98 protein-coding genes, 5 tRNA genes, 1 rRNA gene and 1 pseudogene are annotated in these 106,611 nt (G+C 61.9%); 83 read left to right on the top strand and 22 right to left on the bottom strand.

Annotated features, from left to right (window positions below):
* Positions 1 to 5: 5 nt before the first annotated feature.
* The 46 genes from rrf to rplQ all read left to right on the top strand — a co-directional run bounded on the left by rrf (position 6) and on the right by rplQ (position 32,756).
* Positions 6 to 120: ribosomal RNA gene (rrf, locus tag ACUN9V_RS17740) — 5S ribosomal RNA — on the top strand.
* Between the two features lie 344 nt (positions 121 to 464).
* Complete coding sequence (locus ACUN9V_RS17735; RefSeq protein WP_445512333.1) at positions 465 to 1,442, top strand: biotin--[acetyl-CoA-carboxylase] ligase; 978 nt, start codon at positions 465 to 467, stop codon at positions 1,440 to 1,442.
* Between the two features lie 191 nt (positions 1,443 to 1,633).
* Positions 1,634 to 1,717: transfer RNA gene (locus ACUN9V_RS17730), tRNA-Tyr, on the top strand.
* A gap of 78 nt (positions 1,718 to 1,795) precedes the next feature.
* A tRNA-Gly gene (locus ACUN9V_RS17725) sits at positions 1,796 to 1,869 on the top strand.
* A 20-nt stretch (positions 1,870 to 1,889) separates the two neighbouring features.
* Positions 1,890 to 1,964, top strand: a tRNA-Thr gene (locus ACUN9V_RS17720).
* Positions 1,965 to 2,117: 153 nt separating this feature from the next.
* A tRNA-Trp gene (locus ACUN9V_RS17715) sits at positions 2,118 to 2,193 on the top strand.
* A gap of 71 nt (positions 2,194 to 2,264) precedes the next feature.
* Positions 2,265 to 2,633, top strand: a complete 369-nt coding sequence (gene secE / locus ACUN9V_RS17710) for a preprotein translocase subunit SecE (RefSeq protein WP_075563696.1) — start codon at positions 2,265 to 2,267, stop codon at positions 2,631 to 2,633.
* Positions 2,634 to 2,641: 8 nt separating this feature from the next.
* Positions 2,642 to 3,175 carry a transcription termination/antitermination protein NusG gene (gene nusG, locus ACUN9V_RS17705; RefSeq protein ID WP_075563695.1) on the top strand — a complete coding sequence of 178 codons (534 nt, stop codon included), beginning with the start codon at positions 2,642 to 2,644 and terminating at the stop codon, positions 3,173 to 3,175.
* A 113-nt stretch (positions 3,176 to 3,288) separates the two neighbouring features.
* Entirely contained in the window at positions 3,289 to 3,720 is a 432-nt protein-coding gene (rplK, locus tag ACUN9V_RS17700) for a 50S ribosomal protein L11 (protein ID WP_075563694.1), read from the top strand.
* A 2-nt stretch (positions 3,721 to 3,722) separates the two neighbouring features.
* Entirely contained in the window at positions 3,723 to 4,415 is a 693-nt protein-coding gene (rplA, locus tag ACUN9V_RS17695) for a 50S ribosomal protein L1 (protein ID WP_075563693.1), read from the top strand.
* A 284-nt stretch (positions 4,416 to 4,699) separates the two neighbouring features.
* On the top strand, positions 4,700 to 5,203 hold the full coding sequence (gene rplJ / locus ACUN9V_RS17690) for a 50S ribosomal protein L10 (RefSeq protein WP_075563692.1): 504 nt from the start codon (positions 4,700 to 4,702) through the stop codon (positions 5,201 to 5,203).
* 95 nt (positions 5,204 to 5,298) lie between these two features.
* Complete coding sequence (gene rplL, locus ACUN9V_RS17685; RefSeq protein ID WP_075563691.1) at positions 5,299 to 5,670, top strand: 50S ribosomal protein L7/L12; 372 nt, start codon at positions 5,299 to 5,301, stop codon at positions 5,668 to 5,670.
* A gap of 267 nt (positions 5,671 to 5,937) precedes the next feature.
* Positions 5,938 to 10,014 (top strand): DNA-directed RNA polymerase subunit beta, encoded by a 4,077-nt coding sequence (gene rpoB, locus ACUN9V_RS17680; RefSeq protein ID WP_110692363.1) that lies wholly within the window; start codon positions 5,938 to 5,940, stop codon positions 10,012 to 10,014.
* A 90-nt stretch (positions 10,015 to 10,104) separates the two neighbouring features.
* A complete protein-coding gene (gene rpoC, locus ACUN9V_RS17675; RefSeq protein WP_075563689.1) occupies positions 10,105 to 14,331 on the top strand; it encodes a DNA-directed RNA polymerase subunit beta' in 4,227 nt (1,408 codons plus the stop codon).
* Positions 14,332 to 14,502: 171 nt separating this feature from the next.
* Positions 14,503 to 14,877 (top strand): 30S ribosomal protein S12, encoded by a 375-nt coding sequence (gene rpsL / locus ACUN9V_RS17670; RefSeq protein ID WP_075563688.1) that lies wholly within the window; start codon positions 14,503 to 14,505, stop codon positions 14,875 to 14,877.
* 116 nt (positions 14,878 to 14,993) lie between these two features.
* Positions 14,994 to 15,464: a 30S ribosomal protein S7 gene (gene rpsG / locus ACUN9V_RS17665; protein WP_075563687.1), complete on the top strand. Its 471-nt coding sequence runs from the start codon at positions 14,994 to 14,996 to the stop codon at positions 15,462 to 15,464.
* An 18-nt stretch (positions 15,465 to 15,482) separates the two neighbouring features.
* Positions 15,483 to 17,603, top strand: coding sequence for an elongation factor G (fusA, locus tag ACUN9V_RS17660; protein WP_075563686.1), 2,121 nt, complete (start codon positions 15,483 to 15,485; stop codon positions 17,601 to 17,603).
* A gap of 29 nt (positions 17,604 to 17,632) precedes the next feature.
* Positions 17,633 to 18,826, top strand: coding sequence for an elongation factor Tu (gene tuf / locus ACUN9V_RS17655; RefSeq protein WP_075563685.1), 1,194 nt, complete (start codon positions 17,633 to 17,635; stop codon positions 18,824 to 18,826).
* Between the two features lie 175 nt (positions 18,827 to 19,001).
* Positions 19,002 to 19,313, top strand: coding sequence for a 30S ribosomal protein S10 (gene rpsJ, locus ACUN9V_RS17650; protein WP_035470365.1), 312 nt, complete (start codon positions 19,002 to 19,004; stop codon positions 19,311 to 19,313).
* Positions 19,314 to 19,450: 137 nt separating this feature from the next.
* On the top strand, positions 19,451 to 20,089 hold the full coding sequence (rplC, locus tag ACUN9V_RS17645) for a 50S ribosomal protein L3 (protein WP_075563684.1): 639 nt from the start codon (positions 19,451 to 19,453) through the stop codon (positions 20,087 to 20,089).
* A 14-nt stretch (positions 20,090 to 20,103) separates the two neighbouring features.
* Positions 20,104 to 20,709: a 50S ribosomal protein L4 gene (rplD, locus tag ACUN9V_RS17640; protein WP_075563683.1), complete on the top strand. Its 606-nt coding sequence runs from the start codon at positions 20,104 to 20,106 to the stop codon at positions 20,707 to 20,709.
* Complete coding sequence (rplW, locus tag ACUN9V_RS17635) at positions 20,706 to 21,002, top strand: 50S ribosomal protein L23 (RefSeq protein ID WP_075563682.1); 297 nt, start codon at positions 20,706 to 20,708, stop codon at positions 21,000 to 21,002. Before rplD ends, rplW begins: the two co-directional genes overlap by 4 nt.
* A 16-nt stretch (positions 21,003 to 21,018) precedes the next feature.
* Positions 21,019 to 21,846, top strand: coding sequence for a 50S ribosomal protein L2 (rplB, locus tag ACUN9V_RS17630; protein ID WP_075563681.1), 828 nt, complete (start codon positions 21,019 to 21,021; stop codon positions 21,844 to 21,846).
* A 22-nt stretch (positions 21,847 to 21,868) separates the two neighbouring features.
* Positions 21,869 to 22,144, top strand: a complete 276-nt coding sequence (gene rpsS, locus ACUN9V_RS17625) for a 30S ribosomal protein S19 (RefSeq protein ID WP_075563680.1) — start codon at positions 21,869 to 21,871, stop codon at positions 22,142 to 22,144.
* Between the two features lie 17 nt (positions 22,145 to 22,161).
* A complete protein-coding gene (gene rplV / locus ACUN9V_RS17620; protein ID WP_035470378.1) occupies positions 22,162 to 22,494 on the top strand; it encodes a 50S ribosomal protein L22 in 333 nt (110 codons plus the stop codon).
* A gap of 11 nt (positions 22,495 to 22,505) precedes the next feature.
* Positions 22,506 to 23,207 (top strand): 30S ribosomal protein S3, encoded by a 702-nt coding sequence (gene rpsC / locus ACUN9V_RS17615; protein ID WP_075563679.1) that lies wholly within the window; start codon positions 22,506 to 22,508, stop codon positions 23,205 to 23,207.
* 14 nt (positions 23,208 to 23,221) lie between these two features.
* Entirely contained in the window at positions 23,222 to 23,635 is a 414-nt protein-coding gene (gene rplP / locus ACUN9V_RS17610) for a 50S ribosomal protein L16 (RefSeq protein ID WP_071230712.1), read from the top strand.
* Positions 23,635 to 23,829 carry a 50S ribosomal protein L29 gene (gene rpmC, locus ACUN9V_RS17605; RefSeq protein ID WP_075563678.1) on the top strand — a complete coding sequence of 65 codons (195 nt, stop codon included), beginning with the start codon at positions 23,635 to 23,637 and terminating at the stop codon, positions 23,827 to 23,829. Before rplP ends, rpmC begins: the two co-directional genes overlap by 1 nt.
* The gene (gene rpsQ, locus ACUN9V_RS17600) at positions 23,829 to 24,089 is read left to right on the top strand and encodes a 30S ribosomal protein S17 (RefSeq protein WP_075563677.1); all 261 of its coding nucleotides are present in this window, start codon (positions 23,829 to 23,831) and stop codon (positions 24,087 to 24,089) included. Before rpmC ends, rpsQ begins: the two co-directional genes overlap by 1 nt.
* Positions 24,090 to 24,143: 54 nt before the next feature.
* The gene (gene rplN, locus ACUN9V_RS17595; RefSeq protein WP_035470387.1) at positions 24,144 to 24,515 is read left to right on the top strand and encodes a 50S ribosomal protein L14; all 372 of its coding nucleotides are present in this window, start codon (positions 24,144 to 24,146) and stop codon (positions 24,513 to 24,515) included.
* 14 nt (positions 24,516 to 24,529) lie between these two features.
* Positions 24,530 to 24,847, top strand: coding sequence for a 50S ribosomal protein L24 (gene rplX / locus ACUN9V_RS17590; RefSeq protein WP_075563676.1), 318 nt, complete (start codon positions 24,530 to 24,532; stop codon positions 24,845 to 24,847).
* An 18-nt stretch (positions 24,848 to 24,865) separates the two neighbouring features.
* A complete protein-coding gene (gene rplE / locus ACUN9V_RS17585) occupies positions 24,866 to 25,405 on the top strand; it encodes a 50S ribosomal protein L5 (protein WP_075563675.1) in 540 nt (179 codons plus the stop codon).
* A 10-nt stretch (positions 25,406 to 25,415) separates the two neighbouring features.
* The gene (gene rpsN, locus ACUN9V_RS17580; protein ID WP_075563674.1) at positions 25,416 to 25,721 is read left to right on the top strand and encodes a 30S ribosomal protein S14; all 306 of its coding nucleotides are present in this window, start codon (positions 25,416 to 25,418) and stop codon (positions 25,719 to 25,721) included.
* Between the two features lie 31 nt (positions 25,722 to 25,752).
* A complete protein-coding gene (gene rpsH, locus ACUN9V_RS17575; protein WP_075563673.1) occupies positions 25,753 to 26,145 on the top strand; it encodes a 30S ribosomal protein S8 in 393 nt (130 codons plus the stop codon).
* Between the two features lie 9 nt (positions 26,146 to 26,154).
* Entirely contained in the window at positions 26,155 to 26,685 is a 531-nt protein-coding gene (gene rplF / locus ACUN9V_RS17570; RefSeq protein ID WP_075563672.1) for a 50S ribosomal protein L6, read from the top strand.
* A 9-nt stretch (positions 26,686 to 26,694) separates the two neighbouring features.
* Positions 26,695 to 27,045: a 50S ribosomal protein L18 gene (rplR, locus tag ACUN9V_RS17565; protein ID WP_075563671.1), complete on the top strand. Its 351-nt coding sequence runs from the start codon at positions 26,695 to 26,697 to the stop codon at positions 27,043 to 27,045.
* Between the two features lie 11 nt (positions 27,046 to 27,056).
* The gene (gene rpsE, locus ACUN9V_RS17560) at positions 27,057 to 27,557 is read left to right on the top strand and encodes a 30S ribosomal protein S5 (RefSeq protein ID WP_075563670.1); all 501 of its coding nucleotides are present in this window, start codon (positions 27,057 to 27,059) and stop codon (positions 27,555 to 27,557) included.
* Positions 27,558 to 27,563: 6 nt separating this feature from the next.
* Entirely contained in the window at positions 27,564 to 27,746 is a 183-nt protein-coding gene (gene rpmD, locus ACUN9V_RS17555) for a 50S ribosomal protein L30 (protein ID WP_075563669.1), read from the top strand.
* Between the two features lie 3 nt (positions 27,747 to 27,749).
* Positions 27,750 to 28,184, top strand: coding sequence for a 50S ribosomal protein L15 (gene rplO, locus ACUN9V_RS17550; RefSeq protein ID WP_075563668.1), 435 nt, complete (start codon positions 27,750 to 27,752; stop codon positions 28,182 to 28,184).
* On the top strand, positions 28,185 to 29,519 hold the full coding sequence (secY, locus tag ACUN9V_RS17545; protein ID WP_075563667.1) for a preprotein translocase subunit SecY: 1,335 nt from the start codon (positions 28,185 to 28,187) through the stop codon (positions 29,517 to 29,519).
* 30 nt (positions 29,520 to 29,549) lie between these two features.
* Positions 29,550 to 29,663, top strand: coding sequence for a 50S ribosomal protein L36 (rpmJ, locus tag ACUN9V_RS17540; protein ID WP_031384759.1), 114 nt, complete (start codon positions 29,550 to 29,552; stop codon positions 29,661 to 29,663).
* 131 nt (positions 29,664 to 29,794) lie between these two features.
* Positions 29,795 to 30,151, top strand: coding sequence for a 30S ribosomal protein S13 (gene rpsM, locus ACUN9V_RS17535; protein ID WP_075563666.1), 357 nt, complete (start codon positions 29,795 to 29,797; stop codon positions 30,149 to 30,151).
* Between the two features lie 36 nt (positions 30,152 to 30,187).
* The gene (gene rpsK, locus ACUN9V_RS17530; RefSeq protein ID WP_009723883.1) at positions 30,188 to 30,574 is read left to right on the top strand and encodes a 30S ribosomal protein S11; all 387 of its coding nucleotides are present in this window, start codon (positions 30,188 to 30,190) and stop codon (positions 30,572 to 30,574) included.
* Positions 30,575 to 30,586: 12 nt separating this feature from the next.
* Positions 30,587 to 31,207: a 30S ribosomal protein S4 gene (rpsD, locus tag ACUN9V_RS17525; protein ID WP_075563665.1), complete on the top strand. Its 621-nt coding sequence runs from the start codon at positions 30,587 to 30,589 to the stop codon at positions 31,205 to 31,207.
* An 80-nt stretch (positions 31,208 to 31,287) separates the two neighbouring features.
* Positions 31,288 to 32,286 (top strand): DNA-directed RNA polymerase subunit alpha, encoded by a 999-nt coding sequence (locus tag ACUN9V_RS17520; protein ID WP_075563664.1) that lies wholly within the window; start codon positions 31,288 to 31,290, stop codon positions 32,284 to 32,286.
* Between the two features lie 83 nt (positions 32,287 to 32,369).
* Positions 32,370 to 32,756, top strand: coding sequence for a 50S ribosomal protein L17 (gene rplQ / locus ACUN9V_RS17515; protein WP_075563663.1), 387 nt, complete (start codon positions 32,370 to 32,372; stop codon positions 32,754 to 32,756).
* Positions 32,757 to 32,954: 198 nt separating this feature from the next.
* Here rplQ and uvrA read toward each other — a convergent pair whose 3' ends face one another.
* Positions 32,955 to 35,807, bottom strand: a complete 2,853-nt coding sequence (uvrA, locus tag ACUN9V_RS17510) for an excinuclease ABC subunit UvrA (protein ID WP_445512332.1) — start codon at positions 35,805 to 35,807, stop codon at positions 32,955 to 32,957.
* 160 nt (positions 35,808 to 35,967) lie between these two features.
* On the opposite strand from uvrA, the gene ACUN9V_RS17505 reads away from it, so the two are divergent.
* The 7 genes from ACUN9V_RS17505 to ACUN9V_RS17475 all read left to right on the top strand — a co-directional run bounded on the left by ACUN9V_RS17505 (position 35,968) and on the right by ACUN9V_RS17475 (position 47,128).
* Positions 35,968 to 37,350 carry an MFS transporter gene (locus tag ACUN9V_RS17505; protein ID WP_445512331.1) on the top strand — a complete coding sequence of 461 codons (1,383 nt, stop codon included), beginning with the start codon at positions 35,968 to 35,970 and terminating at the stop codon, positions 37,348 to 37,350.
* 34 nt (positions 37,351 to 37,384) lie between these two features.
* Positions 37,385 to 38,002: a single-stranded DNA-binding protein gene (ssb, locus tag ACUN9V_RS17500; protein ID WP_445512330.1), complete on the top strand. Its 618-nt coding sequence runs from the start codon at positions 37,385 to 37,387 to the stop codon at positions 38,000 to 38,002.
* Between the two features lie 613 nt (positions 38,003 to 38,615).
* Positions 38,616 to 40,691 carry a poly-beta-1,6 N-acetyl-D-glucosamine export porin PgaA gene (pgaA, locus tag ACUN9V_RS17495; RefSeq protein ID WP_445512329.1) on the top strand — a complete coding sequence of 692 codons (2,076 nt, stop codon included), beginning with the start codon at positions 38,616 to 38,618 and terminating at the stop codon, positions 40,689 to 40,691.
* A complete protein-coding gene (pgaB, locus tag ACUN9V_RS17490) occupies positions 40,691 to 42,907 on the top strand; it encodes a poly-beta-1,6-N-acetyl-D-glucosamine N-deacetylase PgaB (protein WP_445512328.1) in 2,217 nt (738 codons plus the stop codon). Before pgaA ends, pgaB begins: the two co-directional genes overlap by 1 nt.
* Positions 42,904 to 44,190, top strand: a complete 1,287-nt coding sequence (pgaC, locus tag ACUN9V_RS17485) for a poly-beta-1,6-N-acetyl-D-glucosamine synthase (protein ID WP_439286917.1) — start codon at positions 42,904 to 42,906, stop codon at positions 44,188 to 44,190. Before pgaB ends, pgaC begins: the two co-directional genes overlap by 4 nt.
* A 14-nt stretch (positions 44,191 to 44,204) precedes the next feature.
* Complete coding sequence (pgaD, locus tag ACUN9V_RS17480; protein WP_445512327.1) at positions 44,205 to 44,702, top strand: poly-beta-1,6-N-acetyl-D-glucosamine biosynthesis protein PgaD; 498 nt, start codon at positions 44,205 to 44,207, stop codon at positions 44,700 to 44,702.
* A 260-nt stretch (positions 44,703 to 44,962) separates the two neighbouring features.
* Complete coding sequence (locus ACUN9V_RS17475) at positions 44,963 to 47,128, top strand: OPT family oligopeptide transporter (protein WP_439286913.1); 2,166 nt, start codon at positions 44,963 to 44,965, stop codon at positions 47,126 to 47,128.
* A gap of 10 nt (positions 47,129 to 47,138) precedes the next feature.
* Here the strand turns inward: ACUN9V_RS17475 and ACUN9V_RS17470 are convergent, their stop codons facing one another.
* A complete protein-coding gene (locus tag ACUN9V_RS17470; RefSeq protein WP_445512326.1) occupies positions 47,139 to 48,020 on the bottom strand; it encodes an SMP-30/gluconolactonase/LRE family protein in 882 nt (293 codons plus the stop codon).
* 202 nt (positions 48,021 to 48,222) lie between these two features.
* On the opposite strand from ACUN9V_RS17470, the gene ACUN9V_RS17465 reads away from it, so the two are divergent.
* Together ACUN9V_RS17465 and ACUN9V_RS17460 are read left to right on the top strand one after the other, a co-directional pair.
* Positions 48,223 to 49,125, top strand: coding sequence for a sugar nucleotide-binding protein (locus tag ACUN9V_RS17465; protein ID WP_445512325.1), 903 nt, complete (start codon positions 48,223 to 48,225; stop codon positions 49,123 to 49,125).
* Positions 49,122 to 49,880: a lysophospholipid acyltransferase family protein gene (locus ACUN9V_RS17460; protein ID WP_075563652.1), complete on the top strand. Its 759-nt coding sequence runs from the start codon at positions 49,122 to 49,124 to the stop codon at positions 49,878 to 49,880. Before ACUN9V_RS17465 ends, ACUN9V_RS17460 begins: the two co-directional genes overlap by 4 nt.
* An 87-nt stretch (positions 49,881 to 49,967) precedes the next feature.
* On the opposite strand, the gene fabB is transcribed toward ACUN9V_RS17460, so the two are convergent.
* Together fabB and fabA are read right to left on the bottom strand one after the other, a co-directional pair.
* Entirely contained in the window at positions 49,968 to 51,185 is a 1,218-nt protein-coding gene (fabB, locus tag ACUN9V_RS17455) for a beta-ketoacyl-ACP synthase I (RefSeq protein WP_445512324.1), read from the bottom strand.
* Positions 51,186 to 51,198: 13 nt separating this feature from the next.
* Positions 51,199 to 51,714 (bottom strand): 3-hydroxyacyl-[acyl-carrier-protein] dehydratase FabA, encoded by a 516-nt coding sequence (gene fabA / locus ACUN9V_RS17450; RefSeq protein WP_075563650.1) that lies wholly within the window; start codon positions 51,712 to 51,714, stop codon positions 51,199 to 51,201.
* A gap of 234 nt (positions 51,715 to 51,948) precedes the next feature.
* Here fabA and ACUN9V_RS17445 point away from each other — a divergent pair, with 234 nt between their 5' ends.
* Complete coding sequence (locus ACUN9V_RS17445; protein WP_445512323.1) at positions 51,949 to 53,790, top strand: putative bifunctional diguanylate cyclase/phosphodiesterase; 1,842 nt, start codon at positions 51,949 to 51,951, stop codon at positions 53,788 to 53,790.
* A 43-nt stretch (positions 53,791 to 53,833) separates the two neighbouring features.
* Here the strand turns inward: ACUN9V_RS17445 and ACUN9V_RS17440 are convergent, their stop codons facing one another.
* The 7 genes from ACUN9V_RS17440 to ACUN9V_RS17410 form a co-directional block, all read right to left on the bottom strand.
* The gene (locus tag ACUN9V_RS17440; RefSeq protein ID WP_445512322.1) at positions 53,834 to 55,111 is read right to left on the bottom strand and encodes a class I SAM-dependent methyltransferase; all 1,278 of its coding nucleotides are present in this window, start codon (positions 55,109 to 55,111) and stop codon (positions 53,834 to 53,836) included.
* Positions 55,108 to 55,890 (bottom strand): DUF1365 domain-containing protein, encoded by a 783-nt coding sequence (locus ACUN9V_RS17435; RefSeq protein WP_445512321.1) that lies wholly within the window; start codon positions 55,888 to 55,890, stop codon positions 55,108 to 55,110. The genes ACUN9V_RS17440 and ACUN9V_RS17435 overlap by 4 nt, the downstream gene beginning before the upstream one ends.
* On the bottom strand, positions 55,887 to 57,212 hold the full coding sequence (locus ACUN9V_RS17430) for an NAD(P)/FAD-dependent oxidoreductase (RefSeq protein ID WP_445512320.1): 1,326 nt from the start codon (positions 57,210 to 57,212) through the stop codon (positions 55,887 to 55,889). The genes ACUN9V_RS17435 and ACUN9V_RS17430 overlap by 4 nt, the downstream gene beginning before the upstream one ends.
* On the bottom strand, positions 57,209 to 58,000 hold the full coding sequence (locus tag ACUN9V_RS17425) for an SDR family NAD(P)-dependent oxidoreductase (protein ID WP_445512319.1): 792 nt from the start codon (positions 57,998 to 58,000) through the stop codon (positions 57,209 to 57,211). Before ACUN9V_RS17425 ends, ACUN9V_RS17430 begins: the two co-directional genes overlap by 4 nt.
* A gap of 70 nt (positions 58,001 to 58,070) precedes the next feature.
* The gene (locus ACUN9V_RS17420; protein ID WP_445512318.1) at positions 58,071 to 58,508 is read right to left on the bottom strand and encodes a nuclear transport factor 2 family protein; all 438 of its coding nucleotides are present in this window, start codon (positions 58,506 to 58,508) and stop codon (positions 58,071 to 58,073) included.
* Between the two features lie 66 nt (positions 58,509 to 58,574).
* Complete coding sequence (phrB, locus tag ACUN9V_RS17415) at positions 58,575 to 60,047, bottom strand: deoxyribodipyrimidine photo-lyase (RefSeq protein WP_445512317.1); 1,473 nt, start codon at positions 60,045 to 60,047, stop codon at positions 58,575 to 58,577.
* A gap of 153 nt (positions 60,048 to 60,200) precedes the next feature.
* Positions 60,201 to 61,139, bottom strand: coding sequence for a MerR family transcriptional regulator (locus ACUN9V_RS17410; RefSeq protein ID WP_445512316.1), 939 nt, complete (start codon positions 61,137 to 61,139; stop codon positions 60,201 to 60,203).
* A gap of 450 nt (positions 61,140 to 61,589) precedes the next feature.
* Between ACUN9V_RS17410 and ACUN9V_RS17405 the strand changes: the two genes are divergently transcribed.
* Positions 61,590 to 62,495: a TIGR01777 family oxidoreductase gene (locus ACUN9V_RS17405; RefSeq protein ID WP_445512315.1), complete on the top strand. Its 906-nt coding sequence runs from the start codon at positions 61,590 to 61,592 to the stop codon at positions 62,493 to 62,495.
* A 14-nt stretch (positions 62,496 to 62,509) separates the two neighbouring features.
* Here ACUN9V_RS17405 and rapA read toward each other — a convergent pair whose 3' ends face one another.
* Positions 62,510 to 65,464: an RNA polymerase-associated protein RapA gene (gene rapA / locus ACUN9V_RS17400; protein WP_445512314.1), complete on the bottom strand. Its 2,955-nt coding sequence runs from the start codon at positions 65,462 to 65,464 to the stop codon at positions 62,510 to 62,512.
* A gap of 214 nt (positions 65,465 to 65,678) precedes the next feature.
* Between rapA and ACUN9V_RS17395 the strand changes: the two genes are divergently transcribed.
* A complete protein-coding gene (locus tag ACUN9V_RS17395) occupies positions 65,679 to 65,906 on the top strand; it encodes a hypothetical protein (RefSeq protein WP_075561342.1) in 228 nt (75 codons plus the stop codon).
* 60 nt (positions 65,907 to 65,966) lie between these two features.
* On the opposite strand, the gene ACUN9V_RS17390 is transcribed toward ACUN9V_RS17395, so the two are convergent.
* The 6 genes from ACUN9V_RS17390 to ispB form a co-directional block, all read right to left on the bottom strand.
* Entirely contained in the window at positions 65,967 to 66,743 is a 777-nt protein-coding gene (locus ACUN9V_RS17390; protein ID WP_445512313.1) for a hypothetical protein, read from the bottom strand.
* 128 nt (positions 66,744 to 66,871) lie between these two features.
* A complete protein-coding gene (locus ACUN9V_RS17385) occupies positions 66,872 to 67,642 on the bottom strand; it encodes a molybdopterin-binding protein (protein WP_445512312.1) in 771 nt (256 codons plus the stop codon).
* Positions 67,629 to 68,480, bottom strand: a complete 852-nt coding sequence (locus ACUN9V_RS17380; RefSeq protein WP_075561345.1) for a cytochrome b/b6 domain-containing protein — start codon at positions 68,478 to 68,480, stop codon at positions 67,629 to 67,631. The genes ACUN9V_RS17385 and ACUN9V_RS17380 overlap by 14 nt, the downstream gene beginning before the upstream one ends.
* Positions 68,481 to 68,650: 170 nt before the next feature.
* A complete protein-coding gene (locus ACUN9V_RS17375) occupies positions 68,651 to 69,013 on the bottom strand; it encodes a hypothetical protein (protein WP_075561346.1) in 363 nt (120 codons plus the stop codon).
* A gap of 323 nt (positions 69,014 to 69,336) precedes the next feature.
* Positions 69,337 to 69,413: transfer RNA gene (locus ACUN9V_RS17370), tRNA-Pro, on the bottom strand.
* A 92-nt stretch (positions 69,414 to 69,505) separates the two neighbouring features.
* Positions 69,506 to 70,498: an octaprenyl diphosphate synthase gene (gene ispB / locus ACUN9V_RS17365; protein ID WP_445512311.1), complete on the bottom strand. Its 993-nt coding sequence runs from the start codon at positions 70,496 to 70,498 to the stop codon at positions 69,506 to 69,508.
* 364 nt (positions 70,499 to 70,862) lie between these two features.
* Between ispB and rplU the strand changes: the two genes are divergently transcribed.
* The 16 genes and pseudogenes from rplU to ACUN9V_RS17285 all read left to right on the top strand — a co-directional run bounded on the left by rplU (position 70,863) and on the right by ACUN9V_RS17285 (position 89,318).
* Positions 70,863 to 71,174 (top strand): 50S ribosomal protein L21, encoded by a 312-nt coding sequence (gene rplU, locus ACUN9V_RS17360; protein ID WP_075561347.1) that lies wholly within the window; start codon positions 70,863 to 70,865, stop codon positions 71,172 to 71,174.
* 32 nt (positions 71,175 to 71,206) lie between these two features.
* Complete coding sequence (gene rpmA / locus ACUN9V_RS17355; RefSeq protein ID WP_075561348.1) at positions 71,207 to 71,464, top strand: 50S ribosomal protein L27; 258 nt, start codon at positions 71,207 to 71,209, stop codon at positions 71,462 to 71,464.
* A 135-nt stretch (positions 71,465 to 71,599) separates the two neighbouring features.
* Positions 71,600 to 72,793 carry a GTPase ObgE gene (obgE, locus tag ACUN9V_RS17350; protein WP_075561349.1) on the top strand — a complete coding sequence of 398 codons (1,194 nt, stop codon included), beginning with the start codon at positions 71,600 to 71,602 and terminating at the stop codon, positions 72,791 to 72,793.
* Between the two features lie 90 nt (positions 72,794 to 72,883).
* Positions 72,884 to 74,020, top strand: coding sequence for a glutamate 5-kinase (gene proB, locus ACUN9V_RS17345; protein ID WP_445512310.1), 1,137 nt, complete (start codon positions 72,884 to 72,886; stop codon positions 74,018 to 74,020).
* Between the two features lie 270 nt (positions 74,021 to 74,290).
* Positions 74,291 to 74,557, top strand: a complete 267-nt coding sequence (gene rpsT / locus ACUN9V_RS17340) for a 30S ribosomal protein S20 (protein WP_075561351.1) — start codon at positions 74,291 to 74,293, stop codon at positions 74,555 to 74,557.
* A gap of 127 nt (positions 74,558 to 74,684) precedes the next feature.
* Positions 74,685 to 76,250, top strand: coding sequence for a murein biosynthesis integral membrane protein MurJ (gene murJ, locus ACUN9V_RS17335; protein WP_245392194.1), 1,566 nt, complete (start codon positions 74,685 to 74,687; stop codon positions 76,248 to 76,250).
* A gap of 158 nt (positions 76,251 to 76,408) precedes the next feature.
* A complete protein-coding gene (gene ribF, locus ACUN9V_RS17330; protein ID WP_445512309.1) occupies positions 76,409 to 77,554 on the top strand; it encodes a bifunctional riboflavin kinase/FAD synthetase in 1,146 nt (381 codons plus the stop codon).
* Positions 77,555 to 77,665: 111 nt separating this feature from the next.
* Complete coding sequence (gene ileS, locus ACUN9V_RS17325) at positions 77,666 to 80,536, top strand: isoleucine--tRNA ligase (protein WP_445512308.1); 2,871 nt, start codon at positions 77,666 to 77,668, stop codon at positions 80,534 to 80,536.
* On the top strand, positions 80,529 to 81,134 hold the full coding sequence (lspA, locus tag ACUN9V_RS17320; RefSeq protein ID WP_445512307.1) for a signal peptidase II: 606 nt from the start codon (positions 80,529 to 80,531) through the stop codon (positions 81,132 to 81,134). Before ileS ends, lspA begins: the two co-directional genes overlap by 8 nt.
* Entirely contained in the window at positions 81,131 to 81,598 is a 468-nt protein-coding gene (fkpB, locus tag ACUN9V_RS17315) for an FKBP-type peptidyl-prolyl cis-trans isomerase (protein WP_075561355.1), read from the top strand. Before lspA ends, fkpB begins: the two co-directional genes overlap by 4 nt.
* 51 nt (positions 81,599 to 81,649) lie before the next feature.
* Positions 81,650 to 82,621 carry a 4-hydroxy-3-methylbut-2-enyl diphosphate reductase gene (gene ispH / locus ACUN9V_RS17310; RefSeq protein ID WP_110692396.1) on the top strand — a complete coding sequence of 324 codons (972 nt, stop codon included), beginning with the start codon at positions 81,650 to 81,652 and terminating at the stop codon, positions 82,619 to 82,621.
* Positions 82,622 to 82,752: 131 nt separating this feature from the next.
* On the top strand, positions 82,753 to 83,295 hold the full coding sequence (locus ACUN9V_RS17305; protein ID WP_445512306.1) for a type IV pilus modification PilV family protein: 543 nt from the start codon (positions 82,753 to 82,755) through the stop codon (positions 83,293 to 83,295).
* The gene (locus ACUN9V_RS17300) at positions 83,292 to 84,080 is read left to right on the top strand and encodes a PilW family protein (RefSeq protein ID WP_445512305.1); all 789 of its coding nucleotides are present in this window, start codon (positions 83,292 to 83,294) and stop codon (positions 84,078 to 84,080) included. Before ACUN9V_RS17305 ends, ACUN9V_RS17300 begins: the two co-directional genes overlap by 4 nt.
* Positions 84,077 to 84,649: a pilus assembly PilX family protein gene (locus ACUN9V_RS17295; RefSeq protein ID WP_445512304.1), complete on the top strand. Its 573-nt coding sequence runs from the start codon at positions 84,077 to 84,079 to the stop codon at positions 84,647 to 84,649. The genes ACUN9V_RS17300 and ACUN9V_RS17295 overlap by 4 nt, the downstream gene beginning before the upstream one ends.
* A pseudogene (locus ACUN9V_RS17290) lies at positions 84,639 to 88,181 on the top strand (pilus assembly protein); the annotation flags it as partial. The gene ACUN9V_RS17295 and the pseudogene ACUN9V_RS17290, both read left to right, overlap by 11 nt.
* Positions 88,182 to 88,895: 714 nt before the next feature.
* Positions 88,896 to 89,318, top strand: coding sequence for a type IV pilin protein (locus ACUN9V_RS17285; protein WP_445512303.1), 423 nt, complete (start codon positions 88,896 to 88,898; stop codon positions 89,316 to 89,318).
* A 36-nt stretch (positions 89,319 to 89,354) separates the two neighbouring features.
* On the opposite strand, the gene ACUN9V_RS17280 is transcribed toward ACUN9V_RS17285, so the two are convergent.
* Entirely contained in the window at positions 89,355 to 89,951 is a 597-nt protein-coding gene (locus ACUN9V_RS17280; protein WP_445512302.1) for a GspH/FimT family pseudopilin, read from the bottom strand.
* Positions 89,952 to 90,010: 59 nt separating this feature from the next.
* Here ACUN9V_RS17280 and thiO point away from each other — a divergent pair, with 59 nt between their 5' ends.
* Positions 90,011 to 91,096, top strand: a complete 1,086-nt coding sequence (gene thiO, locus ACUN9V_RS17275; protein ID WP_445512301.1) for a glycine oxidase ThiO — start codon at positions 90,011 to 90,013, stop codon at positions 91,094 to 91,096.
* A gap of 115 nt (positions 91,097 to 91,211) precedes the next feature.
* Positions 91,212 to 92,852 (top strand): NAD+ synthase, encoded by a 1,641-nt coding sequence (locus ACUN9V_RS17270; protein ID WP_445512300.1) that lies wholly within the window; start codon positions 91,212 to 91,214, stop codon positions 92,850 to 92,852.
* Between the two features lie 93 nt (positions 92,853 to 92,945).
* On the opposite strand, the gene ACUN9V_RS17265 is transcribed toward ACUN9V_RS17270, so the two are convergent.
* Positions 92,946 to 93,758, bottom strand: a complete 813-nt coding sequence (locus tag ACUN9V_RS17265; protein WP_445512334.1) for an outer membrane protein assembly factor BamD — start codon at positions 93,756 to 93,758, stop codon at positions 92,946 to 92,948.
* Positions 93,759 to 93,904: 146 nt separating this feature from the next.
* Between ACUN9V_RS17265 and rluD the strand changes: the two genes are divergently transcribed.
* The 3 genes from rluD (at position 93,905) to clpB (ending at position 98,504) form a co-directional block, all read left to right on the top strand.
* Positions 93,905 to 94,864, top strand: coding sequence for a 23S rRNA pseudouridine(1911/1915/1917) synthase RluD (gene rluD / locus ACUN9V_RS17260; protein ID WP_075561365.1), 960 nt, complete (start codon positions 93,905 to 93,907; stop codon positions 94,862 to 94,864).
* Complete coding sequence (pgeF, locus tag ACUN9V_RS17255) at positions 94,861 to 95,667, top strand: peptidoglycan editing factor PgeF (protein ID WP_445512299.1); 807 nt, start codon at positions 94,861 to 94,863, stop codon at positions 95,665 to 95,667. Before rluD ends, pgeF begins: the two co-directional genes overlap by 4 nt.
* A gap of 251 nt (positions 95,668 to 95,918) precedes the next feature.
* Entirely contained in the window at positions 95,919 to 98,504 is a 2,586-nt protein-coding gene (gene clpB, locus ACUN9V_RS17250; RefSeq protein ID WP_445512298.1) for an ATP-dependent chaperone ClpB, read from the top strand.
* 185 nt (positions 98,505 to 98,689) lie between these two features.
* Here clpB and ACUN9V_RS17245 read toward each other — a convergent pair whose 3' ends face one another.
* Entirely contained in the window at positions 98,690 to 100,033 is a 1,344-nt protein-coding gene (locus ACUN9V_RS17245) for a sugar porter family MFS transporter (RefSeq protein WP_110654115.1), read from the bottom strand.
* 589 nt (positions 100,034 to 100,622) lie between these two features.
* Here ACUN9V_RS17245 and ACUN9V_RS17240 point away from each other — a divergent pair.
* Complete coding sequence (locus ACUN9V_RS17240) at positions 100,623 to 102,347, top strand: acetolactate synthase 3 large subunit (RefSeq protein WP_445512297.1); 1,725 nt, start codon at positions 100,623 to 100,625, stop codon at positions 102,345 to 102,347.
* Positions 102,347 to 102,838, top strand: coding sequence for an acetolactate synthase small subunit (gene ilvN / locus ACUN9V_RS17235; RefSeq protein ID WP_075561369.1), 492 nt, complete (start codon positions 102,347 to 102,349; stop codon positions 102,836 to 102,838). Before ACUN9V_RS17240 ends, ilvN begins: the two co-directional genes overlap by 1 nt.
* 82 nt (positions 102,839 to 102,920) lie before the next feature.
* Here the strand turns inward: ilvN and ilvY are convergent, their stop codons facing one another.
* Positions 102,921 to 103,805, bottom strand: coding sequence for an HTH-type transcriptional activator IlvY (gene ilvY, locus ACUN9V_RS17230; protein WP_075561370.1), 885 nt, complete (start codon positions 103,803 to 103,805; stop codon positions 102,921 to 102,923).
* 152 nt (positions 103,806 to 103,957) lie between these two features.
* On the opposite strand from ilvY, the gene ilvC reads away from it, so the two are divergent.
* The gene (gene ilvC, locus ACUN9V_RS17225; protein WP_075561371.1) at positions 103,958 to 104,974 is read left to right on the top strand and encodes a ketol-acid reductoisomerase; all 1,017 of its coding nucleotides are present in this window, start codon (positions 103,958 to 103,960) and stop codon (positions 104,972 to 104,974) included.
* Between the two features lie 177 nt (positions 104,975 to 105,151).
* Entirely contained in the window at positions 105,152 to 106,024 is an 873-nt protein-coding gene (gene pssA, locus ACUN9V_RS17220) for a CDP-diacylglycerol--serine O-phosphatidyltransferase (protein WP_075561372.1), read from the top strand.
* Positions 106,025 to 106,611: the final 587 nt, after the last annotated feature.

The raw sequence follows: 106,611 nt of genomic DNA, 5'->3' as shown, positions 1-106,611 counted from the left end.
TTTTGCCTGACGACCATAGCGAGCGGGAACCACCTGATCCATGCCGAACTCAGTAGTGAAACCGCTTAGCGCCGATGGTAGTGTGGGGTCTCCCCATGCGAGAGTAGGTCATCGTCAGGCATCTATTTCGAACCCCGGCCATTGGTCGGGGTTCACTTATTTAGCGGTCTCCCCATGCGTTTAGGGGTCTCCCCATGGAGAGGCCCGGAGCGCCGGCCCACGGATGGCCGCCCCAATCATCGTCAGGCATCTATCCGAAACCCCAGCCAACAGGCTGGGGTTTTTTTATGGCTGAAGAAAGCGCTCGATTGCGCCGGCTGGGCCTCCCTTACGCCATGCGCCACACGGGGCGTAATGTAGAACAGAGTATGGCGTTCATGGCGCTGATCGTGGCGGTAGCTTGCGAAGTTACGAGGCAGGCGGGATTTCGCTAGAATGTGGCTTTTATTGGCAGGCGTTCCTAGATGAGTATCGGTGACCTGATTCGTTTGCTCGGCGACGGCAATTACCACTCCGGTCAGCAGCTGGGCCAGCACCTGGGTGTGACACGTACCGCAGTCTGGAAGCAGCTCAAGAAGCTGGAAGCGATGGGGCTGCCGCTCGAGGCGGTCAAAGGGCGCGGCTATCGGCTGGTCAACGCACTGGAATCCCTGGATGGGGCGGGTATCGTCTCACAGCTCTCTGCCGGGCCCCGCCATCACCTCAAGCGCCTTTACGTAGAGGACGTGCTGGATTCCACCAATACCTTCCTGCGCGATCGCTTTCGGCACGGTGCGGGGCACGGGGAAGTCTGTCTGGCCGAAAGCCAGACGGCAGGACGAGGGCGACGAGGAAAGGCCTGGAGCACCAGCTGGGGCGGAAGCCTGATCCTCTCTCTGGGTTGGCGGTTCGAGGCGGGCGTGGCTGCGCTCGAGGGGCTGAGCCTCGCGGTCGGCGTGGTGTTAGCCGAGGTCATCGAGGCCATGGGGGGTGAAGTCGCCCTGAAATGGCCTAATGACGTGCTGCTGCTCGTCGACGGCGACTGGCGTAAGCTCGCAGGCATTCTGCTCGAGGTGACGGGAGATGTCGAAGGGCCCTGCGAGGTGGTCATTGGCATTGGCGTGAATGTCTTTCTCGATGAAGCCGCTCGCCAGGCGGCAGGGCAACCTATCGCCGCGCTCTCGGAAGTTGTCGAAGGTGTCTCCCGCAACGCGCTGGCAGCCTCGTTGATCGAATCGTTACTAACGATGCTGCCGTTGTTCGAACAGCATGGTTTCAGCGCCTGGCGGGATCGATGGAACGCCCGACATGCCTATGCCGGGCGATCGATTCGAATCCATCAGGGCAACACCTCCTATGCGGCCAGGGCGAACGACGTGGACGAGAATGGTAATTTGAGAGTGGAGACTGCAAGCGGAGAGCATGCATTGACGGGCGGCGAAATCAGCGTCCGCCCGGCGTAATGGCCAGCCTGACGAGGAGTACACATGGTCAGGCGATGGAGGAAATCTGTTTTTTGGCTTGCATTTGCCGGCCTGCTTTGAAACAATGCGCCCCGCTTTGAGCGCAAGGCCATTGGTCGATAGTTCTGTAAGTTGAGTAAAAACAGAGGCTTGACATCAATGTTTGGCAGTGTAAAATCTGCCGCCGGTATGGAGAGGTTCCCGAGTGGCCAAAGGGAGCAGACTGTAAATCTGCCGCGAAAGCTTCGAAGGTTCGAATCCTTCCCTCTCCACCAGATTTTGATGAAAACCCCGGTTTTCGTGAAGAAGAGTTGTAACGGTCTGCTTCGGCAAGCCGGAGTCAGAGCGGGTAGGCGGGTATAGTTCAATGGTAGAACCTCAGCCTTCCAAGCTGATGGTGTGGGTTCGATTCCCACTACCCGCTCCATCGATGTTGGTGATGTGCAGGCTCATGTAGCTCAGGGGTAGAGCACACCCTTGGTAAGGGTGAGGTCGACGGTTCAATTCCGTCCATGAGCTCCATTTTCAGTCATCGAACTTGATGCGTGGAAAGCGAGCGTCGGCTCGCTTTTTTGGTGGTAAAAGAAAAATGCCGGATGGGATTGCTTTTTCCGGTATCTCTTCGCTATCATAGCGCCCTCCTAATTTCCGGGTGCTTCTCGGATGTGTAGTTGCAGGCCAGTAGCTCAATTGGCAGAGCAGCGGTCTCCAAAACCGCAGGTTGGGGGTTCGATTCCCTCCTGGCCTGCCAGTCTTCCCCAGGCTGGCTTGTATTGCTATCTTGTCTTGTTTGGTTACCGCGCCTTGAGTTGAGGAGTTTTCATGAAGCACAACGCCGAGGTGCAGGAGTCACGCTACGATACCCCCAAGTGGATCGTCGTGGTGTTGCTGCTGGCAGTCGCGATCGGCGGTAACGCTTGGTTCGCGGATCAGGCTCTGCTGTATCGCGTGCTGGGCGTCGTCGTCCTCTGTGGTATCGCCGCCGCCATCGCGTTGACCACGGCAAAAGGGCAGGCGTTGATGGAGCTCGCGCGCGGATCCAAGCGCGAAATTCAGCGCGTCGTCTGGCCGACTCGACAGGAAACCATTCAAACGACGCTGATCGTGTTGGCGGCCGTTCTGGTTGTGGGTCTGTTGCTGTGGCTTATCGATACCGTCCTTGGTTGGGCGATGTCCGGAATCATTGGCTAGGAGTTTTCATGTCCAAGCGTTGGTATGTCGTTCACGCTTATTCCGGCTTTGAAAAGCAGGTGATGCGTTCGCTGCTCGAGCGCGTCAAGCTATACGGTGTCGAAGATCAGTTCGGTGACATCCTGGTTCCGACCGAGGAAGTCGTCGAAATGCGTGACGGCAAGCGTCGCAAGAGCGAGCGCAAGTTCTATCCCGGCTACGTGCTGGTCGAGATGGAAATGAACGAACAGACTTGGCACTTGGTCAAAGAGACCCCGCGCGTGATGGGTTTCATCGGTGGAACGCCGGAGAAGCCAGCTGCGATCACCCAGAAAGAAGCCGATGCGATCCTGCGCCGTGTGCAGGATGGTACCGACAAGCCGCGTCCCAAGACTCTCTTCGAGCCGGGCGAAGCCGTTCGCGTCGTCGACGGTCCGTTCGCCGATTTCAACGGCGTCGTGGAAGAAGTCAATTACGAGAAGAGCCGCTTGCAAGTCAGTGTGCTGATCTTCGGGCGCTCGACGCCGGTCGAGCTCGAGTTTGCCCAGGTGGTCAAGGACTGAGCGTCGTCCAGAATCGAGTCACCGCGACGCCCGAGGGTGTCGCGATGTTAACGTTGGCAATTTGCCAATCAACCGGGGAGCCGCAAGGCGTTCGTACCCGAAGGGAGTAAATCATGGCTAAGAAAGTTCAGGCCTACATCAAGCTGCAGGTCGCAGCTGGTAAGGCCAATCCGAGTCCGCCCGTGGGCCCTGCGCTGGGTCAGCATGGCGTCAATATCATGGAATTCTGCAAGTCGTTCAATGCCGCGACCCAAGAGATCGAGCCGGGCTTGCCGACGCCGGTCGTGATCACGGTTTATAGCGACCGCAGCTTTACCTTTGTTACCAAGACGCCGCCGGCCGCCGTGCTGCTGAAGAAAGCCGCGGGTATCAAATCCGGTTCCGGCGTGCCGAACAAAACCAAGGTCGGCACCGTGACTCGTGAGCAGCTCGAAGATATCGCCAAGGCCAAAGAGCCGGATCTGACGGCTGCCGATCTTGACGCCGCCGTTCGCACCATTGCTGGCAGCGCCCGCAGCATGGGCCTCAACGTGGAGGGCCTCTGATCATGGCAAAACTGACAAAACGCGCTCAGATGATTCGCGAGAAGGTCGAGCTGGGTAAGGTCTACTCGCTGGAAGAAGCCGTCGCGCTGCTATCTGAAGTGTCGACCGTCAAGTTCAAGGAAGCTGTCGAAGTTTCCATCAACTTGGGTGTCGATCCGCGTAAATCCGATCAGGTCGTACGTGGCGCTACCGTGCTGCCGAATGGTACCGGTCGTGACGTCCGCGTCGCCGTATTTGCCCAGGGCGCCGCAGCGGAAGCGGCCAAAGAAGCTGGCGCCGATATCGTGGGTATGGAAGACCTCGCCGACGACGTCAAGAAAGGCAACATGAACTTTGACGTTGTCGTCGCAGCGCCGGACGCCATGCGCGTCGTTGGTCAGCTGGGTCAGATTCTCGGCCCGCGTGGCCTGATGCCGAACCCGAAAGTCGGCACCGTGACGCCCGACGTGGCGACTGCGGTCAAGAACGCCAAGGCGGGCCAGGTCCGTTTCCGTACCGACAAGAACGGCATCATTCATGCCTCTATCGGCAAGGTGGATTTTCCGGCCGAAGCACTCAAGGGCAATCTCGAAGCGCTGGTCAACGACCTCAAGCGCCTCAAGCCGAGTACTTCCAAGGGCATCTATCTCAAGAAAGTGACCCTGTCCAGCACCATGGGCCCGGGTCTGACCGTCGATCACAGCGCTTACGCGTGATCGGTGATCACCAGGCAGTAACTTTGCGGTCCCCGTGCACCGTTGTCACAGCTCCAGGGCTGCTTCGGCGGGGTGGGGCGGGGCACCGTCAAAGACCGCAGGTGTCGGCAGTCGAGCCGGCTTAATCTTCCTGGGGTTCGTCCTCAAGGGATGCCTGCGCAGATGGTGTTGCTCGCCGATTCAGGTGTGCAGCCATCGTCCAAGACTTTCGCCGAAGCAAGGCGGAAGAGATGGTAACCACCGGGTCGCGACATTGTCGCCCCCGGCATGAAGGAGTAACCACTGTGCCACTAGCACTCGAAGGCAAGAAAGCAATTGTTGCCGAGGTCAGTGAAGCCGCTAAGGACGCTCTTTCCGTCGTAGTTGCCGACTCTCGCGGTGTGACCGTTAGCGCAATGACCAACTTGCGCAAACAGGCTCGCGAGAATGGCGTCCAGATTCGTGTTGTCCGCAACACGCTGGCACGTCGCGCGCTGTCAGGGACTTCATGGGAGTGCCTGAACGAGACTTTCTCAGGCCCCACGCTGCTGGCCTTCTCCTACGAACATCCCGGCGCTGCGGCGCGGCTGTTCAAGGAGTTCGGTAAGTCGCAGAAGGAATTTGAAGTCAAGGCGCTGGCTTACGAAGGGGAGATGATCCCGGCTGCTGATATCGACCGTCTGGCGACGTTGCCGACTTACGATGAAGCGATTGCCAAGCTGATGTCCGTCATGAAGGAAGCTTCTGCCGGCAAGCTGGTTCGTACTCTTGCAGCTGTTCGCGATCAAAAGCAGGAAGAAGCCGCCTGATAGGTGACCTGCTCGCGCAGACTGAGTCGACTATTGAATCAACGAGCACTTGGCCGACGCCGGCTGGGGCTCCGCAAAGTTTAGGAATCTGAAACATGGCACTTTCTCAAGAAGACATCATCAACGCTGTTGCCGAAATGTCCGTGATGGAAGTTGCGGAACTGGTTTCTGCAATGGAAGAAAAATTCGGCGTTTCTGCCGCTGCTGCCGTTGTCGCTGGCCCGGGTGGTGGTGATGCGGCTGCTGAAGAAGAGCAGACCGAGTTCTCCGTGGTTCTGACCGCTGCCGGTGACAAGAAAGTCAACGTCATCAAGGTCGTCCGCGAAATCACCGGTCTGGGCCTGAAAGAAGCCAAGGGTGCCGTCGACGGCGCACCGGCGACTATCAAGGAAGGTCTGTCCAAGGACGACGCTGAAGAAGCCAAGAAGAAACTGGAAGAAGCCGGCGCCTCTGTGGAGCTCAAGTAACTCCGTGCTCAAGGCTTCACGCGCTGTGTAAGCGCCACGGCTGGTGGCGGGCATGCCCGCTGCCGGCCTTTTTCTGTTTTTGCTAGCCTGGCGTTAGTACGCCTGATCGAGGGGCTTCCCCAAGATCAGGATTGTAGCCACTAGACGAATTCCGACGGCGAGCTCCCTCATTCGGGAGGCTTGCCGTCAGCGCCTAACGGGGTCAGCCCCGCTAGGGAGCGCCGAACACGCACCGGTCACCCATGGTGAACAAGCTGGGGAATACAGATGGCTTACTCATACACTGAGAAAAAACGCATCCGCAAGGATTTCGGCAAACTGCCTCAAGTAATGGATGTGCCCTACCTGCTGGCCATCCAGCTTGATTCCTATTACGACTTTCTCCAGCAGGACCGGGCGCCGGAAGAGCGTCTCGAGACCGGTCTCAATGCGGCCTTCAAGTCCGTATTCCCGATCGAGAGTTTTTCAGGCAACGCGGCGCTCGAGTATGTCAGTTATCGCTTTGGCACGCCGGGCTTCGACGTCAAGGAGTGCCAGCTTCGCGGGGTGACCTACTCGGCACCGCTGCGCGTCAAGGTGCGCCTGATCATCTACGACAAAGAGTCGTCGAACAAGGCCATCAAGGACATCAAGGAGCAGGAAGTCTACATGGGGGAAATCCCCCTGATGACCGAGAACGGTACCTTCGTCGTCAACGGTACCGAGCGCGTCATCGTCTCCCAGCTTCACCGCTCGCCGGGCGTGTTCTTCGATCACGACAAGGGCAAGAGCCACTCCTCCGGGAAGCTGCTTTATTCCGCGCGGATCATTCCTTACCGCGGCTCCTGGCTGGATTTCGAGTTCGATCCGAAAGACAACGTCTTCGTGCGTATCGACCGTCGCCGCAAGTTGCCGGCCACCGTCTTGATGCGCGCGCTCGGCATGAATGCCGAGCAGATCCTCGAGACCTTCTTCGAAACCAGCACGTTCCACATCGAGACGGATGGCGTCTACGTGGAACTGGTGCCGTCGCGCCTGCGTGGTGAGACCGCGACGTTCGAAATCAAGGACGGCGACGGTAACGTCATCGTCGAAGAAGGTCGTCGTGTTACCCAGAAGCATATTCGCCAGCTGGAAAAAGCCGGGCTCGAGCGTCTTCAGGTGCCGATGGACTATCTGTTCGGCAAGACGCTGGCCAAGGATCAGGTCGACACCAAAACCGGCGAACTGATCTGCGAATGCAACACCGAACTGACGCCGGAACTGCTCGAGAAGCTGGGACAGGGTGGCGTTACGCAGTTGGAAACGCTCTACACCAACGATCTCGATGCCGGCTCGTTCATCTCCGATACGCTGAAGGTGGACACCACGCGCTCCGCACTGGAAGCGCTGGTCGAGATTTATCGCATGATGCGTCCCGGCGAGCCGCCGACCAAGGAAGCGGCCGAGACGCTGTTCCACAACCTGTTCTTCTCCGAAGACCGCTACGACCTGTCGGGCGTCGGTCGAATGAAGTTCAACCGTCGTCTGCGTCGTGAAGGCGATACCGGATCCGGCGTGCTTGCCAACCAGGACATTCTCGATGTCCTTAAAGAGCTGATCAGCATTCGTAACGGCTTCGGTGAAGTCGACGATATCGATCACCTGGGCAACCGCCGCATTCGGTGTGTCGGCGAAATGGCCGAGAACCAGTTCCGCGTCGGCCTGGTGCGCGTCGAGCGTGCGGTTAAGGAGCGTCTCTCCATGGCGGAGAGCGAAGGCCTGATGCCGCAGGATCTGATCAACGCCAAGCCGGTGGCGGCGGCGGTGAAGGAGTTCTTCGGTTCTTCGCAGCTGTCCCAGTTCATGGATCAGAACAACCCGCTCTCCGAGGTCACGCACAAGCGTCGTGTTTCCGCGCTTGGGCCGGGTGGTCTGACCCGCGAGCGTGCCGGCTTCGAAGTGCGCGACGTTCATGCCACGCACTACGGTCGCCTGTGCCCGATCGAGACGCCGGAAGGTCCGAACATCGGTCTGATCAACTCGTTGGCGACCTATTCCAAGACCAACAGCTACGGTTTCCTCGAGACGCCGTACCGTAAGGTCGTGGATCGTCAGCTGACCGACGAGATCGTGCATCTGTCGGCGATCGAAGAGGGCGACTTCATCATCGCCCAGGCTTCGGCGACGGTAGATGAAGGCAATAAGCTGATCGACGATCTCGTCCAGGTCCGTCACAAGGGTGAAACCACCTTCATGGCGCCGGACAAGGTCACGTTGATGGACGTGTCGCCGCGTCAGGTCGTTTCCGTGGCCGCCGCGCTGATTCCGTTCCTCGAGCACGATGACGCCAACCGCGCCCTGATGGGCTCGAACATGCAGCGTCAGGCGGTGCCGACCCTGCGCGCCGACAAGCCGCTGGTGGGTACCGGCATGGAGCGTTTCGTCGCTCGTGATTCCGGTGTCTGCGCCGTGGCCCGTCGTGGTGGCGTGATCGACTCGGTCGATGCCAAGCGTGTCGTTGTGCGTGTCAGCGAAGATGAGATCATCGGCGGTGAAGCCGGGGTCGACATCTACAACCTGACCAAGTACGTGCGCTCGAACCAGAACACCTGTCAGAACCAGCGTCCGATCGTGCGCCCGGGCGACGAGGTCGCGCGTGGCGATATCCTCGCCGACGGCCCGTCCGTCGACATGGGTGACCTCGCGCTGGGCCAGAACATGCGTCTCGCGTTCATGCCGTGGAACGGCTACAACTTCGAGGATTCCATCCTCGTCTCCGAGCGCGTGGTCGAGGACGATCGTTTCACCACGATCCACATCCAGGAACTGACCTGTGTCTCTCGTGACACCAAGCTGGGCGCGGAGGAAATCACCTCCGACATTCCCAACGTGGGCGAGTCGGCGCTGGGCAAGCTGGATGAAGCCGGGGTTGTCTATATCGGTGCCGAAGTCGGCGCCGGCGACATTCTGGTCGGCAAGGTCACGCCCAAGGGCGAGACCCAGCTGACGCCGGAGGAGAAGCTCCTGCGTGCGATCTTCGGTGAGAAGGCGTCCGACGTTAAGGACACCTCGCTGCGTGCGCCGACCGGCATGCGCGGTACCGTCATCGACGTCCAGGTGTTCACCCGCGACGGCGTCGAGAAGGATTCCCGAGCACTGTCCATCGAGCAGCAGCAGCTCGACGAAGTGCGCAAGGACCTTCAGGAGACCTACCGTATCGCCGAAGACGCCACGTTCGAGCGTCTCCAGCGCACGCTGGAAGGCGAAGCTGTCAACGGTGGCCCGACGCTGAAGAAAGGCGACGTGCTGAGCAAGGACTATCTCGATGAGCTGCCGCGTCAGCAGTGGTTCAAGCTGCGCATGCAGAACGAGACCCTCAACGAGCTGCTGGCCCAGGCCGACGAACAGCTGGAAAATCGTCGCAAGGAGATGGACGAGCGTTTCGAAGACAAGAAACGCAAGCTGACCCAGGGCGACGACCTGGCGCCGGGCGTGCTCAAGATCGTCAAGGTCTACCTGGCGGTCAAGCGTCGCATCCAGCCGGGCGACAAGATGGCCGGTCGTCACGGTAACAAGGGTGTCATCTCCGCGATCATGCCGATCGAGGACATGCCGTTCGACGACAACGGTCAGCCGGTCGACGTGGTGCTCAACCCGTTGGGCGTGCCTTCACGCATGAACGTCGGTCAGATTCTCGAGACTCACCTGGGCATGGCGGCTCACGGTCTCGGCGTCAAGATCGACCGGATGTTGCGTGATGCCCGCGAGCAGCAGGTCGGCGAGATCCGCGAGTTCCTCAAGCAGGTCTACAACACTGAGGGTGCGCGTCAGGAAGATATCGACTCTCTGACCGACGACGAGATCATCACCCTGGCCAAAAACCTGCGCGGTGGCGTGCCGATCGCGACGCCGGTGTTCGACGGTGCCAAGGAGCACGAGATCAAGCATCTGCTGAAGCTTGCCGATCTGCCGGAATCCGGTCAGATGACGCTCTACGACGGGCGTACCGGTGAGTCGTTCGATCGTCCGGTGACCGTGGGCTACATGTACATGCTGAAGCTCAACCACCTGGTCGACGACAAGATGCACGCGCGCTCCACCGGTTCCTACTCGCTGGTCACGCAGCAGCCGCTGGGTGGCAAGGCGCAGTTCGGCGGTCAGCGCTTCGGTGAGATGGAAGTGTGGGCACTCGAGGCGTACGGCGCCGCCTACACCCTGCAGGAGATGCTCACCGTGAAATCGGATGACGTCGAAGGTCGTACCAAGATGTACAAGAGCATCGTGGATGGCGACCACACCATGCAGGCCGGTATGCCGGAATCCTTCAATGTGCTGGTGAAGGAAATCCGCTCGCTGGGTATCGATATCGAATTGGAAAGCTAAGACCGGCACAGTCGATCGATAGCGACGGTTTGCGGGGCGAGCGAGTGATTCGCGGCCCCGCTCATGACAACTCCGCAACGGAGCGATCCCATGAAAGATTTGGTGAAAGTCCTCAAGTCACAGGCGCAATCTGACGAGTTCGAGGCGATCAAGATCACGCTTGCCTCGCCGGAAATGATTCGCTCCTGGTCATACGGCGAAGTCAAGAAGCCGGAGACCATCAACTACCGTACGTTCAAGCCTGAACGCGACGGGCTTTTCTGCGCCAAGATCTTCGGGCCGGTCAAGGATTACGAGTGCTTGTGCGGCAAGTACAAGCGCATGAAACATCGCGGCATCATCTGCGAGAAGTGCGGCGTCGAAGTGACCAAGGCCGCGGTTCGCCGCGAGCGCATGGGTCATATCGAGCTGGCCTCGCCGGTCGCCCACATCTGGTTTCTGAAGTCGCTGCCGTCACGCATCGGCATGTTCCTGGACATGACCCTGCGTGACATCGAGCGTGTGCTCTATTTCGAATCGTTCGTCGTGATCGATCCGGGCATGACCACGCTCGAACGCGGCCAACTGCTCAACGACGAGCAGTATTTCGAGGCGCTCGAAGAGTTCGGCGACGATTTCGATGCCCGCATGGGCGCCGAAGCCGTTCAGGCACTGCTCAAGGACATCGATCTGGAAGAGGAGATCGATCGTCTGCGCGAGGAGATTCCGCAGACCAACTCCGAGACCAAGATCAAGAAGCTTTCCAAGCGCCTCAAGCTGCTGGAAGCCTTCTACAAGTCCGGTAACGCGCCGGCGTGGATGGTCATGGAAGTGCTGCCGGTGCTGCCGCCGGATCTGCGTCCGCTGGTCCCGCTGGACGGCGGCCGTTTCGCGACCTCGGATCTCAACGACCTGTATCGTCGCGTGATCAACCGCAACAACCGCCTCAAGCGCCTGCTCGATCTCAATGCGCCGGATATCATCGTGCGTAACGAGAAGCGCATGCTGCAGGAATCGGTCGATGCGCTGCTCGACAACGGCCGTCGCGGTCGTGCCATCACCGGCTCCAACAAGCGTCCGCTGAAGTCGCTGGCCGACATGATCAAGGGCAAGCAGGGGCGTTTCCGTCAGAACCTGCTGGGCAAGCGTGTCGACTACTCAGGCCGTTCCGTCATCACCGTCGGTCCGACCCTGCGTCTGCATCAGTGCGGTCTGCCCAAGAAGATGGCACTCGAGCTGTTCAAGCCGTTCATCTATTCCAAGCTGCAGGGCAGCGGGCAGGCGTCCACGATCAAGGCCGCCAAGAAGATGGTCGAGCGTGAGCTGCCGGAAGTGTGGGACATCCTCGCCGACGTCATCCGCGAGCACCCGGTCCTGCTCAACCGTGCGCCGACGCTGCACCGTCTCGGCATCCAGGCGTTCGAGCCGCTGCTGATCGAAGGCAAGGCGATTCAGCTGCACCCGCTGGTCTGTGCGGCCTACAACGCCGACTTCGACGGTGACCAGATGGCCGTTCACGTGCCGCTGACGCTGGAATCCCAGCTCGAAGCGCGTGCGCTGATGATGTCGACCAACAACGTGCTTTCGCCGGCCAACGGTGAGCCGATCATCGTGCCGTCCCAGGACGTCGTGCTCGGCCTCTATTACATGACCCGCGAGCGCATCAACGCCAAGGGCGAAGGCAAGGTATTTGCCAACCTCAACGAGCTGGATCGTGCTTTCGCGACCCACAACGTCTCGATGCACGCTCGGGTCAGGGTGCGTCTGACCGAGTGGCTGTCTGACGAGAAGGATGGCGAGGTCACCGAACTGACCGAGACCACCTCGATCAAGGACACCACCGTCGGCCGTGCGCTGCTGTTCCGTATCCTGCCGAAGGGGATGCCGTTCGAGCTCGTCGACCGTCCGATGAAGAAGAAGGCGATCTCCGGGCTGATCAACGAGGTCTACCGGCGTACCGGTTTGAAAGACGCGGTCATCTTCGCCGACCAGCTGATGTACACCGGTTTCCGTCTGGCGACGTGGTCCGGCGCCTCCATCGGCGTCAATGACTTCGTCATTCCGGATGCCAAGGCCGAGATCGTCGACGCGGCCGAGGACGAGGTCAAGGAAATCGAAGACCAGTTCTCCTCCGGTCTGGTGACCGCGGGCGAGAAGTACAACAAGGTCATCGATATCTGGTCCAAGGCCAACGACAAGGTCGCCAAGGCGATGATGGCCGTGATCTCGAAAGAGACCGTGACCGATCGCGACGGCAACGAAGTCGAACAGGACTCGTTCAACAGCGTCTTCATCATGGCCGACTCCGGTGCCCGTGGTAGTGCGGCCCAGATTCGTCAGCTGGCTGGTATGCGAGGCCTGATGGCGAAGCCGGACGGCTCGATCATCGAGACGCCGATCACCGCCAACTTCCGTGAAGGTTTGAACGTACTCCAGTACTTCATCTCCACTCACGGGGCGCGTAAGGGTCTGGCGGACACGGCACTCAAGACCGCCAACTCCGGTTACCTGACCCGTCGTCTGGTCGACGTGGCCCAGGATCTGGTGATCACCGAAGAGGATTGCGGCACCGAGAAGGGGCTGACACTGCACCCGGTGATCGAAGGCGGCGACGTCATCGTGTCACTGGCACAGCGTGTACTGGGCCGAGTCGTGGCACAGGACGTCATCGATCCGCAGACCGACGAAGTGCTGATCGCCAAAGGGACGCTGCTCGACGAAGCCTGGTGTCAGGAACTCGACACCATGGGTGTCGACGAGATCATCGTGCGTAGCCCGATCAGCTGTGAAACGTCTCACGGCGTCTGCTCGTCCTGCTACGGCCGCGATCTGGCCCGCGGGCATCAGGTCAACATCGGGGAAGCGGTCGGCGTCATTGCGGCCCAGTCCATCGGTGAGCCGGGTACCCAGCTGACCATGCGTACGTTCCACATCGGTGGTGCGGCCTCGCGTGCTTCGGCGGTCGACAGCGTCCAGGTCAAGCATGGCGGGAGTGTCCGACTGCACAACATCAAGTCGGTCGAACGTGCCGATGGCAAGCTGATCGTGGTGTCTCGCTCGAGCGCCCTGGCCGTCGCCGACGACCACGGCCGCGAGCGCGAGTACTACAAGCTGCCCTACGGTGCCGAGCTGTCGGTCAAGGACGGCGATCACGTCGAAGGCGGTCAGGTGGTGGCGAAGTGGGATCCGCACACCCACCCGGTCGTTGCCGAAGTACAGGGCAAGGCGCAGTTCACGGACATGACCGAAGGTCTGACCATGACGCGCACGGTCGACGAGATGACCGGCCTGTCGAACATCGAAGTGATCGAGGCGGCTGCCCGTCCGGCTTCCGGCCGTGACAAGCGTCCGATGATCATGCTGGTCGGGGAAGACGGCGAGCACGTGACCCTGCCGGGTTCCAACACGCCGGTGCAGTATCTGCTGCCGGGCCGTGCCATCGTCGCGGCGGAGAACGGTACCGAGATCGGTGTGGGTGAGGTCATCGCGCGTATTCCGCTGGAAGCGTCCGGTAACAAGGACATCACCGGTGGTCTGCCGCGTGTCGCCGACCTGTTCGAGGCGCGCAAGCCGAAGGAGCCGTCCATCCTCGCCGAGATCAACGGTACGATCAGCTTCGGCAAGGAAACCAAGGGCAAGCGTCGTCTGACGATCACGCCGAAGGAAGGTGATCCGTTGGAGATGCTGATCCCGAAATGGCGTCAGATCGGGGTGTTCGAAGGCGAGACGGTCGAGAAGGGCGAGGTCATCTCCGATGGCCCGAGCAATCCGCACGATATTCTGCGGCTGCTGGGTGTGGCGGAGCTGGCCAAGTACATCACCGTCGAGATCCAGGATGTCTATCGTCTGCAGGGCGTGAGCATCAACGACAAGCACATCGAAGTCATCGTGCGTCAGATGCTGCGCAAGGTCGAGATCACCGATTCCGGCGATTCCACCTTTATCCCCGGCGATCAGGTCGAACTGGTACGCGTCCTCGAAGAGAACGCGCGTCTCGAGACGACCGAGAAATTCCCGGCCAAGTACGAGCGTCTGCTGTTGGGTATCACCAAGGCATCGTTGGCGACCGAGTCGTTCATCTCCGCGGCATCGTTCCAGGAGACGACGCGGGTGCTGACCGAGGCGGCGGTGACCGGCAAGCGCGATTATCTGCGCGGCCTGAAGGAAAACGTGGTGGTGGGACGTCTGATTCCGGCGGGTACGGGTCTGGCTCATCACGACGAGCGGCGTCGCAAGCGCGAAGAGTCCGGGCGCACGCTGCAGCCGTCGGCATTCGATGTCGAGCAGGAGCTGGGTGCACAGCTCACCGCGCTCGATGCCGATGACGACGATCTCTAGGTCATGACCTCGGACCGCTCGTCCCACGGGGCGAGCGGTCTTGACGGGTCTCATGACAACTGATTAGAATGCGCAGCCTTTATGCAGGGGTAGTGCAACCGGCCGATGCAAAGGCCGTGCGCCAAGATCCGGGCATAAGGCAAGGCAACCCATTGGAGTCAGCTAAACACTATGGCAACGATCAACCAGCTCGTGCGCAAGCCGCGCAAGCGCCCCGTCGCCACCAGCGACGTGCCGGCGCTGCAGGCCTGCCCGCAACGCCGTGGGGTCTGTACCCGCGTCTACACCACTACGCCCAAGAAGCCGAACTCGGCCCTGCGTAAGGTGTGTCGTGTGCGTCTGACCAACGGTTTTGAAGTCAGTTCTTATATCGGCGGTGAAGGCCACAACCTGCAGGAACACTCCGTGGTCCTGATTCGTGGCGGCCGCGTCAAGGATTTGCCGGGTGTGCGTTATCACACCGTCCGCGGCGCCCTCGACACCTCCGGTGTGCAGAATCGTCGGCAGGGCCGTTCCAAATACGGCACCAAGCGTCCCAAGTCCTGATTTCGGACGCTACCACCATCCATCATCGGTCAGATAAGAGTAAGGTCGGCCGCTTTCGCTAACCAGCGATGCGCATGCCGGGTTTACCTGAACGACCCTTAACGAGAGGGCTTATCATGCCAAGAAGAAGAGTTGTCGCTAAGCGCGAGATCCTTCCGGATCCCAAGTTCGGAAGTGAGCGCCTGGCCAAGTTCATGAACCATCTGATGATCAGCGGCAAGAAGTCCGTAGCTGAGCGCATCGTCTATGGTGCGCTGGACAGGGTTGCCGAGCGTAGTAGCGAAGCGCCGCTGGACATCTTTGAAAAGGCGCTGGAAGCCATCCAGCCGATGGTCGAGGTCAAATCTCGCCGCGTTGGCGGCGCGACCTACCAGGTGCCTGTGGAAGTTCGCCCGTCACGCCGTCACGCGCTGGCCATGCGCTGGCTGGCCGATGCGGCCCGTAGCCGCGGCGAAAAGACCATGGCCCAACGTCTTGCTGGCGAAATGCTGGACGCCGCAGAAGGCAAGGGTGCTGCTGTGAAGAAGCGTGAAGACGTGCACCGCATGGCAGATGCCAACAAGGCCTTCTCCCACTACCGCTTCTAAACAACGGGGACTTCCATCGTGGCACGAAAGACACCACTCAAGCGTTATCGCAATATCGGTATCGTTGCCCACGTCGACGCTGGCAAGACTACGACCACCGAGCGTGTTCTGTTCTATACCGGCCTGTCCCACAAGGTGGGTGAGGTTCATGAGGGCGCTGCCGTCATGGACTGGATGGAGCAGGAGCAGGAGCGTGGCATCACGATCACCTCCGCGGCGACGACCTGTTTCTGGCAGGGCATGAGCAAGCAGTTCGACGAGCATCGGATCAACATCATCGATACGCCGGGACACGTCGACTTCACCATCGAAGTCGAGCGTTCGCTGCGCGTGCTGGATGGTGCGGTCGTCGTGCTGTGCGGCTCTTCCGGTGTGCAGCCGCAGACGGAAACCGTCTGGCGTCAGGCCAACAAGTACGAAGTTCCGCGCATGGTGTTCGTCAACAAGATGGACCGTGCCGGCGCCGACTACTTCATGGTCATCGACCAGCTCAAGGACCGCCTGGGTGCCAACGTCGTTCCGATCCAGATCAACTGGGGTGCGGAAGACGAGTTCAAGGGCGTGGTCGACCTCATCAAGATGAAGGCCATCCTCTGGGACGAAGACAACTTCGGCATGAACTACGAGTTGGTCGACATTCCGGCCGACCTGCAGGAAACCGCCGAGAAGTATCGCGAGCAGATGGTCGAAGCCGCGGCTGAAGCCAACGAAGAGCTGATGGACAAGTACCTCGAAGGGGTCGAGCTCTCGGAAGCGGAAATCAAGGCGGGTCTGCGGGCGCGTACCCTGGCCAACGAGATCGTTCTCGTGACCTGTGGTTCGGCGTTCAAGAACAAGGGCGTTCAGGCCGTCCTGGACTGCGTCATCGAGTACCTGCCGTCGCCGACCGAGGTCAAGGCGATCGAAGGTGAGCTGGATGACAAGGACGGTACCGTCGCGACGCGTGAAGCCGACGACAGTGCACCGTTCTCGGCGCTGGCGTTCAAGATCGCGACCGACCCGTTCGTGGGCACCCTGACCTTCATGCGCGTCTACTCGGGCGTGCTGAAGTCCGGCGACAGCATCTTCAACTCCGTGAAGTCGAAGAAAGAGCGTGTCGGCCGTATCGTTCAGATGCACGCCAACTCGCGTGAAGAGATCAAGGAAGTCTACGCCGGCGACATCGCCGCGTGTATCGGCCTGAAAGACGTCACGACTGGCGACACGCTGTGCGACCTGAACGACAAGATCGTTCTCGAGCGCATGGAGTTTCCGGAGCCGGTTATCTCCGTCGCCGTCGAGCCGAAGTCCAAGCCGGACCAGGAAAAGATGGGCGTAGCTCTGGGTAAGCTGGCACAGGAAGATCCGTCTTTCCGTGTCCAGACCGACGAAGAGACCGGTCAGACCATCATCTCGGGCATGGGCGAGTTGCACCTCGATATCCTCGTCGACCGTATGCGTCGCGAGTTCAAGGTCGAGGCCAACATCGGCAAGCCGCAGGTTGCCTACCGTGAAACCATCCGCCAGTCGGTGGAGCAGGAAGGCAAGTTCGTTCGTCAGTCAGGTGGTCGCGGCCAGTACGGTCACGTCTGGTTGCGCATCGAGCCGCTGACGGCCGAAGACAAGGGCGAGGACGAGGAGATGACCTTCAAGTTCGCGTCCGCCATTGTCGGTGGTGCGGTACCGAAAGAGTACGTGCCGGCCGTCGAAAAAGGGGCTTACGAACAGCTCAAGAACGGCGTGATCGCGGGCTACCCGATGATCGACGTCAAAGTGACGCTGTTCGACGGTTCCTATCATGACGTGGACTCCAACGAGACTGCGTTCAAGGTCGCCTCTTCCATGGCGATCAAAGAAGGTGCTCGTAAGGCTAAGGCCGTGTTGCTCGAGCCGGTGATGAAGGTCGAAGTCGTTACCCCTGAGGATTTCATGGGTGATGTGATGGGTGACCTCAACCGCCGTCGTGGCCTTGTGCAGGGCATGGATGACTCCTCTTCTGGCAAGGTCATTCGCGCCACGGTTCCGTTGGCTGAGATGTTCGGTTACGCGACCGATCTGCGTTCTCAGACCCAGGGACGCGCAAGCTACACCATGGAGTTTGCGAATTACGAAGAGGCGCCATCCAGCGTAGTTGATGCCGTCATCAATCAGAACGGTTAACCGTTAGCTAACGTAAAGAGGTTATAGCAGTGGCTAAGGAAAAATTTGAACGCTCCAAACCGCACGTCAACGTCGGCACCATCGGTCACGTCGACCATGGTAAGACGACCCTGACAGCGGCACTGACTCGTGTTTCCGCCGAAGTCTTCGGTGGCGAGTGGCGTCAGTTCGACTCTATCGACAACGCTCCGGAAGAGCGCGAGCGTGGTATCACCATCGCCACCGCTCACGTCGAATATCAGTCCGAAGTTCGCCATTACGCGCACGTCGACTGCCCGGGACACGCTGACTACGTCAAGAACATGATCACCGGTGCTGCCCAGATGGACGGCGCGATCCTGGTCTGTTCCGCTGCCGACGGCCCGATGCCGCAGACTCGCGAGCACATCCTGCTTTCGCGTCAGGTTGGTGTTCCGTACATCGTCGTGTTCCTGAACAAGGCCGACATGGTCGATGACGAAGAGCTGCTCGAGCTGGTCGAGATGGAAGTTCGTGAGCTGCTGGCCGAGTACGACTTCCCGGGCGACGACACGCCGATCATCATCGGTTCTGCACTGATGGCGCTGGAAGGCAAGGATGACAACGGCATGGGTACCACCGCCGTTGCCAACCTGATCAAGTCTCTTGACGAGTACATTCCGGAGCCGGAGCGTGCCATCGATCAGCCGTTCCTGATGCCGATCGAAGACGTGTTCTCCATCTCGGGTCGCGGTACCGTTGTGACCGGTCGTGTCGAGCGCGGCATCGTCAAGACTGGCGACGAAGTCGAAATCGTCGGTATCCATGACACCACCAAGACGATTGTCACCGGCGTCGAAATGTTCCGTAAGCTTCTCGACGAAGGTCGTGCTGGCGAGAACGTGGGTGCGCTGCTGCGTGGTACCAAGCGTGATGACGTCGAGCGTGGTCAGGTTCTGGCCAAGCCGGGCACCATCAAGCCGCATACCAAGTTCGAAGCCGAAGTCTACGTCCTGTCCAAGGAAGAAGGCGGTCGTCACACGCCGTTCTTCAAGGGCTACCGTCCGCAGTTCTACTTCCGTACCACCGACGTTACCGGTACCTGTGAACTGCCGGAAGGCGTCGAGATGGTCATGCCGGGCGACAACGTCCAGATGGTCGTGACGCTGATCGCTCCGATCGCCATGGAAGACGGCCTGCGCTTCGCGATTCGCGAAGGTGGTCGTACCGTCGGCGCCGGCGTGGTAGCCAAGATCATCGAGTAAGCGTTTCGATGATGGTTAAAGAAGGGGCGCTCACGCGCCCCTTTTTCTGTATGGGTTTGACGGTCTTCGATAGAGAGGGTGTTTGACTCTCGATCGGGGCTCTCCTATAATGCGCGTCCTTTGAACGCGTGGGTCGACGGCTCGCGCCGTCAGCATCCAGTGGAGCATAAGGTAAATGCAGAACCAGAAGATTCGCATTCGGCTGAAAGCGTTTGACCATCGGCTGATCGATCAGTCGGCTCAGGAGATCGTGGATACGGCCAAGCGCACTGGCGCTCAGGTGCGTGGCCCGATTCCGTTGCCGACGAATCGCGAGCGTTACACCATCCTGATCTCTCCGCACGTCAACAAGGATGCGCGCGATCAGTATGAGATTCGCACGCACAAGCGCGTTCTCGACATCGTCGAGCCGACGGAAAAGACCGTCGATGCGCTGATGAAGCTCGATCTCGCCGCTGGTGTAGACGTGCAGATTAAACTCGACTGAAACCAACACTAGTCACTAGCGGGCGCTGAGTTCAACAGCACCGCCGCGTCGTGAGACGCCATACAATGTGCTAGTGGAATGCTCTGGAAAGGGCAGCCATAGCGGGTGACAGCCCCGTACACTATAGGAGACTGAACATGACTATCGGTTTAGTCGGTAAAAAGGCGGGCATGACCCGTGTTTTCACCGAAGACGGTGCTTCCGTGCCCGTAACCGTTATCGAGGTTGAGCCCAACCGCATCGCCAGCGTCAAGACCGTCGAGTCTGACGGCTATCGTGCGGTGCAGGTCACGACCGGCTCCCGCAAGGCCAAACACCTCACCAAGGCGATTGCTGGTCAATACGCCAAGGCAGGTATCGAGGCCGGCCGTTCGCTGATGGAGTTCCGTCTGACAGAAGACGATGAGACTCCGGAAGTGGGTGGTTCCTTCACCGTATCCCTCTTTGAAGCTGGTCAGAAAGTCGATGTGACCGGTACGTCCAAGGGCAAGGGCTTTCAGGGCGCCGTCAAGCGCTGGAATTTCCGTACCCAGGACAATACCCACGGCAACTCGCTTTCTCACCGTGCGCCAGGTTCCATCGGTCAGTGCCAGACCCCAGGTCGTGTTTTCAAAGGCAAGAAGATGGCCGGTCAGATGGGTAACGAGCGTGTCACCGTCCAGACGCTGGAAGTGGTGCGCATCGATACCGAGCGCAATCTGCTTTTGATCAAGGGCGCCGTGCCAGGTGCACCCGGCAGTGATGTCGTTGTGCGCAGTGCCGTGAAAGCTCGCTGAGGGGACTGAGACCGATGAATCTGAATCTCGTAGGTGCCGCTGGCACCGTCGAAGTGTCCGAAGCGACCTTCGGCAAAGACTTCAACGAAGCGTTGGTGCACCAGGTCGTTACCGCCTATCTGGCGGCTGGCCGCCAGGGCACCCGTGCTCAGAAGAACCGCTCCGACGTACGTGGCGGCGGCAAGAAGCCGTGGCGCCAGAAAGGCACCGGCCGCGCGCGTGCCGGCACCATCCGTTCGCCGATCTGGCGCAGCGGTGGTGTGACGTTCGCCGCTCGTCCGCAGGATTACACGCAGAAGGTCAACCGCAAGATGTATCGTGCGGCCATGCGTTCGATCCTGTCCGAACTGATCCGTCAGGACCGTCTGGTGCTGGTCGAAGAGTTCGCCGTCGAAGCACCCAGAACCAAAGAGCTGGTCGGTAAGCTCAAGGATCTTGAGCTCGAGAAAGTGCTGATCGTCACCGAAGATATCGACGAGAAGCTCTACCTGGCCGCCCGCAACATCCCCAACGTCGATGTCGTCGATGCTGCGGCCGCCGATCCGGTCAGTCTGATTGCCTTCGACAAGGTGCTGATGACCGTCTCCGCTCTGCGTAAATTCGAGGAGAAGCTGGGATGAACCAGGAACGCGTATACAAGGTTCTGCTCGGACCTCACATGACCGAGAAGGCCGCGCTTGCCGCCGAGAACAATCAGTACGTGTTCCGGGTGGCCCAGGACGCGACCAAGCCTGAGATCAAGAAAGCCGTCGAGGCGCTGTTCGGCAAGAAAGTTGCCGGCGTCCAGGTGCTCAACGTCAAGGGCAAGACCAAACGCACTCGCTTCGGCACTGGTCTGCGCAAGGGTTACCGCAAGGCGTACGTAACCTTGGCTGCGGGCGAAACGCTCGAAGACTTCTCTGGCGCCGAGTAAGGCAGGAGTACGGATCATGGCAGTAGTCAAGACAAAACCCACCTCCGCCGGCCGTCGTCACGTCGTCAAAGTCGTCAACGACGAGCTCTTCAAGGGCCGCGCCTACGGTGCGCTGGTCGAGAAGCAGTCGAAGTCGGGTGGGCGTAACAACAATGGCCGCATCACCACGCGTCACGTGGGCGGTGGTCATCGTCAGCATTATCGTTTGATCGATTTCAAGCGCATCAAGGATGGCATCAAGGCCTCCGTCGAGCGCATCGAATACGATCCGAACCGTAGCGCCAACATCGCGCTGCTGAAGTACATGGACGGCGAGCGTCGTTACATCATCGCGCCCAAGACCGTCAAGGTCGGCGACGTGGTGGAGTCCGGTGTCAACGCCGCCATCAAGCGCGGCAACGCGCTGCCGCTGCGTAACATCCCGGTCGGCTCGACGGTGCACTGCATCGAATTGAAGCCGGGCAAGGGTGCGCAGATTGCTCGTAGCGCCGGTGCCAGCGCTCAGCTGGTCGCCCGTGAAGGCAACTACGCCACGCTGCGTCTTCGCTCCGGCGAGATGCGTCGCGTACTGTCCGAGTGCCGTGCGACATTGGGCGAAGTCGGTAACTCTGAGCACAGCCTGCGTCAATTGGGCAAGGCCGGTGCGAAACGTTGGAGAGGGGTGCGCCCGACTGTTCGCGGTGTCGCAATGAACCCGGTGGATCACCCGCACGGCGGCGGTGAAGGCCGCACCAGCGGTGGTCGTCATCCGGTCAGCCCGTGGGGTATCCCCACCAAGGGCCACAAGACCCGCAAGAACAAGCGTACCGACAAGCTCATCGTTCGTCGCCGCAAGTCCAAGTAACAGACATTAAGAGGTAACGGCTGTGCCACGTTCACTGAAGAAAGGTCCTTTCATTGACCTTCATCTGTTGAAGAAGGTCGACGTCGCAACGGAAAAGAACGATCGCAAACCGATCAAGACCTGGTCGCGTCGTTCGATGATCCTGCCGAATATGGTCGGGCTCACCATTGCGGTACATAACGGTCGCCAGCATGTCCCGGTGCATGTCTCCGAGGAAATGGTCGGCCACAAGTTGGGCGAGTTCGCTGCTACCCGCACTTATCGCGGTCATGCGGCGGACAAGAAAGCCAAACGGTAAGCCAAGAGGAATAAGAGATGGAAGTCGCTGCTAAGTTGCGTGGCGCGAGCTTATCCGCCCAGAAGGCCCGTTTGGTGGCTGACCAGGTGCGCGGTAAGCCGGTCGCCGAAGCGCTCGACGTGCTGACCTTCTCACCGAAGAAGGCCGCCAAGTTGGTCAAGAAGGTGTTGCAGTCCGCGATCGCCAATGCGGAAGAAAACAACGGCATGGACATCGACGAGCTGCGTGTCTCGACCATCTGTGTCGATGAGGGCATGACGCTCAAGCGCATTCAACCGCGCGCCAAAGGCCGTGCGGATCGCATTCTGAAGCGCACCTGCCACATCACCGTCAAGGTAGCCGAGAAGTAGGAGTCGACCAGATGGGTCAGAAAGTCAATCCAGTCGGAATCCGACTGGGCATCGTCAAGGATCACACCTCGGTATGGTATGCCGAGCGTGGTGCCTATGCCGACAAGCTGAACAGCGATCTGGAAGTGCGTCGCTACCTCGAGGAGCGTTTGAAGAACGCTTCCGTGAGCCGCATCACCATCGAGCGTCCGGCCAACAACGCCCGTATTACCATTCACACCGCCCGTCCGGGCATCGTGATTGGCAAGAAGGGTGAGGACGTCGATCGTCTGCGTCAGGAAGTCACCCGCATGATGGGTGTGCCGGTACACGTCAACATCGAAGAAGTCCGCAAGCCGGAACTCGACGCCGCTCTGGTCGCGCAGAACATCGCCGGTCAGCTCGAACGTCGTGTGATGTTCCGTCGCGCCATGAAACGAGCCGTTCAGAACGCCATGCGTCTGGGCGCCGGCGGTTTCAAGGTGCAGCTCTCCGGTCGTCTGGGTGGTGCCGAAATCGCACGTACCGAATGGTATCGCGAAGGTCGCGTGCCGCTTCATACGCTGCGTGCCGATATCGATTACGCCACTTACGAAGCCCACACAACCTACGGCGTCATCGGCGTCAAGGTCTGGGTCTTCAAGGGCGAAATCCTCGGGGGCATCGAAGAGGTGCGTGCCAAGCAGAAGCAACAGGCTCAGGCACCCGCATCGAAGAAGAAAGGTTCCAGGTAAGGGGAGACTGATCGATGTTGCAACCCAAGCGTACAAAGTTTCGCAAGGTGCAGAAAGGTCGTAACCGCGGCCTGGCGCATCGCGGCAGCAAGGTGAGTTTCGGGGACTTCGGTCTCAAGGCCACCGATCGCGGCCGCATCACCGCACGTCAGATCGAGGCGGGTCGTCGTGCCATTACCCGTCACGTCAAACGTGGTGGCAAGATCTGGATCCGTGTATTCCCGGACAAGCCGATTACCAACAAGCCTCTCGAGGTTCGTATGGGTAAAGGTAAGGGTTCCGTCGAGTACTGGGTTGCCCAGATTCAGCCGGGCAGAGTGCTTTACGAAATTGAAGGTGTCTCCGAAGAGCTGGCGCGTGAAGCCTTCTCTCTGGCGGCCCAGAAAATGCCCATCTCCACCACCTTTGTGAAACGGACGGTGATGTGATGAAAGCCAACGAAATGCGTGAAAAGTCAGTCGATGCGCTGCAGGAGCAGCTTTTCGAACTGCTCCGCGAGCAGTTCAACCTGCGCATGCAGAAGGCCACCGGCCAGCTGAGCCAGACGCATCTGCTGAAGCAGGTTCGTCGCGACATCGCTCGCGTCAAGACTGTGCTCAACCAGAAGTCAGGTGACCAATGATGGCTGAAGCAAGCAAAGCACGTACGCTCACCGGCAGGGTGGTGAGCGACAAGATGGAAAAATCGATTGTCGTATTGATCGAGCGCCGTGAGCGCCATCCGATCTACGGCAAGTACATGAAGCGCTCCACCAAGCTGCACGCCCACGACGAGACGAATCAGGCCAAGGCCGGCGATCTGGTATCCATTCAGGAATGCCGTCCGCTGTCCAAGAAGAAGGCCTGGGCGTTGGTCGAGGTGGTCGAGCAGGCCAAGGGCTGAGCCCGACAGGCGCCTTCTGAACCAGTGCAGTCAGATTAGGTTTGGAGAAAACCAATGATTCAGACGCAGACAATGCTGGATGTCGCGGACAACAGCGGCGCGCGCCGGGTGCAGTGCATCAAGGTGCTGGGCGGTTCACACCGCCGTTACGCTCGCGTTGGCGACGTCATTAAAGTGACGGTCAAAGAAGCCATCCCGCGGGGCAAGGTCAAGAAAGGCCAGGTCCTCAAGGCGGTGGTGGTGCGTACGCGCAGCGGTGTCCGTCGTAACGACGGTTCGCTGATCCGCTTCGACGGAAATGCGGCGGTTCTGTTGAACAACACCAACGAACAGCCGATCGGCACCCGTATCTTCGGACCGGTAACTCGTGAACTGCGTAACGAAAAGTTCATGAAGATCATTTCCTTGGCGCCCGAAGTGCTGTAAGGAGCGAGGCGGATATGCACAAGATCAAACGTGACGACGAAGTTATCGTCATCGCCGGCAAGGACAAGGGCAAGCGTGGCACGATCAAGCGCGTCCTCGAAAACGATCGTTATGTCGTTTCGGGCGTGAACATGATCAAGCGCCACACCAAGCCCAATCCTATGGTTGGCAACCCGGGGGGTATCGTCGAGCGTGAGGCTCCGATCCATGCGTCTAACGTGGCGATCTTCAATGCGGAGACCGGCAAAGCGGATCGCGTCGGCTTCCAGCTGCAGGAAGACGGTACCAAGGTACGTATCTACAAGTCGACGCAGAAGCAGATCGACGCCTAACGCGAGTCGGGTAGCAAAATGGCGAACTTGAAAGAACGTTATCAAAACGAAGTCATGGCTCAGCTCAAAGAGCAGTTCAGCTATGCCAACGTTATGCAGGTGCCCCGGATCACCAAAGTGACCCTGAACATGGGCATCGGCGAAGCGACCAGCGACAAAAAGCTGATCGACAATGCTGTCGGCGACCTGGAGAAGCTCTCCGGGCAGAAGCCGGTAGTGACCAAGGCGCGCAAGTCCATCGCAGGCTTCAAAGTCCGCGAAGGCTGGCCGATTGGCGTCAAGGTGACGCTGCGCCGCGAACGGATGTGGGAATTTCTGGACCGGCTGGTCAACATCGCGATTCCTCGCGTACGTGACTTCCGCGGCCTGAACCCGAAATCCTTCGACGGACGTGGCAACTACTCCATGGGCGTACGGGAGCAGATCATCTTTCCGGAGATCGAATATGATAAGATCGACCGGATTCGTGGTCTGGATGTCACCATTACGACCAGCGCCATCACCGACGAAGAAGGTCGTGCGCTGCTCAGCGCGCTGAACTTCCCGTTCAAGCAATAAGGGTGGATTCATGGCAAAGAAAAGCATGATTGAGCGTGAGCTCAAGCGCGCGAAGCTGGTCGACAAATACGCCGCCAAGCGTACCGCGCTGAAAACCGTCATTTATGACGTCAACGCTTCTGACGAAGAGCGCTTCGACGCTCAGCTGAAGCTGCAACAGTTGCCGCGGGACTCCAGTCAGGTCCGTCAGCGCAACCGCTGCCGCATTACTGGTCGTCCGCACGGTTACTACAACAAGTTCGGACTGGCCCGTAACAAGCTGCGCGAAGCTGCGATGCGTGGCGACGTCCCTGGACTGAAGAAGTCCAGCTGGTAAGCCACGTCGAGGAATTCAGGAGCGCAATGTAATGAGCATGCAAGATACTCTGGCGGATATGTGTACTCGTATCCGTAATGCGCAGATGGCCACCAAGGAGACGGTTACCATGCCGTCTTCCAAGCTCAAGGTTGAAGTGGCCCGCGTACTCAAGCAGGAAGGCTACATCACCGACGCTACGGTCACTGAAGGCGCCAAGCCCGAATTGACCGTGACCCTCAAGTACTTCGAGGGCAAGCCGGTCATCGAGCACCTCCAGCGTATGTCCAAGCCGTCACTGCGGATCTACAAGGGCAAGAGTGAACTGCCCAAGATCGCGGACGGTCTGGGTGTGGCGATCGTCACCACCTCTCAGGGTGTCATGACCGATCGTGCCGCACGCCAGGCGGGTGTCGGTGGTGAAGTCATCTGCACCGTATTCTAGGAGTGAGAAATGTCTCGCGTAGCCAAGTATCCGGTTAAACTGCCCAGCGGCGTCGAAGCGAAGCTCGACGGCGACCAGCTGTCCGTCAAGGGCGGCCAGGGCACGCTTGAACTGACCGTGCATCCCGACGTGAAGATCACTCAGGAAGACGGTCAGCTGGTTTTCGTCCCGAGCGAAACGGCGAAAACTTGGGCCATGGTCGGCACCACGCGTGCCCTGGTCCAGAATATGGTCACCGGCGCCTCCGAGGGTTTCACTCGGTCGCTGGAAATCAATGGCGTCGGCTATCGTGCCCAGGCTAGTGGCAAGACGCTGAACCTAACACTCGGTTTCTCACATCCGATCGACTACACGCTGCCCGAAGGTGTCACGGCGGAAACGCCCAAGAACACCGTGATTGTGCTGAAAAGCGCGGACAAGCAGAAGCTCGGTCAGGTGGCAGCGGAAATTCGTGCGTTCCGTCCGCCGGAGCCCTACAAGGGCAAAGGGGTGCGGTACAGCGACGAACGTGTCCGCCGCAAAGAAGCCAAGAAGAAGTAAGGCAGGGTTATGAACGCGAAGAAAGAATCTCGTCTCCGTCGTGCCCGCCGCGCCCGTGCCAAGATCCGCGACTTGGGTGTGTTTCGCCTGTGCGTCAACCGCACCCCGCGACACATGTATGCGCAGATCATCTCACCGGACGGCGGCCAGGTACTGGCCAGCGCTTCCACGCTGGACAAGAGCCTGCGCGAAGGTGCCACGGGCAACGCTGACGCGGCTGCCAAGGTGGGTGCTCTGATTGCCGAGCGCGCCAAGGATGCCGGCATCTCTCAGGTTGCTTTTGACCGCGCCGGGTTCCAGTACCACGGGCGTGTCAAAGCGTTGGCTGATGCCGCACGCGAAGGCGGTCTGCAATTCTAAAGGGTTTTACGATGGCGAATAACGAACAGAAGGGCGGAGATCTGCAAGAGAAGTTGGTGCAGGTCAACCGCGTCGCCAAGGTGGTCAAGGGTGGCCGTATCTTCGGTTTCACCGCGCTGACCGTCGTTGGCGATGGCAATGGCCGGGTTGGCTTCGGTCGCGGCAAGGCACGCGAAGTGCCGGTCGCGATCCAGAAGGCCATGGACCAGGCTCGCCGCAACATGGTCAAGGTCAGCCTCAGCGGCAGCACGCTGCAGTACCCTGTGCGCTCCCGTCACGGTGCGTCCAAGGTCTACATGCAGCCGGCTTCCGAAGGTACCGGCATCATCGCCGGTGGCGCCATGCGCTCCGTGCTTGAACTGGCCGGTGTGCATGACGTTCTGGCCAAGTGCTACGGTTCCACCAACCCGGTGAACGTGGTTCGTGCCACGATCAAGGGGCTCGAATCCATGCAATCTCGGGATGACATCGCCGCCAAGCGTGGCCTGTCTGTCGAAGAGCTGGCGGGGTAACGGACCATGGCACAGACGATCAAAATCACTCAGACCCGCAGCACTATCGGTGTTTTGCAGAAGCACAGGGCGACAATGACCGGTCTCGGTCTGCGTCGAATTGGGCACTCGGTCGAGCTGGAAGACACCCCCGCCGTTCGCGGCATGATCAACAAGGTCAACTACCTTGTTCGAATCGAGGGAGAGTAATCCATGAAACTCAATAGCTTAAGCCCGGCTCCGGGTTCCAAGCACGCTGAAAAGCGTCTTGGTCGCGGTATCGGTTCTGGCCTGGGCAAGACCGGTGGCCGTGGTCACAAGGGCTTGAAGTCTCGCTCTGGTGGCTCGGTCAAGCCGGGCTTCGAGGGCGGTCAAATGCCCTTGCAGCGTCGTCTGCCGAAATTCGGTTTCACCTCGCGCAAGTCGCTGGTGTCCGAAGAAGTCCGCCTTGCCGAACTGGGCAAGGTAGAAGGCGACGTCGCTGATCTCGCCAGTCTGAAGAAGGCCAACGTGCTCAAGAATGCTACCGAGTATGCCAAGGTCGTTCTTTCCGGCGAGTTGAGCAAGGCGGTTACCGTGCGTGGCCTCAAGGTCACCAAAGGTGCGCGTGCTGCGATCGAAGCGGCCGGTGGCAAAGTAGAGGACTAAATGGCTAAGTCAGGAAACATGCCGGCGAACAAGGGTAGTGGTCTCAGCGAGCTGTGGGCACGCCTGCGTTTCGTCTTTATCGCGATCGTGGTGTACCGCATTGGTGCCCACATCCCCGTCCCCGGCATCGATCCTGACCAGCTGGCTGCCCTGTTTCGGGAGAACCAGGGCACCATCCTGGGCATGTTCAACATGTTCTCGGGGGGTGCGCTGCAGCGCATGAGTATCTTCGCGCTGGGGATCATGCCGTACATCTCCGCGTCGATCATCATGCAGCTTCTGACCGCGGTATCGCCTCAGCTCGAAGCGCTGAAGAAGGAAGGCGAGGCCGGGCGTCGCAAGATCAACCAGTACACCCGCTACGGCACGGTGTTGCTGGCGCTGATCCAGGCGACCGGTATGTCAGTTGGTCTGGTCAGTCAGGGCGTTGCTTACTCTGGTGACATCAGTTTCTACTTCACCGCCGTCGTGACCTTCGTGGCCGGTGCGGTATTCCTGATGTGGCTGGGCGAGCAGATCACCGAGAAAGGGATCGGCAACGGCATTTCGCTGATCATCTTTTCCGGCATCGTGGCAGGCCTGCCCAACGCGATCGGTCAGTCGTTCGAGTTGGCGCGGAACGACGGCGCCTGGAACGTGCTGCCGCTGTTGGCGTTGGCGATTCTGGGTATCGCGACGATTGCCTTCGTGGTGTTCATCGAGCGCGGACAGCGCCGTATCACGGTGAACTATCCGCGTCGTCAGGTCGGCAACAAGATGTATGCCGGTCAGAGCAGCTATCTGCCGCTGAAGGTCAACATGGCGGGTGTCATTCCGCCGATCTTCGCGTCCAGCATTCTGCTGTTTCCCGGTTCGATCGGCCAGTGGCTGGGCCAGAGCGATGGCTTCGAGTGGCTGCAGGTTGCCTCTCAACAGCTCGCCCCGGGTGCGCCGCTGTACATCATCCTGTTCGCGGCAGCAGTGCTGTTCTTCTGCTTCTTCTATACGGCGTTGGTGTTCAATCCGAAGGATGTCGCCGACAACCTGAAGAAGTCCGGTGCCTTTCTGCCGGGGATTCGTCCGGGAGAGCAGACCGCACGCTACGTCGACAAGGTGATGACGCGCCTGACCCTGTTCGGGGCGCTCTATATCACGCTGGTCTCGTTGATGCCGCAGTTCCTGATGGTGGCCTGGCAGGTGCCGTTCTACTTTGGCGGTACGTCGCTGCTGATCGTGGTGGTGGTAATCATGGACTTCATGGCCCAGGTTCAGTCTCATCTGATGTCTCATCAGTATGAGTCGGTGATGAAGAAATCGAACCTGAAGGGCTACGGTAGCGGTGGCCTGACGCGCTGAGCCTCCGCCAGAGAGCATTTGGAGAGAACGATGAAAGTTCGAGCTTCTGTAAAGAAAATGTGCCGTAACTGCAAGATCATTCGGCGCAATGGCGCGGTTCGTGTAATTTGCACCGAACCTCGTCACAAGCAGCGTCAGGGTTAATTCGATCCCTACGCTGTGAGTAAAAAGCGGGCCATTGGCATACCCCTTGCCTTGAGAGAGGTCAGGGGGTATGCTATTGCGCCCTTCGTGGAAGACTAACGAGCAAGCCGCTCAACATTCGGAGTAAGCTGATGGCCCGTATTGCAGGCGTCAATATCCCGGACAACAAGCATGCGGCGATCTCGCTGACCTACATCTACGGGATTGGCCGCACGCGCGCAGAAGCAGTTTGCGTTGCTGCCGGTATCGCACCGACCACTAAGGTCCAGGAACTGTCTGGCGAAGAGCTCGACGTCCTGCGTACCGAAGTGGGTAAGTACACCGTAGAAGGCGACCTTCGCCGTGATGTGACGCTGAATATCAAGCGCCTCATGGACTTGGGTTGTTACCGAGGTCTGCGCCATCGTCGTGGTCTACCGCTGCGTGGTCAGCGTACCAAGACCAATGCGCGTACCCGTAAGGGACCGCGTAAACCGATTCGTAAGTAATTAACGTTCCGGCGTTTAAGATCAGGATACATCAACATGGCTAACCCGCGTAGTAACCGTAAAAAGGTTAAAAAGCAGGTTGTGGACGCCGTCGCGCACATCCACGCCTCTTTTAACAATACGATCGTGACGATCACAGACCGCCAGGGCAATGCGCTTTCTTGGGCAACAGCCGGTGGTTCGGGTTTTCGTGGTTCTCGCAAGAGCACCCCGTTCGCAGCTCAAGTAGCGAGTGAACGTGCAGCGACTGCTGCAGCCGAGTATGGTGTGAAAAACGTCGACGTGCTGGTCAAGGGCCCAGGTCCTGGCCGTGAGTCTGCCGTGCGAGCACTCAATGCCGCCGGCTTCCGTGTACAGAGCATTACTGACGCGACGCCGATCCCGCACAACGGTTGCCGTCCGCCGAAGAAACGCCGCGTCTAAGGAGACTGACTCATGGCTCGTTATCTAGGTCCCAAGTGTAAACTGTCTCGTCGTGAAGGTACCGACCTCTTTCTCAAGAGCGGTGTCACTCCCTTCGAGAAGAAGTGCAAATCCGAGCAGATCCCGGGTGTGCACGGCCAGCGCCGTCAGCGTCTTTCCGACTACGGCTTGCAGCTTCGTGAGAAGCAGAAAGTACGTCGCATCTATGGCGTACTCGAGAAACAGTTCCGCAACTACTACAAGGAAGCCGCTCGCCTGAAAGGGGCGACCGGTGAATCCTTGCTGCAGCTGCTGGAATGCCGACTGGACAACGTGGTCTATCGCATGGGCTTCGGCTCCACGCGTAACGAATCACGCCAGTTGGTCAGCCACAAGGCGATTATGGTCAATGGCCGTACCGTCAACGTGGCGTCCTATCAGGTGCGTCCCGGCGACGTCGTGTCTGTTCGCGAGAAGGCCAAGAACCAGGCCCGTATCCAGCAGGCCCTGTCCATCGCTGCCAACCGTGGCGACGTGACGTGGATCGACATCGATTCGAAGAAGATGGAAGGCACTTTCAAGGCTGTCCCGGAACGCGGTGACCTGTCTGCCGACATCAACGAAAACCTGATCGTCGAGCTGTATTCCAAGTAAGTCTGGGATCGGGTCGCTAGCGCGGCCCGACTCCAGCCTGGAGTACCGAATTTCGTTTGGCAGCCTGGGAAGGTGTTCATATGCAGCGTTCAGTGACAGAGTTTCTCCGTCCCCGCGACATCAAGGTCGAAGAGGTCAGTGCACATCACGCAAAGATCGTGCTGGAACCCTTCGAACGTGGTTTCGGCCATACCCTGGGGAATGCGCTGCGTCGCATCCTGCTCTCTTCGATGCCCGGCTGCGCCGTGGTCGAAGCGGAAATCGAAGGCGTGTTGCATGAATACAGCGCCATCGAGGGTGTTCAGGAAGACGTCATCGAGATTCTGCTGAATCTCAAGGACGTGGCCATCAGGATGCACGGCCGCGACGAAGCCGTTCTTACCTTGAACAAGCAGGGCCCCGGTGTAATGACCGCAGGTGACATTGCCGTCGGTCATGACGTTGAGATCGTCAATCCGGAGCATGTAATCGCTCACCTCAACGATGGCAGCGAGCTGAAAATGCAGCTGAAGATCGTTCAGGGTCGCGGTTACGAGCCCGCGGATGCGCGGCTCTCCGACGAGGACGAATCTCGCGCCATCGGTCGTCTGCAGCTGGATGCGACATTTAGCCCCGTTCGCCGTGTGTCCTACTCGGTGGAAGCGGCTCGTGTCGAACAGCGCACCGACCTCGATAAGCTGGTCATCGATCTCGAAACTGATGGCACCCTGGACCCTGAAGAAGCGATTCGCCGTAGCGCGACCATTCTTCAGGAGCAGCTGGGCGCCTTCGTCGACCTCGAAGCCGACAGAGAGCAGGAAATCGAAGAGGAAGAAGATCAGATCGATCCGATTCTTCTGCGTCCCGTGGATGATCTCGAACTCACGGTTCGCAGCGCCAACTGCTTGAAGGCCGAGAATATTTACTACATTGGCGATTTGATTCAGCGCACGGAAGTCGAGCTGCTCAAGACGCCGAACCTTGGCAAGAAGTCCTTGAACGAGATCAAGGACGTGTTGGCTTCGCGCGGTCTTTCGCTGGGCATGCGGCTGGAAAGCTGGCCGCCCGCGAGTCTGAAAGACGACAAGGCTTCAGCCTAGAGGCGATAGCGCCGGAGTTCCGGCTCCGGCGCCGTCTTCCAGCGTGCCGACTCGAATCACCAGTTTGGTAAGGAATAGCAATCATGCGTCATCGTAAGAGTGGTCGTCATCTGAATCGGACCAGCTCGCACCGGCACGCCATGTTCAAGAACATGTGCATCTCGCTGGTCGAGCATGAAGTGATCAAGACTACCCTGCCCAAAGCCAAGGAGCTGCGTCGTCATATCGAGCCGCTGATTACCTTGTCAAAGCAGGATAGCGTGGCGAATCGCCGTCTGGCGTTCAGCCGCACCCGCTCCAAGGAAGCCGTTGGCAAGCTCTTCAACGAGCTTGGTCCGCGTTATGTCAATCGCCCGGGCGGCTACGTCCGTGTGCTGAAGTGCGGTTTCCGCACCGGCGACAACGCACCAATGGCCTACGTCGAGCTGGTCGATCGTCCGGTCGTGGAAGAAGCTGTCGGGGAAGAATAAGCCCTCAGCTTGTCGCACGACAACAAACCGGCTGCCCAAGTAATTGGGCAGCCGGTTTTTTTTGGCCAGGTGCTGGCTGGAGTCGGCAGGGTATTGCCTGAATGCTGATTGAACCCCGGGCCCGTTAATGCAGCCCGGCGATATCAGGTCGAGAGTGCAGTATCGACGGCGGCGCCGTTCGGCGCCGCCCATGAGCCGTCAGGCGCGTTTCGCCTTACGGACTTTGGGCTCGGGCAGCAGTGGTGCCAGGAAGCGCCCGGTGTGGGATTGCTCGAGCGCGGCCACCTGCTCGGGCGTTCCTTCGGCGATGATGCGGCCGCCACCTGAGCCACCTTCCGGGCCGAGATCGATCACCCAGTCGGCAGTCTTGATCACGTCCAGGTTGTGTTCGATCACCACCACCGTGTTGCCATGATCGCGCAGCCGGTGAAGAACGCCCAGCAGCTGACGAATATCCTCGAAGTGCAGGCCCGTCGTCGGCTCATCGAGGATATACAGGGTCTGCCCGGTATCGCGCTTGGCCAGCTCGCGAGCCAGCTTGACGCGTTGCGCTTCGCCACCGGAGAGCGTCGTGGCGCTCTGGCCCAGGCGGACGTAGGAGAGCCCCACGTCCATCAGCGTCTGCAGGCGCCGTGCGATCGCCGGCACCGGGCTGAAGAACTCCAGCGCTTCCTCGATGGTCATCTCAAGCACTTCGTGGATGCTCTTGCCCTTGTAGTGAATCTCCAGGGTCTCGCGGTTGTAGCGTTTGCCCTTGCAGACGTCGCAGGGCACGTAGATGTCCGGCAGAAAATGCATCTCCACCTTGATCATGCCTTCGCCCTGACACGCCTCGCAGCGGCCGCCCTTGACGTTGAAACTGAACCGCCCCGGCTTGTAGCCGCGGGCGCGGGCTTCCTGCGTCCCCGAGAATAGTTCGCGGATCGGGGTAAAGATGCCGGTGTAGGTGGCCGGGTTGGAGCGCGGCGTCCGGCCGATCGGGCTCTGGTCGATATCGATGATCTTGTCGAGCTGATCGAGCCCCTCGATGCTGCGGTAGGGGGCCGCCGTCAGCGTGGTCGCGCGATTGAGCTCACGCGCCGCGATCGGCATCAGCGTCGAGTTGATCAGCGTCGACTTGCCGGAGCCGGAAACGCCGGTCACGCACACGAACAGTCCCAATGGCAGCGCCAGATCGACGTCCTGCAGGTTGTTGCCGCTGGCGCCGCGCAGATGAAGCTGCTTCTCCGGATTGCCCGGGATTCGATACGGCGGCACTTCGATACGGCGCTTGCCGGACAGATACTGCCCGGTCAGCGAGTCCGGGGTGGCCTCAATATCGGCGGGCGTGCCCTGAGCGACGATCTGGCCGCCATGAACCCCGGCGCCCGGGCCGATATCCAGCACATGATCAGCGGCGCGAATGGCGTCTTCGTCGTGCTCGACCACGATCACCGTGTTGCCCAGATCGCGCAATCGAATCAGCGTCTGCAGCAGGCGCTCGTTGTCACGCTGGTGAAGGCCGATCGACGGCTCATCGAGGATGTACATCACCCCGACCAGGCCAGCCCCGATCTGGCTGGCCAGGCGGATGCGCTGCGCCTCGCCGCCGGAAAGCGTGTCGGCGCTGCGCTCCAGGGTCAGATAGTCGAGACCCACGTTGACCAGGAATTCCAGACGCGCGTGGATTTCGTGAACGATCTTGACCGCAATTTCGCCCTTGCGGCCCGGCAACGTGACCTGGCGGAAATACTCCCAGGCCTCGCCCACCGGCATACGGGTCAGAGTCGGCAGATTGTTGCCGTCGATGAAGACGTGACGAGCTTCGCGCTTGAGGCGAGTACCGTCGCAGGTCGGGCAGGGACGCACCGCCAGATATTTGGAGAGGTCGTCGCGCACCATCGACGACTCGGTTTCCCGATAGCGCCGCTCGAGATTGGGCAACACGCCTTCGAAGGGGTGTTCACGGGTGACCTTGCGGCCCCGGTCGTTGACATAGCTGAACGCGACTTCGTCCTTACCGCTGCCGTTGAGCACCAGGTCGCGCTCGTGTCGGGCGAGTTCGCTCCACGGCGTGTCCAGCGTGAAGCGATAATGCTCGGCGACCGCCTGCAGCTGGCTGAAATAGTAGATGCTGCGACGGTCCCAGCCCTTGATCGCCCCTTCGGCCAGCGATAGCTCCGGATGGCTGATCAGCTTGTCGGGATCGAAGAACTGACGCACGCCGAGGCCGTCGCAGGTCGGGCAGGCGCCGGCGGGGTTGTTGAACGAGAACAGCCGCGGCTCGAGCTCGGAGAGCGAATAGCCGCAGATAGGGCAGGCGAAACGCGACGAAAAGGCCAGATTTTCCTGCTCGCCGTCCATGAAATGGATGATCGCGGTGCCGTCGGCCAGATTGAGCGCGGTCTCGAACGATTCCGCCAGACGCTGCTGCAGATCGGGGCGAACCTTGATGCGATCGACCACCACGCTGATGTCGTGCTTGCGCTTCTTGTCGAGATCCGGCACATCGTCGAGCTCGAGGGTATGGCCGTCGATCACCGCGCGCACGAACCCCTGGGCGCGCAGCTCGCTCAGCAGCTGGAGATGCTCGCCCTTGCGGCCCTTGACCACTGGCGCCAGCAGCATCAGCCGGCTGCCTTCCGGCAGCGTCAGCACCTGATCGACCATCTGAGAGACCGTCTGGGCCTCGAGCTCCTCGTCGTGATCGGGACACCGCGGCGTACCGGCACGGGCGAACAGCAAGCGTAGATAGTCGTAGATCTCGGTGATCGTGCCCACGGTGGAGCGCGGATTGTGCGAAGTCGATTTCTGCTCGATGGAGATGGCCGGCGACAGTCCTTCGATATGGTCGACGTCGGGCTTTTCCATCATCGACAGGAACTGGCGGGCGTAGGTCGACAGGGACTCGACGTAACGTCGTTGTCCTTCGGCGTAAAGCGTGTCGAATGCGAGTGAAGACTTACCCGAACCGGAGAGACCGGTTACCACGATCAACTTGTCGCGCGGCAGTTCGACATCAATGTTCTTCAGGTTATGGGTCCGTGCGCCCCTGACCAGAATGCTGTCCATGACTACCTCGTGCTGCGACGCGGGAAACGACCATTATAGGTCGCGGATCAAATGCCCGGCAAAGCCGGCTGCTTTCACTGGCGGAACGCGGGCGGTAAAATGCGTCGCTCATTCCGAACCACCCTCGGCCTGGCCGAGTTCACCCAATATTGTGACCTCCATGACTTCTCGCTTTCTCGTTACCGAACGACGTGCCATCGTCGGGCTGGCCAGCCTCTATGCTTCGCGCATGCTGGGCCTGTTCATGGTCCTGCCGGTGCTGGCGCTCTATGCCGACCATCTCGATGGTGCCACGCCGTTGCTCATCGGCATGGCTCTGGGCGGCTACGGCCTGACCCAGGCCATCCTGCAAATTCCTTTCGGTCTGCTCTCCGACCGCATTGGCCGTAAGGCGGTCATCGCCGGCGGCATCGTGCTTTTCATCATCGGCAGCATCGTTGCCGCCAGCGCCACATCCATCACCGGTATCATCGTCGGTCGCTGCCTGCAGGGCAGTGGTGCGGTCGCCGGCGCCATCATGGCGCTGCTGGCCGACCAGACCCGTGAGGAGATCCGTACCGCGGCGATGGCCACTATCGGGCTTTCCATCGGCGTGGCCTTTGCCATCGCCATGGTCGTGGGCCCGCTGGTGGCCAATATCGGCGGGCTCGCCGGCGTATTCTGGTTTACCGCTGTGCTGGCTGCCTGTGGGTTGCTGATTCTGTGGAAACTGGTGCCGAAAGCGCCACAGCGGATGCCGCATCGCGATGTCGGCATCGATCGGCGTCAACTACGCGCGACGCTCGCCCAGAGCGATCTGCTACGGCTGGACTTCTCGATCTTCGCCCTGCATCTGATCCTGACTGCGTGCTTCACGGCGTTGCCGTTTCGCCTGGAAGCCCTGGGATTTGCGCCGGCCGATCATGGCTGGGTCTATCTGCCGGTGATGGCGCTGGCGTTTCTCGGCATGATTCCGCTGGTCATCGTGGCCGAGAAGTATCGCAAGATGAAGCCCATCTTCGTCGGTGCCGTCGCGGCGATGACGCTGATCCTGCTCGGCTTCGGGGAACTGGCGAACAACCGGGTCACTCTGATCACCCTACTTTGGGGCTTTTTCGTCGTCTTCAATCTGTTGGAGGCGACATTGCCGTCGATGATCAGCAAATTGGCGCCGGCTGGCGCCAAGGGCACCGCAATGGGCGTCTATTCGACCAGCCAGTTCTTCGGGGCTTTCCTCGGCGGTACGCTGGGCGGGGCACTGTCCCAGGGGTTCGGCGTCCAGAGCGTGTTCCTGGGCGCGGCGATCGTCGGCGCGATCTGGCTGGCGGTGGTGTGGAAAATGCCGGCTCCGCGTCATCTCTCTAGCGAGATCGTCGCACTCGACGAGCAATCGATGGACAGGCTCGATACACTACTCGAGCGTTTTGCCTCGGTGGCCGGTGTCGAGGACGTCATGGTCGTACGCGAAGAGCGTGTCGCCTATCTCAAGGTCGACCGCCAGCGCCTGGATGTCGACGCGCTGGCCGGTATTGCAGGCAATCAATGGCAACGAACCGACGCCTGAAGGCGTCGCAACGCAGGAATGCGAGGAGACAACGATGGCCCGAGGTGTAAACAAAGTCATCCTGATCGGCAACCTGGGACAGGATCCGGAAGTCCGCTTCCTGCCCTCGGGAAATCCGGTGTGCAACCTGCGCATCGCCACGACCGATAGCTGGACCGACCGTCAGAGCGGTCAGCGTCAGGAGCGCACGGAATGGCACAGTGTGGTGCTGTTCAACAAGCTGGCGGAGATCGCTCAGCAGTACGTCAAGAAAGGCTCGCGGATCTATATCGAAGGCCGGCTGCAGACCCGCAAGTGGCAGGGACAGGACGGCCAGGATCGCTACTCGACCGAAATCGTCGGCAACGACATGCAGATGCTGGACTCCCGCGCTGGTGGCGGCCAGGGTGGCGGCGACTATGCCCAGCCCCAGGGGCAGTACGGCGGCCAGGGCGGCTACGACCAGCAGCCCCAGCAGGGTGGCTACGATCAGCCGCCGCAGGGCAGCCAGGGCGGCCAGTCACAGCCCCAGCAGCGCCCGCCGCAGTCCGGGCAGCCCCAGCAGCGTCCGCCACAGCCAGGGCAGGCTGCACCGCAGCCCAACCAGAACCCGAACTACGGGGCCCCGAATCCGGGTAGTTTCGATGACTTCGATGACGAGATCCCGTTCTGAGGTCTTCACAACGATGAGCCGTTTGTCGTCGACTTTTGGCGCCCCGCAATGCGGGGCGTTCTTGTCACTGGCCTCGTGAAGGCCTGACGACAGGGCAGGGAATGGATCAATTGATCGAGGGCTATCGGAGCGCAAGCTTCTGTAACAAAAAGTTTCTACACTTTATTTTGCGCATCGTTCTGGCATCGTTTGCGGTTGAAGATTCTCTCGTTCCTCTGCGGGTGATTAAAAAACGCCATACAAAATAGTGGCCTATGAAAAACCGGGATCAGCGATCGTCATCTGTCAAAGAGATCAGCCGCTTTCAGGAGCACTCAATGAATGCTGGCGAGTAAATATATCAATATATCAATGTTTACTAATTTGTAAGATCTCGTTCTGACTTCTAAGTTGACCTACCTTCCCGCAGCCTCACTCAAAGGAATTGAGTGCTCTCGCAACAGAGTGTTAACGGAAATAACGGTGGTTCAATCCTGTAATGCGAATATCCTGCTTACGCGGTCGGACCGCGAGGGCTGTCGAAGGTCGTGTCTTTTCGATGGACTCGCGGACTGGCTCAGGTCGAGCTCGTGCCTGTCTTCTTCATGTCCCGCTTGCGCTTTGTCTATTGTCGTTGACGCCTGCAGTTCAGGCGGCCGAACGGTTTCCCGAGGGGCGTTTGCCGGCGCCTGACGCGCCAGCGTCCGCCTATGGCGATGATGTGCGTGCCGGGCCTTCCGGGCAGCCCAATGCCGATGATCTGGCCGGCATCGCCGAGCGCCAGCGTCAGCAGGGCCACCCCGCGACCGCGCTGCGTCTTACCCAGCGTGTCTTGGGATACGCCCCGCACAACCCTCAGGCCATCCAGACCCAGATTTCCAGCCTGGCCAATCTGGGCGCGCATCGCCGCGCCGAGCAACTGCGCGAGCGGTATCAGCCGGATTGGCCGCAGGCCACGCAGGATCGCTTCGAGGCCGATGTGGTGACGGTGGCGATTCGCAACGGCACGCAGGAACAGACCCGGCTCGAGCGGCGACACTATTATGCGATGAGCGATGTCGAGTTGACGCGATCGCTCGAGTCGCTGAATGCCAATCTCGCCCGTTTTCCGCCGGCTAGCGAGGCCAGCCTTCGGACGCGCTTCGACCGGCTGGTAGTGCTGCGCCAGCTGAATCGCTTCGAGGCGGTGATCGATGACTATGAAGCTCTACAGCGTGACGCGGCCAGCGTGCCGACCTACGCCAAGAGCCCCGTCGCCGATGCCTACCTGGCGCGTCGCCAGCCCGAAACCGCGGCACGTCTCTATCGTGAAGTGATCGACGCCAGTCCTCAGGCGCCGCTGTCGGTGCGCACCGGGTACTACTACGCGCTGGTGGAGAGTGAAGACTACGCCGCCGCAACCGACTTACTTCAGCAGATGGATGCCGATACGCCGACCTGGCGTTCTCGTCCGAATTCGAAAGCCTCGCCGGTGCCCAATTGGGAGCGTAGCGAGGTCGATCGTCTGCAGGTACTCGATGCCACTTACCGCCATCATGAAGCGGATGCCTTGAATCAGGCCAGGGGTCTCTATCGGCAGGCGCCGCGCAATACCGACGTGATCAACGATCTGTCCACCGCCCAGCGATCGAGAGGGTGGTGCCAACAGGCCCAGGCGACCGCCGAGCTGGCGGCTGCCTATGCGCCCAGCGATCAGGCGACCCGGCTGAACATTGCCGAAAACGCCCAGGACCTCGAGAACTTCCCACGCTGGCAACACACCATCGAGCCGCTGGCCGCGCAATTTCCGACCGACAGCGCGATCCGGCGCAATCGTCTCGAGTGGCAGGATCGACAGCACTTTTCCGTCGAGGGGCAGGGCCGTTTGGGCCGCTCTCATGGCGGCAACGCCGTCAACGGTAGCCAGGATGCCGAGTACCAGCTTCGTCTCAACTCGCCCTGGAGCGAGGGCGGTTATCGGGCCTATGTCGAGCACTCCTATCGCTGGGGCGATTACGAAGAGGGCGCCGAGCGTCACGACCGCGAAGGTGTCGGCGTCGAGCGCCGATGGCTGCGTCGACACTGGTGGGCGGGGCTGAGCGGTGAGCACTTCAGCGACGATCTCGGCCTCGAGCTGGGCTGGTCGCAGTGGCTCGACGACCACTGGCAGTATCAGCTGCGCACTCAGACGCAGTCTCCTGAAACGCCGCTGCGCGCCGAGCGTGACGATCTGGACGGGCGTCTTTATCAGGCCCAGGTCACCTGGCGCCAGAACGAATCCCGCCAAGCCACGCTTACGCTAGGGGCGCTCGATATCAGCGACGGCAACCTGCGCAGCGATGCCGCAGCCGATCTGACCCAGCGCATTCAGGCCAGCGCCCATCACCAGACACGGCTGATCGGCTCGCTCTCCGCCGAGCACAACAGCCAGGTCGACAGCGACTACTACAACCCCGAGGACACTCACGCAGTGGGGCTGGCGCTGGAGCACGATTGGCTCACCTGGCGGCGCTACCATCACTCGCTCACCCAGAACCTGTCGTTGGCAGCAGCGTCCGAATGGGAGACCGGTTACGGCAGCGCGCCCGGCTACGACGTCACCTACGGTCACACCTGGCAGCTGACCCGGACCTGGTCGATCAACTACGGCGTTGGCTGGGGACAGCACGATTACGAGGGCGAACGCGAGGAGCGTTGGTTGGGTCAGTTCGGTTTCGAAGGGGTGCTGTAATGAGTCATGTGATGCGATCGATCATTGCCCGTTCGCTGCTGGCGGCGACACTGGCGGGATGCGGGGTGCCAGCGGCGGTGGCGCAAGACTCGGCCTCGAGCGTGCCGGCCACTATCGCGCCGGACTTAGCCCCGTCCTATGCGACGGCGGGTATTCAGCGCGACGAGCCTGGTGAGGATGCGCCGAATACGGCCACGCTGCAGATCCCTGCCGGTCATTTCGTGACGCTGGGTTTTCACGATGTACGCGATGATACCCAGGCCGCGGTGGATCACGACCCCTACGCCATCAATACCCAACGGTTGGCGGCGCTATTCGACTGGCTAACGGCCAACGACTGGCATCCCATCTCGCTGGACGACGTCCAGGCGGCCCGTGACGGCGAGCGCGCGCTGCCGCACAACGCGGTGTTGCTGAGCTTCGACGACGGCCTGGAAAGCTTCTACACCCGAGTGTTTCAGCTGCTGCAGGCGTTCGACTACCCGGCCCTGTTCGCGGTGGAGACCGGCTGGATCGAACGCGTCGGACGCGGCGAGACCGTGACGGCGGACGACACCGATCCGGTCGCCTCACCGCTCCAGGAAGGCGCGGTCATTGGTGGTGAAAGCGACACCGCGAACGAGGTGCGCTACAACGGCCGCGAGCGCGGCAGTGCCGGGTTCGTCGACTGGGATCAGGTACGCGAAATGCAGACCTCGGGTCTGGTGGAAGTCGCCTCGCACACCGATGATCTGCACAAGGGGATCGTGGCCAATCCGCAGGGCAACGTCGAACCCGCGGCTTTGACGCGGCGCTATGATGATGCCCGCGGTGCGTACGAGAGTGACGACGACTATCGCCAGCGGGTTCATGACGATCTGGTGCGTAGCGCCGACATCATCGAACACAACACCGGTATTCGTCCGCGCACGCTGGTCTGGCCTTACGGCGCGACCAATGCCAAGACCGAGACGATCGCCAGAAAGGCGGGCTACCAATTCACGTTCAGTCTCGGCGATCAGCGCCTGTCGACGCCCTCCAGCGGCCCGGATTTTGGTCGCTTCCTGGTCATGGACGACCCCGACCCCGTTGCCGTCGAATCCCAGATCGCCCAGACGGTCGCGCCGCCCAAGCGTATTCAGCGTGCCGTGCAGGTGGATCTCGACTATCTCTATGATGCCGACCCCGAACAGGTCAATGCCAACCTCAGCGCGCTGCTGGACCGCATCCAGGCGATGCAGGTGCGCACGGTCTATCTGCAGGCCTTCGCCGATCCCGATGGCGACGGCACCGCGTCGGCGCTCTATTTCCCCAACGACTACCTGCCCATGCGCGCCGATCTGTTCAATCGCGTCGCCTGGCAGCTCAAGACCCGTGCCGGAGTCGATGTCTACGCCTGGCTGCCTCTGCTCGCCTTCCACCTGCCGGATGGCGCGCACCAGCAGCAGCTGGCCGTGCAGACGCATGGCGTCGATGGAGATCGTCAGGTCGCGGATCGCGACTATCGACGGCTGAGCCCGTTCCGCCCCCGTGCACTGGCGATCGTGCGCGGCATCTATGCCGATCTGGCGCGTAACACCTCGGGTATCAACGGCATCCTGATCCATGACGACGCCTATCTGGCGGCTGACGAAGACGCCCAGGCCTGTGCCCCCGAGGCGCGCTGGCCCGGCAGTCAGCGGGCGATCACTGACTGTGACCTGAGTGCTCGCGACAAGACCCGGGCGCTGATCGATTTCAGTCATCAGGCGATCGCCGGCGCGCGGGAATACGTCAATCTCAGCAATCGCTTCCGGGTGGCCCGCAACATCTATCCACGAGTGGTGCTCGACCCCGATGCCGAGTCGCGTTTCGCCCAGGCGCTGGGGCCGTTCCTCGACAACTACGACGAAGTGGCGCTGATGGCGATGCCCTATCTCGATGAGGCGGGCATGGCGCGTGACGGTGCTACCGCCAGCCGCTGGCTGGATACGCTGGTCGATCGGGTGATGCGCCACCCTGACGGGCTCGAGAGGACGGTATTCGAGCTGCAGGCGTACGACTGGGCGCGCAAGCGCTGGATCGAGCCACAGCGCTTCAAGGGGTGGATGCACCAGCTGGTACGTCGGGGCGCGCTGAATCTGGCCTACTATCCGGATGATTTCATCGCCGGCAAACCGGCCTTCCAGCCGACGTTCGAGGGCATGAGCCTGAACGAATTTCCCTACTCGACCTTCCCCCTCCGGAGCCAGCCATGATTGCCGATATCGAAGCCTGGATCGGGTCCATCGACTGGCGGGACGCGATGTTCGCGTTCGCGTTCTATTATCCGATATTCATGGCCTGGATGTGGATCATCGGCGGGCTCTGGTTCTACCTGCGTCGCGAGCGCGGCAGAGACATGACCCCGCGGCTCGAGAAGCTGGGGCCGGAGGCGCCTCATGTCAGCATCATCGTGCCGTGCTTCGACGAAGAGGAGCAGGTCGAGCAGACGATCCGCTATGCGCTGGCCACACGCTATCCGGATTTCGATGTCATCGCCATCAACGATGGCAGCAGCGACGAGACCGGCCCGATCCTCGACCGTCTGGCGGACAAGTACGAACGCCTGCGCGTGATTCATTTCGCCACCAACCAGGGCAAGGCGGTGGCGCTGCGAGCCGGCGCGCTGGCGGCGCCCTCGGACTACCTGGTGTGTATCGACGGCGATGCGCTGCTGCATCCGTTCGCGGTCTACTGGATGATGCAGCATCTCACCGGCGGACCGCGTGTCGGCGCGGTCACCGGCAATCCGCGCATTCTCAATCGCTCGACGCTGCTGGGCAAGATTCAGGTAGGCGAGTTCTCCTCGATCATCGGCCTGATCAAACGGGCTCAGCGCACCTATGGCCGCATCTTCACCGTCTCCGGCGTGATCACGGGCTTCAATCGTGCAGCGCTGGACAGCATCGGTTACTGGCGTTCGGACATGGTGACCGAGGATATCGACGTCTCGTGGCGGTTGCAGATCAACCACTGGGATATCCGTTTCGAGCCTGAAGCGCTCTGCTACATCTATATGCCGGAAACCCTGAAAGGGCTGTGGCAGCAGCGGCTGCGCTGGGCCCAGGGTGGCGTCGAAGTCATGCTGCGCTACGGCAGGCGGCTGCTGTCCTGGCGCCAGCGGCGTTTCTGGGGCGTCGCGCTCGAGTATCTCACAAGCCTGGTGTGGGCCTACGTCATGCTGACCATCGCCGTGCTGTTCTGCGTCGGCTTGTTCGTGCCGTTACCGGCGCGCTGGCATGTCGCGACGCTGTTGCCGCAGTGGAATGGTCTGCTGCTGGGGGCCACCTGTCTGATCCAGTTTCTGGTCAGCCTCAGCATCGACCAGCGCTATGAACGGGCCGGGTTCCTGCGTCATTACTTCTGGGTGATCTGGTATCCGTTGCTCTACTGGACATTATCGACGTTGACCGCGGTCGTCGCCGTGCCCAAGACACTGCTGGCCTCGCGCCGACAGCGGGCGCGCTGGAAAAGCCCGGACCGCGGGATTCAACCCTGACAGGAGCTTGCGCCATGCAAGAGTCTCATCACGATATCCATCGGCAGCGGGGCGCCATCAGGCTGCCTCGAATCATTCATCGTCCCGACCTGCAGACACGGGGGCAGAGAAGCGTATTCGCGCTGATAGCGGGCATCGGCTGGCTGCTGTGGCTCTATCTGTTCCTGCCTCTGGCCACGATCGCCAGCTGGATCTTCGGCGGGCATCGGTTCGACGCCTACGTCATCAACAACCATGGTCATAGTTGGTCCTCGCTGACGATCTACGCGGTCACCATCGCCTTGGCGGGGGCTGCGCTGTTGATCTGGGCGTTCTACAACTACCGTCGATTTCGGCATGCCGATCGTCGCCGGCCGGCTTTACCGGTGACTTCCGAACGGCTGGCGCTCTCCTTCGGCGTGAGCTCGGACCAGGTCGCCGATCTGCAGCGCTCCCGCCACATGACGCTCCGGCACGATGCGCAGGGCAACATCGTCGGGACTTCCGAGGGCGAAGGCGCTCGCCCGTCATGACGTACGGCACGCCCGCTGTGCGGGCCTCGACGAGAGCGCTCGCGGATTCTAGAATAGCGCTCTCGATAGGCATCTAATGATTTGCGCGTGCAGAAAATGCGACGCTTCGCGCCTTCGCTCTCCCAGGTGAAGGCGCGCTGCGTTTTTCGCCGCCCCATGCGCCAATCCCTTTATGTCAGTTCCTGTACGTCAGCTCCCTTTACGTCTACTCCCTTTACGTCAGCCCTTTTACATCAGCCCTTTTACGCCAGAGTGTTTCCATGTCACAACGCATTCCCGATGAAGCACGCCTGCCCGAGCTGACGCTGCGGGGCGTCATTCTCGGTGCCGTCATCACGCTGTTGTTCACCGCCTCCAACGTCTATCTGGGGCTCAAGGTCGGCTTGACCTTTGCGTCGGCGATTCCGGCCGCAGTCATTTCGATGGCCGTTCTGCGTCGCATGAAAGGGGCCAACAAGCTCGAGAACAACATGGTCCAGACTCAGGCGTCGGCGGCGGGGACGCTCTCGGCGATCATCTTCGTGCTGCCGGGACTGCTGATGATCGGCTACTGGCAGGGCTTCCCGTTCTGGCAGACGACGGCGATCTGCGCCATCGGCGGCATTCTCGGGGTGCTCTACACCATTCCGCTTCGCCGGGTGATGGTGGTGCAAAGCGATCTTCCCTATCCCGAAGGCATCGCAGCCGCGGAAATCCTCGAGGTGGGCAGCCGCAGTTCCCGTACGTCGGCTGAAAAAGAATCCGTCGATCAACGCTCGGATGACGAAAGCGCTGTCGTCGCAGGCCCGGTCGTCACAAGCCCGCAGCAGGCGAGCGCGGACCCAAGCCGGACTCGCCAGGACGAGAGCCAGATCGCTGGCGAACCCGGTGCCAGAGAGATTCTATTGGGGGGCGTCGTCGCGGCGGCGTTTTCGATCGCCAGCGGTGGCCTACGCGTGCTGGGAGAGAGCGTCAGCGTATGGTTCTCGGCTGGCCGAGCGGCCTTTCAGCTTTCCACCGGCTTTTCGCTGGCGCTGATCGGCGCCGGCTATCTGGTGGGCATTGTCGGCGGCATGGCGATGTTGATCGGCACGCTGATTGCGTGGGGCATCGCGGTACCGTGGCTGACCAGCATCACGCCGTTGGAAGCGGGGCAGTCACTGGCCGACGCCGGCATGGCACTGTGGTCGGACAAGGTTCGTTTCATCGGTGCCGGCACCATCGGTATCGCGGCGGTCTGGACCCTGGCGACACTGTTCAAGCCGATGCTGGTCGGCATTCGCACCTCGCTCGGCGCGATGCGCGGAGATCAGGGCGCCTTCCGTGAGCAGCCGCGTACCGACCGCGACCTGCCGGCAGGCATCATTCTGGCCCTGACCGGCGTGCTGCTGGTGCTATTGACCGGGGTCTTCGCGATCTTTCTGCATCAGGCAGCGCCGCAACTGGCCGGTGGCGCATTCTGGGCATTGACGCTGGGCAGCGTGATCTTCGCCGGCGTGTTCGGCTTTCTGATCGCCGCGGCCTGCGGTTACATGGCGGGTCTGGTCGGATCGTCGAGCAGTCCGATTTCGGGGATCGGCATCGTCGCGGTCATCCTGGTGTCGCTGTTGCTGCTCGGCTTCACCGCTGTCAGCAATGCCTTCGACGCCTTGGATCCCGAAGTCGCCCGCATGTTGCCCACGGCGCTGGCGCTGTTCGTGACCTCGGTCATTCTCGCCGTGGCGGCGATCTCCAATGACAATCTGCAGGATCTCAAGACGGGTTATCTGGTCGGCGCCACGCCCTGGCGTCAGCAGGTGGCACTGATCATCGGCTGTCTGATCGGTGCCATGGTGATTCCGCCGGTACTGTCGCTGCTCTACAACGCCTACGGCTTCGTCGGCGCGATGCCGCGCGAGGGAATGGATCCCGGCCAGGCATTGGCGGCACCGCAGGCGTCGCTGATGACGGCCATCGTGCGCGGCGTGTTTTCCCACGATCTCGAATGGACGATGATCATCATCGGTGTGGCGATCGGCGCCGCCTTGATCGGCGTCGACGAGTGGTTACGCAAGCGGGGCGGTAGCGCCCGGTTGCCGGTGCTGGCGGTGGGGATCGGCATCTATCTGCCGCCGAGCATCAACATGCCGCTGGTGATCGGCGCCGTACTCGGCTGGCTGATCGACCGCCGCCTGCGAGCCCGCGCGCTGGCGCGAGGCGACGATGTCGAGCGTGCCTCGGAGCTGCCGCGCCGCCGCGGTGTGCTGCTCGCCTCGGGGCTGATCGTCGGCGAGAGCCTGGTCGGCGTGGTGCTGGCCGGCGTCATTGGTCTGAGCGGAGCGCCGGCACCGTTGGCGCTGGTCGGCGACGATTTCGCCGGCACCGCTCAGTGGTTGGGGCTGGTGGTGTTCATCGCCGTCTGCATCGGTTTCTATCGGCGCGTGCTGGCATCGCCCAGAACCGGATAATACCGCGGGCTCAGAGCGTCGAATCGTTGGGCAGGATCACCGGCGTGGTGGCGATTCCGCCGATCTCGACGTCGATCTCGAACAGCGCGCCCGCCAGCGGTTCGTCGGAGCAGCCGGTGGCGGCCGAAGTGACGAACAGGCGTTCGAGTGTCCCGCCGCCAAAGGTGCAGGACGTGGGGCGGGACACGGGCAACTCGATCTCCCGGTCGAGCGAGCCATCGGCGTGATAGCGCGCGATGCGGCCGCCGTCCCATAGTGCGATCCACAGTCCCCCTTCGCGATCGCAGGTCATGCCGTCCGGATAGCCGGCGCCTGGCGCCAGTCGAATGTGCTCGCGCCGATTCGTCAGTTCGCCGTCGTCATCGAGATCGAAAGCGAACACGATCTGGCGTGCGCTGTCGTTATGATAAAGTGTGCCACCGTCGGGACTGATGGCGGGGCCGTTGGTGACGTGATATTCGCTGTCCATCTCGATCAGGCCGCGGCTATCGAGGCGGAACAGGTGACCACGCACTTCGGCCTCGGCGTCGTCCATGGAGCCGAACCACAGCCGGCCGTGGCTATCGCTGCCGGCGTCGTTGAGGCGGTCGCCGGCCGGCAGCCATTCGATCGGTGTCAGGCGTTTGCCGATACGCAGGCCGTGATCGTCGAGTTCGAGTTCGGCCACGCCGGAAAGCAGGCCGGCGACGAAGCCGCCACCCTCGCGCGGCAGCAGCCAGCAGCAGGCCTCGTCGAGATCCCAGCTCTGGCGTTGGTCGTCGTCGGGATAGTAGGCGTGCAGTCTGGCCTGGCGGATGTCGACGAACAGCAGCGCGCGAAGGCTGTCGGACCAGATGGGGCCCTCGCCGAGTTCGGCGCCGATCTTCCAGACGACCGTTGCGTCCTTGTGCATGAGGGTTCTCTCCCGGGGCTAGTGAAGTGTCGGTCGGTGTTGGTATCCGTCTCTCACAGGATTGATACTGTGATGTTCATTGAGGCCGTTGTCACCGCCTTCGTTAGCATAGTGGCGGTGTCGATGAAGGAAACAGGATTGTTGAAACGAGCAAGGATCCAAGAGCGATGAGGCGTGTCGAGGTGCCATCGTGAAGTGTCTGGTGTTGCAAGCGGAGCACTGCCTGAATCTGGCGCTGCGCGACACCGCGGCGCAGCGGAGTGATATCGCCTATGTGTCGGCGCCCGAGGCGGTCGATGTCGAGGTGCTGGCGTCAATCAAGCCGGAAGTGGTGATCGTGCCGCCGCTGGCGGACCCCGGCCGCTGCGAGCCGGCGGTGGTGTATGCGCACGCCAATCGGGTCGAGGCGCTGCTCGAGGCGTGTCAGACGTTACGAATTCCGCTGGTCTGGTGCGTCTCGGACGCGGTCTACGAGGATGGCGCGGAAGGGCCGATCGACGAGGCAGTCGTGCCGCGGCCGCGCGACACCGCGATGCGGCGTCTCGTTGCCGTCGGTGAGGGCGTGCGCCGATACCCGCAGCACCTGATACTGCGTCTGGGGCCGCTGTTCGGCAGTGAAGGCGACGATGCCTGGTTGAGTGACTTGGTGACGGCATTGATGCACGGCGAAACGGTGCGCGCGCCTCAGGATCTGGTGCTGTGCCCGACCTCGGTCACGGCCGTGGCGCGGGCGTTGACGGGGATGCTGCTACAGCTCGCCAGTGGCGCCGGAGCCTGGGGGACCTACCATCTCTGCGGCACCGAGCCGGTCAGCGTCTTCACCTTCTGCTCCGTGGTCCGGACCCAGCTCGAGACGCGTCTCGAGGGGGTGGGCGTGTCCATGACACTTGGCGAATTGCAGGCACTCAATCAGCACCACGATACGCCGTTGCGGCGAGTGCTCGATTGTCGCCGGCTGCTCGATGTCTTCGGGATACACCAGAAGTCCTGGCGGGTAGAGCTGGGCCTGATGCTGGATGCCTGGTGTCAGCAGCACTATCCCGATCGGGAAGAGGCCGATAATGGCAGTCCAGGCACTAGCAGGGGAGAAACGGCCCGCGCATGAAAGTCTTTCGCAGTTTGATCTTTTACATCGGTTATTTTCTGGCGATCCTGGTTTCCGGCCTGTTGATGCTGCCGATCGGTTTCGCGCTGCCGGTGCGTTCACGATTCCAGCTATTCAATTGGCATAACCGGTTTATCGTCAGCTGGCTGTCGCTGACCTGCGGCGTCCGCTACCACGTGCAGGGCCGCGAAAGAGTGCCCGAGGGGCCGTGCGTGGTACTGGCCAACCATCAGAGCGAGTGGGAGACCGTCTACCTGCAGTTGCTGAAGACGCCGATCTGTACCGTGCTCAAGAAGGAGCTGCTCAGCATCCCGCTGTTCGGCTGGGGCGTGCGCCTGCTGAAACCGATTCCGCTGGACCGTTCGAGGCCTTCGGCCGCGATGCGTCAGGTCCTTTCCCACGGCAGACAGCGTCTGGAGGAGGGGCTGTCGGTACTGATCTTCCCCGAGGGTACGCGCGTGCCGCCGGGAGAGCGCCGTCGCTTCAACAAGAGCGGCGCGGTGATCGCGTGTCGGACGGGTGTGCCGGTGCTGCCTGTCGCCCACAATGCCGGCGAGCGCTGGGGGCGCCACTGGGTCAAGCAGCCCGGCGTGCTCAATGTGGTCGTGGGAGAGCCGATCGCTACCGTGGGGCGCCGGCCTGAGGAGGTGATGGCCGAGATGGAGGCCTGGATCGAGCGTACGCTGGACGAGATCTCCGAAGTCCCGCGTCCGCCGCTGCCGGAAAAAGCCCCGCCGGCAGAGCTTCCCTCCTGAGCGATGAAGGGCGCGATCGGTATGAGATAGTCATGAAAAAGGCGCCCCGCGGGGCGCCTTTGAGTTGGTGACGATGATCGCTCGGGCTCAGCTCTCGAAGCGATCCAGCACCAGACAAGCGTTGGTACCGCCAAAACCGAAGCTGTTGGACAGCACACGCCGAACATCGACATCATCGCGACGTTGGCGAACGATATCGAAACCGTTGGCCTGCTCGTCGAGCGTGTCGATATTGGCCGAGGCGCAGATGAACCGGTTCTGCATCATCAACAGCGAGTAGACCGCCTCCTGCACGCCGGTAGCGCCCAGCGAGTGACCGGTCAGCGACTTGGTCGAACTCATCGCCGGCGTGCTGTCGCCGAACACTTCGCGAATCGCCTTGAGCTCGGCGACATCGCCCACCGGCGTCGAGGTGCCGTGGGTGTTGACGTAGTCGACCTTGCCTTCCAGCCCGGCCAGCGCCTGACGCATGCAGCGTGCCGCGCCTTCGCCGGAGGGCGCGACCATGTCATGGCCGTCGGACGTGGCACCGTAGCCGGTGATCTCGGCATAGATCTTGGCGCCGCGGGCCCTGGCGTGTTCGAGCTCTTCGACCACCAGCATCCCGCCACCGCCGGCGATGATGAAACCGTCGCGATCCACGTCATAGGGCCGCGAAGCCTTTTCCGGGGTGTCGTTGTAGTGGGTGGTCAGCGCTCCCATCGCGTCGAACAGGCACGACAGCGTCCAATGCTCTTCCTCGCCGCCGCCGGCGAACACCACATCCTGCTTGCCGAGCTGGATCTGCTCGATGGCGCTGCCGATGCAATGGGCCGAAGTGGCGCAGGCGGAAGAGATGGAGTAGTTGATACCTTTGATCTTGAACGGCGTTGCCAGGCAGGCCGATACCGTGCTGCCCATGGTCCGGGTGACCCGGTAAGGGCCGACGCGACGCAGGCCTTTCTCGCGCATCACGTCCGCGGCTTCGACCTGATTGGCGCTGGAAGCGCCGCCGGAGCCGGCGATCAGACCGGTGCGCGGATTGGAGACGTCGTTGGCCTCCAGCCCCGCGTCGTCGATAGCCTGCTGCATGGCGATGTAGGCGTAGGCTGCCGCATCGCCCATGAAGCGCAGCTGCTTGCGATCGACCAGCGCTTCGATATCGATGTCGACCACGCCTGCGACCTGACTACGAAAGCCGAGTTCGGCATATTCCGGTTTGAAACGGATACCGGAGCGCCCCTGGCGCAGGGAATCGAGGACCTGTTGGGCGTCGTTGCCCAGGCAGGAAACGATACCCAGGCCGGTGACTACCACTCGTTTCATGGAAGCCTCCCGCTCAGAATTTCTCAGTATTGGTGAACAGACCCACACGCAGATCATTGGCCTGGTAGATATCCTGGCCGTCGACCGATAGCGTGCCGTCGGCGATGCCCAGCACGAGGCTACGAGTGATCACGCGCTTGATCTGGATGTGATACGAAACCTGGCCGGCGGTTGGCAGAATTTGCCCGGAAAACTTGACTTCGCCGCAGCCCAGCGCGCGTCCGCGGCCGGGATTGCCGAGCCAGCCGAGATGGAAGCCCACCAACTGCCACATGGCATCCAGGCCCAGGCATCCGGGCATGACCGGATCGCCCGGGAAATGGCACTGGAAGAACCACAGGTCGGGGTGGATATCCAGTTCGGCGATGATCTCGCCCTTGTGGTATTTGCCACCATCCTCATTGATCCGCGTGATGCGATCGAGCATCAGCATGTTGGGAGCGGGCAACTGGGCGTTGCCGGGGCCGAACAGTTCCCCCCGGCTGCATTTCAGCAGATCGTCTTGGCTGAAAGAGTGCTGTCTGGTCACTGGCGCATTCCGAGAATCGAAAAAGAGTTTACCTCGAGGCTTCCGAGGCGCGGCCAGTCTAATGGCTGCGGGCACTGATTGCACGTCGGCTGCAGCCTAGTCGCGTGTAGCGCAGGGCGCAATGATCGGTATCACGCTTGCTCTGGCGAACGCCGCCGGGGCATGATGCCCGAACGGGACAGGGATCTCCGCGATAGCCGCCGGGCTAACCATAACGACGATAAACGACGAGCTATGTGGCCTTACTTTACGCTGAATCGACCGCTGATCTGGTTGGCAGTAGCGGCACTGGCTGCCGCTAGCGTACTGCCGTTGCTGCCTCTTCGAATGGCGGCGCTGGCGCTCGTGGCCATTGGCGTGGCCGATGGCTGGCGCCAGATCCGACGCGAACATCAACGTCGTCGCCTGAGCGAGCAGGCTCTCGAGCTCTCTCAGGACGGCGTGATGATCACCAACGCCGCCAATCGCATCGTCACCATCAATCCCGCCTTCACACAGATCACCGGCTACACCCTCGACGAGATTCGAGGGCTCGACCCGTCCTCGCTCTCCGCCGGTCGCCATGACAAGACTTTCTATGATCGCTACTGGCAGTCGCTGAGGACCACCGGACACTGGGAAGGCGAAATCTGGAACCAGCGCAAGCACGGCGACCAGTATCCGGAATGGGTGCGAATCCAGGCGTGTCACGACGGCAAGGGCCGGGTCTCCCATTACGTTGGCATATTCACCGATATCAGCCGGCACAAGGCGCGCGAGCAGGATCTGCGCCGTATCGGTTTCGAGGATCCGTTGACCGGCCTGCCCAACCGGCGAAGGCTGCACGATCTGCTGGCCTCGCGGCTGCGCCATCTGCGCGCCGGGGAAGGCCTGGATCTGGCATTGATCGACATCGATGCTTTCAAGTCGATCAATGACAGCCTGGGTGTCGACAGCGGAGATCGCCTGCTGTCCCGATTCGGCCAGCGTCTGGCCGCGCAGGTGGCCGGTGGCATCGTCGGGCGCCTGGGCGGCGATGAATTTCTGGTCATTCGCACCACGACATTCGACGATCATGAAAAGTGGGTAGCCAGCCTGCGCGAACACCTGAGCGAACCCTTCGAGATCGATGAAAGCTCGCTACGACTGGGTCTGACCATCGGCAGCTGCCGGGCACCCGAGGATGGCAGTGACCCCAACGTGCTGTTTCAGCGACTGGAATCGGCGCTCTACAGCGCCAAACGTCACGGTCGGAATCACGATCGACGCTTCCGGCCCTCGCTGGATATCGACACCGACCGCCAGCTGATCATTCTCAACGATCTACGCCAGGCCCTGGCTCAGGGCTCGCAGTTGGAAGTCTATTATCAGACCCAGCATCGTCTCGATGACGGCGGCATGGTGGGGATGGAAGCCCTGCTGCGCTGGCATCATCCCGAGCATGGCATGATTCCGCCCAGCGAATTCATCCCGTTGGCGGAACGCCATGGATTGATGTCGGCGCTGGGGAGCTGGGTCATCGACCAGGCCGTGGCGCAGTTGGCAGCCTGGCGAGGCCAGGGGCTCGACGTGCTACCCATCTGGGTCAATCTCTCGGCGCTGCAGCTGATTCAGGGCGATCTGGAATCCCACCTGATCTCGACACTGAATCAGTACCGGGTGCCGACGCGGCTGTTGGGTCTGGAGTTGACCGAGTCGGTGCTGCTCGACGAGCGCGCCGGCGATATCTCTCCGCGACTGGAATCCCTGCGGAGCAGGGGGCTGCAGATCGCGATCGACGATTTCGGTACCGGTTACTCGTCGATGGCCTATCTCAAGCGTCTGCCGATCGACAAGCTCAAGCTCGATCGGGAATTCATCCGTGCCCTGCCGCACGACCCCGCCGATGCGGCGATCACTTCCGCGGTACTGGCGATGGCGCAGGGTCTGCATCTGGATGTCATCGCCGAAGGCGTAGAGACCATCGAGCAACGCGACTTCCTGCTGGCGAGAGGGTGTCGCCACGTACAGGGCTACCTTTATGCCCGGCCGGAGCCGGCCGGTGAAGTGGAGATACGGCTGCGACAGGCGGTGGAGAGCGTCTACTCCCACTCCTGACCGCGCAATCGCAACCAGAAGCGATCTCGCGCGTGAGCCGCGATCACACGCTGCCGATCAGTGGCGCGGGGCGAGCGCCGGGCTTGGCCAGCAACAGATGGCAGGTGCCGATCGCGCGTTCCAGAAAGGCGCCCTCGCAGTAGCAGCGGTAGTAGCGCCACATACGAATGAAGCGTTCATCGTAGCCAAGCTCTCGCACCTGATCGAGACTGGCTTCGAAACGCAGACGCCATTCGCGCAGCGTGCGCGCATAGTGCAGACCGATTTCGTCGAGATCGAGCAGATTGAGCTGGGTATGTCGACTCAGCCCGGTGAGCAGCGCGGTATGGGAAGGCAGAAAGCCGCCGGGGAAGATGTAGCGTTTGATGAAATCCATCTCGCGTTTGGCCGCTTCGAAGCGCTGATCGCGAATGGTGATGCACTGAAGCAGTGCCAGGCCATCGGGCGTGAGTAGTCGATCGACGCAGCCCAGATAGGTGCCCAGGTACTGATGGCCAACCGCCTCGACCATCTCGATCGACACCAGCCGATCGAAACGACCTTCGAGATTGCGGTAATCGTCCCTGAGGAGAGTGATGCGATCCTCGAGCCCGGCTTCGCGCACACGGGCCGCGGTGTAGGTGTACTGCTCTTCCGAGATGGTCGTGGTGGTCACGCGGCAGCCTCGAGTCCTCGCGGCATGAATCGCCAGTCCTCCCCAGCCGGTGCCGATCTCCAGCAAATGGTGATGCGGTTCCAGCGCGAGCTTGTCGAGAATGATGTCGAGCTTGTGCGTCGAGGCTTCTTCCAGCGTGGCCTCGGCGTGGGGAAACACCGCGCTTGAATACATCCAGTGTCGGCGATCCAGAAACGTGGCGAACAGCTCGTTGCCCAGATCATAGTGCGCGGCGATGTGGCGTTTCGAACGCTGCGCGGTGTTGCGCTGTAGCGTGTAGAGGGCGGCCAGCCCCCAGCGGCTGAGCCGGGCGGTGCCGTTTTCCATGCGGTCGTTGCCCCGTTCGACGTTGCGCGCGAAGAGACGAATCAGCCCGACCAGATCGTCGACTTCCCAGGCGCCATCCATGTAGGCCTCGGCAACGCCCACGGTGCCGCCGAAGGCCAGGCGGCGCCACATGTCGGCATCATGGACGGTGAGTTCGACATGAATCGGCGGCGCATCGGGCATCGGCTGGCCCAGCTCGAGGACCTGGTTTCCCTCGCGCAGTGTCAGGCGGCCGCCTTCCAGGGCGTCGAGTGCCTTGATCAGGCGGGGGCGAAGCCAGCGCGACAGGCGTGGCGATTCCAGGGGCCCTCGAGTGGCCGAAGAGCGGGCGGCTGTCATGATGAGGGCGTCTCCCGTTCTGGGTGGTCGTGAATCGGGGTGCGCTTGAGCCAGAGTCTGAGCGCTTGCCAGTGAATGGTGACGATGGTCTTGAGCGTCATGGCGGGATGCTTGATCAGTTCTGCCATCAGCGCGGCGCGAGTCGCCGGCTTGAGCGTCAGGGTCAGCGTGGCATCGAAGTGACGGGCGTCCTCGTGCCACGTCTCCATGTGCATCATCAGCCGACCGTCCGGCGTGTGGAAACGCGGCGTATTGAATCGCCAGTGATAGCGCATCTCCATCGGATTGAACGGCGACACATGCAGACGCTTGTCGAAGGCTGCCCGTTGGGAGGGCCGTTCGGGATCGACCCGGCAGGCATAGACCTGACGCTCGCGCCATGGCGTGTTGGTGACTTCGGCCAGTACGGCCTGCAGCCTGTCCTGTCGATCGTAGGCGTAATAGAGCGTCAACGGGTTGAACAGTATCCCGAACAGCCGGATCTGGCTCAGCATCCGAACCGGCCCGTCCGGCGCGCTGCCCAGCTCCTCCGCCAGGCGCGCACGAACGGCGTCGGCCAGCGGCAGCTCGTGGGGCGTCAGATAGTCCTCGCGGCGGTAGCGGGCCAGGACGCCGCGGCGGGTGCCGAAGCCCGGCGTCCGCTCCAGCAGCGCCGGCAGCTCATCGAGATCCAGCCACAGCATCCACACGCGATAGTCGAAGGCGTGCCAGCGCGGCAGGTAGCGGCGATGACGCAGGTGGCCCACGGCGAGCCGGCTATGGAGGCAGGAATCGCTCATGCCGTTTCGTCCTGGCGCTCGGCCGTCTCCGATGGGTTAGCCGCCGCCTGCGGCTGGCTGCCGTCGATGGCGCCGGCCACGCGCAGCGCGCTCCAAACGCCGTCTTCATGAAAGCCATTGCGCCAGTAGGCGCCGCAGAAGTGGGTGCGCCGGGCGCTGTCGGATATCTCGTCGTGGCGAGCCTGCGCCTGCTGCGCGGCAAAGGTGAACTGGGGATGCGCGTATTCGAATCGTCCCAGCACGCGGCCGGGGTCGATGCTGTCGTCATCGTTGAGCGTCACGCAGAAGGTGGTGTCGCTTTCAAGCTGCTGGAGAATGTTCATGTTGTAGGTAACCGGTACGCAGGCGTCGGCGTCGCGACCGTCGAGACGATAGTTCCAGCTGGCCCAGGCGCGCCGTCTTCTCGGCAGCATGCGAGTGTCGGTATGCAGTACCACGCTATTGCGGCGATAGCCGATCGCACCCAGTACGCTTCGCTCGGCCTCGCTGGCCTGCGTTCCGAGGATGCGCAGGGCCTGATCGCTGTGGCAGGCGAACACGACCTGATCGAAACGCCGTTCCCCGGCAGTCGTCGCGAGCGTCACGCCTGCGCCATTGCGGCGAAGGCCGACGACCGGCGTGTCGAGATGAACGCGCTCACGGTAGGGCGCGACGAGGGGGGCGATATAGCGCCGGGAGCCGCCCTCGATGGTCCGCCATTGCGGGCGATCGGTCAGTGACAGCAGGCCGTGATGATGAAAGAAGCGGACGAAGAAGCGCGCCGGGAAATCGCGCATGGCGACTTCGCTGGCGGACCAGATCGCCCCGCCCATGGGTAGCAGATAGCGACGATGAAAATCCTCGCCGTAGCCCCCGCCGGCCAGGTAATCGCCCAACGACAGCGATGCAGGCAGAGCGTCGGATCGATGATCGCGAGTGGCTCGCCGGTTGAAGCGCACGATGTCGTTGAGCAGGCGATAGAAGCGCGGACGCCACAGATTGCGGCGCTGGGCGAACAGGCTGGCCAGCGTATGGCCGTTGTACTCGAAGTCGCGGCCGGTCTCGTGGACCGAAAAGCTCATCTCGGTCGCCTGGCCCGACACACCCAGCGACGCCATCAACGCTTCGAAATGAGGATAGGTTCGATCGTTGTAGACGATGAAGCCGGTGTCGATCGCCTGTTGCTCGGTTCCGGTATCGACATCGATGGTTGCGGTATGACCGCCAAGGCGTGAGTCAGCCTCGAACAGCGACACCGTGTGCCGACGAGAAAGAGAGTGCGCTGCGGTCATCCCGGCGATTCCGCCGCCGATCACCGCGATCCGCTGAGCCGGCGGCCTCATGACGAAGCTCCGGCGCGGTCCCGGCTGGCAATGCGCAGCCCGAAGCGCTGGCGCAGGGCTGGTGGCAGAATGCCCAGCGCCTTGACCAGGAAGGTGAAGCGTTTCGGGAAGTGTATATCGAGCCGGCGCCGCTCGAGACCGTCGATGATGTAGTTGGCAGCCTGATCGGCATCGATCTGCATCGGCATCGAGAAATCGTTGCGCGCCGTCAGCGGGGTCTTGACGAAGCCCGGATGAATCACGCTGACATCGATCGACTCGGCGGCGAGATCGAGCCGCAGCGATTCCAGAAAATGCGAGATGGCGGCCTTGGAGGCCCCGTACGCCTCCGCTCGCGGCAACGGCAGGTAAGCGACTGCGCTCGAGACGCCCGCCAGCAGCGGACGATGCTGGCGATCCCTGGACTGGCGCAGCAACGGCAGCGCCGCCTCGATGGCGTGGAGCGTTCCCCGGAAGTTGGTCGAGAATACCCGCTCGACCAGATCGACATCGAAGTGATCGATATCCAGGTACTCGCAGGTGCCGGCGTTGAGCAGCGCGATATCCAGGCCGCCGAAAGCGTCGTCGATGGCGTTGCCGGCGCGCCGGGTGGCGTCGCGGTCGGTAAGGTCGGCAGGCACGACCAGCGCATTGTCATGACCGGTCGCCAACGCCTGCAAGGCCGGTTCACGGCGCGCAGTCAGGGCGACGTGGTGGCCATCGGCCAGCAGACGTGTGGCCAGCGCTTCGCCGATACCCGATGTCGCTCCCGTCAGCCAGATACGTCGGGATCCCGATAGACTCGCCATGATTCATCCTCTTTCCTTGGAAAACGCGACGGTGCTGCCGGCGGCCGGGCTCGATCGTTGAAAAGGACGACTACAGGCGCTTCTTGACGCTTCGGATCATCCAGCCCAACAGCGGCAGCTGTTCATACAGCATGGCGCCGACATCGAAGTAGTCACGGTGACGGCAGACACGCTGGCCTCGCCATTGCAGCCGGGAACAACCAGCCACGTTGACGGTACGGCCGCCACCCAACCTTGGATGCGTCAGATGCATGGTCCAGGTCAGAAAGCTCGTATTGCCGACCGTCTGACGGTCATGGAAATCGAAATGGCAGTGCTGTACGCCATCCAGCAGTTCGGCGTAGTAAGTCATGACGCGGTCGCGGCCGACGTGATGGTGGAGAGGGTCGGTGAAGTCCACGTCGTCGCTGTAGCACTCGGCCAGTGCCGGCAGTTCACTCGTCGTCAACGGCTGAAACCGGGCACAGAAATGCGTGACCGAATCGATGCTGGGAATTTCGGCTGTCATCGCGGTAGCCTCCCGGATCATGGGCAAGGATTGAAGGCAGTGCCGCGGGCAGGAGCCGCAGGCAGATCAGCCCAGGTTCTTGAACGCTTCCAGGGCGCGCTCCCTGGCAAGCCGGTGATCGACGATCGCCTGGGGATAGCCCGTCTGTCGGCGCTGATCCGGGCTGGGCTGATGGCGAGCCTTGACCGGCAGCGCGGCCAGTTCCGGCAGCCAGTGGGTGATGAACTCGGCGTCCGGATCGAAGCGACGGGACTGGGTGGTCGGGTTGAAGATCCGAAAATAGGGCGCTGCGTCGGTGCCGGTCGACGCGGCCCACTGCCAGCCGCCGTTGTTCGAGGCGAAGTCGCCGTCGACCAGATGCCGCATGAAGAAGGCCTCGCCGCGACGCCAGTCGAGCAGCAGATGCTTGCTCAGAAACATGGCGGTTACCATGCGCAGCCGATTGTGCATCCAGCCGGTGGCGACCAGCTGGTGCATGGCGGCGTCGACCAGCGGAAAGCCGGTGCGGCCTTCGCACCAGGCTTCGAACTCCTTGTCGCTGTATCGCCAGCTCAGCTTGTCGGTCTCGGGTTTGAACGGCCGGTAACGACAGACGCGGGGAAAACCCACGGCGATATGCTGATAGAACTCCCGCCATACCAGCTCGTTGGTCCAGCTCGTCAGCCCGGCGTCGCCATCGCCGAGATGGCCGCCGTTGTTCGCCATGACCGCCTGCAGGCACTGGCGATACGAGATCATGCCGACCGAGAGATAGGCCGACAGTTCGCTGGTGCCGGCAAGGGCTGGAAAGTCGCGGTCGTTATCGTAACGACGCGCCCGCTGCTGCAGGAATCGCGCCAGCCGATCGGCGGCGGCCTCTTGGCCGACCGGCCAGCGCGCCTCATCGTCTGATGAATTTTCGGTGTTTCGAGAGGAGTCGGTCGGGACGATCTCGGAGCGATCCTGACTAGGAAGATCGGGAATGTCGTCGCCGGAGACATCCGGCCTGGCCTGACGGGAAGGCGTCTCACGCAGCGCCAGCTGTTCGCCGCCGATTCGCTGGTGCCAGGCCTTGGCAAAGGGGGTAAAAACTTTGTAGTAGTCGTCCTGCCCGGTGAGCAGTTCACTAGGCTCGAACGCGATGTGGTCGGTGTATTCGAACACCGCGAGGTCCGCTCGGGTGAACTCGGCCGCGACCTTCTCGTCGCGAGAACGTTCGTCCAGCGGATATTCGCGGTTGAAGTGCAGCGCCTGCGCGCCAACGTCGCGGGCCGCTGTCAGCAGCGCCTTGGGGACGGCATCGAAGCTGCCGATGTCACGGTAGAGCAGCGGAATGCCGAGCTCGGCCAACTCCCGTTGCAGCGCCACGACGCCACGATGCAGAAACGCGATCTTGTTGGCGCCATGACCGTGACTACGCCACTGATCCCGGCAGGCGAGGAAGATGCCGATCACCGGTCCTTTGGTGGCCGCCGCGCTCAGGGCGGAGTGATCGAGCGTCCTGATGTCGTTGCGGAACCACACGAGCTGGGTGGATGACGCCGGTTGCGTGGCTGCCATGGAAACGTCCCTGTTGCCGATGTGTGAACGACGCGTCCCTGCGTCGAAGTCGGTGTATCCGTTCCGGTGCTTCTCGCGCGACCCTCAGCCTCGATCCGCATTCGCGACTCGCGCCGGGAAAACCCTTGCTGCAACGCCTCAGGGTTGGCGCCATCACCTCATGGCGTTGACGGGATTGGCCGCCGCGTCGATCACCGAACGCATTCGGCTCAGGGCCTGGCCCATGTCTTCCCCCAGGATCGCGACCGGAGTGTTCTCGAAATCGGTGGCACGTATACGAGCCACGGGCCCCACCAGACAGACCGGGACTTCGCTCTGCTCCGCCAGTCGCGGAAGCTGTCGACGGATCACGTCGCTGCGCTCGGCATGGCTACTGGCAAGCAGCAGCGCCTTGATTCCCAGGCGTTCGGTAGCCAGTGGCAACTCGCTCAACGGCATGTCGCCATCGATCAATTGAACCCGATAGCCCGCCGCCGAAGCCGCCAGACCCATCAGCATGGCCCAGAAGCCGCTGCTGTCGTCGGGGAGCCGGGCAACCAGGATCTCGCCGGCGTTGCTGACTTGATTGGTGTGATAGACCCGCGTGCCGATCCGGGTGCGCAGAAATGACTCCAGCACTCGCCGTTGCAGCGTGGCGCCGAACTGATCGCCCCAACGCTCCTCGAGCTGCGAGACAACGGGTTGCCACAGTTCCGCAATGCACAGGCTGACCGGGTAGAGCGACAGACTCTGATTGAACAGGACTTCCAAGCGGCCGGTGTCGAGCGACTCGACCGCCTGGATCAGATGCTGGCGTTGACTGGCCCAGTCCCCCATCTGCGGGGCGGGCGTCTCGACCGCTTCCGGCTGTTCAATCAGTTCGCGGACCTGACTGACCGGTACGCCGCGATTGAGCCATTGCAGAATGCGCTCGACACGTTCGATGTCGTCACGGCCATAGAGGCGGTGACCCTTGGGCGTGCGCTGGGGCCGGATGAGGCCGTAGCGGCGCTCCCAGGCACGAAGTGTGACGGAATTGACGCCAGTGAGTCGCGATACTTCACGAATCGGGTAGAGCGGCGCGGCACTGGAATCCATAGCCGTGTTAGTCATGCAAGTCCTCCTGCGAGGTCTCTGCGTGCGCCGTCTCGTCGAATGGGATGGTTCATGTCATTGCGAGTCATTGCCACGGATTGCGAAATTGTCAGCGCTTGCTGGCGGCTATCGATTGCCACCTCAAGCTTGTCTCGAAGTCTTGTCGGCCTCGATTGCGCACCGTGACGCCCTATTCAAGGGCGATCGACTCGAGAACGCTAGATTCAGTGGCAATGACTTCGACGAGTCGTGACGAGACGATGACGACTGTCTCGATGGGCTCAGAATGAGGCAATATATTGTACGGTTCAAGCAATCTGTACAATTTTTATACCCTTCACCGGTCACGTTCGTTCATGCTGCGCACGAGATTCGGCAATACCCGTAAGCGTCGACGAACGACGATGCGGTGATGAATCGTTGCTGCTATAAAATTGTACAACATGGGAATAAGCGAGGGCATCAACCATGCGTCTATTGATCACGGGCGGTACGGGATTCGTGGGGCGGCGGCTGGTCGAGCGCGCGTTGGTCGCGGGCCACGAGGTGATGGTGGTCTCCCGGGATCCGGAGCGGGCAGCCCAGAAGCTGCCTCACAACGTCCGCATCGGTGACGACGCCACGGGCTTCGCCGACGCGTTGCCGGAGGCCATCGTCAATCTGGCTGGCGAACCGATCGCCGACCGGCGCTGGAGCGATCCCCAGAAGACCCGGCTGGTCGAGTCACGCCGTCATGCAACCCGAGACGTGGTCGCGTTGTGCGAACAGCTGGCGCAGCGCGATCAGGCGCCACGCGTACTGGTCTCCGGTTCGGCCATGGGCTATTACGGCGATCAGGGGGATCACGATGTCACCGAGCAGACGCCGCCCCACGACGAGTTCGCCCACCGGCTGTGTCAGGCCTGGGAGCGGGAAGCGCTCAAGGCCGAGGCGTTCGGCGTGCGCGTCGCCTGCCTGCGAACCGGACTGGTGCTGGACGCGGGTGGTGGCACCTTGGCCAAGATGATGCCGGCGTTCAAGCTGGGGGTGGGCGGCCGCCTGGGAGATGGACATCAGTACATGCCCTGGATTCACCGCGAGGATCTGGTCGGCGCGATCGAATTCCTGCTCGAAGAAGAGGGCCTGAGCGGCGCGTTCAATGGGTCAGCGCCGCAGCCCGTGACCAACGCCGAATTCACGCAGGCGATGGGGCGCCATCTGCATCGTCCGACGCCGTTTCGTGTGCCCGCACCGCTGCTGAAGCTCGGTCTGGGGGAGATGTCCCGCCTGCTGTTGACCGGGGCCTGCATGCGCCCCGAGCGGTTACAGCAAGCCGGCTTTACCTTTCGCTATCCCACGTTGGACGCGGCGCTGGCGGCGATCGTCTCGCGCTGACGCCCGCCGTCTCTCTAGCGGGCGTCCTTGTCGACGGTCACGATTACCCGTACCGCATCGAGTCGTAGTGCGGCGCCTTCGATGGCGATGTCCAGAGCATGGCGCTCGTCGCTCAGCGCCTGCAGCTCGTCATCGCGAATCGCGCCATTGTGGCGGGCCAGCGCCTTGAGCCGGGAATGTTCGAGATCGAGCGTCTCGCGCATCTGCTGCTGGGCGCGCTCGATCAGCGTCGGCAGCTCGCGCTGGGCTTCCTGCTCGCCCTGTTTGAGCAGCTCCCGCAGCTGATCGTGGCGGGACTTGAGCAGCTCCCGCGAAACGCCTTTTTTGACCCGCTGAAGGTTGCGTGACAGGCCGCTGAAGGTGACCTTGTCGGACAGATTGGCCCCGCTCTCGTCGAGCAGCACCCGCACCCCGGTATCCGGCAGGAAGCGGCCCAGCTGCAGGCGTTTCGGCGCCGGGCAGTGGGTCCGGAAAATCAGCTCCAGCATCAGGCGCCCGCCGGGGATGCTCGGGTGCTTGAGCAGGGCGAGTGCCGTGTTGCCCAGGCTCGAGTCGAGCACCCGTTCCATCACTGTGGTGATCAGCGGATGCTCCCACGACAGGCGCTGGATATCGTCCCGGGCCAGGGCTCGGGTGCGCGAGTAGGTCACGGTGTAACCTTCGTCACCCTGGGCCAGCCCCGGCAGGCTGTCGATCATGTGCGCGCCGGGCGACAGGTGGATCTGGCCGTTGCCCAGCTCGCGGCTATCGACCCCGAACACATCCAGCGCCTGATCGACGTAGCGGGGCAGGGCGCTGTCGTTGTCCTGCTCCACGATTGCGCTGATCACCGCGTCGGCCCGCTCGGGACGGCAGGCATTCCACTCCAGCAGGCGATTTCGGCCCGCTTCGCGTTCGGCCAGGCGGGCATCGTTGAAGGTGCGAGTCTCACTGATGAGCGTGTCGAGGCTGCCGTTTGCCGTGGCACCATCGTCGTCCAGGCTTTCCCGCAGCGCGTCGCCGAAGGCCGCCAGCACGTCACCCCCTGCCGCGTGCGGCGCTTCGAATGCCGCAAGACCTTCGTGATACCAGCGCAGCAGCGTCGCGCCGGGACTCTTCTCGATCACCGGCACGTGAATATCGATCGGATGCAGCTGACCGATCCGGTCGAGGCGTCCGATACGCTGTTCGAGCAGATCGGGGTGCCACGGCAGATCGAACATCACCAGATGGTGGCAGAACTGGAAGTTGCGCCCCTCGGAGCCGATCTCGGAGCAGATCAGTACCTGGCAACCGCCGTCGTCGTCGGCGAATGCGGCGGCGGCGCGATCCCGTTCGACCAGACTCATCTCTTCATGGAAGACCGGAGCCTGGAGGCCGGCACGCACGCGTAGCGCCTCGGCCAGATCCACGGCGGTCTGACGCCAGTGGGCGATCACCAGCGTTTTCTGCTGGCTGCCGAGAGTCTCGAGCTGGCCGATCAGCCAGTCGACGCGCGGGTCGAATCGCCACCACGGCGTGTCATGCTGGATAGCGGCATCGTGCAGGGCACGGTAGGCCGCCTCGGGATAGAGTCGGGCGTCGTGGGTGCTCAGTTCGGCGGCGGTCAGTCGAGCGGCGAAGTGGTCGTTTCCTTCGCGGAGCTCCGCGAACTGGTCGCGATAGGCCGCCGGCATCGCCAGCGTGCTGGTATGCAGATGACGTTCGGGAAAGCCGCCGACATGGCGCCGGCTGTTGCGGAACATGACCCGGCCGGTGCCGTGTCGATCCAGCAGCTGTTCGCGCAGCTGGCGGCGTACGCTATCGCGCTGCGCGGCGTCGCTTTCCGGATCCAGCAGCGTGTCGAGCAGCGCCAGGCTGTCGCTGTCGTCGATAAGCGCGGCGAGACGCTGGCGATCGGCATCCTCGCCGGGCAGCCGCTCCAGCGCTTCGACCGCTTCGGCGACCGCGGTATAGCCATTCTCTTCCTCGCGGAAGCGTTCGAGATCGTGATAGCGGTCGGGGTCGAGCAGGCGCAGCCGGGCGAAGTGGCTCTCCAGACCCATCTGTTCTGGGGTCGCCGTCAACAGCAGCAGCCCCGCGATTCGTCGCGACAGCCGCTCGATGCAGGCGTAGCCGGGGCCTTCCGCCTGCGGCGTCCAGTCGAGATGATGCGCCTCGTCGACGATCAGCAGGTCCCACTGGCAGCTTTCCGCCTGACGCTGGCGCTGCGGATTGGCGAACAGCCACTGCTGGCTGGCCAGGATGCACTGGCCCGTCTCGAAAGGGTTCTCCTCGTCGAAAGATTCGCTCTGGGCCTCGTCCAGCAGCGTGACCGACAGCGAGAAGCGGCGCAGCAGCTCGATCAGCCATTGGTGTGTCAGGCTGGCGGGGACCAGAATCAGCGCTCGGCTGGCACGTCCGGTGAGCAGCAGGCGATGCAGTATCAGCCCGGCTTCGATGGTCTTGCCCAGGCCGACTTCGTCGGCCAGTAGCACGCGCGGGGCATGGCGTCGGGAGACTTCATCGGCAATGTAGAGCTGGTGAGGGATCAGGTCGATGCGCGGCCCCGCCAGTCCCAGCGCGGGGCTGCGTGCAATGCGCTGATGGTGGTGCAGCGAGCGATAGCGCAGTTCGAACCAGTCGTTGCGATCGACCTGGCCGGTCAGCAGGCGATCCTGAGCCTGATGAAAGCGCATGCTGTCGGAGAGCTTGGCCTCGTTGAGCGAGACCGGCTCGCCCGCATCGGTATGGCCATGATAGATCACGCAGCCGTCGCGCTCCTCGACTCGCTCGACGGTCAACTGATCGCCGTCGGCGGTATCGATACGATCACCGGGGCCGAAGACCACGCGGGTCAGCGGGGACTGGCGGGCGCTGTAGGTACGGGTTTCCTGGCTGGCGCTGAACAGCACGGTGACGCTGCGCGTATCGGCGGTGAGAATGGTGCCAAGCCCGAGCTCGGTTTCGCCGTCGCTGATCCATCGCTGGCCGGGAGAGAATTCGCTCATGATGCCTCGGTGGTGTGTACGCTGCGGGAACGGATCGAATGGGCGAGGCATTCTAGCGTAAACCGCGTGCCGCCTTAAGCGTTGAACGGTTCAGCGTGCTGTGGGATCGGCGTTACACTGCGCCGGCGAGCCGCTGGACGAACCTCTGGGGTAGACTCGTTGCAGGCGTCGCGGATGGGGACGCGGTAGTCGAAACACGTCACGAGGAGAGATTATGGCGGGGGCAGCGCCGAGAGACGGTCTGCGTCGAATCGCGATCGGCAGTCAGGCGGTGGGGTTCATCCTGATCATTACGCTGGAGACAGTAATGGGCGACGATGCCAGGCCATGGCAGGGCGTGACGCTCGCTGCCATGCTGGCCACGGCCGCCTGCCTGGCACTGATGCGACGCTATCGGCGCAACAGAAAACGCCGCCAGCGCGAGGCGCATGACGACGTTTGAGGCACGCCGGTCGGCAGTCGTGACGGAGCCGGCCGGCGATAGTGCGAGAGCGATCGACCTTTACATCGGCGGAATGGTGCCGTCACGACCCACGATCACTGCCTTGGCCTGAATCGGATCCTGATCGATGTCGCCGGCAACGAATACCGCGGCGCCTTTCTCGAGATCGTCCTTCGACCCTTTGCTGACCTTCACGGTGGGCACGTCGCTGGGTACGCGGATCTGCTTGCTGCCATCGCCATAGTCGACGGTCAGCGTCATCATGCCGTCCTCCTCGGCGGCGTTGTCAACGGTGCCGTTGGTCATGGTCGAACCGCTGGAGGCGCCGCCCATCTTGCCGCCGGTATCGCCGCTCTTGGCGTCGCTGGCATCGGTGGCGCTGACGGTGCCGTTGGTCATGGTCGAACCACTACCGCTGCCGCCGAGTTTTTCGCCCCCTGAGCCACCCTGGGTGGCGCCGCGCGGCATGTCCCACGGATAATCGCCCTCACCGGTTCCCTTCATGGAGTCCGGGAAGATCACCATTTCCAGCGCCTTGGCGGGTTGCCCATCTTCGCCGGGCATGTTGGCTGTGCCGATGAACGTGCCTTTCTCGATCTCGTCGAGGCTACTCTCGCTGACGGCGGCGAGCCGGGTGTTGTCGCCGATCGTCACTCGATGGCTGCTGCCGTCGGTGGTCGATTCGACCGTGAAGCCGTCGTCGCTGACGTCGGTGATGGTGCCGCGCAGGTTCTTGGGCATGTCCTGAGCTGCCAGGGCGCTGGTCGCGAGGCAGCCGATAGTGAGGCCGAGCAGCGCCTGACGAAGCGTACGGATGGCGTGATGTGTGACTGGCATGAAGGTTACTCCTGATGTGTGCGAGGGGCTGATACCTAACTTAAGTTTTCTGAGAGCCCCGACCATTTGAGTTCAGTTCATCGTGAAGAATTGTCAAGCGTAGTGATGGTGCCAGTAGCGGCCGCCGGCTATATCCCGGCATACCAGGTGTAGCCGCGATCTTCCCAGTAACCGCCTTTGCCGCCGGCGATATCGTCGAAATCGGTGACCAGCGTGATAGCGGAGAGATATTTCGCCATCTTGTAGCCCAACTGGCGCTCGGCGCGAAGCCGCAGCGGCGCGCCGTTGGCGATCGGTAGCGGTTCATCGTTGAGCGAGTAGGCGAGGATCGTCTGCGGATGCCGCGCTTCGCTCAGATCCAGACTTTCGTAGTAATAGTCTTCGCCGCCCAGCTGATCCATGCAGTGGAACACCACATAACGCGCCTCGGGTCTTACGCTGGCACGCTCGAGCAGATCGCCCAGCACCGGGCCGCGCCACTGACCGATGGCACTCCAGCCTTCGACGCAGTCATGGCGGGTGATCTGGGTTCTGGCCGGCATCGCCTGCAGCTCGGCGAGCGACAATGACAGGGGCCCATCGACCAGTCCGTCGATCTCCAGGCGCCAGTCACGAAACTGATCGGCGGCAAGCTGGCGATAGCGAGAGGCCTGCGGGTCGGTGGAGCCGTTGGGGCGGAAGGTCTCGTCGATCATCGATGGCGGGTATTCCGGCGCCAGACCTCGTTCGCCGGCCAGGAAGCGCTGAGCGCGCAGATTGAGACGTTCGGCCAGATCCAGCGTTTTCACGACCTGATCGTTCCGGGACAGTCGGTCGCAACCGGCCAATCCCAGCGTTGCGACGCCAAGCGCCGCGCGTTGCAGGAAGCGTCTGCGGCCAGCGGCATCATGGCGTTTCATGCTGGGTGCTCCCTTGGCTTTCGGCAGGCGTCACGTCGCGTCTACCGCCGGTCAGCATGTCGCGCACCTGCCGTAACGGCCCGCTCAGCAACACCATCAGAAGATGAACGATCACGAACAGCACCAGCGAACCGGCGACGATGAAGTGAATCGAGCGCGCACTCTGGCGACCGCCGAACAGATCGAGTAGCCACGGCGCCGCCGCGTTGAAGGTGGGCGACATGCACAGGCCGGTCAGAATCATGACGGGCAATGCTACGAATAGCACGCCCAGATAGCTGAGCTTCTGCAAGCCGTTGTAGCCGCCATGACCGGTGTGAAAGCGCAGCCGTAGATGATCGAGAATGTCGCGACCCAGGCCGCGCCATTGGGATGCGGGTAGCCACAGATCGCGTTTCAGATGACCGCTGAACAGCGCATACAGCGCGAACAGTGCGCCGGCGCCGGCAAACAGCCAGGCAAAGAAAAAATGCCAGAGTCGCCCCATGGTCAGAAACTGATAGCTCGGCAAGGTGATCCAGCCGGGGAACCCGCGCACGCTGGCGTTATCGTCGCTGCCGGAGTAGCCCAGGATGCCGGTGGTATCGAAAACCCAGGGCCCCAGCGCGGTCTGGCCCTTTATGTCGCCCTCGGCGCCGCGAATGGCGTACATCTCCAGCCACGGATCGTCAAAATTCGAAGCGCTACCCCAGTAGAGTGCCGGGTGTGCGTTGAAGATCTGCAAGCCGCTCATCAGCAGCACGATCAGGCACCAGAGATTGACCCAGTGCCAGAGACGCACGGGAAGTCGATGGCGACGTTCGCGGCGCGGCCTGATCCGTGCAGTGGAGTTGGTCATGAGCCCGTGTCCTTGGCGGCAGTGGCGGTGGAACCTGCCAGTCATTGTGGCATTGATGCGCCGCCTCGATGGCGCGGCCCGTAGACTTGTACGTCGATAATCCGGTACTGGATGCCGGCGTTGTCTCGAGGCGGGGGATCGCCGATCTTTTCGCCGTCTTTTCGCCGTCTTTATTGGGATTCGAGTACCGCCGAGCACTGGTCGAGCGTCTTGTCCAGTGCGGGCGGGCGGCTGGCTTCACTATCGCCGGGGTCATGTTCGCGCTTCATTTCGCGCACCTCTGCGGCGGTGAAGCGAGCCTGCAGAGCGGTAGTGACGCATTCGCAGTAGCGTTCGACCTTAGGGCCTTCGATTCCGCTGGCGGCCATGTTGGCGTGACATTGGGCCTGAGTCGATTCGACGGCTTCCGCCGACCACGGTGGCGGCGCCTCGTCATCCTGGGCGCCGGCCCGTACGGTGCCGAGGATTAACAGGAGTATGGCGCAGAGCGCGACGGTGACTGCGGCAGTGGGCGAGCGAGACCATCTCGACATGGCTTTTCTCCTGAGGGGCGGGCCCGCGGCGGGCGTTCCGGCAGTCGCTCGCCCGCGGCTGCCGGATCCATAGCGGCGCTGCTGGCTTCAAAGGCACTGCTCTGCTTCGGCGCACTAGCTCTCTCGATGCCAAGCACTAGCTCTTTCGATTTCAGGCAGCATCTCTTTTAATTCCAGGCAGCATCTTTTTCAATTCTAGAAAGTACGCCGGTGATTGCCATCAGTCTTAAGTGGGACTCAGGCTTGCGCCAGCGCATCGAGCCGTGTTTGGGCATAAAAAAACGCCCGCCAGGCAGAGCCTGAACGGACGTTTTTCAATGCGGTGGTCGGAATAGCAGGATTCGAACCTACGACCTCTGCCTCCCGAAGGCAGCGCTCTACCAAGCTGAGCTATATTCCGATCTGATCGTCGATGCGTAGCCGTTGAGGCCAGCTCGACGGGGGTGAATTATACTCATCAAAGGGCGCGGTGCAAGCCCGATCTCACGCCTTTTAAACGTCGCGCTCCACGGCCACTCGCGTCAGCGTCTCCATGCTCTCGCGGTAGGCGCTTGGTGCCAGAACCTGAAGCTGCGTCCGAGCCTTCTCGGCCATCTCTTCGGCGCGCCGTTGGGTGTACTCGAGCGCGCCGGTTTCCCGCACGATAGCCAGTACGTCATCCAGCCGTTCGAGCCCCCCATCGGTGATCGCTTGGCGAATCAGCGCGGTCTGCTCCGGGGAGCCGTTGCGCATGGCGTGGATCAGCGGCAGCGTCGGCTTGCCTTCGGCCAGATCGTCGCCGACATTCTTGCCCATGGTTTCGGCATCGCCCTGGTAGTCGAGCAGGTCGTCGATCAGCTGGAAGGCGAGGCCCAGGTAGCGGCCGTAAAGCTGTAGCGCCTGCTCCTGTTCGGCGGTGGCGCCGGCGAGAATCGCACCGCTGTGGGAGGCCGCCTCGAACAGCATCGCGGTCTTGCCCTGGATGGTGTCGAAGTAGTCCGATTCCGAGATGTCGGCGTTGCCGATATTGGTCAGCTGCTGGACTTCGCCTTCGGCGATGACGCAGGTGGCGCCGGAGAGCACCTGCATGACCCGCATCGAACCGACCTCGACCATCATCTGGAACGATCGCGAGTAGAGGAAGTCGCCGACCAGCACCGACGGGGCATTGCCCCAGGTGTCGTTGGCCGTGGCCTTGCCGCGGCGGCGGCTGGATTCGTCGACGACATCGTCATGCAGCAGCGTGGAGGTGTGCATGAACTCGATCAACGTCGCCAGGGCGATGTGTTTGTCGCCGGCGTCGTTGCTGTCTCCGGGATAACCGAGCGCCCGCGCGGCCAGCAGGACCAGCAAAGGACGCAGCCGCTTGCCACCGCTTTCGATGATGTATTGGCCGATGGTCTCGACCAGGGGAATTCGCGACGCCAGTTGATCGAGGATCGTACGATTGACGGCGGCGAAGTCCTCAGCCACCGATGCATGTATGGATGCAGCGTTGGATTGCATGGTCGGCTTGTCAAAGAATCGGATGGGGCTTGAGTAGGGCCGCTCGACGCTGACCATGGGCCGGGACCCGGTGGCCGAGAGAGGCGATGTGAGGGCTATGCTAGGTGGCGCCCACAGGTGCGTCAACCGACGAGAGCCGGGGCGTGCCGAGCCATGCACGCCGCCGCGCCCCGGGGCAGCGGGCGACGGTCGGCAAAGACTTGCCTGGAGCCAGCGTAGTCGTTATAATCCGCCGCCCAACTCGTCATGCTCCCTGTCAGATGGTTGCCGGAAGGGGCACCACTCGCCGCAGGTCGATGAAAGAGCGCTCGGTATCGATGAGTTTGGACCGATGAGCCTTGGCTCGAAAAGCCCGGAGAATGTTATGTACGCTATTATCAAGAGCGGCGGTAAGCAGTACCGCGTGCAGGAAGGTCAGACACTCAAGCTCGAGAAGCTCGAAGTGCCGACCGGCGACACCCTGGAGTTCGACCAGGTGCTGCTGGTTGCCGACGGCGACGACATCTCAGTCGGTGCGCCGCTGCTGAGTGGCGCCAAGGTGGCTGCGGAAATCGTCTCCCACGGTCGTGGTGACAAGGTGCAGATCATCAAGTTCCGTCGCCGGAAGCATCACATGAAGCGTCAGGGCCACCGTCAGTGGTTCACTGAAGTCAAGATCACCGGAATCTCCGCTTAAGCGGAACATTCCCCCAGAGAGAGGGTTTCTCCATGGCTCATAAGAAGGCTGCCGGTAGTACTCGTAACGGTCGCGATTCCGAATCCAAACGCCTTGGTGTCAAGCTATACGGTGGACAGAAAGCGATCGCCGGCAACATCATCGTTCGCCAGCGTGGCACTCGGTTCCATGCAGGAACCGGCGTCGGTATCGGCAAGGACCATACCCTGTTTGCACTGAATGATGGCGTCATCAAGTTCGAGCAGAAAGGCCCGAAGAACCGCAAGTTCGTGAGCGTAGTCTCCGCCTGAGACGTCACGAACCTTGTATGAAAGCCCCGCTCAGGCGGGGTTTTTTCGTTTTTGCACCAGTACTTTTGCAGCAGTGCTTTTGCAGTAGTGCTTTGCAGCATCCACGCGTGCGGCGCCCGCCGCCGGGAGAGTGACATGCAGTTCGTCGATGAAACCTCGATCACCGTCGAAGCCGGCAGGGGCGGCAACGGTTGTCTCAGCTTCCGGCGTGAGAAGTACGTGCCCAAGGGCGGCCCCGACGGTGGCGACGGCGGCCATGGCGGCAACGTCTACCTGATCGGCGACGAGTCGCTGAACACGCTGATCGACTTCAAGTTTCAGCGCTTCTACAAGGCTGATAGCGGCCAGCAAGGCCAAGGCCGTCAGATGAGCGGCAGGGCCGGCGACGATCTGCACGTCAAGGTGCCGGTAGGGACCACGGTGATCGACGAGGAAACGCTCGAGGTGATCGCCGATGTCACCGCCGAAGGGCAGGTGGTGCTGGTCGCCCAGGGTGGACGCCGCGGGCTGGGCAACATCCACTTCAAATCCTCGACCAACCGTGCGCCCCGTCGGACCACTTCGGGCACCGATGGCGAGCGGCGCAAGCTGCGCCTGGAAATGAAGGTAATGGCCGATGTCGGGCTGCTGGGCATGCCCAATGCGGGCAAGTCGACGCTGATCCGCGCGGTTTCCGCCGCCAAGCCGAAAGTCGCCAACTATCCGTTCACCACTCTGGTGCCCAACCTCGGGGTGGTCAAGCTGGGTACCCACGAGCACTTCGTGATGGCGGACGTACCCGGCCTGATCGAAGGTGCCTCCGACGGCGCCGGCCTCGGCTTGCGCTTTCTCAAGCACCTGACCCGCACGCGACTGCTGCTGCACGTCGTCGATGCGGCGCCCTTCGACGAATCCGACCCGGTGGCGGCCGTCGAGGCGATCGCCCAGGAACTGGAGCAGTTCTCGCACACGCTGGCGGAACTGCCGCGATGGCTGGTGATCAATAAGCTCGACCTGCTGCCTCAGGAGGAGCGCGAGGCGCGCGTCGCGGAGATCGTCTCGCGGCTCGATTGGCAGGGGCCGGTCTTTCAGATTTCGGCCATTTCCAGCGACGGCACCGATGAACTCGTGCAGTCGGCGCATCGCTGGCTGACCGAGCAGCGCCAGCTGGAAAACGAGGACGAAGAGGCCGCCGAACGCGAGCGCGAGATGCGTCGTCGCATGGAAGCCGAGTCGGTGGAGCGGGTGGAAGCGCATCAGACTCGGCTGCGCGTCAAGCGTGGCGAAGTGGCGGAAGAGATCGACGATGACGACGACGATCATGATGTCGAGATCGAATACACGCGCTGACTGCGGCGGGTTGATTGCCGTATCGAACGCGTTGGCAATGTGTTGGGCCGGGAGAATTCATACCCGGCCGGCTCCCGGGCGGAGGCGAGGATGACGGCGGATCGGCAGGTGGGGCGAGCGGTGCTAAAAGGCGCAAAGCGGGTCGTAGTCAAGATCGGTAGCGCCTTGCTGACCAATGACGGTCGCGGGCTCGATGAGTTGGCGATCGGCGGCTGGGTCGATCAGATGGCCGAGTTGCACCGGCGCGGGGTCGAAGTGGTGCTGGTCTCGTCCGGCTCCATCGCCGAGGGCATGGTGCGACTGGGCTGGCACACGCGACCGACCGCCGTGCATGAACTTCAGGCAGCGGCGGCCGTCGGCCAGAGCGGGCTGTCGCAATGCTACGAGACGCACTTTGCCCGCCACGGCCTGCGTAGCGCGCAGGTCCTGCTGACTCACGACGACCTTTCCAATCGCAAGCGCTATCTCAATGCGCGTTCGGCACTGCGGACGCTGGTGCAGCTCGACGTGATTCCGGTGATCAACGAAAACGATACCGTGGTCACCGACGAGATCCGCTTCGGCGACAACGATACGCTCGGCGCGCTGGTCGCCAATCTGCTCGAAGCCGATGCGCTGCTGATTCTGACCGACCAGGAAGGGCTGTTCGACGCCGATCCGCGGCAGAACCCCCAGGCTCGCCTGATCGGCGAAGGTCAGGCCGACGACCCCGTGCTGGATGCCGTGGCCGGCGGCGGCGGGGTGCTGGGTCGCGGCGGCATGGCGACCAAGCTGCGCGCGGCGCGGCTCGCGGCGCGTTCCGGCGCGGTCACGGCGATCGCCAGCGGGCGTCAGCCTCGCGTGCTGGCGCGGCTGCTCGAGGGCGAGTCGCTGGGTACCGTGCTGTCTCCCGATCACGCGCCGCTGGCGGCGCGCAAGCGCTGGCTCGCCGGCCAGCTGCAGGTGCGCGGCACGCTGACGCTGGATGCCGGCGCGGTCAACGTGCTGCGATCCCAGGGGTCCAGTCTGCTGCCGGTCGGCGTCAAGCAGGTGCAAGGCGCTTTCCGGCGCGGCGACATGGTGGTCTGCGTGGATGAGCGCGGCACCCGCGTGGCAAAGGGGCTGGTCAACTATTCGAGTGCCGATGCGGTCCAACTGATCGGGCAGCCCAGCCAGCGCATCGCCGAGATACTGGGCTACATGGAAGCGCCGGAGCTGATCCACCGCGACAATCTGGTCGTGATCTGAGTTCGAATCGATCACAGGCCGAGCGCGAGAGCCCATGGGGAGTTGGCGCTGGTATCGCGCCATAGCCTTGTGATAGACTCCCGCATCCTCTCAGACATGGCCCGTTTAAGACTGCTTGAACCGCAGTCGAAAGTGGCTCCGAGACGTTTCGTTTTCGGGTGTCGCTGAACATTCGGCCGAATCATTCAGGGTTGGCCTGAAGCGGTTTCGAGGCTGGCCTGGGTGATTTAACTTACAGAATTGACTGCCCATATCTCCAAGGAGGCGACGGTGGCGAATACCAAGCAGGCGCGTAAGCGCGCACGTCAGGCGGAAGAGCGCCGCCAGCACAACGCAAGTCAGCGTTCGATGGTGCGGACCTACATCAAGCGCGTGATCAAGGCCATTCAGGCTGGCGATCAGACGCAGGCGAACAGCGAATTCAAGGCCGCTCAGCCGGTCATCGATCGCATCGCCGACAAGGACGCCATGTCTAAGAAGAAGGCTGCGCGCATCAAGAGTCGCTTGAACAAGCGAATCAAGGCGCTGGCTGCCTAAGCCGGACGCGCTTGACGAGAAACCGGCTTCGGCCGGTTTTTTTGTATCTGCTCTTTCTGACGGCTTCTCAATGAGCGACCAGCACGGACCTGCGGACAATCCTCCGGATGATTCGGTAGCCGACGCGATGGCGGCGGATACGGCAACGCCCGTCTCTCGCGGCGGGCTGCTGCGTTCCGGCATGGTCGTCAGCACGATGACGCTGCTGTCACGCGTGCTGGGTCTGGCGAGAGACGTGGTGATCGCGGCGCTGCTGGGGGCCGGTAGCGGCGCCGATGCCTTCTTCGTGGCATTCAAGATTCCCAACTTCATGCGCCGGCTGTTTGCCGAGGGGGCCTTCAATCAGGCCTTCGTGCCGGTGCTGTCGGAGTACGCGACGCAGCGGACGCGGGCCGAGGTCCGTGAGCTGCTCGATGCGGTATCCGGCAGTCTCAGTGTGGTGCTGGCGCTGATCACCGCGCTGGCCATCGCCGCCGCGCCCTGGCTCGCCTGGCTGTTTGCGCCGGGTTTCCAGTCCGATCCGGGCAAGTTGGCGCTGACGACGGAAATGCTGCGGCTGACGTTTCCGTATCTGCTGTTGATCTCGTTGACGGCATTCGCCGGCAGCGTGCTCAACACCTGGGAGCGCTTCGCGATCCCGGCGTTCACCCCGGTATTGCTCAACGTCAGTCTGATCGGGGCGGCGCTGTGGCTGACACCCTGGATGCGCGATCCGGCGCTGGGTCTCGCCTGGGGCGTGCTGATTGCCGGCGCGGCGCAGCTGCTTTTCCAGCTGCCGTTCCTGGCCCGCCTGGGCCTGATGCCTCGGCCGCGAGCGCGCTTCAGGCATCCCGGCGTGCGGCGTATTCTGCGTTTGATGACGCCGGCGCTGTTCGGCGTCTCGGTCTCGCAGATCAACCTGCTGCTGGATACCGTGCTGGCCTCTTTTCTGGTCTCCGGCAGCGTCTCCTGGCTCTACTATTCCGATCGCCTGGTGGAGCTACCGCTTGGGGTGTTCGGCATCGCCATCGCCACGGTGATCCTGCCGGCGCTCTCCAAGCGTCATGCCGACGAGTCCCGGGACCATTTCGCGCGCATGCTCGACTGGGCGTTGAGAATGGTGCTGCTGATCGGGCTGCCGTCGGCGCTGGCACTGATTCTGCTGGCCGAACCGCTGCTGATCAGTCTGTTCCACTACGGGGCGATGACCGACCACGACGTGGTCATGGCATCCCGCAGCCTTCGGGCCTATGCACTGGGGTTGTTGGCGTTCATGCTGATCAAGGTATTAGCGCCGGGCTACTTCGCGCGGCAGGACACCAAGACGCCGGTCAAGATCGGCATCATCGCGATGTTCGCCAACATGGTCATGAATCTGGCGCTCATCGTGCCGCTGGCTCATGCCGGGCTGGCGCTGGCCACGGCGCTTTCGGCGTTTCTCAACGCCGGTCTGCTGGGGCTGGGCCTTCATCGGCAGGGCGTGCTGCGTTTCCAGCCGGGCTGGGGGCGTTACGCGGTGCAGGTCGTGGGGGGCTGCCTGCTGATGGGAGCCGGGCTGTGGTGGCTGTCGCCGGACTGGCACACCTGGGTCACCTGGAGCGCACCGCATCGCGCCGGCATGCTGATGGCTCTGGTAGTCGGCGGCGTCGCTATCTATTTTGGCTGGCTGGCGCTCAGCGGCATTCGGTTGCGGGATTTCCGCCTGCACGGCTGACACGAGCCGAAGCGCCTGAATGGCGGGACGAGCTCTTCGATGGTGGGATGCCCTCGTTGATGGAGGGACGCGCTCCTTGGTGATGGGAAGCGCCCTCTGGTTATAATGACGCCTTTTTATGCAGCAATGCGGTTCGCACTGTAACGGGAACAGACCCTATGGAACTGATCCGAGGCTTGCACAATCTGCCGACTGTCGCCGACGCCGCGCAGCGGCGGGCGTTGCCTGGCTGCGTGGCCACCATCGGCAACTTCGACGGCGTGCACCTGGGTCATCGGGCCATCCTGGAGCAGTTGCGCACGCTGTCCCGCGCAGCGGGGCTGCCAGTCACGGTGGTGATCTTCGAGCCCCAGCCACGGGAATACTTCGCGGGCGACCAGGCACCGCCGCGATTGACCCGGCTGCGCGACAAGGTTGCGCTGCTCAAGGCCCAGGGAGCCGATCGGATCCTGTGCCTGCCCTTCAACGACGCCTTGCGCAGTCTGACCGCGCGACAGTTCATCGAGCGGGTGTTGATCGAGGGCCTGCAGGTCAAGCATCTGGTCGTCGGTGACGATTTCCGCTTCGGCTGTGATCGCGCCGGAGATTTCACCCTGCTGCAGGCGGTCGGGCGCGAGCAGAATTTCGCCGTCGAGCATACGCGCACCTTCGTTCTCGACGACGAACGTGTTTCGAGTACGCGAGTGCGCACGCTGCTGGCCAGCGGCAACTTCTTTCAGGCCGCGCGCTTGCTGGGCCGCCCCTATGGCTACCAGGGGCGGGTCGTGCGCGATCGTCAGTTGGGGCGCACCATTGGTGTGCCGACCGCCAATATCCCGTTGACCTCGCGGCCCTTGGCCCTGCGTGGCGTGTTCGCCTGCGCCACCCGGTTGCCGGACGGCGAATGGGTGGCGGGTGTAGCCAACATCGGCTGGCGGCCCACGGTCGGTGCCGATCGGCCGATGCTCGAAGTGCACCTGCTGGATCGTGAAATCGACCTCTACGGTCAGTCGCTGACCGTCGTGCCCTGTGCACGACTGCGTGGCGAAACCAAGTTCGACGATTTCAGTGAGCTGGTCGCCCAGATCCATCGCGATCTCGACAGTGCCCGGCACTATTTTCGGCTAGCGCTATCGCCGACGCGCCGGCCGGCCGAATCTCTCGCCTCATCTTTGACCGAAGCCGAGACAGACGCGGCCGAGAGCGGGGGGCTTTGTGCCGCGACGATGCCGCAGGCGCGGTTCCCCCTCGCCTCGGCGCCATTGCCGCTGGATACCGCCGCCGCCGAACATCCGGGGCCGACATCCACCGATGCGCACGAATGACGCGGCCTAACGAGATAACCGGACGAGATAGCCGAACGATACAGTCTTGAACGGCCCTGACGGACACAGCCCTGAGTGGGCCAAAACAGCCTTGAGCGGACCCGAAAATCCATGAGCGACTACAAGCACACGTTGAATCTGCCATCGACCGACTTCCCCATGCGCGGCAATCTGCCGGCGCGGGAGCCGGGTCGAATTGCGCAGTGGAACGACATGAATCTCTACGCCAGGCTGCGGGAAGCGCGTCAGGGGCGAGAGCGGTTCGTCCTTCACGACGGCCCTCCGTATGCCAACGGCAGCATTCATATCGGTCACGCGGTCAACAAGCTGCTCAAGGACTTCATCGTCCGCTCGAAGAATCTGGCCGGCTTCGATGCTCCCTACGTGCCGGGCTGGGACTGCCATGGTCTGCCGATCGAACACAAGGTCGAGACCACTCACGGCAAGCATCTGCCGGCTGACGAGGCGCGGGCGCTGTGTCGTGAATATGCCGCGGCCCAGGTCGAGGTGCAGAAGGAAGGTTTCGTGCGTCTCGGCGTCCAGGGCGACTGGGACAACCCCTACCTGACCATGAACTTCGCCAACGAAGCCGGCGAGATCCGCGCGCTGGCCGAGATGGTCAAGGGCGGCTACGTGTTCAAGGGCCTGAAGCCGGTCAACTGGTGCTTCGACTGCGGCTCGGCGCTGGCCGAAGCGGAGGTCGAGTATCAGGACAAGCAGTCCGATGCCATCGATGTCGCCTTTCCCAGCGCCGACGATGCCAAGCTGGCGGCGGCGTTCGGTCTCGACTCGCTGACCAAGCCGGCAGCGGCGGTGATCTGGACCACCACGCCGTGGACCATCCCGGCCAATCAGGCGCTGAACGTTCATCCCGAATTCGTCTATGCGCTGGTCGATACCGGCGATCGCCTGCTGCTGCTGGCCGAAGAGCTGGTCGAGTCGTGCCTCGAACGCTTCGGCCTGCGCGGCGAGACCATGGCCACCGCGCCGGGCGCGAATCTTGAGCACATCGCCTTCCACCATCCGCTGGCCGGGCTCGATGCCGGCTTCGATCGGCTTTCGCCGGTCTATGTCGCGGATTACGTCGAGCTGGGTGCCGGTACCGGTATCGTCCATTCGGCGCCCGCCTATGGCGAAGACGACTTTTATACCTGCCGCCAGTACGGCATGAGTTTCGACGAGATTCTCAACCCGGTGCAGAGCAACGGCGTCTATGCCGCCGATCTGCCGCTGTTCGGCGGGCAGATGATCTGGAAGGCCAATCCGCAGATCGTCTCGGCGCTTTCCGACGCCGGCGCGCTGCCGGCCCACGAGAAGATCAACCACAGCTACATGCACTGCTGGCGCCACAAGTCACCGGTGATCTATCGCGCCACCGCCCAGTGGTTCGTGGGCATGGATCTCGAGGGCACCGATGGCAAGACGTTGCGCGACAAGGCGCTGGCCGGTGTCGATGCGACCGACTTCATCCCGGCCTGGGGCCAGGCGCGGCTGCACTCGATGATCGCCAATCGCCCGGACTGGTGCATCTCGCGTCAGCGCAACTGGGGCGTGCCGATCCCGTTCTTTCTCGACAAGGCCAGCGGAGAGCTGCATCCGCGCACGGTCGAATTGATGGAAACCGTCGCTCAGCGCGTCGAGCGCGACGGCATCGATGCCTGGTTCAAGCTCGATCCGAGCGAGCTACTGGGCGACGAGGCCGACGATTATGACAAGGTCACCGACACGCTCGACGTGTGGTTCGACTCGGGTACCACGCACTGGCATGTGTTGCGCGGCTCTCATGGCTCCGTTTTTCAAGGGCAGGGTCAGGAGCGGGGCCAGGAGCCGGTCGCGGATCTGTATCTGGAAGGTTCGGATCAGCACCGCGGCTGGTTCCACTCGTCGCTGCTGACCGGCTGCGCCATCGATGGCCACCCGCCGTACCGATCGCTGCTGACTCACGGTTTCACCGTCGACGAGAAGGGCCGCAAGATGTCCAAGTCATTGGGCAACGTGGTCGCGCCGCAGCAGGTGATGGACAAGCTGGGCGCCGACATCCTGCGGCTGTGGGTCGCCTCCACCGACTACTCCGGCGAGATGGCCGTCTCCGACGAGATCCTCAAGCGCACCGCCGACGTTTACCGCCGGATTCGCAACACCTCCCGCTTCCTGCTCGGCAACCTGACCGGCTTCGAGCCGAGCCGCGACGCCGTGGCCTTCGACGACATGCTGGCGCTGGATCGCTGGGCGGTGGATCGCGCCGCCGAGCTGCAGGGGCGTATTCAGAAAGCCTACAGCGACTATCGTTTCCGTGATGTCTACCAGCAGGTTCACGACTTCTGCGCGCGGGACATGGGCGGTTTCTACCTCGACATCATCAAGGATCGTCAGTACACCACCCAGCCTGACTCGCTGGCGCGGCGAAGCTGTCAGACCGCGCTGTATCATATCGTCGAGGCGCTCTCGCGCTGGATCGCGCCGATCCTGTCGTTCACCGCCGAGGAGATCTACGAGAACATTCCCGGCGAGCGCGGCGAGAGCGTGCATCTGGAAACCTATTACAACGGGCTGAGCCAACTGCCTGAAAATGCCGAGATGGGGCGGCAGTTCTGGGAGCAGGTGATCGCGGTCAAGCAGGCGGTCAACAAGCAGCTCGAGGACGCGCGTAACGCCGGCATCATCAAGGGCGCGCTGGATAGCGAAGTCACGCTCTACGTCGACGACTCGTTGAACGCGCTGCTGTCCCGGTTCGAGGACGAGCTGCGCTTCGTGCTGATCACCTCGGAGGCGACGCTCGCGCCGCTGGAGAAAGCGGGCGATGCCAGGGCCACCGAGCTCGAGGGTCTCAAGGTCGCGGTGCGCATGAGTCCGTACGAAAAAGACGAGCGCAGCTGGGAACGTCGTCCTGATGTGGGTGCGAATTCCGAGTACCCCACACTGTCGGCGCGCTCGATCGCCAATCTGCCTGACGGCCCGGGCGAGGTACGCCGCTTTGCCTGATTCCGCGCCTCATCACTCCGACCGGATGCATCGACCGCTACGCTGGCTGTGGCTGTCGCTGGCGGTCATCGTGCTCGACCTCGGGATCAAGGCGCTGGCCTCGGCCCATCTCGACTACGGCCGGCCGCTGGAAGTGCTGCCGATCTTCAATCTGACGCTGCTGCATAACACCGGCGCAGCATTCAGCTTTCTGGCCGAGCACGCGGGCTGGCAGCGCTGGCTGTTCGCGCTGATCGCCATCGGTGCCAGTATCGGCCTGACGGTGTGGCTGTCGAGACTGAAGCGCGGCGAGACGCTCACCGCGATCTCGCTGACGTTGGTCATCGGCGGCGCCATCGGCAACCTCTATGATCGGCTGGTGCACGGCTACGTGGTCGACTATCTGTCGTTCCATTGGGGCGATTGGTACTACCCGGCATTCAATCTGGCCGACACCGCGATCACGCTGGGCGCGGTCGGTCTGGTGTTGCAGTCGCTGTTCGAGTCGCGGCGGCCGAAAGCCTCTCCCGCCGGCCAGGACAAATCTTCTTCGGCTGATTCTTCTTCAGCTGATCAATCTTCTTCGACGGATTCTTCTTCGACCCGAGGTGACTCATGAGCGAGAACGGCCACCACGACGATCACGACTACCGCGTCGGCGACGGCATGGAAGTCACGCTGCACTTCACGGTGAAACTCGAGGACGGCGAAGTGGTCGATTCGACCCGTGACAAGCAGCCGGCCACGTTTCAGCTCGGCGACGGCAACCTGCCGCCGGGCTTCGAGGCGCCACTGAAAGGTATGGTCGCCGGCGATACCGGGGCCTACGAGATCACGCCGGAGCACGCCTTCGGTCAGCACAACCCGCAGAACGTGCAGCGTCTCTCCCGCGACAGCTTCGAAGAGGCGGTGGAGCCGGGCACGGTGATGTCGTTCGCCGACGCTGCCGGCGGCGAAGTGCCCGGCGTCATCGCCAGCGTCGACGAGCGACATGTCGAGGTCGACTTCAATCATCCGCTGGCAGGGCGTACCCTGACCTTCGAGGTGGAGATTCTGGCAGTGAAGCCGGCGACGACTCACTGAAATCCAGCTTCGTTTTCACCACCAGATTCGAGCGTATTAAGCGAGGTCGCCATGTCAAAGGTTCCCATGCAAATCAAGCTGGCCAATCCCCGCGGTTTCTGTGCCGGCGTCGACCGCGCCATCGACATCGTCAATCGTGCGCTCGACGTCTTCGGACCGCCCATCTACGTCCGCCACGAAGTCGTGCACAACCGCTTCGTGGTCGATTCGCTGCGCGAGCGCGGCGCGGTCTTCGTCGAAGAACTGCATGAAGTACCTGACGACGTCATCGTGATCTTTTCCGCGCATGGCGTTTCCCGTGCCGTGCAGCTGGAAGCCGAAAATCGCGGTCTCAAAATCTTCGATGCCACCTGCCCGCTGGTGACCAAGGTGCACATGGAAGTGCTGCGCTACGCCAAGCGCGGCCAGGAATGTGTTCTGATCGGTCATGCCGGGCATCCGGAGGTCGAGGGCACCATGGGGCGCTACGACGACAGCCACGGCGGCTCGATCTATCTGGTCGAGGATGAAGAGGACGTCGCCAGGCTACCGGTACGCGATCCTTCGCGACTGGCATTCGTTACCCAGACCACGCTGTCGATGGACGATACCGCCAAGGTGATCGCTGCGCTGCGCGAGCACTTTCCCCAGATACAGGGGCCGCGCAACGACGATATCTGCTATGCCACCCAGAATCGCCAGGATGCCGTGCGCGAACTGGCGGCAGACTCCCAGCTGGTGCTGGTGGTGGGTAGCGTCAACAGCTCCAATTCCAACCGGCTGCGCGAGCTCTCCGAACGCATCGGTACGCCGGCCTACCTGATCGACGACGCCGAACAGATCGAGCCGAGCTGGCTCGACGGCGTCGAGACCATCGGGATCACGGCGGGCGCCAGCGCCCCGGAAGTGCTGGTCAAGGGCGTCATCGACAAACTGCAGGCATTGGGCGCCAGCGTGCCGGAAGAGCTGTCCGGGCGCGCCGAAACCATCACCTTCTCCATGCCGCGCGAACTGCGTGAACGCGTGATTACCAGCGAAGTATGACGACCGCTAAATCTTCTTAGCTTAAAGCCGATATAGGGTAAACGAATGTAACTGGTCGGGTTGTCTCGGCCAGTTCACGAACCCTTATCGGCCGCTCCTGCTGCGGCTGCGAACCTGGTGCGGGGTCTCGCGTGTCCGCTGTCCCATCCCGACGTCTGATATCGAAGTCGAGCGAACGTCTGTCGATCCCTTGTGCCGGTTTTGGCAGGCATGAGCGCGGCGTCACATTGATCGAATCCCTGATTGCGCTGCTCGTCCTGAGCATTGCGCTGCTGGGCGTGGCCAGTCTGCAACTGTTCACGCAGAAAGAGGAGATCGACGCCCGCTGGCGCTCGATAGCCGTCGCCATGAGCGGCACGCTCATCGAGCAGCTGCGCATCGACCCGGTGGCGGTCGAAAAGCTCGCCATCAACGGCAACGCGCTCAGCGGTTGCGATGCGACCAATCAGTGGCTGTGCAACCTGATCGGAGATTGGCAATCGCAGGCAGAGGAACAGTTGCCCAATGTGGTCACGCAGTTGCAGATCGAAGGGCAGACCGATGACTTGATGATGGCCACCGTGTCGATCGTCTGGCAGCGTGTAGCCAGCGACTCACCCGTGACCGAATGCAGACCGCAGGACGGCACGCTGATCGACGGCGGCGGCTGTATCCGCGTGGAAACGGCGCTATGACGGGCTCGCCGACAGTCCGGGCTTTGCCACGCGCTCAAGCGGGTATCAGCTTGATCGAGCTGATGGTCGCCATGGTCATCGGCCTGATGCTGGTACTGATGGTGACCAGCTACCTGATTTCGAGCCGCCAGAGCTATCAGACCTCGATGGCCAACGTGGATGTGCAGGATGCCCGCCGCTTCGCGCTCAATGTCGTTCAGCAGCAGCTGTGGATGACGGGGTACAGCGACAGTTGGGAAGATTTCGATGTCACTTTCCCTGCCTATGACGGCTCGCACAGCGAAGTGCCGAATTTTGCGACGGCGCAACTCGTTGCTTCCACCGAAGACGATGATGTCTGGGTGCGCTACCGGGCGCCCGAGCTGACGAATCAGCCGTTGACCCACTGCGACGGTACGAACTTTGCGCGTAGCGCGACTGGCGATGACGACTCGATCGCCATGACGCGGCTCTATCTCGACGGCCATACCCTGCGCTGCAAGGTCTACTTCAGTGATGGAGGAGATCCCCACAACTCGCTGCCGCTGCTCAACGACGTCGACGCGTTGCAATGGCGCTATCTCGATGACTCGGATCAGTGGCAGGTACAATCCAGCGTGAAGGACTGGCACTCGATCAAGGCCATTCAGATGCAATTGATCCTGGCGTCGAGCGAATCCACCGGCAGTCGTTTCGAACAGCAGTTCACGTGGGGCGATGCCACCGTCAGCTTCGACGACGGCAAGGCTCGTTCGCTGGTCAGTCTGACGACAACGTTGCGTAATCTGCCGGAGGCCGCCCAGTGACTCGATCCGGTCCCCCCCAAGGTAATCAACGCGGCGCAGCGCTACTGATAACGCTGATACTGGTTGCGTTGATTTCGCTGCTGGCATTCGGCGCCAGTCAGGCAACGCGAACGCAGCAACAGCTCGCGACCAACGAAGCCGCAAGTCAGATCGCCTTTCAAGGCGCTGAAGCTGGGCTGCGTGCGGCAGAGCAAGAGATCGCCGAGGCGGATGATCTGGCGCTGTTCTGTAATACGGGGAGCTCGCGCTACGCGATTACTACTGAAACGGAACTGTTCAACGATGACCACTGGAAATCGCTGGAAGCCGCCGAATCAGAGGCTTTTCACGGTGCAGCGGTGGGCTTCTCGCTGCATGACAGTGCTAGCGGCGATTTCATGCGCGCGCCGAGATATCTGGTCGGGTGCATCGATGCCAATCTGGTAAATAGCTATCTGGGCTCCGAGTCTGCAGAGGTCGGTAAGAATACCGTTACTCTGGAGCCTCGTTACTTCTTCCGCGTCTTCAGTATCGGTTTTGGTCCTGGTGGCACGATGCGAAAGCGACTGGAGGCTCGGTATGTCTTCTAGATCATGGCTGTTGGGATTCACTCTGAGCCTGTTGATACCGTCGGCGATGGCCGCCGACGAGCTTGCCCACGTTATCCCGCCTGGTACGCAGACCGATGCCAAGCCTCGCAGCATGATCGTGATGTCCAATGATCACCAATGGTTCGCCAAAGCCTACAGCGATTGGTCCGATATCGACGGTGACGGCATTATCGATACGACCTACAAGGAGAGTATCGAGTACTACGGCTATTTCGACAGTCAAGGATGCTACCAATACGACGATGGCCTGGCCGGTGGTGCGTTCGAGCGCGTCGGCGACGCTTCCAGCGAGAGTTACGCCTGTACGGGAAACAAGTCGTGGAGCGGAAATCTGTTGAATTGGGCGACGATGTCTCGCATCGATGTGATCCGCAAAGCACTCTACGGTGGCAAGCGTTATCGAGACAACACGACGGAATCGACGATTCTCGAACGTGCTTTCCTGCCGATGGACAAACACAGCTTCAGCAAGATACTGACAGACCAGAGCGTCATCAATCGCAACACGCCCTTCAATGGCGATACGTTGACGTTCTGCAACACTACCTACCATCCGCGGGAATACATATTTTCCGGTAGTGTCACGTCCGATAAATCCCCGCCTTTAATTCGCGTAGCAACGGGCAACGAGTCGCGCGACAAGATTGGCTGGCCTCGATGGGGAAATACCGAAACATGGCAATGCCCGTGGCGTGACGAAAGGAGCAACTGGAGCGATTTTCCTTATCGAGACGATGCCGGGTCTTTCGAGTATCGGGCCCGGGTCGCCGTTTGCGACGATCCGGTTGGAGAAGACCGGGAAGACTGCCGTCGTTATCCGGGATCCGCGTATGCGAAGCCGACTGGCCTGTTGCATCGGTATGCCGGGGACATAGAGTTCGGTCTTTTTACCGGGTCTTATCAAAACAACAAGAGGGGTGGAGTACTACGTGCCAATTTTGCCGATTTTGACCGCGAGATAGCCGATACGGGTATTTTCAATTATCACGACCCCGATTTTGGAGTTAACCACAATGGCGGGATACAAAGCGGTATCGTCAGCAACCTGGACGCGCTGAGGATCGCTCGATACAGCTACGAGCGTGGCTTTTATGATCACAACCCCGGGGGTGATGAATGTCCCTACGGCCGCACAGGTCCTTTTGCCAACGGGAAATGCTCCAATTGGGGGAATCCGCTGGCAGAAATCGGTCTGGAATCACTCCGGTATATCGCCGGAGAGCCCCTGCCAACCAACGATTTTTCCGTCGGTGAGGGTGATGTCGAAGAGAAATTCATCGCCGGATTGACCTCGCCAAAATGGAGTAATTCGACCAACGACAAATGGTGTGCAGTCAATTCGATGCTACTGATCAATGGCAGCGAAATTTCCTATGACAGTGACGATCTCGATCAAGCCAATGCCAGTCTGGTCAGTGCCTCCGGTATTACGTCGGAGACCGATGCCATTGGACGCGCAGAAGGGCTCGGCGGTCGATACTTCGTTGGCCAGACCGCCGCGAGCGCGGGTACGGGAACGGACAAGTACTGCACGGCCAAGACCATCGGTGGCTTGAGCAATGTCAGAGGCATCTGCCCGACAGCGCCCGGTCTCGAGGGGAGTTACAACATTGCCGGTCTGGCCAAATTCGCTCATGACCACACCGTGATCCGGAGTGGGGATGGGAGGGCAGGACGCAAGATCGATACCTACGCCGTGCAGTTAGCGTCGAATGTGCCCGTCGTCACGATTCCGGGCCAGGGGGTCTCGATCATTCCGGCGTGCGTCAATACGCAGAAGATTGATCCAGCCAGCGGCAGTGCGGGCCCGCCAGGCGTCAAGGGGCGTTGCGCTATCGTCGACTTCCAGGTCAGCCAGGCCGCCGATGGTCAAAGCGGCTACTTCGATGCGACCTGGGAGGATTCGGAAGCCGGCGGGGACTACGACCTCGATGTCAAAGTGCGTATCAATTACGACGTCGAAGGTGAGCGGCTCCACATGACGACGAGGATTCTCCAGGCAGCGGCGTCGGAGACACTGGGATTGGGCTATGTACTTAGTGGGACCAACGGCAGATACGGTGTCGAGTCTCGGGCCGGACAGATCGTGGTTAACGATAGCGATGGCTTCAACGTTCACCAGGGAATCAACCAGTACTGGAATGACTACCCAGAATCGATGTGTCCCAGATCGGCGCCATGCAGTAGCTGGGATGCGTCGTCAGCGGCCTATCGTATTGGTGGCAGCGGTCAGGGCCAGTCGCTGCGACCGCCGCTCTTTTACGCGGCGAAGTATGGCAACGCGGCGGGGGCCGACGCTTACTTCGAGGTCAATCGTATCGGCGATCTGGCCGGTCAGCTTCAAGCACTGCTGGACGATGTGATTGCGAGTCGTAGCCGCTCGGGCGCAGGTGGTGCGATGGGATACGAAGGGGATATCGACGGCAGCCTGTTCCAAACGTTCTACAACTACGACAACGATACGGGATGGGCTGGGGACGTGCGCCAATTCAAGGTGGATGATGACGGCCGGGTAACTTCCGGCTGGTCCGCGCAGGACCGATTGTCCGCCAACCCGGGAGATCGGCAGTTGATCTTCCGGAACACCGGCGGCCGGGGTGTCGAATTCTCCGAATCCACTCTCATGGCCGACGGTACGTTGGACAGAGCGCAAATCACTGCGCTAGTCGCTCATTATGACAAGGGGAAACTGGGAGATATCGTGGGTTCGACGCCAGCCTTGGCCGGTGTACCGAATACCTATTACGTGCCTGAAGACAATGACGTTTCCTACACCGATTTCCGAACGCAATACCGGAACCGCAATGCCATGCTTTATGTCGGCGGCAACGACGGGATGCTGCATGCTTTCGACGCCAAGACCGGCCGAGAGCGTTTCGGGTACATTCCGGGCCTGTTGCTTTCCCAGCTTCCAGAGCTGATCGATTCAGATTACCAGCATCGGTATTATGTGGATGGCAGTGCGACAGTGTTGGACGTTCGTGGTGACAGCGGAAATTGGCAGTCGCTTTTGGCCATTGGGTTGGGGAGCGGTGGAGCGGGATTGTTCACGCTTGATGTCACGAATCCGGCCAGCTTTTCGGCAGCCAATGCCGGTGCCATCGCGCACTGGGAGTATGGGCCGCAAGACGATATCGCCGCATTTGGCGGCCCCGCACAGATTGGGCATATCTACGACAAGCCCAACATCGTGCAACTGGAGAATGGTCGCTTCGCTGTCGTGGTCGGCAATGGCTATCAAAACGCTGCAGGCAAGGCCAGTCTCTACCTGCTTTACGCGCAAGGCCCCGGTGACGAGCCATGGCAGGCCAAACGCGATGTGGAGCGTTTGGTGCCGAGCAGTCAGACTGCCGGTGGCAACGGGATGATGGCAGTATCGATGGTCGATATCGACGGTAACGGTCGCGTCGATCACGCTTATGGCGCCGATTTTCGGGGCAGTATCTGGCGTTTCGATCTATCCGCCGATACCGTTTGGCGTGCACCGGACAAACCGATTTTCACGTCAAATCCAGGTCAGGTGCTGACATCCCCGCTCGAGATCGCTCGTCATCCTCAGGGCGGTGTCATGCTCTTCTTTGGCACGGGCGCCAGACCGGAGAGCGGGGTCGATACGTCTCGCGCCAGCGATAGTTTTTATGCCGTTCGTGACAACCCGCTAACCTCGTCGGCGCTCATCGAGACTCTGACGCCCAAGCAATTGGGGGCGCCCCGCATTCTCTCGGGACCCGAGCAGGCCACGGACGGTACCGGGGTACCAATTCGATATCTGGAAACGGTCTCTCAGGATAGCTACCCCGAAAATGGGTGGTGGCTGGACTTCGGAGGTTCCGAACGGGCTATCAGTGGGGTGACTGTTCGAGGAAATCGCGTGCTCTTCACGACTCTCATCCCCGGGTCAGGCACCTGCGACGCGATCGATTCCGGCTATCTCTACGAAATGAATGCGTGGTTCGGTAGTGCTTTTGCATTTCCGGTTCTCGACATTAACGACGATGGCGAAGTTGATGCCAAGGATGTGTATGTCGATGACGATCTTCGGCGAGTGCCGGTGGCGCGTATGACCAGCCAAGCGATGCAGCTGCCCCATGTGATGGTCAGCGATGATGGCAGCAAGGAGTTCAAGATCGGTGTGGATGCACTGGGAGGCCAGCAGGTCGTTGCAGAATCCCCGCTCAATCGACTGCGCCTTGGCCGCGTCACCTGGCGAGTTCTGGAGTAATTGATGACCCATTCGAAGCAACGCGGTTTTACCCTGATCGAGCTGATGATCGCGGTGGTGATCGTCGGCATTCTTGCCGCTATCGCGATCCCGAGTTATCTCCGTTACGTCGAGCGGGCGCAGGCGCGAGATGCTCAGGCGGCCATACAGTCGTTGGCACTGGCACTGGAGCGGCGCTACTCGCAGGCCTATCGCTACGGAGAGGACACGGACGGTGGTGTCCCACCGTCGGATCGCGATCTCTCGCCCAGCCAGTCGCCGGAGAGTGGCGATGCGAAGTACGACCTGAAGCTGACCATCGACGATAATGGCCAGGCCTACATTCTTCAGGCGAGTCGCGCAGATGGCAGAACCAGCGGAGCGTGTGATGCGATGAGCCTCGACAGCCAGGGCAAGCGTTCACCCGCGCCGGGTATTTGCGATTAAGCCCGGTCCCGACTGGCTTTGAGGGGTTGTCCGGCGCTAGGTTTCCGACTCGTCGTCCGCGTCACTGTCGGTATCATCCACCGGTTCGGTACGGATGCGCGCGAAGTGCACCACGATCTTGGTCCCGCCTGCCGTCAACGCAGGATTGGTCAGAATGAAGGTGCCTGCCTTGCGGTCGCGAGTGAAGCCGAGCGGGGTGTACCCCAAGCCTTGCGAGAAGCTGCCGGGGTCGACGCTGACCTGACTGCCGCTGGGCTGACTGACCACGATCAGTCGCTCATTGTCGTCGAGCGTCTTGTCGCCATTGCTATCGATGAACAACAGCAACGAACGATTCCATTGCCCATTGTCGCTGCAGCTCGCGCCATCCTGAGAGGGGCAGAGCCAGGTCGACTGCCCGCTGCTGGCGGCTTCTTGGCGCGCCCGCCGGAGCAATTGCCAGACCCGTTCCACTTCGCTATCCAGCGTCATGCGCGCATTCAGGTTCGCCAATCCCGGTGCGGCCCAGCTCGCCAGGATGCCCATGACTACCACGCAGATCATCAGCTCGATCAAGGTGAAGCCTCGCTGTGGTTGGCGTCTCGAAGCGCAGCGATCAGTGCCAGTTTGCGAAGCTGAAGAGCAAGAAACCATTGCGGAGCCCGGGTTGTGGACGAATGATAGAATCGTCCTTTTGTCAGGATATCGACAGCATGCAGGATTTCTTGATCGTGGGCGGCGGGGTCATCGGCATGATGACGGCGTTGCAACTGGCCGATGCCGGTCATTCGGTGGCGCTGGTCGAGCGCGGCCAGTGTGGTCGCGAGGCCTCCTGGGCAGGTGGCGGTATCGTCTCGCCGCTCTACCCTTGGCGGTATTCCCAAGCGATCTCGGCGTTGTCCAGCTGGTCCGAGGGCCGCTACCCTGAGCTGGCCGGCCGGCTGCTCGAGGAAACCGGTATCGACCCCGAATATCGTCAGAAAGGCCTGCTCTACCTCCGCGTCGAGGATGTCGATGCCGCGCTCGCCTGGGCGCGAGAGGTCGCCAAACCGCTGGCACGTATCGATGCTGAAACGCTTTATGCCAAGGAGCCCAACGCGGCACCGGGTTTCGATGGCGCGCTATGGATGCCGACGCTCGGCAGCATTCGCAATCCGCGGTTGGGGCAGGCGCTTAGGGCGCGACTGTTGCAGATGCCGAATGTGAGCCTGCATGAGGATTGCGAAGTCTCGGCGCTGATTCGCGAGGGCGATGCCATTCGAGGCGTTGCCACGTCACAGGGTGCGATCCGCGCCGGGCAGACGGTTGTCTGTGCCGGCGCCTGGTCACGAGCGCTGCTGGCAGAGATTGGCGTCGAGCTGGCGGTTCGGCCGGTCAAGGGCCAGATGATCCTGTTCAAGGCCCCACCGGGGCTGGTCGAACGGGTCGTGCTCAAGGATGGGCGTTACGTGATTCCCCGCGGAGACGGTCGGGTACTGGCGGGGTCGACGCTCGAGGAAGTGGGCTTCGACAAGCAGACGACCGAGCAGGCTTACGCCTCGTTGCACGAAAGCGCACTCTCCATCGTCCCGGCGCTGGCCGAGTGTCCGGTAGAGCATCACTGGGCGGGCCTGCGTCCGGGCTCGCCGGACGGCATACCGATGATCGGTGCCGTGCCCGGCTTCGAGCGCCTCTATGTCAACGCCGGCCACTATCGCAATGGTCTGGTGCTGGCGCCGGCCGCTACCCGGCTGCTGGTCGACCAACTGATCGGCTGCGAGCCTATCGTCGATCCTCGACCCTACCGACCCTTAGGCTGAACCGAGCGGTGCGTTCAGCGCCGTCGGATTTTGCCTCTGCGCATGGCATGCGCGAAAATGGACGACAGCCAACGAGGCGCTCGAGCGCCGCATCTGTCTGGAGACGAGTTTACTCATGCAAGATCTGACCCTGGTGATGGCGCAGCTGGACCCGATGGTGGGGGATATCGCCGGTAACGCCGCCACGGCGATCGAGGCCGTGCGCGAAGCCCGCATCGAACATGGTGCGGACGTGGTCGTGTTCAGCGAGCTGTTCCTGACCGGCTATCCGCCGGAGGATCTGCTGCTGCGCGGCGCGATGGAATCGCGCCTGCAGGAAGCGCTGGCGGAGATGGCGCGCAAGATCGACAAGATCGCACCGGAGACACTGGTCATCGTGGGTTATCCCGGCATGCGAGACGGTCAGCGTCGCAATCTGGCGGGCATACTGCTGGGCGGTCAATGGCGCGGCGAGTACGCCAAACAGGCCCTACCCAACTATCAGGTCTTCGACGAGGACCGATATTTCGAGTCGGGGGAAGAGCCGCTGGTGATCGAGCATCAGGGCGCGCGACTCGGCATCCTGATCTGCGAGGATCTCTGGGATGGGGCGCCGGTGCGGCAATCGGCCGAAGCCGGGGCGGATATTCTGGTGACGCTGAACGCCTCGCCGTTTCATCTCGACAAGCCTGCCGAGCGCGAACGCCTGTTTGCTGAGCGCGCGCGGGAGGTGGACAAGCCGCTGGTCTACGTCAACGCGATCGGCGGCCAGGACGAACTGGTATTCGACGGGGGATCACTGGTGCTCGATGCGGCAGGCGAAGTCGCCGTGCGCGCGCCGTTCTGGCAGGTCGGGCTAATGCCGGTGCGCTTTACCCGTGAGGCGGACGGCTGGACTCCCGCCGCCGGCGAGCGCGAGCCGCTGCTCGATGCCGAGGAAAATCTCTACTGCGCGCTGGTGACCGGGCTGCGCGACTACGTCAACAAGAGCGGTTTCAAGGGCGTGGTGATGGGGCTTTCCGGCGGTATCGACTCGTCGCTGTCGCTGGCCATCGCGGTAGACGCGCTGGGGCCGGAGCGGGTCCATGCGGTGATGATGCCGTATCACTATACCGCCGAGATCTCCCAGGCCGATGCCGCCGAGCAGGCCAAGATGCTCGGCGTCGGTTACGAGGTCATGCCGATTGCGCCGGTGGTCGAAGCCTTCACCGCAACGCTGGCCCAGAGCTTCGAGGGATTGGTAGCGGACACCACCGAGGAGAATCTGCAGTCGCGGGTGCGCGGCGTGCTGCTGATGGCGATCTCCAACAAGAAGGGGCTGATGGTTCAGACCACCGGCAACAAGAGCGAGATGGCAGTGGGCTACGCAACGCTCTACGGCGATATGGTCGGGGGCTACAACGCGCTCAAGGATGTCTACAAGACCTGGGTCTATCGGCTGGCCAACTGGCGCAACGCCCAGGATCCTGCGATCCCCGAGCGCGTGATCACGCGGCCGCCCTCTGCCGAGCTGGCGCCGGACCAGCAGGATAGCGACTCGCTGCCTGGCTACGACGTGCTGGACGCGATTCTCGAGCGTTATATCGAAGGCGACATGAGCGCCGAGGCGATCATCGAAGCGGGCTTCGAGCGCGACGACGTCTACCAGGTGGTCAAGCTGGTCGATCGCAACGAGTACAAGCGGCGTCAGGCGCCGGTCGGCGTGAGAGTGACTCTGCGCGGCTTCGGCCGCGACCGCCGCTATCCCATCGTCAACGGCTGGCAGCCGGGGAGCTAGATTTCTCCTGCGTTGGAGCCAACGAAGAGCGCCGCTTGCCTTGTCAGCAAGCGGCGCTTTCGATTTTAAGCTCGTAGCTCGTAGCTCGTAGCTTCAGCCCTTGAGCGTCAGCGGCGGATCGACGTTGACGTGCTTGGGCACGAAGGTATCGCCGTCGAGCTGGCTATTGTCGGGATCGTTGTGAATCAACGTCTGCAGCACGGTCTGGGCGCGGTCGCGCATATTGAGGCCGAGATAGCCTTCGACCATGACGGCCAGCGCGTCGCGGGTTGCCTCGGCCTTCGGGTAGTGCTCGATGACCCAGCGTCCGCGCTCGACGGCCGCGACGTAGGCGCCCTTGCGTAGATAGAAGTCGGCCACCTGCAGCTCATGGCGCGCCAGAACGTTGCGCAGATAGATGACGCGCTGACGGGCATCCGGCGCGTAGGCGCTGTCGGGGAAGCGACGCACCAGTTCGCCGAAGTCGACGTAGGCATCCCTGGACGCGCCCAGATCGCGCTTGGAAATATCGATCAGCGCCAGGCTCTCGAGACTGAAGCGCCCTGCCTGGTAGGCCCCGAGACCGCGCATGTAGTAGGCGTAGTCGACCTGGGGATGATCCGGATGGAGGCGGATGAAACGGCTGGCGGCAGCGCGAGTCTGTTCCCAGTCCTCGACCTCGTAGTAGGCGTAGATCAGTTCGAGCTGGGCCTGTTCGGCATAACGTCCGAACGGGAAGCGCGTATCGAGGGCTTCCAGCTGTTTGACGGCAGTCGTGTAACGGCCGGCATCGAGGGAGCTCTGGGCCTGCTGGTAAAGATCCTGTTCCTGCAGGTCGGGGGCAGGCTCGTTGCTGGCGCAGCCAGCGAGCAGGGTGCCTACCACCAACATGGCGGCCAGAGCGGAACATCGCGCAGAAAATCGCATCATCATCCTCGTATCAACCATTCCTTGGCGGCCGTGCTAGAATCCGCCGAATCCGACTCACTATAAAGCAAACACTTGTACTCACGAAACGCACTCACGAAACGTGCTGACGAAACGCACCGGCGAAACGGAACCCATTCCCACGTATGGCCGACATCCTAAAGCGTGACGAGCGCATACCCGAGCACCTGGCCGGACGACGTCTCGACCAGACCGCCGCCGAAATGTTCCCCGAATTCTCGCGAGAACGCCTGAAAGGGTGGATTCAACAGGGCGAACTGACGATCAACGGCCAGCCGGCGCGACCCAAGGATAAGGTGATCGGCGGCGAGCGGCTAGCGCTCGATACCCAGCTTCAGGAAGAGACCCGCTGGGAGCCTCAGGCAATTCCGCTGTCGATCGTGTTCGAGGACGACGACGTGATGGTCATCGACAAGCCCGCTGGTCTGGTCGTGCATCCCGCTGCCGGCAACCCCGACGGCACCCTGCTCAATGCGTTGCTGCACCATCATGCGCCGTTGGCAGCGGTGCCGCGTGCCGGTATCGTCCATCGTCTCGACAAGGACACCACCGGGTTGATGATGGTGGCGAAGACGCTGACGGCGCAGACCGCGCTGGTGACGCAGCTACAGGCACGGACGGTATCGCGGGAGTACGATGCCATCGTCGTCGGCGCAATGACGGCTGGCGGCAAGGTGGACGCGCCGATCGGCCGCCATCCCAAGGATCGTCAGCGTCAGGCGGTGACCGAGGCGGGCAAGCCCGCAGTCACGCACTATCGGGTTCAGGAGCGGTTTCGTGCGCATACTCACGTCCGCTGCCGGTTGGAGACCGGTCGCACGCACCAGATCCGCGTGCACCTGGCCCATGTTCGCTATCCGCTGATCGGCGATCCGGTCTATGGGGGGCGTCTGAAGATGCCGGCCGGTAGCAGCGAGTCGCTGAAGACGGTGCTGCGAGAATTTCCGCGTCAGGCGCTGCACGCCCATAAACTGCGCTTCCAGCATCCGGTCAGCGGGGCGCCGGTCGAATGCAAGGCGCCTTTGCCGGATGACATGTTCATGCTGCTGGACGAACTGCGCGAGGATCGGGAGTCGGATCGATGAGTTCTGAAACCTGTTCGCCGGCCTCGGCAACCGCTCCCGCGTCAACGCGGGATGAGGCGCCGACACTACTGCTGCCCGACTGGCCCGCGGCGAGCACGGTGGGGGCGTTCGTCACCACCCGCGAAACCGGCCCCAGCCGTGGAGATTTCGCCGCCTTCAACCCGGCGGCTCACGTCGGGGACGATCCCGAATCCGTGGTTCGCTGTCGGGACCGGCTAGTTGCCGAGGTCGGCGACGAACGGCCGCTGTTGTGGCTCGACCAGGTACATGGCGCTCGTGTCATGCAGAGCTATCAGGGCAGATATCGGCAGCATCCGCCCCAGGCTGACGCTTCGGTGGCGTTCGACCGCGGCCACGCCTGCGTCATCTTGACCGCGGACTGCCTTCCGGTCTTTTTCTGTGACCGTCAGGGAACGCGTGTCGGGCTGGCTCACGCCGGTTGGCGAGGGCTTGCCGGCGGGGTGCTCGAGGCGAACGTGGCGGCGCTGGGCGTCGACCCCGAAGAGCTGATGGTGTGGATGGGCCCGGCGATTTCCAATGCCCAGTTCGAGGTCGGTCCCGAGGTCTTCGAGGCCTTCGTTGCGATGCAGCCCGAAGCCGAGACCGCTTTCGAGCGCAGCCCCTACCGCCTGAATCACTATATGGCGGATCTCTACCGCCTCGCCCGGCTAAGGCTTGAGCGCATCGGGGTTCTCTCGATCAGCGGCGGGCATTTCTGTACCGCCTGCGACACGCGTTTCTACTCGCATCGCCGCGACGACGGCCATACGGGGCGAATGGCTAGCGTCATCTGGTTGCGCTGACTCACGTCTCGGTCGTTGTTCTCGGCTGTCTTTTTTGACCTCACCTCACCTCACCTCACCTCACCTCATCTCTCGGCCGCTTGTTCGATGTTGGTCGGGTTTCATGAATCTGATTCGTCTGTGGTGCTCTGTCGCAGCGAATTTTTCATGCGTCATGCTTGAAAAGCTTCAACATACCTCCATTTAAGTGTGAACTAATGAACAACTGAGCCGCCAGGCCATGACCTGCTGCGGTTTCTGGAGGAAGAGATATGCGTATGGATCGCATGACGACCAAGCTGCAAAACGCGTTGGCCGAGGCACAGTCGCTGGCGGTAGGGCGCGGGCACAATCAACTCGACCCCGGCCACCTGCTGATGGCGCTGTTCGAGATGCGCGATAGCGGCATCAAAGGTCTGGTTCAGAAGGCCGGCGGCGACGTCAGCCGCCTGCGTCAGGGGCTGGTCGGCTATCTCGACGGTCTGCCCGAAGTGGGACAGTTCGACGGCAACGTCGGCATGAGCCAGGATCTGGCGCGGCTGTTCAATCTCGCCGACCGTGAGGCACAGACTCGCGGCGATCAGTACATCGCCATCGAACTGGTGCTGCTCGCCGCGCTGGACATGAAGAACGGGCTGACCAAGGTGCTGACCCAGGCGGGGCTGGATCGCAAGCGTCTCGCCAGTGCGATCGCCGAGCTACGCGGCGGGGCCAACGTCGATGATGCCAACGCCGAGGAGAAGCGCGAGGCGCTGGAGAAGTACACCCTCGATCTGACCGCTCGTGCCGAGGAGGGCAAGCTCGATCCGGTGATCGGCCGCGACGACGAGATTCGCCGCACGATCCAAGTGCTGCAGCGTCGGACCAAGAACAATCCGGTCCTGATCGGCGAACCCGGGGTGGGCAAGACCGCCATCGTCGAGGGGCTGGCGCAGCGGATCATCAACGGCGAAGTGCCGGAAGGTCTCAAGGACAAGCGCGTGCTGTCTCTCGACATGGGCTCGCTGCTGGCCGGCGCCAAATTCCGCGGCGAGTTCGAGGAGCGGCTGAAGTCGGTGCTCAACGAGCTCTCCAAGGAAGAGGGTCGGGTGATCCTGTTCATCGACGAGCTGCACACCATGGTCGGCGCCGGCAAGGGCGACGGCGCGCTGGATGCCGGCAACATGCTCAAGCCGGCCCTGGCTCGGGGCGAGCTGCACTGCGTCGGCGCGACCACGCTCGACGAATATCGTCAGTATATCGAGAAGGACGCCGCGCTGGAGCGCCGCTTCCAGAAGGTACTGGTGGACGAGCCGAGCGAGGAGGACACCATCGCCATCCTGCGTGGCCTCAAGGAGCGTTACGAGGTGCACCACGGTGTCGATATCACCGACTCGGCGATCATCGCCGCGGCCAAGCTGTCGACCCGCTACATCTCCGACCGCCAGCTTCCCGACAAGGCGATCGATCTGATCGACGAAGCGGCCTCGCGCATTCGCATGGAGCTCGACTCCAAGCCGGAAGAGATGGACCGGCTCGATCGGCGTCTGATCCAGCTCAAGATGGAGCGGGAAGCGCTCAAGAAAGAGACCGATGAAGCCTCCCGCAAGCGGCTCGACAATCTCGAGGTCCAGATCGACGAACTCGGGCGCGAATATGCGGATCTCGAGGAAGTCTGGAAGGCCGAAAAGGCCAGCATTCAGGGCGCGGCCCAGTACAAGGCCGAACTCGAACAGGCGCGTATCGATCTCGAGGCGGCCCGCCGGCAGGGCGATCTGGGACGGATGTCCGAACTCCAGTACGGCACCATTCCCAAGCTCGAGCAGCAGATTGCCGAAAGTAGCGATAACGAGAGCGCGGATACGTCGTCGCACCAGCTGCTGCGCTCCAACGTCACCGAGGAGGAGATCGCCGAAGTCGTCTCGCGCTGGACCGGGATTCCCGTCGCCAAGATGCTCGAGGGCGAGCGCGACAAGCTGCTGCGCATGGAAGACGCGCTGCACGAGCGGGTGATCGGTCAGGACGAAGCGGTCACTGCCGTGGCCAACGCGGTGCGGCGTTCGCGGGCGGGTCTTTCCGATCCGAATCGACCCAACGGCTCGTTTCTGTTTCTGGGCCCGACCGGCGTGGGCAAGACCGAGCTGTGCAAGTCGCTGGCCAACTTCCTGTTCGACACCGAGGAAGCGATGGTGCGCATCGATATGTCCGAGTTCATGGAGAAGCACTCCGTGGCTCGTCTGATCGGCGCGCCTCCCGGCTATGTGGGTTACGAGGAGGGCGGCTATCTGACGGAAGCGGTACGTCGCAAACCCTATTCGGTACTGCTGCTCGACGAGGTCGAGAAGGCGCATCCAGATGTGTTCAACATCCTGCTGCAGGTGCTTGAGGACGGCCGCCTGACCGATGGTCAAGGCCGCACGGTGGATTTCCGCAACACCGTGATCGTGATGACGTCGAACCTGGGCTCCGACGTGATCCAGCGCATGGGCGGCGAGGAGAGCGACTACTCGGCGATGCGAGACGCGGTGATGACGGTGGTGGGCAACCACTTCCGGCCGGAACTGATCAATCGGATCGACGAGGTCGTCGTGTTCCATTCGCTGGGGCAGGAGCAGATCCAGGCGATCGCCTCGATCCAGCTCGACCGCCTGCGCAGCCGTCTTACCGAGCGCGATCTCAAGCTGGACATCAGCGACGAGGCGATGGCGCAGCTGGCAGTGGTCGGCTTCGATCCGGTGTTCGGCGCGCGTCCGCTCAAGCGGGCGATCCAGAGCCGAATTGAGAATCCGCTGGCCCAGGATCTGCTGTCGGGTCGATTCGTGCCGGGCGACACCATTCGCGTCCGAGCCGACGGCGATCATCTGGTGTTCGACAAGTAAGACGATCGGCCCGGCTGCGACGCCGGGCCGGTTCACTGGCGAGATTCATTTCGACATACGGTCGCGTCCTGACCGTTTTCCCCGCGGCGTTCAACGTCGCGGGTTTTTCATGTCTGTCTTTCGTGTCTGTCTTTCGTGTCTGTCTTTCGTGTCTGTCCTTCGTATCCGCCTTTCGTTATCCGTCATCAAGCCCCTGATTCCCCGCGCGGCGACAGCTTCTGCTGCAGTTTTTCCAGCGACACGCCCTTGGTTTCCGGCATCAGGAAGGCGACGAAGACGATCTGCAGCACCATCATGAAGGCGAAGAAGGCGAACACCGGGCCGCCGTTGAACACGCTCAGCACCCACGGTGTGACCAGAGTGATGACGGCGGCGAAGAACCAGTGGGTAAAGCTGCCGAGCGACTGGCCCCGGGCGCGTTCGCGGTTGGGGAAGATTTCCGAGATGAACACCCAGATTACGGTGCCCTGGCTGATGCCGTGAGCGGCCACGAACAGGCACAGCTGAATCGGGATCAGTGCGCCGCCGAGATTATCGGTGAAGAACGCATGCGAGATGATCGATAGCGAAATGATGTAGCCCACCGAGCCGACGTACATGAGCTTGCGGCGGCCGAAACGGTCGATCAAGGCCATGCCGAGCATGGTGAAGAGCACCATGATCAGACCGATACCGGCGGTGGAGAGCAGGGCGGCGTTATCGCCCAGCTGCGCCGATTCGAGGATACGAGGCGCGTAGTAGAGCACGAAGTTGATGCCGGTGAACTGGTTGAAGAACGCGATCAGAAACGCCAGCGTGATCGGCAAGCGGTAGCGGCGCGAGAAGAAGCGCGAGTGGACCTTGTTGTCTTCGCGATCGGCGGCCTGGATCTCCTCGATCTGCTTTGCGGGGTCACTTTGCGGATCGATCTGGCTCAGCACACCGGCGGCAGTTTTCGTATCGCCTCGGTTGAGGATCAGCCAGCGCGGGCTTTCCGGCACCTTCAGCAGCGCCAGGGTATAGACCAGCGCCGGCACGGCTTCGACGCCGACCATCCAGCGCCAGGCGTCGTCGCCGAGCAGGCTGCCGAGAATGGCATTGGAGACATATGCCATGAAGATGCCGAACACCACGTTGAACTGATAGAGCGCCACCAGATTGCCGCGCCGTTCGGCCGGGGCGATTTCGGAAATGTAGGCCGGTGCAGCGACCGAGGACATCCCCACCCCGAAGCCGCCGATCAGACGGAAGAACGAGAACCAGAACGGGTCGGTGGCGAGCGCCGAACCGACGGCGGAAACGAAGTAGAGCACGCCGATGATGAACAGCGTCGCGCGGCGACCCAGGCGATCGGTCGGCCAGTTGCCGAAGATCGCACCCAGTACCGTCCCCCACAGCGCCATCGACATGATGAACAGGCCATGCTGAAGATCGCTCAGCCCCCACAGCTCCTGGATCGGTCTATCCGCACCGGATATCACGGCGGTATCGAAGCCAAACAGAAAACCTGCCATGGCCACGAATGCGGACCATTTCACGATAGGAGACATGCGCGTTACCCCGATTGATTGGCGAGTCATGCGTTAGCAGTCGAATTCAGTACAGCAGGGATGACTCGATGGCGCCGCGCAAAACGATCCAACTTTAGTCGCCGATACTGGCGGCGTTCAGACATTGTTGCCGTTGAAGAGCGGCTGGCTAGCGTCGAAGGTTGACAGCCCCCGGGTGCTGGTGGAATCTATGCGGTTCCTGATTGTGGGCGCAGTCATCCACGGGCGATCCCCGGCCGCTGCGTGAAGGGTAGATTCCCAGTGACCTCTACCCGCCTGTCGAAGGATCTCTTTCTCAGCGTTGTTGAGAAACCTAGGGCGCGGGCCAAACGCCTGTTCCCGCCAACCCCGATGCGGCTATCTGCCGTGTCAGGAATTGCCAGCGCCATGGCGCGAGCGGTTCCTATGAGTGCGGGTCCCCACCCCGGGCCCAGGACGCCAGGATATGGCATCAGGCGTCGACCGCAGGTCGACAGCGGCTTACCGCCGTGATTGAGCTTCGTTTCCGTGGATAGCGCCAGGCGCTCACGGACCGGTTTCGGAAGCGGAACCACGAAGCGGCACTCGAACTTCCAGGGGAGACTTACCAGTGGAATTACTTTCCGGCGCCGATATGATCGCCCGCTTTCTGAAAGACGAAGGCGTCGAGCGTATCTATGGCTATCCGGGCGGCGCGGCGTTGCACATCTATGACGCCCTGTTCCGTCAGGATAGCGTTCAACACATTCTCGTTCGTCACGAACAGGCCGCGACCCACGCCGCCGATGGCTATGCCCGCGCTTCAGGCAAGCCCGGCGTGGTGCTGGTCACTTCCGGTCCCGGCGCGACCAACGCCGTCACCGGTATCGCTACCGCCTACATGGATTCGATCCCAATGGTGGTACTGTGCGGCCAGGTCGCCAGCCATCTGATCGGCGAGGATGCCTTTCAGGAAACCGACATCGTCGGCGTGACCCGCCCCATCGTGAAGCATAGCTTCTCGATCCGGCACCCCAGCCAGATTCCGGAAGTGCTAAAAAAGGCCTTCTATCTTGCCGCGACCGGCCGGCCCGGCCCGGTGGTGGTGGATATTCCCAAGGACATGACCGCGCCCACCGAGCGCTACGAATACGTCTATCCGAAGAAGGTCAAGATTCGCTCCTACAACCCGGTGACTCGCGGGCATAGCGGCCAGATCAGGAAGGCCGTCGACATGATGCTCAAGGCGCGCCGGCCGGTATTCTACACCGGCGGTGGCGTCGTCACCGGCGGCGCCAGCGAGGCACTGACCGACCTGGTCCAGCGGCTCGGCTTCCCGATCACCACCACGTTGATGGGGATCGGCGGCTATCCCCAGGGCGACCGGCAGTCGCTGGGCTGGCTCGGCATGCACGGCAGCTACGAGGCCAACATGGCGATGCATCACGCCGATCTGATCGTCGCCATCGGCGCGCGCTTCGACGACCGCGTGACCAACAACACCTCGAAGTTCTGCCCCACGGCCAAGATCGTGCATGTCGACATTGACCCCAGTTCGATCTCCAAGACCGTGCGGGCGGATGTGCCGATCGTCGGCGCGGCGGGCAGTGTCATCAACGAGATGATCAGCCTGGTGCAGGAGCGCGAGGCGACCAACGCCGAGGCGCTGGGCGAGTGGTGGAAGAGCATTGAGAGCTGGCGTGGCGAGCGCGAAGGCAAGCTCTATGAGCCTTCGAAGCCGGGCGAAGCGCTCAAGCCGCAGGAGGTGGTCGAGGCGGTCTATCGCGCCACCCGCGGTGAGGCGTTCGTGACCACCGACGTGGGCCAGCACCAGATGTTCGCGGCGCAGTACTACAAGTTCGCCAAGCCCAATCGTTTCATCACCTCGGGCGGCCTCGGCACCATGGGCTTCGGCTTCCCGGCGGCGATGGGCGTCAAGCTCGGTTATCCGCAGGACGACGTGGTCTGCTTCACCGGGGAAGGCAGTTTCCAGATGATGATGCAGGAGCTGTCGACGTGTAAGCAGTTCGATGTCGGCGTCAAGATCGTCAACCTCAACAACGGCTCGCTGGGCATGGTGCGCCAGTGGCAGGACTTGAACTACAAGTCCCGCCACGCGCACTCCTACATGGAGTCACTGCCGGATTTCGCCAAGCTGATCGAGGCGTACGGTTTCACCGCGATCACGGTGAAGACGCATGAGGAGCTGGCGCCGGCGCTGGAACGCGCCTTCGCCGACACCAATGAGCTCGTGTTCCTCGATATCTATGTCGATCCATTCGAACACGTCTATCCGATGCAGGTGCCGTTGGGCTCCATGCGTGACATGCTGCTTTCGAAGACGGAGCGGACCTGATGCGCCATATCATCTCGATTCTGCTGGAAAACGAACCCGGCGCTCTGTCCCGCGTGGTGGGGCTGTTCTCTCAGCGCAACTTCAACATCGAAACCCTCAACGTGGCGCCGACCGAAGATCCGTCGCTGTCGCGGCTGACCGTGACCACGGTGGGCGATGACCGGGTGATCGAGCAGATCACCAAGCATCTCAATAAGCTGATCGACGTGGTCAAGCTGGTCGACCTGACCGAGGGCAATCACATCGAGCGCGAACTGATGCTGGTCAAGGTCAAGGCGCTGGGCGCGGCCCGCGACGAGGTCAAGCGTACGGCGGATATCTTCCGGGCGCAGGTCGTCGACGTCACCCCGAGCGTCTACACCGTGCAGATCACCGGCGACGCCGGCAAGCTCGACGCCTTCGTCCAGGCGATGGCGCCGATCGGCATTCTCGAGGTCGCACGCACAGGCGTTTCGGGCATTGCCCGTGGCGACAAGCTGCTCACGCTCTAAATACGATCCATCGCCAGACCCACGCCCGGCAGAAGCGATTCTGTCGGGCGTTTTGCGTTTTCAGACTTTTCGGCGGGCCGGGTCAGTTGGGTAGCTGGGCCCATAGCGCCTCGATCAGCGCACTTTTCAAGCGGCGCTTGAGCACGCACAGGCCGACGTCGTAGTGGGGCAGTTCCGGCTTGACCGGCAGGATCGTGATGCGGTCCAGCAGCGGGCTGTTGTCGAGCACGATGCGCGGCACGATGCCGACCCCGAACCCCAGCCCGACCATGCTGACGATCGCTTCGTTGCCGGCGACCTGGGCGTAGATACGCGGGCTGATGCCCATGGCCCGGAACCAGGTATCGGCGTGGTCTCGCGACAGCCCGGATTCGGACAGAATCATCGGCACGCCTTTCCACTGCGAAGGCGTCGGCGTTTCCGGCGTGGCCGGTAGCCAGTCGGCGCCATCACGGGGGGCGATGAACACCAGCGGCGACGTCGTCAGTGGTTTGAATGCCAGTGCGTCCGGCAGGCTGCGCGGGCGAGCGGTGATGGCGATGTCTTCGTTTTCGGCCTGGACGCGAGCGATGGCATCCGCCGGATCGCCGGTATGCAGCTTGATCTCGATGCGCGGATGACGCTGACGGAATTCGCTCAGCAGCCGGTAGAGGAAGCTGTAGCTGGCGGTGACCGAGCAGTAGATGCTGATCTCGCCCGCCAGTTCGCGAGTCTCCGCCATCAGCGTGGACTGCATCGCCTGCCACTGTTCCAGTGTTTCCCGGGCATAGGAGTGAAACAGCTGACCCTCCCGCGTCAGCGTGACATGACGGTTGTCGCGCTCGAACAGGGTGACGCCGAGCGTCTCCTCCAGCTGGCGGATCGCACGGCTCAGCGTCGATGGGCTGACGTGGCAGGCATCGCTGGCGCGGCCGAAGTGCAGGTGTTCGGCCAGGGCCAGGAACTGGGTGAGCGGGCGGTAGTCCATTGTCGTTCGATCGGCTTGTTTCAATTTATGAAATGTCGCGTTGCAAATATAGCGTTTTACGCAACAAGTTGCCTGACTTATCGTGGCCTTACGCGATAACACAGGGCATCGCACCAGACGGCGCCCATCAGATTCCACTTCCGGAGTACGACATGCACGTTTATTACGACAAGGATTGCGACCTTTCGCTGATTCAAGCCAAGCAGGTCACCATCGTGGGTTACGGCTCCCAGGGGCATGCTCATGCCAATAACCTGAAAGAATCCGGCGTCGACGTGACCGTCGGCCTGCGCAAGGGCTCTTCCTCTGCCGCCAAGGCGGAGAGCGCCGGGCTCAAGGTGGCAAGCGTTGCCGAAGCGTGCAAGACCGCCGACGTGGTCATGATGCTGGCTCCCGACGAGAATCAGAAAGTGATTTACGAGCAGGATGTCGAGCCGAACCTGAAAGAGGGCGCCACCGTCGCCTTCGCTCACGGCTTCAACATCCATTACAACCAGGTCGAGCCGCGTGCCGATCTCGACGTCATCATGATCGCTCCCAAGGCGCCGGGTCACACCGTGCGTTCCGAGTTCGTCCGTGGCGGCGGTATCCCGGATCTGATCGCCATCCATCAGGATGCCTCGGGCCAGGCCAAGGAGATTGCACTCTCCTACGCGGCGGCCATTGGCGGTGGTCGTAGCGGCATCATCGAAACGACTTTCAAGGACGAGACCGAAACCGATCTGTTCGGCGAGCAGGCGGTGCTTTGTGGTGGCGCGGTCGAGCTGGTCAAGGCCGGCTTCGAAACCCTGACCGAAGCGGGCTACGCACCGGAAATGGCCTACTTCGAGTGTCTCCACGAGCTCAAGCTGATCGTCGACCTGATGTACGAAGGCGGCATCGCCAACATGAACTATTCGATCTCCAACAACGCCGAGTACGGCGAGTACGTCACCGGCCGCGAGATCATCAACGACGAATCCCGCGCCGCCATGAAGAAGGCGCTGCAGCGTATCCAGGACGGTGAGTACGCCAAGATGTTCATCGCCGAGGGCGCCTGCAACTATGCGTCACTGAACGCTCGTCGTCGTCAGACCGCCGAGCATCCGGTTGAAGTGGTCGGTGCCAAGCTGCGCGGAATGATGCCGTGGATCACGGCCAACCAGCTGGTCGACAAGAGCAAGAACTGAACGCTTTTCGACGACAGCAGGCATGGAACGGGGGTGCGACGACGGTCGTGCCCCCGTTTTCGTATTGCTGGTACAGTGGAATCGGGTTTTACGCGGGCATCTATCGTGATTCCCGCTAGGCTGTAGAATGAGCCGGCTATCAAGCCCGAGCGCACTCGCCAATAAAGGACTCGCTTCATGACGCAGGATGACCGCCACCACGAGCAAGAGCCCGAGACCATTACTATCGGCGCCACGTCTCCATTGTACGATGACGAAGACGAGGTGATCGAGGAAACGGTCGAGAACGGCAAGCGGATACGCCGTCGCGGCATCTACTTGTTGCCCAACCTGTTCACGCTATCCGCGCTGTTCGCCGGCTTCTACTCGATCGTCGCGGGCGTCAACGGCGACTATGCCAAGGCCGCCATCGCCATCTTCGTGGCCATGGTGCTGGACGGGCTGGATGGGCGAGTCGCGCGTCTGACCAATACCCAGAGCGCCTTCGGCGAAGAGTTCGACAGCCTTTCCGACATGGTCTCGTTTGGCATGGCGCCTGCGCTGGTGACGTTTACCTGGATCCTGCAGGACATCGGCAAGATTGGCTGGATCGCCGCGTTCATCTTCGTGGCCGGTGCGGCGTTGCGCCTGGCACGTTTCAACGTGCAGATCGGCAGCATCGACAAGAAGTGGTTCGTCGGTCTACCCAGCCCGTCGGCGGCGGGTGTGGTTGCCGGCTGCGTCTGGGTCTTCCATACCTTCGATGCGGAATCGCTGGGCTTCAAGATACTGATGACCGTGGTAGTGGCAGCAGCCGGCGTTCTGATGGTCAGCAATGTGCGCTACCACAGCTTCAAGGAAATCGATTTCAAGGGGCCGGTGCCGTTCGTGTTCTTGTTGGCGATCGTGCTGCTGTTCGTGCTGATTTCTATCGAACCCTCCGTGATGCTGCTGGCGCTGTTTGGCTGCTATGTCGTCTCGGGCCCGGTACTGGCATTGGGTCGTATGAACAAGGCGCGTAGAGAGAAGCGTCGCAGCGAAGCGGGCGGTCAGAACGCCCAGGATGACTAGCTTCTGACGAAGCGATCAATTCGCTGAACAGTGCTGAAACGCCCGCCCTGCGCGGGCGTTTGGGTTTCTGAAGGAAGGGCGGCGAGGCCGTCAGCGGGGCCGCATAAACCCAGGCGGTCAAAAAGTTGTCATGAAGGGCTTGCCAACTTGGCGGCGGGTCCGTAAAGTACGCATCCGCTGCCGCCGAGAGAGGTTTTCGGAGACAGCGAGAAGAATTCCAAGCGTTTGATTTGATTGAAGAAATCGGTTGACGCAAGGCGGTGAAGCCAGTAAGATTGCTTCCCAGTTCTTCAAGGATCGGCACCGACAAGCAGCAACGGCGCCAGGCAGGATTCGACAAGAAAGACGTTGACATCCTCACCCAGATCCTTAAAATACGCCACTCCTTACGGCGGCCCAGAAAACAAGCGCTGACAAGCACTTGGGTTCGACGGCAGAAGCAAAGCGCTTCAAGTAGGGACGCTCTTTAACAATCGATCAGGTAATTGATGTGGGCGCTTGTTCTCGCGTGACAGCCAGTCACGACATATCGAGGCAAGCGACTCGTCAAGATTCGTTTGACCTTGAACCAAGTTTGGTCCGCTTTT

Source organism: Salinicola sp. V024 (assembly GCF_052645315.1).
This window is presented reverse-complemented; position numbering and strand designations above follow the sequence as displayed.

Excerpts from the sequence above, each read along its gene's own strand:
- rpsM (WP_075563666.1), top strand. The coding sequence starts at position 29,795 with ATGGCCCGTATTGCAGGCGTCAATATCCCGGACAACAAGCATGCGGCG.
- rpsJ (WP_035470365.1), top strand. The coding sequence starts at position 19,002 with ATGCAGAACCAGAAGATTCGCATTCGGCTGAAAGCGTTTGACCATCGG.
- ilvN (WP_075561369.1), top strand. The coding sequence starts at position 102,347 with ATGCGCCATATCATCTCGATTCTGCTGGAAAACGAACCCGGCGCTCTG.
- secE (WP_075563696.1), top strand. The coding sequence starts at position 2,265 with ATGAAGCACAACGCCGAGGTGCAGGAGTCACGCTACGATACCCCCAAG.
- ACUN9V_RS17460 (WP_075563652.1), top strand. The coding sequence starts at position 49,122 with ATGAAAGTCTTTCGCAGTTTGATCTTTTACATCGGTTATTTTCTGGCG.
- rapA (WP_445512314.1), bottom strand. The coding sequence starts at position 65,464 with ATGAGCGAATTCTCTCCCGGCCAGCGATGGATCAGCGACGGCGAAACC.
- ACUN9V_RS17735 (WP_445512333.1), top strand. The coding sequence starts at position 465 with ATGAGTATCGGTGACCTGATTCGTTTGCTCGGCGACGGCAATTACCAC.
- clpB (WP_445512298.1), top strand. The coding sequence starts at position 95,919 with ATGCGTATGGATCGCATGACGACCAAGCTGCAAAACGCGTTGGCCGAG.
- pgaB (WP_445512328.1), top strand. The coding sequence starts at position 40,691 with ATGAGTCATGTGATGCGATCGATCATTGCCCGTTCGCTGCTGGCGGCG.
- nusG (WP_075563695.1), top strand. The coding sequence starts at position 2,642 with ATGTCCAAGCGTTGGTATGTCGTTCACGCTTATTCCGGCTTTGAAAAG.
- rpsD (WP_075563665.1), top strand. The coding sequence starts at position 30,587 with ATGGCTCGTTATCTAGGTCCCAAGTGTAAACTGTCTCGTCGTGAAGGT.
- ACUN9V_RS17445 (WP_445512323.1), top strand. The coding sequence starts at position 51,949 with ATGTGGCCTTACTTTACGCTGAATCGACCGCTGATCTGGTTGGCAGTA.
- rplO (WP_075563668.1), top strand. The coding sequence starts at position 27,750 with ATGAAACTCAATAGCTTAAGCCCGGCTCCGGGTTCCAAGCACGCTGAA.
- ACUN9V_RS17410 (WP_445512316.1), bottom strand. The coding sequence starts at position 61,139 with ATGACTAACACGGCTATGGATTCCAGTGCCGCGCCGCTCTACCCGATT.
- uvrA (WP_445512332.1), bottom strand. The coding sequence starts at position 35,807 with ATGGACAGCATTCTGGTCAGGGGCGCACGGACCCATAACCTGAAGAAC.
- ACUN9V_RS17475 (WP_439286913.1), top strand. The coding sequence starts at position 44,963 with ATGTCACAACGCATTCCCGATGAAGCACGCCTGCCCGAGCTGACGCTG.
- rplE (WP_075563675.1), top strand. The coding sequence starts at position 24,866 with ATGGCGAACTTGAAAGAACGTTATCAAAACGAAGTCATGGCTCAGCTC.
- rpoB (WP_110692363.1), top strand. The coding sequence starts at position 5,938 with ATGGCTTACTCATACACTGAGAAAAAACGCATCCGCAAGGATTTCGGC.
- rpsE (WP_075563670.1), top strand. The coding sequence starts at position 27,057 with ATGGCGAATAACGAACAGAAGGGCGGAGATCTGCAAGAGAAGTTGGTG.
- rpmJ (WP_031384759.1), top strand. The coding sequence starts at position 29,550 with ATGAAAGTTCGAGCTTCTGTAAAGAAAATGTGCCGTAACTGCAAGATC.
- fkpB (WP_075561355.1), top strand. The coding sequence starts at position 81,131 with ATGAGCGAGAACGGCCACCACGACGATCACGACTACCGCGTCGGCGAC.
- obgE (WP_075561349.1), top strand. The coding sequence starts at position 71,600 with ATGCAGTTCGTCGATGAAACCTCGATCACCGTCGAAGCCGGCAGGGGC.
- pgeF (WP_445512299.1), top strand. The coding sequence starts at position 94,861 with ATGAGTTCTGAAACCTGTTCGCCGGCCTCGGCAACCGCTCCCGCGTCA.
- rpsN (WP_075563674.1), top strand. The coding sequence starts at position 25,416 with ATGGCAAAGAAAAGCATGATTGAGCGTGAGCTCAAGCGCGCGAAGCTG.
- ribF (WP_445512309.1), top strand. The coding sequence starts at position 76,409 with ATGGAACTGATCCGAGGCTTGCACAATCTGCCGACTGTCGCCGACGCC.
- ACUN9V_RS17380 (WP_075561345.1), bottom strand. The coding sequence starts at position 68,480 with ATGACCAACTCCACTGCACGGATCAGGCCGCGCCGCGAACGTCGCCAT.
- ACUN9V_RS17265 (WP_445512334.1), bottom strand. The coding sequence starts at position 93,758 with ATGCGATTTTCTGCGCGATGTTCCGCTCTGGCCGCCATGTTGGTGGTA.
- rpsH (WP_075563673.1), top strand. The coding sequence starts at position 25,753 with ATGAGCATGCAAGATACTCTGGCGGATATGTGTACTCGTATCCGTAAT.
- ilvY (WP_075561370.1), bottom strand. The coding sequence starts at position 103,805 with ATGGACTACCGCCCGCTCACCCAGTTCCTGGCCCTGGCCGAACACCTG.
- ACUN9V_RS17395 (WP_075561342.1), top strand. The coding sequence starts at position 65,679 with ATGGCGGGGGCAGCGCCGAGAGACGGTCTGCGTCGAATCGCGATCGGC.
- pgaD (WP_445512327.1), top strand. The coding sequence starts at position 44,205 with ATGCAAGAGTCTCATCACGATATCCATCGGCAGCGGGGCGCCATCAGG.
- ACUN9V_RS17245 (WP_110654115.1), bottom strand. The coding sequence starts at position 100,033 with ATGTCTCCTATCGTGAAATGGTCCGCATTCGTGGCCATGGCAGGTTTT.
- rplW (WP_075563682.1), top strand. The coding sequence starts at position 20,706 with ATGAACCAGGAACGCGTATACAAGGTTCTGCTCGGACCTCACATGACC.
- ACUN9V_RS17285 (WP_445512303.1), top strand. The coding sequence starts at position 88,896 with ATGACCCATTCGAAGCAACGCGGTTTTACCCTGATCGAGCTGATGATC.
- rplB (WP_075563681.1), top strand. The coding sequence starts at position 21,019 with ATGGCAGTAGTCAAGACAAAACCCACCTCCGCCGGCCGTCGTCACGTC.
- rpsL (WP_075563688.1), top strand. The coding sequence starts at position 14,503 with ATGGCAACGATCAACCAGCTCGTGCGCAAGCCGCGCAAGCGCCCCGTC.
- ACUN9V_RS17430 (WP_445512320.1), bottom strand. The coding sequence starts at position 57,212 with ATGAGGCCGCCGGCTCAGCGGATCGCGGTGATCGGCGGCGGAATCGCC.
- rplU (WP_075561347.1), top strand. The coding sequence starts at position 70,863 with ATGTACGCTATTATCAAGAGCGGCGGTAAGCAGTACCGCGTGCAGGAA.
- rluD (WP_075561365.1), top strand. The coding sequence starts at position 93,905 with ATGGCCGACATCCTAAAGCGTGACGAGCGCATACCCGAGCACCTGGCC.
- ACUN9V_RS17300 (WP_445512305.1), top strand. The coding sequence starts at position 83,292 with ATGACGGGCTCGCCGACAGTCCGGGCTTTGCCACGCGCTCAAGCGGGT.
- ACUN9V_RS17270 (WP_445512300.1), top strand. The coding sequence starts at position 91,212 with ATGCAAGATCTGACCCTGGTGATGGCGCAGCTGGACCCGATGGTGGGG.
- ssb (WP_445512330.1), top strand. The coding sequence starts at position 37,385 with ATGGCCCGAGGTGTAAACAAAGTCATCCTGATCGGCAACCTGGGACAG.
- rpsK (WP_009723883.1), top strand. The coding sequence starts at position 30,188 with ATGGCTAACCCGCGTAGTAACCGTAAAAAGGTTAAAAAGCAGGTTGTG.
- ACUN9V_RS17435 (WP_445512321.1), bottom strand. The coding sequence starts at position 55,890 with ATGAGCGATTCCTGCCTCCATAGCCGGCTCGCCGTGGGCCACCTGCGT.
- ACUN9V_RS17470 (WP_445512326.1), bottom strand. The coding sequence starts at position 48,020 with ATGCACAAGGACGCAACGGTCGTCTGGAAGATCGGCGCCGAACTCGGC.
- ileS (WP_445512308.1), top strand. The coding sequence starts at position 77,666 with ATGAGCGACTACAAGCACACGTTGAATCTGCCATCGACCGACTTCCCC.
- fabB (WP_445512324.1), bottom strand. The coding sequence starts at position 51,185 with ATGAAACGAGTGGTAGTCACCGGCCTGGGTATCGTTTCCTGCCTGGGC.
- rplR (WP_075563671.1), top strand. The coding sequence starts at position 26,695 with ATGAACGCGAAGAAAGAATCTCGTCTCCGTCGTGCCCGCCGCGCCCGT.
- rpmC (WP_075563678.1), top strand. The coding sequence starts at position 23,635 with ATGAAAGCCAACGAAATGCGTGAAAAGTCAGTCGATGCGCTGCAGGAG.
- rplK (WP_075563694.1), top strand. The coding sequence starts at position 3,289 with ATGGCTAAGAAAGTTCAGGCCTACATCAAGCTGCAGGTCGCAGCTGGT.
- rpoC (WP_075563689.1), top strand. The coding sequence starts at position 10,105 with ATGAAAGATTTGGTGAAAGTCCTCAAGTCACAGGCGCAATCTGACGAG.
- pssA (WP_075561372.1), top strand. The coding sequence starts at position 105,152 with ATGACGCAGGATGACCGCCACCACGAGCAAGAGCCCGAGACCATTACT.
- pgaC (WP_439286917.1), top strand. The coding sequence starts at position 42,904 with ATGATTGCCGATATCGAAGCCTGGATCGGGTCCATCGACTGGCGGGAC.
- proB (WP_445512310.1), top strand. The coding sequence starts at position 72,884 with ATGACGGCGGATCGGCAGGTGGGGCGAGCGGTGCTAAAAGGCGCAAAG.
- rplV (WP_035470378.1), top strand. The coding sequence starts at position 22,162 with ATGGAAGTCGCTGCTAAGTTGCGTGGCGCGAGCTTATCCGCCCAGAAG.
- phrB (WP_445512317.1), bottom strand. The coding sequence starts at position 60,047 with ATGGCAGCCACGCAACCGGCGTCATCCACCCAGCTCGTGTGGTTCCGC.
- ACUN9V_RS17390 (WP_445512313.1), bottom strand. The coding sequence starts at position 66,743 with ATGCCAGTCACACATCACGCCATCCGTACGCTTCGTCAGGCGCTGCTC.
- ACUN9V_RS17425 (WP_445512319.1), bottom strand. The coding sequence starts at position 58,000 with ATGGCGAGTCTATCGGGATCCCGACGTATCTGGCTGACGGGAGCGACA.
- rpsQ (WP_075563677.1), top strand. The coding sequence starts at position 23,829 with ATGGCTGAAGCAAGCAAAGCACGTACGCTCACCGGCAGGGTGGTGAGC.
- ACUN9V_RS17440 (WP_445512322.1), bottom strand. The coding sequence starts at position 55,111 with ATGACAGCCGCCCGCTCTTCGGCCACTCGAGGGCCCCTGGAATCGCCA.
- ACUN9V_RS17520 (WP_075563664.1), top strand. The coding sequence starts at position 31,288 with ATGCAGCGTTCAGTGACAGAGTTTCTCCGTCCCCGCGACATCAAGGTC.
- rplF (WP_075563672.1), top strand. The coding sequence starts at position 26,155 with ATGTCTCGCGTAGCCAAGTATCCGGTTAAACTGCCCAGCGGCGTCGAA.
- rpsG (WP_075563687.1), top strand. The coding sequence starts at position 14,994 with ATGCCAAGAAGAAGAGTTGTCGCTAAGCGCGAGATCCTTCCGGATCCC.
- ACUN9V_RS17280 (WP_445512302.1), bottom strand. The coding sequence starts at position 89,951 with ATGGTTTCTTGCTCTTCAGCTTCGCAAACTGGCACTGATCGCTGCGCT.
- rpmA (WP_075561348.1), top strand. The coding sequence starts at position 71,207 with ATGGCTCATAAGAAGGCTGCCGGTAGTACTCGTAACGGTCGCGATTCC.
- rplD (WP_075563683.1), top strand. The coding sequence starts at position 20,104 with ATGAATCTGAATCTCGTAGGTGCCGCTGGCACCGTCGAAGTGTCCGAA.
- thiO (WP_445512301.1), top strand. The coding sequence starts at position 90,011 with ATGCAGGATTTCTTGATCGTGGGCGGCGGGGTCATCGGCATGATGACG.
- ACUN9V_RS17375 (WP_075561346.1), bottom strand. The coding sequence starts at position 69,013 with ATGTCGAGATGGTCTCGCTCGCCCACTGCCGCAGTCACCGTCGCGCTC.
- rpmD (WP_075563669.1), top strand. The coding sequence starts at position 27,564 with ATGGCACAGACGATCAAAATCACTCAGACCCGCAGCACTATCGGTGTT.
- rplQ (WP_075563663.1), top strand. The coding sequence starts at position 32,370 with ATGCGTCATCGTAAGAGTGGTCGTCATCTGAATCGGACCAGCTCGCAC.
- ilvC (WP_075561371.1), top strand. The coding sequence starts at position 103,958 with ATGCACGTTTATTACGACAAGGATTGCGACCTTTCGCTGATTCAAGCC.
- rpsC (WP_075563679.1), top strand. The coding sequence starts at position 22,506 with ATGGGTCAGAAAGTCAATCCAGTCGGAATCCGACTGGGCATCGTCAAG.
- secY (WP_075563667.1), top strand. The coding sequence starts at position 28,185 with ATGGCTAAGTCAGGAAACATGCCGGCGAACAAGGGTAGTGGTCTCAGC.
- rplC (WP_075563684.1), top strand. The coding sequence starts at position 19,451 with ATGACTATCGGTTTAGTCGGTAAAAAGGCGGGCATGACCCGTGTTTTC.
- ispB (WP_445512311.1), bottom strand. The coding sequence starts at position 70,498 with ATGCAATCCAACGCTGCATCCATACATGCATCGGTGGCTGAGGACTTC.
- rplL (WP_075563691.1), top strand. The coding sequence starts at position 5,299 with ATGGCACTTTCTCAAGAAGACATCATCAACGCTGTTGCCGAAATGTCC.
- ACUN9V_RS17505 (WP_445512331.1), top strand. The coding sequence starts at position 35,968 with ATGACTTCTCGCTTTCTCGTTACCGAACGACGTGCCATCGTCGGGCTG.
- murJ (WP_245392194.1), top strand. The coding sequence starts at position 74,685 with ATGGCGGCGGATACGGCAACGCCCGTCTCTCGCGGCGGGCTGCTGCGT.
- ACUN9V_RS17420 (WP_445512318.1), bottom strand. The coding sequence starts at position 58,508 with ATGACAGCCGAAATTCCCAGCATCGATTCGGTCACGCATTTCTGTGCC.
- rplN (WP_035470387.1), top strand. The coding sequence starts at position 24,144 with ATGATTCAGACGCAGACAATGCTGGATGTCGCGGACAACAGCGGCGCG.
- rplA (WP_075563693.1), top strand. The coding sequence starts at position 3,723 with ATGGCAAAACTGACAAAACGCGCTCAGATGATTCGCGAGAAGGTCGAG.
- ispH (WP_110692396.1), top strand. The coding sequence starts at position 81,650 with ATGTCAAAGGTTCCCATGCAAATCAAGCTGGCCAATCCCCGCGGTTTC.
- ACUN9V_RS17405 (WP_445512315.1), top strand. The coding sequence starts at position 61,590 with ATGCGTCTATTGATCACGGGCGGTACGGGATTCGTGGGGCGGCGGCTG.
- ACUN9V_RS17385 (WP_445512312.1), bottom strand. The coding sequence starts at position 67,642 with ATGAAACGCCATGATGCCGCTGGCCGCAGACGCTTCCTGCAACGCGCG.
- rplX (WP_075563676.1), top strand. The coding sequence starts at position 24,530 with ATGCACAAGATCAAACGTGACGACGAAGTTATCGTCATCGCCGGCAAG.
- rplP (WP_071230712.1), top strand. The coding sequence starts at position 23,222 with ATGTTGCAACCCAAGCGTACAAAGTTTCGCAAGGTGCAGAAAGGTCGT.